The organism is Pseudomonas sp. MIL19, assembly GCF_028680365.1.
Lineage (GTDB): Bacteria > Pseudomonadota > Gammaproteobacteria > Pseudomonadales > Pseudomonadaceae > Aquipseudomonas > Aquipseudomonas spirodelae.
The window spans coordinates 1-111,869 of sequence record NZ_JAPPVG010000001.1 but is presented as its reverse complement, the minus strand read 5'-3'; the positions used below and the strand labels follow the sequence as shown (position 1 = coordinate 111,869).

Here is a 111,869-nt window from a genome sequence, read left to right as displayed (position 1 = left end):
GTAGTCGTCAGCACCAGCGTTCAGGCCTTGCAGGCGATCATCCAGGGCGTCGCGGGCCGTTAGCATCAGAATAGGCACCTCATTGTGGCCATCCTCACGCAGGCGCTTGCACACCTGATAGCCGTCAATGCCGGGCAGCATGATGTCCAGCACGATCAGGTCATAGTGGCCACTACTGGCCAGGTGCAAGCCGCTCAAGCCATCTTGCGCGCAATCAACGCTAAAGCCTTTGAGCTGCAGGTAGTCGAGTATGTTGGCCAGAATATCGCGGTTGTCTTCGATGACCAGAATACGCATGAGCGGGTGTTCCTTTCGCGTTGACGTTTTTTTCACATTGTTTTGACAAGCGCCTCACAGAGGCAATTGCACACTGCGGCACGTTCATCCAAGCAGGATCATACGATGCCTCAGCTCCACTTCGCGCAACTTCGTTACCTGTCGATCATCGTCGCGGCATGGTTGGTGGTGTTTTTTCTGACCCGCAGTGCCCTGCTGGCCACTCACCTGAGTGACGCCAATGTCAGTGTGATGCAGTTGTTCAGCCTGTATGGGGTTGGCGTGGTGTATGACCTGAGCTTCCTGCTCTACGCCAGCCTGCCGCTTGCCTTGTACCTGCTGCTATGTCCGCGCCGCCTGTGGCAGCAGCGCTGGCATAAACAGTTGCTGCTCGGTGTGGTCGGGGTCAGCCTGTTTGTCATGCTGTTTACCGCGGTGGCGGAGTGGCTGTTCTGGGATGAGTTCGGCGTGCGCTTCAACTTTATTGCCGTGGACTACTTGGTCTACTCCGAGGAGGTGATCAACAACATCCTTGAGTCCTACCCGATCTACCCACTTCTGGCGATGCTGGCGATCGTGGCTATTGCCACCACTGCGCTGTTGCGTAAGCCGGTGCTGGCGGCTCTAGATGCCCCGCGTCTAGGGACTTTGCCGGCCCTGTTTAGCGTGGTGGGCATACTGCTATCGGCCGCGTTGAGTAGCGCACTGATTGGTCAGGATGCCCCGCGTGGCACGGATGGCAACGCCTACCAGCGCGAGTTAGCGAGCAATGGTCCATTCCAGTTCTTTGCCGCGTTTCGTAATAACGAACTGGATTACCTGCAGTTCTACGCCACCCTGGCGGATGCTGACGTGGCCGGTCTGCTGCGCAATGAGGTGCGTGAGCCGAATGCGCGTTTTATTGGCAGTGACCCGCAAGACATCCGCCGGGTGATCGACAACCCGGGCAAGCCCGAGCGGCTGAACGTGGTGCTGGTGACCATCGAAAGCCTGAGTGCCAAGTACCTGGGCAGCTTCGGTGACAACCGTGGCTTGACCCCAAATCTGGATCAATTGCGCCAGCAGAGCCTGAGTTTCAGTAATTTCTACGCCACGGGTACGCGAACCGATCGTGGTTTGGAGGCCATTAGCCTGTCCATGCCGCCAACGCCGGGGCGCTCCATCGTCAAGCGTATCGGCCGTGAGTCTGGCTACGGCAGCCTCGGACAGCAGTTCAGCGCGCAGGGTTATGACAGCGTGTTCATCTACGGTGGGCGCGGCTATTTCGACAATATGAATGCCTTCTTCGGCGGCAATGGTTATCGCATCGTTGACCAGAGCAGCGTCGCCGAGGCGGATATGGTGTTTCAAAACGCCTGGGGCATGTCTGATGAGGACATCTACACGCAGACGCTGAAGGTGGCCGATGCAGATCATGCTGCCGGTAAACCCTTCTTTCTGCAGTTGATGACTACCTCTAATCACCGGCCGTATACCTACCCGGAAGGTCACATCGACATCCCGTCCGGCGATGGCCGCGAAGGGGCGGTGAAGTACACCGACTATGCCATCGGTCAATTCCTTGCCCAGGCGCGGGATAAGCCCTGGTTCAAGCAGACGGTGTTTATTTTTATCGCAGACCACACGGCGGGCAGTGCCGGCAAAGAAGACTTGCCCGTGGCCAATTACCACATCCCGTTGTTCATTTACGCCCCGGCGCATATCCAACCACGCGAATTCAATGACGTAGCCAGTCAGATTGACTTGGCGCCCACGCTGATGGGCTTGCTGAATATGGACTATGTCTCGACCTTCTTCGGCCGCAATGTGCTGCGCGATGACCGTGCGCCAGGGCGTGCGCTGTTGGGTAACTATCAGCACCTGGGGCTGTTCGACGGTTCCAGCCTGGCGATTCTGAGCCCGCGTAAAAACATGCGCCGCCATGATGATGCGCTCGGCCTGAGCCATGAGATTGCAGTGGATGCCACGGATGCGCTGCAGCGTCGCAACATCGCCTATTACCAAGGCGCTAGCCACGCCTTTAAAGAACACCTGATGGCCTGGCGGCCGACCCTGTTGCCTGGCGAGCGACTGAGTAAGCGTTAATCCTAAAACTTTCAGGCACTGCCGCGCATTGCCTTGGCTGAGGCACCGTTATGCGGGCCAATCGGTCTACTGAGTTCTCGCGTTATTTTGATTTCCGGCTGGGCCTGGGCATCCCTCTGCTGCTGATGGCGTTGCTGTTACTGCTTGACCCCAGCGGCCTGGATTTCGCCATCGAGCGCCTGTTCTACCAACCAGGCCAGGGCTTTATTGGTAAACACAGCTTTTGGTTGGAAGACATCCTGCACGACCGGGCCAAGCAGCTGGTTATCGTGTTTGGCGTGCTGGCCATTATTGGCTTTGTCATCAGCCTGTTACCCAGCCGTTTTAGGGTGTGGCGGCGCTCGTTGGGCTTTCTGGTCCTGGCGCTGGGGATCTCGACCAGTGTGGTTACGCCCTTGAAGGCGCTCACCGCTGTGCATTGCCCCTGGAGCTTGAGTGAGTTTGGCGGCACGGAGACCTTTACCCCGCTGCTGAGCGAGCGCGCAGCAACGGATAATCCAGGTCGTTGCTGGCCGGGTGGCCATGCCTCCTCGGGGTTCTCCTTGCTGGCGCTGTTTTTTCTCCTGCGTGACAAGCGCCCACGCAGTGCGCGTGTGGCGTTGGTATTCGCGTTGGGACTGGGGGCGGTGTTTTCGTTGGGAAGGATGATGCAGGGCGCGCACTTTATGTCGCACAACCTGTGGATCTTGCTCTTCGACTGGACGATTTGCCTGCTCTGTTACCGCTGGGTGCTCTATCGCGCGCCGCTGCCTCAGCACGCCGAACAACCTGTACTTAAACCGCTGGAGGGCTAGTCAATGGCACGCATTGGTTACCTGTGTCGTCTTGGTTTTGCCGCACTGCTCTTTACGCTCGCCTTAGTGGCACTGCCTTACAGCATGGCCTGGAGTGCAGAGGCTGTTTTGCCAAGCCCGCTATGCTCGCTTACCCAGGGTGCTTGAGGCGGCTGCGGATGATCTGCCTGCCTGCTTTGAGCCGCTTAAGAATGGCCGCGCTTGGCGTGGCTGCAGTGTTGCTGTGCGCTTGCCAAAATACCCGCGAGCAGATGCAGGCCGAAGGTTATCCGCCGGCCTTTATTGATGGTTTTGAAGCGGGTTGCAGCAGTGGCCGGCAAGCAGCAGGCGCGCTTGATGCTTTTCGTAAGGATGTGCCGCGTTACCTGGCAGCGCCGCTGTATGCCCAGGGCTGGGACGATGGTTTTCGCCAATGTCAGGCCACCCAGCAAAGCGCCTTTGAGCGTGAATGGCATGACGACGACTGGCGTGACCGCGAGTGGCGCACGCACGTTGATCAGTCCATGGCGCAGGCATTGCGGCGTCGCTAAAACAACAAACCCGGCACTTGGCCGGGTTTGTGTTAACGCTGTAATGCTTACTTGATCTCGACCGCCAGGCTGTCGTGGATCTTCTTGTTCCAAATCGCTGGACCGGTGATGTGCACCGACTCGCCCTTGGTGTCGACTGCCACGGTGACTGGCATGTCTTTCACGTCGAACTCGTAGATGGCTTCCATGCCCAGTTCGGCGAAGGCCACCACGCGCGACTTCTTGATCGCCTGGGCGACCAGATAAGCGGCGCCGCCAACAGCCATCAGGTACACGGCCTTGTTGTCCTTGATCGCTTCGATGGCAATCGGGCCGCGCTCGGATTTACCGATCATGCCGAGCAAACCAGTGCTTTCGAGGATCTGCCGGGTGAACTTGTCCATCCGCGTGGCGGTGGTCGGGCCAGCTGGGCCGACCACTTCTTCACGTACCGGATCGACCGGGCCGACGTAATAGATGAAGCGGCCTTTCAGGTCGACCGGCAGCTCTTCACCCTTGTTCAGCATATCGACCATGCGCTTGTGCGCGGCGTCGCGGCCGGTGAGCATCTTGCCGTTGAGCAGCACGGTTTCACCCGGCTTCCAGCTCTGCACGTCTTCTGGGGTCAGGGTGTCGAGGTCAACGCGGCGCGCGCTCGGGCCGGCTTCCCAGACAATTTCCGGGTAGGCGGACAGGTCCGGCGCTTCCAGCTCGGCTGGGCCGGTGCCGTCGAGCACGAAGTGGGCGTGACGGGTGGCCGCGCAGTTGGGGATCATGCACACCGGCAAGCTGGCGGCGTGGGTCGGGTAATCCATGATCTTCACGTCGAGCACGGTGGTCAGGCCGCCCAGGCCCTGGGCGCCGATGCCCAGCTGGTTCACTTTCTCGAACAGTTCGAGGCGCATTTCCTCGATCTTGTTCTGTGGGCCGCGGGCTTTCAGCTCATGGATGTCGATGGACTCCATCAGCACTTCCTTGGCCATTACCGCGGCTTTTTCGGCGGTGCCGCCGATGCCAATGCCGAGCATGCCTGGTGGGCACCAGCCGGCGCCCATTTCCGGGACGGTCTTGAGTACCCAGTCGACGATCGAGTCGGACGGGTTGAGCATGGCCATCTTCGACTTGTTCTCGGAGCCACCACCTTTGGCAGCAACGTCCACTTCCACTTTGTCGCCAGGGACGATGGAGAAGTGGATGACTGCTGGGGTGTTGTCCTTGGTGTTCTTCCGTGCACCGGCTGGGTCGGCCAGGATCGAGGCGCGCAGGACGTTTTCCGGCAGGTTGTAAGCGCGGCGCACGCCTTCGTTGATCATGTCGTCAACGCCCATGGTCGCGCCATCCCAGCGCACATCCATGCCCACGCGGATAAATACGGTGACGATGCCAGTGTCCTGGCAGATCGGCCGGTGGCCGGTGGCGCACATGCGCGAGTTGATCAGGATCTGTGCCATGGAGTCGCGCGCGGCGGGCGATTCTTCGCGCAGGTAGGCCTCATGCATGGCCTGGATAAAGTCTACGGGGTGGTAGTAGGAAATAAACTGCAGGGCGTCGGCGACGCTCTGAATCAGGTCGTCTTGCTTGATCACGGTCATGCTATGCGCTCCCTTTATATGGGTAGGAGTAGGGCAGGAACTTCGAAGCGCGCAGGGGCATACCCGGCGCAGGCTTATCAGGGCCAGAGGACAAGATAAAAAGGCGCGAAAGTATACCGTGCACGTGGCCTGGCGGACACCTCGGCAGGCTTAGATCATGGGCGCTGATCGGTTACTGACGTCGATTAATTGACTAGGCATGCTGCAATCACGGGGGTAGAGTAGCGGCTAGATGCCAGTATGGGATGGAGCCCATAATTCCTATGACCCCAAGCAGCCAAGCAGGTACCCGACGCAGCTTGCAAAGCCTACTGCTAAAGCGTTTCGGCATGGCCGTAGGCACTTACGTGTTGACCGGGCTGTTGTGCGGCGTTGGCGTGTTTGCCGGGTTGTTTAATGCGCCGCCGTTAGCCGTACTGGGTATCGGCGCCTTGGCGACGTTCAGCCAATTAGTTTTTCTCGGGCTGTTTCTGTCGCGCCTCAATCTACGCCTTGCCGATCCTAGTTTGACTGAGCCTCAGGTGCTGGTGGCATTGCTCTGGCTCACAGCGCTGCTATCGCAGTTCAGCGAGGGGCGCGGCAGCCTGTTGGTGATGTACATGCTGATTTTGCTGTTCGGCGTGTTTCAGCTGCCGCCCAAGGTCTTTGCCCGTTGCGCATTGGTTGCCTTTTTGGGCTTTGCCGGGTTGAACCTGTATGAGGCCTATACCCTGCAGTTGCGTGCGCCGCGTATGGCGCTGATGCAAGCCTGTGTATTGACTGTGGTGCTGGTGTGGCTTTGTCTGTTTGCCAGTTATGCTCAGGCCATGCGCCAACGAATGCGTCAGCGCCGTTTCGCCCTGCAAGCCCATCAGGACACACTACGCGGGATGATGCGCCAGCTGGAAGACCTGGCTGCGACTGACGAGTTAACCGGGTTGTGCAACCGTCGGCACTTTTTGCGCTTAGCCAGTTGCGAGCTGGAAAATCTGCGCGGTGGTCGTCAGCATGGCCTGGCGTTGCTGGATCTCGACCATTTCAAGCGCATCAATGATATTCACGGTCACGCGGCGGGTGATCGTGTCCTGCAGACGTTTGCCGCTGTCGCCCGCGCCTGCCTGCGCGATGGCGATGTGGTGGCACGTTATGGCGGTGAGGAATTTGTCTTGCTGTTACCCAATACCGAAGCCGATCAGTTCACGGCCTGCTGCGAACGCTTGCGCGAGGCCTTTAGTCGCGCCGAGCCGCTGGGCGTGCCGGTGGCCAATCTGAGTGTATCCATTGGTATGACCTTGCTGAGCGCTGACGATGACCTTGATGAGGCCCTGCAGCGTGCCGATCAGGCGCTGTACCAGGCCAAACGTGATGGCCGTAACCGTTGCGCGGCGACCTGGGAGGATGTGGATGCCTGAGTTACGGGCCGCTGAACGCCGCCTTGAAGTCGCCCCAGCCAGTAACCTGTTGGATAACTTGTTGGCTGCTGGTATCGCTGTGCCCTATAGCTGCCGCGCCGGCAGCTGCCATGCCTGCCTGGTGCGTTGTGTGCGTGGCGAGTTGCTTGATGCCAAGCCTGAGGCCCTGGACGAAACGCGGCGTGAGCAGGGCTGGCGGCTGGCGTGCCAGTGCCGGGTAGTGGATGACGTGCAGATTGAGGTATTCGATCCGTTGCGTGATGCGGTTCCGGCGGTCATTCACAGCTGCGATTGGCTAAGCCGCGATGTCCTGCGTCTGCGCCTGATCTCTCCGCAGCCAGTGCGTTACAGCGCCGGCCAGCACCTGCAGCTCTGGACCTCTAGCGGGATTGCCCGGCCTTACTCATTGGCCAGCGTGCCGGGGGAGGATGCCTGGCTGGAGTTTCATATCGATTGCCGTCAGGGTGGCGCATTTGCCTCAGCAGCGCGGGCTTTTCAGCCGGGCGACAACCTCCGTTTGGGTGAGTTGCGCGGTGCAGCGTTGCACTATGATCCCGATTGGCAAGCCAGGCCGCTCTGGCTGTTGGCCGCAGGTACGGGCTTGGCACCGTTGTATGGCGTGCTGCGCGAGGCGCTGCGTCAGCAGCATCAGGGGGCTATTCGGGTTATTCACGTTGCCCATGATGCTTCCGCGCATTATTTGGCCGAACCCTTGCGAGCATTGGCGGCCAGCCATTCGCAGGTGCAAGTCGAGCTTGTTGTGGCGGCCGAGTTGCCGGCTGCTTTGGCCGAACTGCGCCTTGTTTCAAGGCAAACCATCGCCTTACTCTGCGGCCACCCTGACAGTGTCGAAACCTTTGCGCGCCGTCTGTATCTGGCCGGTTTGCCGCGTAGTCAGGTTTTCGCTGACGTATTTTTGCCTCACGCGCGCTAACCGTTCCGGTGATCCGCTCGCGGGTGGCCTACCGTGAGGATTAGTGATGAGCGAGCATCTGCTGGTTGAGCGTGAACAAGGGGTGCTAACCCTGCGCATGCACCGCCCCGACAAGAAAAATGCCCTAACCCGCGCCATGTACAGCGGCATGGCCGAAGTATTGGCGCAGGCTGATCAGGATAAAAGCGTGCGTGCCGTGCTGATCACTGGCGGCGAGAGCTGCTTTACCAGCGGCAATGATGTCGCCGACTTTATTCAGGCACCACCGACTGGACTCAACAGCGAAGTGTTCCAGTTTATGCAGGCGCTGTTCGAGTTCAGCAAGCCGGTGGTGGCCGCGGTCAACGGCCCTGCGGTGGGCATTGGTACGACCATGTTGCTGCATTGCGATCTGGTCTATGTCAGCCGCGAGGCCACGCTGAAGATGCCTTTCGTCAATCTGGGCCTGTGCCCTGAATACGGTTCCAGCCTTATCCTGCCGCGCCTGCTCGGCCACGCCCGCGCTGCCGAATTGCTGCTGCTTGGGCAGAGCTTTACCGGTGAGCAGGCCGCAGCCTGGGGTGTCGCCAATCAGGCGCTGGACGGCGGTGAGGCAACCCTGGCCAAGGCCCGCGAAATGGCCCTGCGCTTTCAGCAACTGGCACCGGCAGCCGTGGCGGACAGCAAACGCCTGATGCGCGCGCCGGACCGTGAGCAACTGCGCAGGGTAATCGAGGAGGAGGGCGCGCTGTTCGGTCAACGCCTGCGCTCGCCGGAAGCCATCGAGGCGCTGACAGCCTTTATGCAGCGCCGCACGCCGAATTTCAGCAAATACGCCTGATGCCCTGAGGCAAATAAAAAGGCCGCTCGATTGAGCGGCCTTTTGCACTGCGCTGGGTAGCCTAGAGCCTTTTTACGATCTCGCGAGCTAGAGACCTGCAAGGCAAAAACAGGCGAGGAAGCGGAGTGTACTGTTGTACATGAGCATTCCGAGCCTGTTTTTAACGCAGCAGGGCCGACGCGCAGCAGATCATAAACAGGCTCTTACACCAGTGCTTCACCTACATGCAGCAGCTTCATGGTATTGGTGCCACCGATGGTGTGGTAGCTGTCGCCCTTGGTCAGGATCACCCAGTCGCCGGCTTGCACCACGCCGCGCTTGAGCAACTCGTCCACCGCCGCCTGGCTGACTTCGGCCGGTTGCAGGGCGGCTGGGTCGAACGGCACGGTGTAGACGCCACGGAACATGGCCGCACGGGCTTGGGTTTCGCGGTGCGGGGAGAACGCGAAGATCGGCACCGAGGAGCGGATACGCGACATGATCAGCGGCGTGTAGCCACTTTCGGTGAGGGCGATGATCGCTTTCACACCGGGGAAGTGATTGGCCGTGTACATGGCTGCCAGGGCGATGCTTTCGTCGCACCGCTCGAACTCGGTGCCCATGCGGTGGCTGGATTTCTTGCTGGTTGGGTGTTTTTCCGCACCCAGGCAGATGCGCGCCATGGCTTGCACGGCTTCCAGCGGGTAGGCGCCGGCAGCACTTTCCGCCGAGAGCATCACTGCATCGGTGTAGTCGAGCACGGCGTTGGCCACGTCGGAGACTTCCGCGCGGGTCGGCATCGGGTTCTGGATCATCGACTCCATCATCTGCGTCGCCGTGATCACCGCCTTGTTGTGGCGGCGCGCGTGCAGGATGATTTTCTTCTGGATGCCGCACAGTTCGGCGTCGCCGATTTCCACACCCAGGTCACCACGGGCCACCATCACCGCATCACTGGCGCGGATCAGGCCGTCGAGGGTTTCGTCGTCGGCTACCGCTTCGGCGCGTTCGATCTTGGCCACCAGCCAGGCAGTGCCGCCAGCTTCGTCGCGCAGTTTGCGCGCGTAATGCATGTCGTCGGCATCGCGCGGGAAGGACACGGCCAGGTAATCCAGCTCCATCTCGGCGGCGAGTTTGATGTCGGCTTTGTCTTTCTCGGTCAGGGCCGGCGCAGTCAGGCCGCCGCCGCGACGGTTGATGCCTTTATGGTCGGACAGCGGGCCACCGATGATCACTTCGCAGTGCAGGGCATCGCTGGTGGCGCTTTCAACGCGCATGACCACACGGCCATCGTCGAGCAGCAGCTCGTCGCCGACGCCGCAATCCTTGACCAAGTCCGGGTAGTCGATGCCGACGATGTCTTGCGTGCCGGCAGTCAGCGGGTGGCTGGTGGAGAAGGTAAAGCGATCGCCAAATTTGAGCTCGATGCGCTTGTTGGCGAATTTGGCGATGCGGATTTTCGGGCCTTGCAAGTCACCCAGCAGGGCGACGTGGCGACCGTGCTTGGCGGCCAGTTCGCGCACCAGCTTGGCGCGGGCCTTGTGCTCATCAGGTGAGCCGTGGGAGAAGTTCAGGCGGGCAACATCTAGCCCTGCGATGATCAGTTGTTCAAGAACCTCGGGGCTGTTGCTCGATGGGCCGAGGGTGGCGACGATTTTGGTGCGGCGAACGGTCATGCACAGACTCCTGAATGGCAACTGCAGACGAGGCTACTATGCCGCAACCCTGTAGTCATTGTTCCACTGCACTACCTCTGGCGGCCACATGATGCAGCATGAGTTATTGCGCGATACGCTGCTGCAGAATTCCCCAGGGCAGTCGATACACTGCACATCGGAGGAGAGGCTTATGCGCATACTGTTGATTGTTTTGTTGCTAGTGGGGTTGGTCGGCTGCAACCGCTATTCGTTCGATCGCGATCTCAATAGTGCTTACGAGGCCTATGATCGCGGTGAGTGCGAAGCAGCCATTTTGTCGCTGTCAAAGGCTGAGCGTAACAGCCGTTCGCGACGTTATATGCAGCCCGAAATCTCTCTGCTGCGGGGCCAGTGCTTGGAGCGTCAGGCGCTGTTTGTCGATGCCATGCAGACTTATCAGTTCATCATCAACCAATACCCGGCCAGCGAATATGCCTACCGTGCCCGTGCACGCATAAACACCCTGCGCCAGCTTGGGCATGAGGGTGTTGATGTGGCGGTTAAGGTCAGCCCGGCAAAGCCTTGACCACTGGTCGTCATCGCTGACAGAACGCTTATCGCGGCAGTAAGCTGAGGCTTTCGGGAGGGAATCCATGCGCGTTTTGTTGTGCTTATTGTTGTTGCCGGGGCTGGCCGCTGCGGAAATCTATCGTTGGACGGATGCCAATGGCCAGGTGCACTTCGGCCAGCGCCCTGCAGTCGCGGGGGCGGAAAAGGTGGAAGTGAAACCGCAGGTGGTTGAGCGTGACCAACTGACCCGTGAGCGGCAAGAGCGTACCAGTCGGTTTTACGATGCTCGCCGTGCAGAGCAGGTGCAGGCCTCCGCAGTTGCAGCCGAGCAGCAGACCAAGCGTGCCCAAGAGTGTCGCGAGCTGCGTAAGCGCCTGGCCTCTATTCCTGAGGGGCGTAGCTACTACCGGGATGAGGCCGACGGCCAGCGCAGTTATTACAGTGACAAGCAAATGGATACCGCCCGTCAGCAACTGCAAGGCCGCGTATCCGAACGCTGTTCCTGAAACTGGTTTAAGCGCAGTAGTGGGGCCATACTTAATGGCCGTTTATAGCGATTTGCCACTATGCCAACGCATGTTCAGCGCCGCATCGAACGTCATCAGCTGCCGTACTACCTGAAGGTGTTCAATCGCATCACCGACAAGCCCATGGGCTATATCGGTAACGTCTCTTTGGACGGTCTACTGCTGATCAGCCAGCTTCCACTGCTGGTGGGCGCGCGTTTTGATATGTGTTTGAAAATCCCAGGGCATGATGCGCCGCACCATATTGATTTCTCGGCCACCTGCCAATGGTCCCGTGAGGATGTCACACCCGGCTACTATGATTCGGGGTTTGCGCTGGTGGCGCCGCCCGCTGATTATGTTGAGATGGTTGATGCGCTGCGCCATTACTTCAGTTTCAGGCAGATGACCACTTCCGTCTGAATGCTTGTTGCGCTGACTGAACGCGCAATAAAAAACCGCCCCGAAAGGCGGTTTTTTATTGCCTAAGCGGTTTAGGCGTTAACGCTTTGTTCCAGTTGCAGCAAGGCATCGGAGCGCGACTGCACTTCTCGATAGCGCTCAGCATCGCTGGCCAAAACGTCAGCCATGGCCGGGAAGATTTCGTTCAGCTTGGTGCGCCATTGCTCAGACTTCACCTGCTCGCCGAAGCAGCGCTGGATCAGGTCAAGCATGATCGAGACGGTTACCGAAGCGCCTGGCGATGCGCCCAGCAGGGCGGCCAGAGAACCATCCTGTGCGGCCACCAGTTCGGTGCCGAACTGCAGGATGCCACCGTTTTTCGCATGCTTCTTGATGATCTGCACGCGTTGGCCAGCGATCTCGATGCGCCAGTCTTCGGCTTTGGCTTCTGGGTAGAAGCCGCGCAGAGTTTCCAGGCGCTTCTCTTCGGACTGCAGCACTTCCTTGATCAGGTAGCGGGTCAGGTCGAAGTTGTCGCGCGCCACGGCCAGCATGGGGCCGATGTTGTTGAAGCGGATCGACAGCGGCAGGTCAAGGAACGAACCACGTTTGAGGAACTTGGTGGTGAAACCGGCGTAAGGGCCGAACAGCAGCGAGGTCTTGCCTTCGACTACGCGGGTATCCAGGTGCGGGACCGACATCGGTGGCGAGCCAACGGCTGCCTGGCTGTAGACCTTGGCCTGGTGCTGTTTGACGATTTCCGGGTTGTCGCAGCGCAGCCACTGGCCGCTGACCGGGAAGCCGCCAAAGCCTTTACCTTCAGGAATACCAGACATCTGCAGCAGCGGCAGTGCCGCGCCGCCGGCGCCGAGGAAGACGAACTTGGCTTGGATTTCCCGCGTGCTGCCGTTTTGCAGATTCTTGACGCTGACGCGCCAGCCTTGACCGCTGCGCTTGAGGCCAACAACCTTTTGGCTGCAGGTGACCTTGGCTGCGTTCTGCTGACGGAGGTGGTCGAGCAGGTGCAGGGTCAATGCGCCAAAGTTAACGTCGGTGCCAGCCATTACGCGGGTGGCGGCGATGGGCTCGTTCGGGTCGCGGCCCGGCATCATCAGCGGCATCCATTCGGCCATGGTGGCGCGGTCTTCGCTGTATTCCATTTCGCTGAAGGCGTGGTGAGCGGTCAGCGCGGTAAAGCGCTTCTTCAGGAAGTCGATGCCTTTTTGGCCACGTACGAAGCTTAAGTGTGGAACCGGGCTGATAAAGGATTTGGGCGAGCCAAAGCGACCTTTCTCGACCAGGTAAGCCCAGAACTGCTTGGACTCCTCGAACTGAGCATTGATGGACACCGATTTTTTGATGTCGATCGAGCCATCAGCCGCTTCTGGCGTGTAGTTCAGCTCGCACAGGGCCGCATGGCCAGTGCCCGCGTTGTTCCACGGGTAAGAGCTTTCACTCGATGCGGTGCTCATCATGTCGAGCACTTCCAGCTTGATGGCTGGGTCGAGCTCTTTCAGCAGTACGGCCAGGGTCGCACTCATGATGCCGGCACCAACCAGCACCACATCCATTGTTTCGTATTCGTTTTGCGCCATTACCACTTCTCCGCAAACCAGCACTCAATAGACGTTAATCAGCCAGGATAAACAGGCAATCAGCAGTCGGTGAGACGTTCAGGGTTGAAGGAAGCAGGCTTCTGGGAGCAGATGCCAACCGCGAGATCGTTCATTTTCGCCACACTCTTGTGAAGTTTTCCAAACCGTTTTTTCCACGCTCTTTTGGAGTCGTGAACCTCAAAACACGTCTGCTTTAGCCAGCTTTTCACCGACGTGAAACGACCTTTGCAGAAGCTGCATGGCATTTCACAGTTGGGAAAAGCGCTAGCTAGGAGGCAGCGTGAAGTGGGCGACTCTCTGGGGCGCGGCCGATGAGTGGTGCATCAGCGTGACGGCAGGGCCCGAACAGGAGGCGTCCTTATATTCGGGGCGCGATTATAAGGGCAAAGCAGGAAAATTGATCGCCTGGTGTGACTTTTCTTCTGTTGTCTGTCAAGCCGCCAGCGTTTGTCGGGCGTGCAGGCATGGCGTTATCTGTATGGTTCGGGCGCTGGCTGGCAGCGGCCGATTAAGCCAACTGGAGCAACTTTGTTGCACCTCAACCCAGCCAGGGCCTTGCGGGGCTTGGGCTGACTGGCGCAGTGCAGTGCAAATGCCCTGCGCGTCGAGTAGGGCGAATGAGCGCATCGGACGCTTGGGGGCGAGCAGGCTACGCAGGGTAAACATGGCGATCTCTCACGGGCAGGGAAGACTAAAGTCTTATGCCCGATGCGCATGACAAAGGCATTACGGGAACCTGTTACTCCCCAGTGCGTCAGATCAGTAGCTGGTGCTGTGCTGGATTAGCACTACACACAGAGCTAACTGATCCCAACCAGCGCTGTCAGGCACATATCGCGCTGGTTATACTGCGCGCCACATCTGCCCCTATCTATGGAGAGTTGAGCATGCTGCATCGTCTGCTGTTTGGTCTGGTGGCTGTTGCCAGCCTTACTCTGGTGGGTTGTGCCCACAGCCCGCAACAACTCAGCCCACAACCCAAACTCAATAGCCCGATCACGGCCGTTGGCCAGGGCCAGCCTGTGGTCGTGCGGGTGGCTGATGGGCGTCCTTCGCCGGTGTTAGGCACCCGCGGTGGCCTCTACCCGGAAACCAGCGCAATCAGTGTGACTGGTCAGGACATCCTGCCCAAGCTGCAGGCCCAGGCTGAAGCGGCCGTGCGTTTGCTCGGGTTTACCCCAAGCGCCAATGCCTACAACGCCCCTCAGTTGACCTTGACCCTGGCCGAGCTGAAGTACCAGTCGCCGAAAGAAGGCCTGTACGTGACTGAGGCTGACATGACCGCGACCTTCCGTGTTGATGTGCAGAACTCTAGCCGTCGCTACAGCGGCCGTTACGGTGCGTCGTTAAATCAGCGTTTCGGCATGGCACCTAATCAGGCCACCAACACCAAGCTGGTGAGCGATGTGTTGAGTGATGCCCTGACCCGCGCCTTCAAGGACCCGACCATCGGTCAGGTGCTCGCGCAGTAAGCGGTGTTGGCGTAATAAAAAGCCCGGATTATTCCGGGCTTTTTTCTATTTGCGATTTCTTGCCTGCAGCGAACGGCCGCGCCTTAGGCGGCTTCGCTGTAAAGCGCGGGCAGGCTGATGCCCGTGCGCGTGTCGATATCAGGCAGGGCGTAATGTTCATGGCCGCCGAGGGCGCAGTACACCAGCCAGTGCTCGTCTTGCACGTTGAATGACAGCCCGTCGATGACGGCTTCAACGTCGTCCAGCGAGTCGATCAGGTAGTCGCGGTCTTGGGGTTTGGCATGCAGCATGGGGCAATTCTCCATGGCGAGTAAGGGGCTGTGTTTTGCGCGCGAAGCCTTTTGGGTGGGGTGTTGCGGCGCGCGTTAAACCCTAAATCAAGCATGTGACAGTACGCTCACAGTCACTGCGATTCGTCGGAATCGAGCCGCGAGAGCGGCATCCTTCGGTAGACTCCGCGCCCGTAATTGGACTACCCGTTGCTGTATTGGGTGTGCTGATGGTCAGGCGCGACACTGCTCGCATGCCATTAAGAAGTTGAGGTCGAACATGTCGTTGCAAACGCTCTGGTGGCTGATCGAAGGGCAGCCCGGGCAGTGGTTGAATGGATTGGCGCTGTTTTTTGCCCTGGCCGGCGCCTGGTTGCTGTTGGCTACCCGCCTGCGTGAGCAGCTTGCGCAGGCGCGGCTGTTGGCCGGTAATGCGCTAAACGCGCTGGCGCAGCAGGCTGATGCTTGTGATGAGCCGACCCGGCGGCTCAACCGCTTCTTCTATCGCTTTGGTTATACCTGCCTGGCCTTGGCGCTGCTGCTGTCCTGGCTCAGTACCCAGCTGTAGGGTCGATTTAGACAAAAACGGCAGCCAATGGCTGCCGTTTTTTATTGCGGGTAAGGGCGCTAAAGGGGTAGCCCGGCCTTGATTCGGTACTGGTTACGCACCGGGTTGGCGTATTGCAGGATCAGGTAGGGTTGCTGCTCGCTCGGGCAGTTGGCCAAGCGGCGCTGCCACTCGCTTTTTGCCGCACTGAGTTCTGCGGCAGGGAACAGTTCGGCAGCGTCGGGCACAGCCAGTGCAGGGTCGCGATCCGCCCACATGGCATACGCCAGGTAATGCACGGGGAACAGTCGGTAGCCGCTAAGAATCTGCCGGTCCATCTCCGCCGCCAGGACCTTGCTGTCCTCCAGGCATTGCTTCACAGGCGCGCCGAAATGTACATGTACGCGGCCTTTGTAACCGGTGATGCCGAGCGCGATGCTTTGGTCATCCTCGCCGGCGGCCTTGGTATAACTGCCACTGCTGGCGCGGGTTGACAGTTCGCGGGCCTTGGCCTGATCGCAAGGGTCGTATTCATAGCTGATCGATACCGGCGTCAGGCGCAGGTTGTTGATCAGCTCGGCAAACGGCTCGGTTTTCCGGCTCATATGAAACATCTTGAGGATCGCCGAGTCGGTGCGGTCATCACCGTCCTTGGCGCGCCCCTCAGCCTGGGCGATCCAGATCGACTCGCCATCAACCCGAATCGAGTGATTGATATAGGCCGAGAGCAACTGGTAAGCCGCCAGCTTCTCGCGCCGGCCGCTGAGCGAGCGGTGCACGATAAAGCTCTTGTTCAGGCGCATCAGGTCGCTGACAAACGGCTTTTGCAGCAGGTTGTCGCCAATCGCGATGCGTGGCGTTGGCAGCCCCGCGTGGTACACAGCATAGTTGACGAACGCCGGGTCCATCACGATATCGCGGTGGTTGGCGAGGAATAGATAGGCTTGGCCGGCTTGCAGATGCTCGATGCCGGAATAGCTCACGCCATCGGTCGCCTGCTCAATGGTGTGGTCGACATAACTGGCGATACGCGATTGCAATTGCGCCACCGAACTCACGTCACGGAACTCAAGACGCAGGCGATAGGCTATAAGTGGTTTAAGCAGCCAGCCCAAAGGCCCAGCCAGGCGCGGGAAGCGGAACTGAGTGAGGATGCCGAGAAACGCATCGTCGGCCAGCAGGCGCGCAAGTACGGCAGGGACTTCTGCGTCAGCGTAAGGTCGGATGGTATCGAATTCGCCCATCATGTTCTCTTGTCGTGGTTGGCTGTGGAGATGCTCACCGCTCTGGTCGTCGCGCTCAGCATGGGCTGTTGCGCGACTGCAGGGCCAGCTATAGACCGGCGATTATACGCCCAAGTCACAAGGAGACCGCGATGCTGGAAACTCAGGACTACCAGTGCCCTTATTGTGGCGAGCAGGTCGAGGCCTTACTCGACTTGTCTGCTGGCGATCAGCAATACATCGAAGACTGTCCGGTGTGCTGCCGGCCGATCGTGTTTTCGCTGCAGACCGATGGTGAGGACTGGTGCCTCGACGTGCGCGGGGAGAATGACTGATGCAACGCATTTATGAGCCGCAAGATCTGATGGAAGCTGAATTGCTGCTCGGCATGCTGGCCAGTGAGGGCATCGACGCCTACCTCACCGGGCAGCACCTGGCTGGGGCGGTGGGTGAGTTACCTGCCTGCGGCTTGCTCGGGGTGATGGTCGAGGATGCGCAAGCGCACCGCGCACAACAGCTGATCGCCGCGTACAATGCCGCGCAGCCGCTGCCTGGTGATGAGCCGGATAACTTCCAAGGTACGTTGCTCTGCTGATTGCCTGGTTATGGTCTGCTGCGCGTCGGCCCTGCGGCGTTAAAAACAGGCTCAGAATGCTCATGTACAAAAGTACACTCGTGTGTGAGTCCAGTCCGCTTCCTCGCCGTTTTGACCAGCCGAAGGCTGTTACTAACGTAGTGTCTTGCAGGACTCTAGCTCGCGAGACCATAAAGCAAGTTTTCAAACGCCGCTGTGCAGCTCCTGTCTCTACTTAAACGCTATCGAGTTCCCCATGTGTGGACGTTATGCCCTGTTCCGTTGGACGCCTGCATTTGCGGCGATTCCCGGCTTCCCTGCTGACCAGTTACCGCACTGGAGTATCTCGCCGCACAGCCAGGTCTTGCTGCTGCGTAATGTCGACGGCGAGCGCCAGCTGGCACGCGCGCGCTGGGGGCTGACGCCGCCCTGGTTGACGGATCTCACCAAGACCCCGGCCCAGGCGCGTGCGGAAACCCTGGCCGAGCAGCCGATGTTTCGTGAGGCGTTTCGTCTGCGCCGTGGTCTGTTGCCGGCTAATGGCTTTTACGAATGGCGAGGCACGGCGCGCAAACGCCCGTACTGGCTGACAGGTGAGGGCACGCCGCTGTACTTTGCGGCCTTGTGGGAGGCTTATCCGGTTGAGGGTTTCGTCTACCTCAGTGCTGCGGTCGTCACCCAGGCGGCTGCCAGTCAGCGTCGGCCGTTGATTCTCGACGAGGCTGGGCAAGCGGCCTGGTTGTCAGCCGAGACCACGCCAGCTGAGCTACAGGCGCTACTGGCAAGGCCACAACCCGCACTGCGCGAGCGGGTGCTGGCCAATCTGATCAATGATCCCAAGCTGGATGCACCTGAGTGCCTGACGCCTGCCTAGCTGGCGGGCGCTCCTTATAAAGTTTTAACCATAAAAAAGGGCGAACTGCGCGGCAGTCCGCCCTTTTTTGCCTGCCCAGTTAGACCTTGAATTGGTTGATCAGGCGACGCTGCTGTTCGGCCAGTTTGGTCAGCTCTGCGCTGGCCTGGCTGGCCTCGTCGGCGCCACCTGCAACTTCGTTGGCCACCTGGCCGATATTGGTGACGTTACGGTTGATGTCTTCGGCAACTGCGCTTTGCTCCTCAGCCGCGCTGGCGATCTGCGTGTTCATGTCGTTGATCACCGAAACCGCCTGAGTGATGGACTCCAGCGCTGCGGCTGCCTGACTGGCCTGCTTCACGCTGATCTCGGTTTTGCTCTGGCTGTCTTCCATCACACTAACAACGTCGCGGGTGCCTTGTTGCAGCTGCTGGATCATGGTCTGAATTTCTTCGGTGGCCTGCTGGGTTTTTTGCGCCAGGTTGCGCACCTCGTCGGCCACTACGGCAAAACCTCTGCCCTGTTCGCCGGCGCGTGCGGCCTCGATGGCCGCGTTGAGCGCGAGCAGGTTGGTCTGCTCGGCAATGCCGCGAATCGCTACCAAGATGGCGTTAATGTTCTCGCTGTCCTTGGCCAGCGTTTGTACCACTGTCACCGCGCGCCCGATTTCCTGGGCCAGTGCAGCAATCGAGTCCGCGGTGTTCTGCACCGTTTGCTTGCCTTGATTGGCGGCGCGGTCTGCATGGTTCGCAGCTTCAGCGGCATGGGTGGCGTTGCGTGCCACATCCTGAGCGGTAGCGGTCATCTCATGCACGGCAGTGGCAACCAGTTCGATTTCCGCCATTTGTTTCTGCACGCCCTGGTTGGTGCGGATGGCAATGTCGGCAGTGTGCTCGGATGAGTCGCTGACTTTCTGTACCGAACTCACCACTTGGCTGATCATGGCCTGCAGTTTGCTCAGGAAGGTGTTGAAACCGAGCGCGATCATGCCCAGCTCGTCCGCTCGGTCAGTTGTCAGGCGACGGGTTAGGTCGCCTTCACCCTTGGCGATGTCATCAAGCATTGCCACCATTTGTTTTAGTGGGCGGGCAATGCCGTAGCCAACAAACCACACCACCAATAAGCCAATAGCCGCAATTAATAAGCCGACCAGCGCCATGCCCAGGGTGTCGGCCTCGCCTTGTGCGTGGAGGTCGGCCTGCATGCTTTGTAGATCAGCCATGACGGTATTGACCGGAAGTACCAGCATGAGCACCCAGCGAGTATCGCTATCGCCAATGTTGAAGCTGAGAAACAGCTCGATGTGGTTCTTAGACGGATCTTCTTGCTCGTCAATGTCATAGATGACTTGGCCGGCAGTCATGCTTTGCAAGTTGGCTACTTCGTTAGCGTCGAGCAGCTCAGTTGCCGGGCTACCCAGCTTGTCCGGTGCTTTTGTTGACGCGACCAGGCGGCCATTGCTTGCGATAAGCGCCATTTCCCCCGCGCCGTCATAGAGTTTGCTGTCTGCTTTGAGCAACAACTCCTGAATGAAGTTAACGGCCAGGTCTGCCCCGGCAATGCCCCGAAACTGGCCATTGACGAGAATCGGAGAGGTAAAGGAGGCGAGCATGATCATCTTGCCGCCGACGTCGTAGGGGGCAGGGTCAATCACGCAGGTTTTTTTGCTCTCTTTGGGGCACAGGTAGTACTCGCCAGCGCGAACCCCAGTGGGGAGCAGCGTTTCGGTCTCCATATCGCCAAGGGCATCAATACCTAAGCTGCCATCGGCATTGCGGAACCACCATGGGTTGAAGCGCCCCGAGCCATCGTAGCCGTTGTCTTTTATGCCGGCGTAGACGTCATCATTGGCGTCGAAGGCATTTGGCTCCCAGCCGATATAACTGCCCAGCAGTTTAGGATTTTGTGCAGTGGTTTCGTGTACTAGGTTTGCCAGCTCTTCCCGGCTAATGGACAACAGCGGGCTGCCAGTGCTGTCCTGCATGCCGAGTAGCGCGTTAGTTCGTGCCAGGTCGGCAGTGATCTGCAGGGGTATGTCCAACTCACGCTGAATCTGTAGGACCTGGGCTTGCGCCAGAGCCGTCAAACGTTGCTGGATGACCTGTTCGAGTAGGTCGCGGGTACGCTCCTGCACCAAAGCCTGGCTTCTGTTGCTGGCAAAAACTGCGTACATCACCAGTGCAGCGACTACGGCTAGGACGCTCGCGCCAGCCATCGCGGCAACTGAAAACTGAATGGATTTAAGCTTCATGGATGCTCCGGCGAGAGTAGGGGGCTATCCATAGCTATCGGCAGGCGGGGATGGAATCCGTAGTGCCTGTATGCAGATAAAAGATGGCTAAGGCTGATTGTGCAAGTTCAGCTGTTGCTCGGTTGGAGGGGGCGGCCTAGCATACGAACCTTGTTCATCGGGAGATTCAGCATGAAACACTTGTTGCCATTATCTGCACTGGCTGCGGCCTTGCTGCTGGCAGGATGCCAGGCCGTCAATACCACCAGTGGCGGCGCAGTGGGTGTAGAGCGCAAGCAGTACATGTTCAGCGCGCTCTCGACTCAGGAAGTTAATCAGATGTATGCGCAGTCCTATCAGCAGACCCTGGGCGAGGCTTCCAGTAAGGGTGTGCTGGATAAAACCAGCAATAACGCCAAGCGTCTGCGTACGATTGCTGATCGCCTGATCAAACAGGCGCCGCTGTTTCGCCCGGATTCGGCGCAGTGGCAGTGGGAAGTCAACCTGATCAAAAGCCCCGAACTTAACGCCAACTGCGGCCCGGGCGGCAAGATTATTTTCTACAGCGGCATCATCGATAAGCTGGACCTGACTGATGACGAGATCGCCGCGATCATGGGCCACGAAATGGCTCACGCGCTGCGCGAACACAGCCGTGAGGCAATGTCCAAGGCTTACGGCATCGAGATGGCCAAACAAGGCGCCGGCGCTTTGCTCGGGCTGGGCTCAGACACCCTGGCGCTGGCCGACGCAGCGGTGGAATACGGCATGACCTTGCCCAATAGCCGTGGCAATGAGAACGAGGCCGATCTGATTGGTTTGGAGTTGGCGGCCCGCGCGGGCTACAACCCTAACGCCGCGGTTAGCCTGTGGCAGAAGATGGCTGCCGCCAGTGAAGGCGCGCCGCCTGAATTTATGAGCACTCACCCGTCGTCGAATAGTCGTATCGCATCCTTGCAAGCGGCGATTCCTAAAGTAATGCCGCTGTACGAGCGGGCGCGTTAAGTCGCGATCAAGACAAAAAAGCCCCGCTCGCATGCGGGGCTTTATTTGTTTGAGCAGATTTTTCGCGGTTAAGGCAGGGCCTTGGCGGCAAAGGATTGCGTGGGCATGCCCAGCTGTGAGCGGAAGCTTTCCATGTCGAACATGGTGCAGATTTCCTGGATTTCATGGCTTGGGGTGAGCGTCCAGAAGGCCATGGCCGAGATGCTCAGCACTTTGTCGCTGGGTTGATAGCCGAGGGCAGGTCGCTGGATGGTGCCGATCAGGGTGCTCCAGGTCACCACTTTGTAACCTTCGGCAATGCATTCCTCAACCACCACCTGCAAATCCGGCATGGCGTGACGGATGTCCTTCACCATCTGTGAAAACGCCGGGCTGTTGAGTGGTCTACCCATGAACGAACTCTTATAGAGAAAGTCCTTGCTGTGCAGTTGCTCTGCCAGCATCGAGCGACCTTTGTTCCACGACAACTCTATATGCTGGCGTACCAGCTTTTTCCGATCATCCAGCGGCATGCATGTCTCCGTGACGGCCTGTAGGCAGGTTTTTTCCCACTGTAGCAGTCGTCTACGGGCCGAGGTAGTGGATTGACGCCAGTGCCCTGGCGTCGTTGCTGGTTAAATCAGCCCGCTGAATTTCATAGCCTGGTACCCGGCATAGATGGCCAGGGCTGCAAAGGCGCAGGCGGCCACGCGGCGAATCAGGGTCAAGGGCAGGCGCTCGGCGGCAAAATTACCGGCCAGTACCACCGGCACGTTAGCCAGCAACATGCCCAGGGTCGTACCGATGATCACCAAGATGAAGTGTGGGTATTGTGCCGCGAGCATCACTGTTGCCACTTGGGTCTTGTCGCCCATTTCGGCGATGAAGAAGGCGATCAGCGTTGTGAGGAAGGGTCCGTATTTTTTCAGGCCGGATTCTTCGTCCTCGTCGAGCTTGTCTGGTACCAGTGTCCAGAGCGCAACAGCGACAAAGCTGGCGGCGAGCACCCAGCTAAGGGTGGCTGGGGAGAAGAAGCTGGCTACCCAGTTGCCGACAGCACCCGCCGCGAAATGGTTGGCCAGTGTGGCGACCACGATGCCCCAGATGATCGGCCAGGGTTTGCGAAAGCGTGCGGCCAGGAGCAAGGCAAGCAATTGCGTCTTGTCACCGATTTCGGCCAAGGCAACGATGAAGGTTGGAACAAACAGGGATTCGAGCATCAGGCTTTCCTAAAGGGGCGGGTCGACATGGCTATGACACGTACAGCCTTCCCGCCCCGGGTAAGGTGTGCGTGTCATAGGTCTTGTCAAACCGCAGGCCCCGCTGAGTGGGCCTGGGGTCGCACGCGCCATGCTCTGTTGAGCAAGTATGTTGACACGTGCCGGGCGAGCTGGCGCTCGCGGGAGACTACTCCCCTAGGACGCGCGCATTCTGCCCGTGCACCCGCAAGAGGGCAAGCGTGTTTTAGTTTTTGCGGGCGCGGTAGATGCGAAAGCCCTTGGCATCGGCCAGGGTCTGACAGGTGCCGAGGTGCTGCTCAATCAGCGGCGGGTACTTGAGGAAGCTGTTGGCGACCAGGCGCAGCTCGCCTTGGCTGGCCAGGTGTCGGGCTGCCTGGCGCAGTAAATGTTCGGTAGCTTGGTAGTGGGTGTGTACGCCCTGGTGGAAGGGCGGGTTGCTGAGGATTGCGCTGAGGCCAGTGGGGGCGGCATCAATGCCATCACCACTGATGACCTCGGCCTGCAGGCCATTGGCGGCGAGCGTCAGGCGGCTGCTTGCGACGGCAAAGGCGTCGACATCCAGCATCGTCACCTGGCTATCTGGGTAACGGCGTTTTAGCGCCGCGCCGAGAACCCCGGCGCCACAGCCGAAATCCAGTATGTGCACGCTCGGCAGGTTATCCAGATGCTCCAGCAGCAGTGCACTGCCTACATCTAGACGACCATGGCTGAATACGCCGGGCAGGCTGAGGACTTTCAGGGGGCCGTCACTCAGGGGTAATTCATAGTGCTGCGCCAGGCTGTGCAGATCCGGCGTGGCCGGTGTGTGCTCAACCCTGACTTGCCAGAGTTGGCAGTGCCGTGCGCTGTCGAGTTTGCGCGTTTGGCCAAACGCTGCCAATTGTTTGGCCGCACGCTCGACACCCGCGCGCTTTTCTCCCACGAGGAACAACTCGCGGCCACCCAGGCGCGCGGCCAAGGTGTTGAGCAGGTATTCGGTCAGTTCGCGGGATTTCGGCAGAAACAACACCGCCGCCTGGAAGTCGCGTTCGTCAGGCTGGGTGGCAAACTGGCAGCGGTTGCTGAAGCGCGCATCCAGCAGGGCATGCTCACCGGCGTGCCAGCTCCAGCCATGGGCCTCTGGGAAATGACCGAGCAGATCATCCGCCGGCAAGCCAGCCAGCAGTAGCCGACCGGTGAATAGATTGGCCTGACGCAGCAGTACTTCACTTCGCGGGTCCATGGACGCTCCTGGAAAAAAGTTGCGTAGCTTAGCCGACTACGCGCACCGGTGCGCCGTTGAAAAATGCCTGAGCGTTTTCTGCCAGCTGGCCGACGATGCGTTGCCGTGCCTCGCGGCTGCCCCAGGCGCTGTGCGGCGTGATGATCAGTCGAGGAATGTCGGCGGCGAGCAGCACGTTGCCATCCTTGGGCGGCTCCTGGGTCAGTACGTCGGTGGCTGCGCCGCCGAGGTGACCCGCGCGCAGCGCATCAGCTAGGGCCTGTTCGTTGACCAAACCGCCACGCGCTGTGTTGATCAGCAGGGCGCCAGGCTTCATCAGGCTGAGCTCGCGGGCATCGATAAGGTTCAGGGTGTCGCTGTTCAACGGGCAGTGCAGGGTGAGTGCGTCGACCTGGGGCAGCAGTTCGTCCAGCGGCAGGCGGTCTGCTCGGGCTGGGCGGCCGGGTAGCTGGCCGAGGAGTACGCGCATGCCAAAGGCTTCGGCCAGTCGTGCTACGGCGCTGCCCAGCTCACCATGGCCAAGCATGCCGAGAGTTTTGCCGTGTAGTTCGATAATCGGGTGGTCTAACAGGCAAAATTGCTGCGCCTGTTGCCAGCGACCGGCTCGAATATCCTGCTGATAGTCCGGCAGGCGCGTGGCCAGCGCGAGCAGCAGCATCAGGGTGTGCTGCGCCACCGAGGGTGTGCCGTAGCCCTGGCAGTTGCTCACACTGATGCCGTGGGCACGGGCGGCGGCCAGGTCAATCGAGTTGATGCCGGTGGCCGCCACCAAAATGAGTTTCAGCTCAGGGCAGGCGGCGAATACCTCGGCAGTCAGCGGTACTTTGTTGCTGATCGCAACCTGTACACCTTGCAGGCGTTCGATGGTCTGCGCCGGCGTGCTGTGCGGATACAGTTGCAGGTCGGCAAAGCAGGCGCTCAGGCTGGATAAATCAAGGTCGCCCAAGTCGAGTGAGCTGTGGTCGAGAAAGACGGCGCGGTGACTGTTACTCATCAGCTGTATCTATCCTGCGAGTTTGGGAGGGGAGTAAGGTTGCGAGCCTAACAGAATCATTTCGTCGTCGCGGAGTCGCCCATGTATTGGACTGAGTTTTTAGCTGTGGCCCTGATCCACTTTCTGGCAGTGGCCAGCCCTGGGCCGGATTTTGCGATTGTGGTGCGCGAAAGTGTTGGTCATGGGCGACGTGCGGGCATGTTCAGTGCGCTAGGCGTGGGCTGCGGTATTTTTATCCACGTAGCCTATTCGCTGTTGGGCATTGGTTTAATCGTGTCGCAATCACTGGTGCTGTTCAATGCGTTGAAGTGGCTGGCGGCTGCTTACCTGCTTTACATCGGCATCAAGGCGTTGCGTGCCAAGCCGGCCGGTGCGAACAGTGCAGAGTTGCGTGTGCAGGAGGGTGAGCGCTCACCCCGTGCAGCCTTTATGGCGGGCTTTGTGACCAATGGCCTGAACCCTAAGGCCACGCTGTTTTTCCTGTCGTTGTTTACCGTGGTGATCAATCCGCATACGCCGTTGCTGGTGCAGGCGGGGTATGGGGTGTACCTGGCGGTTGCGACTGCGCTGTGGTTCTGCATGGTTGCCCAGCTGTTCAGTCACCAGCGGGTACGCGCTGGTTTCGCGCGAATGGGGCACTGGTTTGATCGGTTGATGGGCACGGTATTGATTGGTTTGGGCGTTAAGCTGGCGTTTACCGAGCTGCGCTAAGCGAATTGCTGTAACAAAAACGCCCCGCATCAGCGGGGCGTTTTGATTTGGTTCGGCGCGTTTAGTCGTCTTTGCCTTTGCTGCGCATGGCGCGCTGGACTTCACGGTTAGCGTCGCGCTCTTTCTCGGTGTGACGCTTGTCGAAGTCTTTTTTACCCTTGGCCAGGGCAATTTCGCACTTGATCAGGTGCGCCTTCCAGTAGATCGACAGCGCTACGCAGGCATAGCCTTTCTGCTGCACGGCACTGAACAACTTGTCCAGCTCGCGCTTGTTCAGCAGCAACTTGCGGGTGCGGATGGGGTCGGCAATCACGTGGGTGCTGGCCGTGGTCAATGGGGTGATGTGGCAGCCCATCAGCCAGGCTTCGTCGTTTTTCAGCAGCACATAGCTGTCGACCAACTGAGCCTTACCAGCGCGCAGACTTTTCACTTCCCAGCCGGCCAGGACCAAGCCCGCCTCGAATCTGGATTCGACGAAGTAGTCATGCATCGCCTTCTTGTTTTGCGCGATGGTGCCTTGTGGGTGTTTCTTTTGTTTAGCCATAGGGCGCGCATTATAGGGAGTCCCAGGCGCGGAAGCTATGTGTGCGATCAGGCAAAAGCATTCACGGGCTATCCAGTGTCGGCTGCGCTTGAGCCGCCTTGGCGAATCCCCGACAATGCGCGATCTTTTTTAAATAGAGCAGGCTAGCCGAGCATGGCGAACGATAAGGTTTCGATACACGGTGCCTGGGCCAGCCGTTGGGTGTTTATTCTGGCGGCGACCGGGTCGGCTGTAGGCCTGGGTAATATCTGGAAGTTCCCCTACATGACTGGCATGTACGGTGGCGGGGCTTTTGTGATGATGTACCTGGTGTGCATCTTTATGGTGGGTCTACCGATCATGCTCGCGGAGACGCTGATCGGTCGACGCGGCCGGCAAAGTCCGGTCAATACCCTCAAAACCTTGGCCATTGAATCGGGTGCTTCGCCGAAATGGTCTTGGGCGGCGCTGGTCGGGATGATTGCCGCGCTGTTGATCCTGTCGTTTTACAGCGTAGTGGCCGGCTGGTCGCTGGATTACATCCTCAGCATGGGCAGCGGGCAGTTTGCCGGTGTCAGTGCGCAAGGAGCCGGTGCGGCGTTTGGTGCGCTGACCGCCGATCCGTGGCGGCTGACCCTGTGGCACACGCTGTTTATGTTGCTGACCGGTTTTGTGATTGCCCGAGGCGTGGTGGCGGGGCTGGAGCGTAGTTTGCGCATCATGATGCCGCTGCTGTTTGTGCTGCTGTTGGTGTTGCTGGGGTACAGCATGACCACCGGGCATTTCATGCAAGGCTTCCATTTTTTGTTTAATTTCCAGCCTGAGCGGGTTCTTGATGGTGTGCTGGCCGCCATGGGGCATGCCTTCTTTACCTTGAGCGTCGGCGTAGGCGCGATCATGGTCTACGGCTCCTATATGCCGAAGCAGGCTTCGATTGGCAGTACCATCCTCACCGTGGGCATCCTCGATACCCTGGTGGCGCTTACTGCGGGGTTGGCGCTATTTCCAATTGTCTTCGCCGGTGGTTTGGAGCCGAGTGCGGGACCGGGTCTGATGTTTGTCACCCTGCCTGTGGCATTCGGCAATATCGCTTTCGGTCAGGTAATGGGCACGCTGTTCTTTGTGTTGGTGCTGATTGCCGCGTGGACTTCGTCAATCTCCATGCTGGAGCCCGCAGTGGCTTATCTGGTTGAACGCAGTAAACGCAGCCGGGTGTTGGTGACCAGTGTGTTGGCATTTGTGTGCTGGGTGATTGGTATGGGCACTGTGCTGTCCTTCAATCTGGCCGCTGAGGCGAAGTTCTTTGTATTTGCCGAAGACGGCTTTCATCTATTCCAGTGGGGTGCCGAGGGTGGTCGGAACTTCTTCGACAGCATCGATTACCTGACCAGCCGTATCATGCTGCCGCTCGGTGGTTTGACGTTTGCCCTCTTTGCCGGTTGGGTGCTCAAGCGTGAAGCCGTGCGTGAAGAGCTGGCGATGAAGAGCCCGTTGCTGTTTAACGTGGTGTATTGGTTTATTCGCGTGGTCGCGCCGATTGGTGTGCTGATCGTGTTTGTGGCCGAGCTGAATAAATGATCACCTGTGTCCCGTTTAACCCAGTGGTTGGATTATGAGTACGCATATTCAGCGTTCGGCGTTGTTGCCGTATCCGGCGCGAGCGCTGTATGACCTGGTCAATGATGTGGCCAGTTACCCGCAATTTTTGCCCTGGTGCTCGGCCAGTGAGGTACTTGAAGTCAGTGATACGCACATGCGCGCCTGTCTTTCTGTGGCCAAGGGCGGCTTAAGCCAGCGGTTTGTTACCGCCAATGTGCTGGTGCCAGGCGAGCGAATTAACTTGAACCTGGTTGAAGGGCCGTTCACCCAGTTGTTCGGGCATTGGGAGTTCAAAGCGTTGGGCGACAAAGCCTGCAAAATCAGTCTGGACCTGACATTCGACTACGCTGGGCCGTTGGTGCGCGCAACGCTCGGGCCATTGTTCAATCAGGCGGCCAACACCCTGGTTGATGCGTTTTGCCAAAGGGCCAAGCAACTTTATGGATAAGCCAAATATTGTGGTCGAGGTGGTGTACGCTCTGGCTGACAAGCATAAACTGCTGCGTCTGAGCGTGCCCTATGGCACCACGGTGCGTCAGGCGGCGTTGCAGTCTGGTATGCAGGCGCACTTCCCAGCTCTGGATCTACACAACAGCCCGCTGGGTATTTTCGGCAAGGCGGTAAGCAAGCCCGATGAGCGTGTGCTGGAAGAGGGTGAACGGGTGGAGATCTATCGTCCGCTGATTGCTGACCCCAAAGAGGTGCGTAAGCAGCGTGCGGCCAAGGCTGCGCAAGCCAAGGCGGACAGTAGCGGGGAGTAGTGATAAAGGCGTGTCGTCAGAGATGGCGAGGCACAAAAAAGCCCGGACATGTCCGGGCTTTTTATTAGCGCACTATTACTGCGGCGTGCTTTCCAGGGGCTCTGGTGTAGGCACTGGGACGACTTTTACATCGTCTACTTCACGCTGAATCTGCTCGAGCAGGGAGCCGGGGGCAGGCTTATCTTCTGTTTGAGTCGGCTGCGCCGCCTGCGGCGTGGTAACACCACTGCTTTCGCCGAGGATTGCCTGGTCGCGGCTCACGCCTGGCATAAAGTCGCCCGACAAGCCGACTAGTTGGTCGTCAGCACTGAAGTTCACACTCACGCGCTCTTGCAAGCGCTGACCACCACCTGGCTGGATGCTGTACAGGTAATCCCAGCGGTTGGCGTGGAAGGTGTCGGTGAGCAAGGGGTTGCCCATGATAAACCGCACTTGCTTGCGGGTCATTCCCGGACGCAACTGGTCTATCATGTCCTGCGTGACGACATTGCCCTGTTGGATGTCGATTTTGTAAACCCCGGGGAATGAACAACCGGCGAGTGCGAGTAGCCCCGTAAGGGAGAGGCTGGTCAGCAGGAGTTTGGTCTTTTGCATCGGTGGGCGACTTCCACTATCTTGGCTGGGCAATATAACCCCGGATCATACCCGCAATAAAGGAAGCTGCGAAGCCGCTTCCGTGAGAAAGCAGACCATGGTTGAAAATAGCGAACTACGCAAGGCTGGCCTGAAAGTGACCCTGCCACGGGTCAAGATACTACAAATGCTCGACTCTGCCGGCCAGCGTCACATGAGTGCCGAAGACGTATATAAGGCTTTAATGGAGGCTGGTGACGACGTAGGTTTGGCGACTGTCTACCGCGTACTGACCCAGTTTGAAGCCGCAGGCCTGGTGGTTCGCCATAATTTTGATGGCGGTCATGCGGTCTTCGAGTTGGCGGACAGCGGCCATCACGACCATATGGTCTGTGTTGATTCTGGCGAAGTGATTGAGTTCTTCGATGCGGAGATCGAAAAACGCCAGAAAGAAATCGTCAAAGAGCACGGTTTTGAGCTGGTTGATCATAATCTTGTGTTGTACGTGCGCAAGAAAAGCTGATCAGCCTGTTTGAATGACAAAGGCGACCCTCGGGTCGCCTTTGTGCTTTCTAGCGTTCTAGGGCGATTGAATCAGGCTTGGGCGCTGCTGACCATTTGCCGTGCGTGGGCCAGGGATTCTTCGGTTAGGTCTACGCCGCCGAGCATGCGGGCGATTTCCTCTACGCGCTGCGCTGAGCTGAGCTTGCTCACCGCGGTGCGTGTGGCATCGCTTTCGCGGACCTTATGTACAAACAGATGCTGATGCCCTTGTGCTGCAACTTGCGGCAGGTGAGTCACGGTGAGCACCTGGCCGCGTTCGCCGAGCTTGCGCAGCAGCTGTCCGACCACTTCTGCGGTGGGGCCGCCGATGCCGACGTCGACTTCATCGAATACCAGGGTTGGTACCCGTGAGGTTTGAGCGGTGATCACCTGGATCGCCAGGCTGATGCGCGACAGTTCGCCGCCCGAGGCCACTTTGGCCAGGGCTTTGAGCGGTTGGCCGGGGTTAGCGCTGACCAGAAACTCCAATTGCTCCAAGCCATTGGGGTGCGGCTCGCTGTTGCTGTTGGCGCTCAGCTTGATGGTAAAGCGTCCGCCGGGCATGCCGAGGGTTTGCATCTCCACTTCTACCGCGTTGGCCAGTTGGTCGGCGGCGTTATTGCGCAGCGTACTGAGTTCCGTGGCTTTTTCCTGGTAATGCCGTTCGAAGGCTGTCAGCTCCTCGCTGAGGCGCTCGGCCGCCTGGTCGTCAGCGTTGAGGCTTTCCAGTTCTTCGAATAACTGTTGCTGCATCGCCCCTAGTTCGGTTGGCTGGATACGGTGCTTGCGTGCCAGGGTGTAGATCGCGTCCAGGCGCTCTTCCATCTGTTGCAGGCGCTCAGGGTCAGCATCGAAGTGGTCGAGAAAGCGGTTCAGCTCGCCGACGGCTTCTTCAACTTGGATCTGTGCACTGGCCAGTAGGTTGGTCGCTTCGCTCAGCGCGCCTGGCTGGCCCTGGAAGTTGCCAAGGCGGTTGAGGCTGTTGGTAAGGGCGGACAGCACGTTGCCGGCATCATTCTCGCTGCATTGTTCAATCACCAGGCGACAGGCGCTGAGTAGGCTTTCGGCATTGGTCAGGTTTTTGTGTTCCTGCTCCAGTTGCTCAAGTTCATCTTCGCCGAGGGCTAGATTATCCAGCTCTTCCAGTTGGTAGCTGAGCAGTTGGTGGCGAGCGCGCTGCTCGTCACCGAGGCTGGAAATCCGTTGCAGTTCATTCTTGGTTTGTTTCCAGCGCTGCGCGGCGAGTTGCACCTGGCGCGCCAGCTCCTGGCTGCCGGCGTATTCATCAAGCAGGCGGCGGTGGGTCTCGGGTTTGAGCAGTGACTGGTGTTCATGTTGGCTGTGGATGTCGATCAGCAGCTCGCCGAGCGCCTTAAGGTCGCCTTGTGGGCTGGGCGCGCCATTGATGTAACCGCGCGAACGGCCTTCGGCAGTAATCACGCGACGGAGGATGCACGGCCCGTCGTTGTCCAGGTCGCGTTCGGCCAGCCAGGTGCGGGCTTCTGGGATGTCGCGCAGGTCGAAGCTGGCGAGGATGTCGGCCTTGTCCGCGCCAGGGCGCACCACACCGCTGTCGGCGCGATCACCTAAGGTCAGGCCGAGAGCGTCGAGCATGATCGACTTGCCAGCGCCGGTTTCGCCGCTGATTACGCTCATGCCGGCATCCAGTTCTAGATCAAGGTGTTCGACAATGGCGTAGTTGTGTACGGACAGGTGCACCAGCATGGCGAGGGCCTCCCAAGTTCATGTCTGGTTATTTATACAGTGTTTTTTTATGGGCTGACAATCCGTCTTTCATCCTTGAAACGATAATTTTTGACCCCATATAACCGCCAGGTACGTGAGTTAAGGCTCGCGACAGAATTCAAAAGGAGAGACGCATGGCTGACGAACAGACCCTGGATACGCAGAACCCTGATCCACATACAGCTGCCGAGGCTGCTGCGGGTGATGATCTGGTTGCTCGCGTGCATGCGCTGGAAGAGCAGCTGGCTGCTGCGCAGGATCAGTCGCTGCGCATGGCCGCCGATCTGCAGAACGTGCGCCGTCGCGCGGAGCAAGATGTAGAGAAAGCGCACAAGTTTGCGCTGGAAAAATTCGCCAACGACTTGTTGCCGGTGGTGGATAGCCTGGAGCGCGGCCTTGAGCTGTCGAATCCAGATGATGAAGCGATCAAGGCGGTGCGTGAGGGCATGGAGCTGACGCTCAAGTTGTTCCTCGACACCCTCAAGCGCTTCCAGTTGGAAGTCATTGATCCTCATGGTGCGCCGTTTAACCCTGAGCACCATCAGGCGATGGCGATGCAGGAAAGCACCAATGTTGAGCCCAATAGCGTGCTCAAGGTGTTCCAGAAGGGCTTCATGCTCAATGGCCGTTTGCTGCGCCCCGCCATGGTGGTGGTCAGCAAGGCGCCGGCAGAAGCGCCGCCATCGATTGATGAGCAGGCTTGAAATTCATCGAGCTGCCCCCATTTAACAGTCAAGCGTTTTAGTTCTACCGCCGCTGGCAATTAACCAGCGGCGGAAATATCAAAATTTCGGGAGAATGAATATGGGCAAAATTATCGGTATTGACCTGGGAACAACCAACTCCTGCGTCTCTGTTCTGGAAAACGGCAAAGCCAAAGTTATTGAAAACGCCGAAGGCACCCGCACTACGCCATCGATTATCGCCTATGCCAACGATGGCGAAATCCTCGTGGGTCAGTCGGCTAAGCGTCAGGCTGTGACCAATCCGCATAACACGCTGTACGCGGTTAAGCGTCTGATCGGTCGTCGCTTCGACGAAGAAGTTGTGCAGAAAGACATCCAGATGGTCCCTTACAAGATCGTCAAGGCGGACAACAATGACGCCTGGGTTGAAGTGAACGGCCAGAAAATGGCGCCGCCACAGATCTCGGCTGAAATTCTGAAGAAAATGAAGAAGACCGCCGAAGACTACCTCGGCGAGCCAGTGACCGAGGCGGTGATCACCGTGCCGGCTTACTTCAACGACAGCCAGCGTCAGGCCACCAAAGACGCCGGCCGTATTGCTGGTCTGGACGTAAAACGCATCATCAACGAACCGACCGCTGCTGCTCTGGCTTACGGTATGGACAAGGCTAAAGGCGATCACACCGTGATCGTTTATGACCTGGGTGGCGGTACCTTCGACGTTTCCGTGATCGAAATCGCGGAAGTTGATGGCGAGCACCAGTTTGAAGTGTTGGCGACCAACGGTGACACCTTCCTGGGTGGTGAAGACTTTGATATTCGTCTGATCGATTACCTGGTTGACGAGTTCAAGAAAGAAACCGGCATGAACCTTAAGGGTGATCCGCTGGCGATGCAGCGCCTGAAAGAAGCTGCCGAGAAAGCCAAGATCGAACTGTCTTCGAGCCAGTCGACCGACGTCAATCTGCCGTACATCACTGCAGACGCCACTGGTCCTAAGCACTTGAACGTGAAGATCTCGCGCGCCAAGTTGGAAGCGCTGGTTGAAGACCTGGTGCAGCGCACCATCGAGCCTTGCCGCATTGCGTTGAAAGATGCCGGTATTGATGTGGGTGCGATCAACGACGTGATTCTGGTCGGTGGTCAGACCCGTATGCCGTTGGTGCAGAAGCTGGTAACCGAATTCTTCGGCAAAGAAGCACGTAAGGACGTTAACCCGGACGAAGCCGTTGCCATGGGTGCTGCTATCCAAGGTGCCGTATTGGCCGGTGACGTGAAAGACGTGTTGCTGCTCGACGTATCGCCGCTGACCCTGGGTATCGAAACCATGGGTGGCGTGATGACCGCGCTGATCGAGAAGAACACCACCATCCCGACTAAGAAGTCGCAGGTGTTCTCGACGGCTGACGACAACCAGAGCGCGGTGACTATTCACGTGCTGCAGGGTGAGCGTAAGCAGGCCAGCGGTAACAAGTCGCTGGGTAAATTTGACTTGGCCGAGATTCCGCCAGCGCCACGTGGCGTGCCGCAGATCGAAGTGACCTTCGATATCGACGCCAACGGCATTCTGCATGTCGGCGCTAAAGACAAGGCCACTGGCAAGACTCAGTCCATCGTGATCAAGGCCAACTCCGGTCTGTCCGAGGAAGAAATCGAGCAGATGGTGCGTGACGCTGAAGCTAACGCTGAAGAAGACCGCAAGTTCGAAGAGCTGGCCAGTGCCCGCAATCAAGGTGATCAGCTGGTGCACGCCACCCGTAAGATGATTACCGAGGCTGGCGATAAGGCGACTGCCGACGAGAAGACTGCAATTGAAGCGGCGCTGAGCGCGCTGGAAGTGGCGGTTAAGGGCGACGACAAAGCTGAAATCGAAGCCAAGATGACCGCGCTGTCCGAAGTGACCGCTCCGTTGGCGCAGAAGATGTACGCTGAGCAACCGCAGCCAGGTGCTGCTGAGCAAGGTGGCGAAAAAGCCAAAGACGCCGGTGACGACGTGGTTGATGCTGAGTTCGAAGAAGTCAAAGACAACAAGTAAGCGCAAGCTTATGCCGCTTTGGCCGGGTGTGACGCGAGTTGCGCCCGGCATGATTCGCCGCGCGGGAGCTTGCTCCCGCGTTGGCGTGTCTGGAGTAGACGATTTTAAGGTGTTGAAGACTTATGGCTAAACGTGACTTTTACGAGGTGCTCGGTGTTGAGCGCGGTGCCAGCGAGGCGGAGCTGAAAAAAGCTTATCGTCGCCTGGCCATGAAGCATCACCCGGATCGCAATCCTGACGACAAGGCCTCGGAAGAGAAGTTTAAGGAAGCCAACGAGGCTTACGAAGTGCTCTCCGATGCCGCTAAACGCTCGGCGTACGATCAATACGGCCATGCCGGCGTTGATCCGCAGATGGGTGGCGGTGGCGGTCCAGGTGGTGCGAACTTCTCCGATATTTTCGGTGATGTGTTCAGTGACTTCTTCGGTGGCGGCGGTGGTCGTGGTGGCGGTCGCGGTGGCGCCCAGCGCGGCAGTGATCTGCGTTACACCCTGGAGCTGGACTTGGAAGAGGCGGTGCGTGGCACCACAGTAACCATTCGTGTGCCGACTCTGGTCAATTGCAAACCATGCGATGGCTCTGGGGCTAAGAAGGGCACTACGCCTGTGACCTGTACCACCTGTGGCGGTATTGGTCAGGTGCGCATGCAACAAGGCTTCTTCTCGGTGCAGCAGACCTGCCCGCGTTGCCACGGCCAGGGCAAGATGATCACCGATCCGTGCGGTTCATGCCACGGTCAGGGTCGAGTCGAAGAGCACAAGACGCTGTCGGTGAAGGTGCCGGCTGGTGTTGATACGGGCGACCGTATCCGTCTTACGGGTGAAGGTGAGGCGGGCGCCATGGGTGGCCCGGCGGGTGATCTGTACGTGGTGGTGAACGTGCGCGAGCACGCGATCTTCCAGCGTGACGGCAAGCACCTGTACTGCGAAGTGCCCATCAGCTTTGCGGATGCCGCCTTGGGTGGCGAGCTTGAAGTGCCAACCCTGGATGGTCGGGTCAAGCTGAAGATTCCGGAAGGCACGCAAACCGGCAAGATGTTCCGTCTGCGCGGTAAAGGTGTGGCGCCGGTGCGTGGCGGTGGTGCGGGAGACTTGATGTGCAAGGTGGCGGTCGAAACGCCAGTCAAGCTCGACAAGCGTCAGCGTGAGTTGCTTGATGAGTTCCGCAAAACCCTGGAAGGCGACAGTTCACATTCGCCCAAGGCCAATGGCTGGTTTGAAGGCGTGAAGCGCTTCTTCGGCGACCTGTAAAACACCCGTGGCAGGCGGCGGTCGTTAGTGATCGCCGTCTGTCGCGCGGCTAGGAGCAGATGGTTATGCAACGAATTGCTGTGATGGGCGCCGCTGGGCGCATGGGCAAAACCCTGATCGAGGCTGTGCAGCTGGCGGATGGCGCAAGCCTGAGTGCGGCAATTGATCGTGCCGACAGCAGCCTGGTTGGCGTGGATGTTGGTGAGTTAGTCGCGCAAGGCAAGATGGGTGTCAATCTCTCCGGTGATTTGCATGCGGTACTGGATCAGTTTGATGTGTTGATTGATTTCACCCACCCCTCGGTCACCCTGAAGAACCTGGAAGTCTGCCGTCAGGCTGGCAAGGCCATGATCATTGGCACCACCGGCTTTTCGCCGGAGGAAAAGCAATTGTTAGCGGATGCCGGCAAGCAGATCCCAATCGTGTTTGCCGCCAACTTCAGTGTCGGCGTCAACCTGTGCTTGAAGCTGCTGGATACCGCAGCGCGGGTGCTGGGCGATGATGTGGATATCGAGATCATCGAAGCCCATCACCGCCACAAGGTCGATGCGCCGTCTGGCACCGCCTTGCGTATGGGTGAGGTAGTGGCCAATGCCCTGGGACGTGATCTGCAGAAAGTCGCTGTCTATGGCCGTGAAGGTCAGACTGGTGCGCGTGAGCGCGAAACCATCGGTTTTGCCACGGTGCGTGCGGGCGATGTGGTCGGCGATCACACCGTGCTGTTTGCGGCAGAGGGTGAGCGCGTAGAGATTACCCACAAGGCATCGAGTCGCATGACGTTTGCCAAAGGGGCGGTGCGTGCGGCGCTGTGGCTGCAAAATCGTCAGCCTGGGTTATACGACATGCAGGACGTGTTGGGCCTTAACTGAGACTGTTTGTCACAGGAATGGCTTTTGCCTGGGTATTACTCGCATCTGGCAGTGGACCCAAAAGGCGCATTCCTGTAAGCTTTCTGCTTTAGTGTGTCCACTAAAGTTGCGCAGAATGAATAAGATAAAAAAGCGGGGTGACGGTTCATACGTCATCCCGCTTTTTTACAATCTGCGTTTGCTTCACGATTTGATCTCTGGAGGTTTTCTTGAGTAAGCCAGCCCTTAAACCTGCCATTTTGGCTCTAGCTGATGGCAGTATTTTTCGCGGCGAGGCCATCGGTGCCGATGGCCAAACTATTGGAGAGGTGGTTTTTAACACCGCCATGACCGGCTATCAGGAAATCCTTACCGATCCTTCCTATGCCCAGCAGATTGTTACCCTGACCTATCCGCATATCGGCAACACCGGCACCACGCCGGAAGATGCCGAGTCCAATCGCGTATGGGCCGCCGGCCTGATTATTCGTGACCTGCCGCTGACCTCCAGCAACTGGCGTAACAAGCAGCCACTGGATGAGTACCTCAAGGAAAACGGCACCGTTGCCATCGCGGGTATTGATACCCGTCGCCTGACGCGCATTCTGCGTGAGAAGGGTTCGCAGAACGGCTGCATTCTGGCTGGCGATGACGCCACTGAAGAAAAAGCACTGGAGCTGGCGCGCAGCTTTCCGGGGCTCAAGGGCATGGACCTGGCCAAAGTTGTCAGCTGCACTGAGCGCTACGAGTGGTGCTCCAACGTGTGGAACCTGCAAAGCGACAGCCACCCAGAAGTGCCGGCCAGTGAGCTCAAGTATCACGTGGTGGCCTATGACTACGGCGTTAAGTGGAACATCCTGCGCATGCTGGTCGAGCGTGGTTGCCGCGTGACCGTAGTACCGGCGCAGACCCCTGCTGCTGAAGTACTGGCTTTGAATCCCGACGGCGTGTTCCTGTCCAACGGTCCTGGCGATCCTGAGCCTTGCGATTACGCCATTGCTGCGATCAAGCAGGTGCTGGAAACCGATATTCCGGTATTCGGTATCTGCCTCGGCCACCAATTGCTGGCCCTGGCCTCCGGTGCCAAGACCCTGAAAATGGGCCACGGTCACCACGGTGCCAACCACCCCGTGCAAGACCTCGACACCGGCGTGGTGATGATCACCAGCCAGAACCACGGTTTTGCTGTGGATGAAGACAGCTTGCCGAGCAATCTGCGCGCGATTCACAAATCGTTGTTCGACGGCTCCCTGCAAGGCATTGAGCGGACCGACAAGCAGGCGTTCAGCTTCCAGGGTCACCCAGAGGCCAGCCCTGGCCCGGCTGACGTTGCACCGTTATTTGATCGTTTTATCGAAACCATGGCCAAGCGCCGTTAAACCCGCCGACTGACCCCAGGATTCGAGAGAAAGAACATGCCAAAACGTACAGACATAAAAAGCATCCTGATCCTCGGCGCTGGCCCGATTGTTATCGGCCAGGCCTGCGAGTTCGATTACTCCGGTGCCCAGGCGTGTAAAGCGCTGAAAGAAGAGGGCTATCGCGTCATTCTGGTGAACTCGAACCCAGCCACCATCATGACCGACCCGGCCATGGCTGATGCCACCTACATCGAGCCGATCAAATGGTCCACCGTGGCCAAGATCATCGAGAAGGAGCGTCCGGACGCCCTGTTGCCAACCATGGGTGGCCAGACTGCGCTGAACTGCGCGCTGGACCTGGAAAAGCACGGTGTTCTGGAGAGGTTCGGCGTCGAGATGATCGGTGCCAACGCCGACACCATCGATAAGGCCGAAGACCGTTCGCGCTTTGACAAGGCGATGAAAGACATCGGCTTGGCCTGCCCGGTTTCCGGCATTGCGCACAACATGGAAGAGGCCTATGCGGTCCTTGAGAAGGTCGGCTTTCCGTGCATCATCCGTCCGTCCTTCACCATGGGCGGCACCGGTGGTGGCATCGCTTACAACCGTGAAGAGTTCGAAGAAATCTGCGCCCGCGGTATCGATCTGTCGCCGACCAGTGAGTTGCTGATCGACGAGTCGCTGATCGGCTGGAAGGAATACGAGATGGAGGTAGTCCGCGACAAGAAGGACAACTGCATCATCGTCTGCGCGATTGAAAACTTCGACCCGATGGGTGTGCACACTGGTGACTCGATCACTGTTGCTCCGGCGCAGACGCTGACCGACAAGGAATACCAGATTCTGCGTAACGCCTCGCTGGCGGTCCTGCGTGAGATCGGCGTAGAAACCGGTGGCTCCAACGTGCAGTTCGGCATCTGCCCGAACACTGGCCGTATGGTCGTCATCGAGATGAACCCGCGCGTGTCGCGTTCTTCGGCGCTGGCTTCCAAGGCCACCGGCTTCCCAATCGCCAAGATCGCCGCCAAGCTGGCTGTGGGTTACACCCTCGACGAGCTGAGCAACGACATCACCGGCGGTCGCACCCCGGCTTCGTTTGAGCCGGCCATCGACTATGTCGTGACCAAGATTCCACGTTTTGCCTTCGAGAAGTTCCCGAAAGCGGATGCCCGCCTGACTACTCAGATGAAGTCCGTCGGCGAAGTCATGGCGATTGGCCGCACCTTCCAGGAATCCCTGCAGAAAGCCTTGCGCGGCCTGGAAGTGGGCGTGGCCGGCTTTGATGAGAAGCTCGATCTGGCTGATCCGGAAGCCGAAAGCACCTTGCGCCGTGAGCTGACCGTGCCAAGTGCTGATCGTATTTGGTACATCGGCGACGCTTTCCGTGCGGGTAAAACCGTTGCAGAAGTCTTCGAACTGACCAATATCGATGAATGGTTCCTGGTGCAGATCGAAGACCTGATCAAGGACGAAGAGCGTATCAAGACCTTGGCGCTGTCCAGCATCGACCGTGATGCCATGTACAAGCTCAAGCGCAAAGGCTTCTCCGATATTCGCTTGGCCAAGTTGTTGGGTGTGACTGAGAAAACTCTGCGCAGTCAGCGTCAAAAACTCAAGGTGCTGCCGGTCTACAAGCGCGTCGACACCTGCGCCGCCGAGTTCGCCACCGACACCGCCTACATGTACTCGACCTATGAGGAAGAGTGCGAAGCGAATCCGTCGGGCCGTGACAAGATCATGATCCTCGGTGGCGGGCCGAACCGTATCGGCCAGGGCATCGAATTTGACTACTGCTGTGTGCATGCGGCGCTGGCGCTGCGTGAAGATGGTTATGAAACCATCATGGTCAACTGCAACCCTGAAACCGTATCGACCGACTACGACATCTCTGATCGTCTGTATTTCGAGCCGGTAACTCTGGAAGACGTGCTGGAAATCGTCCGTGTCGAGCAGCCGAAAGGTGTGATCGTGCAGTACGGTGGTCAGACTCCGCTGAAGATCTGCCGTGCCCTGCAAGAAGCCGGTGTGCCGATCATTGGTACTTCGCCTGATGCCATCGACCGCGCCGAAGACCGCGAGCGCTTCCAGCAGATGGTTCAGCGCCTTGGTCTGCGTCAGCCGGCCAACGCCACCGCACGCAGCGAAGATGAAGCGCTGGCAGCCTCGAAGGTTATCGGTTATCCGCTGGTGGTGCGTCCGTCCTATGTATTGGGCGGTCGTGCGATGGAGATCGTCTACCAGGAAGATGAGCTCAAGCGTTACATGCGCGAAGCGGTGAAGGTTTCCAACGACAGCCCGGTTCTGCTCGATCACTTCCTCAACTGCGCCATTGAAGTGGACGTGGATGCAGTATGCGACGGCGAAACTGTGGTGATTGGCGCGATCATGCAGCATATCGAGCAGGCGGGTGTGCACTCCGGCGACTCGGCGTGCTCGCTGCCGCCTTACTCGCTGCCGATGCATATCCAGGATGAGATCCGCGACCAGGTCAAGAAAATGGCCTTGGAGCTGGGTGTGGTGGGTTTGATGAACGTGCAGATGGCTGTGCAGGGCGAGGACATCTTCGTGATCGAAGTGAACCCGCGCGCCTCGCGTACCGTGCCGTTTGTCTCCAAGTGCGTCGGTGTTTCCCTGGCCAAGGTGGCTGCCCGTGTGATGGCGGGTAAGTCGCTGGCTGAAGCCGGTTACGCCAAGGAAATCATCCCGCCATACTTCAGCGTTAAAGAAGCGGTGTTCCCGTTCGCCAAGTTCCCGGGTGTTGACCCGATCCTCGGCCCGGAAATGAAGTCCACCGGTGAAGTTATGGGTGTCGGTGACACCTTCGGTGAGGCCTTCGCTAAGGCTCAGTTGGGCGCCAGTGAAATACTGCCAAACACCGGCTGTGCGTTTATCAGCGTGCGTGAAGACGATAAGCCGGAAGCTGTGCAGGTTGCGCGCGATCTGGTCGCGTTAGGCTTCGAAGTAGTGGCCACGGCCGGTACCGCCAAAGTGATCGAGGCCGCTGGTTTGCCAGTGCGTCGCGTCAACAAGGTGACCGAGGGCCGTCCACACGTGGTTGATATGATCAAGAATGACGAGGTCACCCTGATCATCAACACCACTGAGGGGCGTCAGTCCATCGCTGACTCCTACTCCATTCGTCGTAACGCTCTGCAGCATAAGATCTACTGCACCACCACTATTGCGGCGGGGCAGGCGATCTGTGAAGCGCTGAAGTTTGGTCCAGAAAAGACCGTGCGTCGGCTGCAGGAACTGCATGCAGGAATCAAGGCATGACTAAATACCCCATGACCGTCCAGGGCGCTCGCGCCCTGGAAGAAGAGCACGCGCACCTGACTAAGGTGCTGCGCCCCAAGCTGAGCCAGGAAATTGGTACGGCGCGTGAGCTGGGCGATCTTAAGGAAAACGCCGAATACCACGCTGCTCGTGAGCAGCAGGGTATGGTCGAGGCGCGTATCCGTGATATCGAAGGGCGCATGCAAAATGCGGTGATCATTGATGTCACCACGATCGAGCACACCGGCAAGGTGATTTTCGGTACAACGGTTGAGATCGCTAACTGCGAAACCGATGAAGCCGTGGTTTACCAGATCGTCGGTGAGGATGAAGCCGATATTAAGAAGCGCAAGATATCCGTTGGCTCACCTATCGCGCGCGCCTTGATCGGCAAGAGCGAAGGGGATGTGGTTGTGGTGCAAACACCGGGCGGCGCGATTGAGTATGAGATCGTCGAGGTTCGCCATCTCTAAGTCGGACTCGCGTGATGCGGGCTCGATCAGCTGGCTGCTGGCCCAGACGCTTTGGGTTGGCGGCCTCTGGCTGCTGCACTTTTTATTGCTGCCTGCGATTGCCAAGATTGGTCTAGCGTCATTGCTGGTCGAGGAGATCAGTGATGCGCTGCGGCCACTGCTGGTCGGTTTGGCGGCTGTCTGCGCCGGGTTACAGGTGGTGGTGTTGGTTCGCGCAGAGTCGCTGACAAGCCTGTGGCGCGATACGCGCGGGCAGTTGTTGTTAGTGGTTGTGGTGATGGCGGGAAGTTATTTCGCGGTGCCTAGGCTGCTGGCGGGAACTGAGCTGTGGTTGATGTTCAGCTACTTGGTTATGGCCTTTTGTGGCCTGCTGCTGGTGTTGCAGCCGCTACCGCAGCGGTATGTGCGCAAGCCTTAAGTCTTGGCTTTGCTTGTGATGGGTGATTGCAAAGGCGCTAAGCGCGCCTTGCAGTCACTGATCAATCAGCCGTGATGGCGATGAACGTTAGACAGGTTTTTGTTCACTTTCGGGTTTTTACGGTAAATCAGCGCCATTTTGCCAATCACCTGAACCAAGTCGGCTTTGCCGGCCTTGCACAGCTCGTTAATGGCTGCCAGGCGGCTTTCGCGCTCAGTGATGCGCAGTTGTACTTTAATAAGCTCATGGTCGCTCAGCGCGCGCTCCAGTTCAGCCTGTACACCTTCGGTCAAACCATTGTCAGCCACAATCAATACAGGCTTTAAATGGTGGCCGATAGTTTTGAATTGTTTCTTCTGCTCTTGAGTGAGCGGCATAATCTAATTCCTGCATTTAATCTGGTAAAAACGGTAACTAGTTTACCCGAGCGCCTTCGAGGCCGCCCAGATATTCATGCGTTACACATCCGAGGTATTGCGTGGCCCGTACCAAGAGCAGTCAAGGTTGGCTGAGAGAACATTTCAACGACCCTTACGTCAAAATGGCACAGAAGGATGGCTATCGTTCGCGCGCCAGCTACAAATTGCTGGAGATCCAAGAGAAGGATCGCATCCTTCGACCTGGTATCACTGTCGTCGATCTGGGTTCGGCGCCCGGTGGCTGGTCACAAGTCACCAGTCGGGTGATCGGCGACAAAGGCACGCTGATCGCCTCCGATATTCTTGAGATGGACAGTATCCCGGATGTCACTTTCATTCAGGGTGACTTTACTGAGGATGCAGTGTTCGATCAGCTTCTTGAGGCGATTGGAGGGCGTCCGGTAGACCTTGTGATTTCCGATATGGCCCCCAATATGAGTGGGGTGAAAGAGTCAGATCAGCCGCGCGCGATGTACCTGTGCGAGCTGGCGTTGGATTTGTCCACTCGCGTGCTGCGCCCGGGCGGTGATTTTTTAATCAAGATATTCCAAGGCGAAGGCTTTGCGGAGTACCACAAGCAAGTACGCCAGTTGTTCGACAAGGTGCAGATGCGCAAGCCTTCTTCCTCGCGGGATCGCTCCCGTGAGCAGTACCTGCTGGCGCGTGGATATCGCGGTATCAAAACGCTGAGCGCTGATTGAACGGTTGCGTGGTTGTCGCAGTCTGATTAGTAAATAAAGGGTTACAGACGGCGTCTGCCAGGGGTGGGCGTTGTGTAGTAAGTTAGATCGGTACATAACTGGTCGTCATGCGAAGTGCGCTTCGACACGGGGCCTGCTTCAGAGGGTAGCTAATTGAACGACATGGCAAAGAATCTGGTCCTGTGGCTGATCATCGCCGCCGTCTTGGTGACGGTGATGAACAATTTTTCCAGCCCGACTGAGTCGAACAAACTCAACTATTCGCAGTTTATCCAGCAGGTTCAGGATGGCGGCGTTAAGCGAGTGACGGTCGATGGCTTCATCATCAGCGGTACCCGTACCGATGGTTCTTCGTTTGAGACCGTGCGTCCGGCGATTCAGGATAACGGCCTGATCAAGGACCTGATGGACAACAACGTTGAGATCGTTGGTAAGCAGCCTGAGCAGCAGAGCATCTGGACTCAGTTGCTGGTCGCCAGCTTCCCAATTCTGGTGATCATTGCGGTGTTCATGTTCTTCATGCGCCAGATGCAGGGTGGTGCTGGCGGCAAAGGTGGGCCGATGAGCTTCGGCAAAAGCAAGGCGCGTCTGCTCACCGAAGATCAGGTTAAAACCACCTTTGCTGACGTCGCTGGCTGCGATGAAGCGAAAGAAGAAGTCAGCGAGCTGGTCGAATTTCTACGCGATCCGGGCAAGTTCCAGCGCCTTGGTGGGCGTATCCCGCGTGGTGTGTTGATGGTTGGTTCGCCGGGTACCGGCAAAACCTTGCTGGCTAAGGCGGTTGCCGGTGAAGCCAAGGTGCCGTTCTTCACTATCTCGGGTTCGGACTTCGTGGAAATGTTCGTCGGTGTCGGTGCATCCCGTGTGCGCGATATGTTTGAGCAAGCCAAGAAGCATGCGCCCTGCATTATCTTTATCGACGAGATTGACGCCGTTGGTCGCCATCGTGGCGCCGGCATGGGTGGTGGTCACGATGAGCGTGAGCAAACGCTTAACCAGCTGCTGGTAGAGATGGACGGTTTTGAAGCGAACGACGGCATCATCGTGATCGCAGCGACTAACCGTCCTGACGTGCTTGACCCTGCTCTGCTGCGTCCGGGTCGTTTCGACCGTCAGGTTGTGGTTGGTTTGCCGGATATTCGTGGTCGCGAGCAGATTCTTAAAGTGCACATGCGCAAAGTACCGATGGGTGAAGACGTTGCGCCTGCGGTGATTGCGCGGGGTACGCCGGGTTTCTCCGGTGCCGACCTGGCTAACCTGGTCAACGAAGCATCGTTGTTTGCGGCGCGTTCCGGTAAGCGTGTCGTCGAGATGAAAGAGTTCGAGCTGGCTAAAGACAAGATCATGATGGGCGCCGAGCGCAAAACCATGGTCATGTCCGACAAGGAAAAGCTCAATACAGCCTTCCACGAAGCCGGTCACGCGATTGTTGGGCGCCTGGTGCCTGAGCATGACCCGGTTTACAAGGTTTCGATTATTCCGCGCGGTCGCGCCCTGGGTGTGACCATGTTCCTGCCTGAGGAAGATCGCTACAGCCTGAGCAAGCGTGCGCTGATCAGCCAGATTTGCTCGTTGTTTGGTGGTCGTATCGCCGAGGAAATGACCCTGGGCTTTGATGGTGTGACCACCGGGGCATCCAACGACATCATGCGTGCCACCCAATTGGCCAAGAATATGGTCACCAAGTGGGGGTTGTCGGAAAAGCTTGGCCCGCTGATGTATGCGGAAGAAGAGGGTGAGGTTTTCCTTGGGCGCAGCATGGGCAGCAACCAGAGCAACGTTTCTGCTGATACTGCTAAGCTGATTGATCAAGAAGTGCGTAGCATCATTGATGAGTGCTATGGCATTGCCAAGCGCCTGCTGGAAGAGAATCGCGACAAGCTGGATGCGATGGCTGAAGCGCTGATGAAGTACGAAACCATCGACGCCGAGCAGATTGAAGACATCATGAATGGTCTTGCTCCGCGTGAGCCCAAAGGCTGGCAGGGCGGTGATGATAATAACGGCACGCCCACTGCGCCTGTTGAGGTCTCAAAGCCTGTGGGCAAGCCAATCGGTGGTCCTGCCGCAGAAATCTAAGGTTCTCCATGTCTGTTGTTTCAACCTTTAACCGGCTGCCCTGTGGCAGCCGGTTTCTTGATTTAAGCAGCCCGCAAGTGATGGGCATCCTAAATGTCACCCCTGACTCTTTCTCTGATGGCGGTCGCTTTGCTCAGTGTGATGCAGCCTTGCGTCACGCTGAAGCGATGTGGCGGGCTGGTGCAACCCTGATTGATGTTGGTGGTGAGTCGACGCGCCCGGGTGCTCGTGCGGTTTCTCCAGTCGAAGAGTTGGAGCGGGTTGCGCCTATTGTCGAGGCAATTGCTCGCGAGTTGGATGTGATCATCTCGGTGGATACTTCGACGCCTGCGGTCATTCGTGAGACGGCGCGGTTAGGTGCCGGCTTGATCAATGACGTGCGTTCATTGCAGTGCGATGGTGCTCTGGATGCGGCTGCTGATAGCGGTTTGCCGGTGTGCTTGATGCATATGCGCGGTGAGCCAACCACGATGCAGCACAACCCTCAGTACCCTGACGTGGTGGCTGAGGTCCGCGAATTCCTGCTTGAGCGACTGGCGGCCTGTGCGGCGGTGGGAATTACTGCTGAGCGCATCGTTCTTGATCCAGGCTTTGGTTTTGCAAAAAGCCTTGAGCACAATCTTTCATTATTCAAGCATCTGCAGGTGTTGCATGAGTTGGGTCGGCCCTTGTTGGTTGGCGTGTCGCGCAAGAGCATGATTGGCAAGGTTTTAGGGTATGAGGTCGGTGAGCGCTTATATGGCAGCCTGGCCTTGGCTGCGCTTGCGCTGAGCAAGGGTGCACACATCCTGCGGGTACATGATGTAGCTGAAACAGTTGATGTGGTGCGGATGATCGCCGCGGTTCAAGCTGCAGAATAAGTTAAAAGGAATGCTGGTATGGGCAGAAAATATTTTGGTACTGACGGTATTCGTGGGCGTGTTGGCGATTTTCCAATTACCCCGGAATTCATGCTCAAGCTCGGTTGGGCGGCTGGGATGGCGTTTCGTAAGCACGGCAAGTGCCGCATCCTGATCGGTAAGGACACGCGCATTTCTGGGTATATGTTTGAGTCTGCATTGGAAGCGGGTCTTTCCGCTGCAGGGGCGGATGTGATGTTGTTGGGGCCGATGCCGACGCCAGCAATCGCGTATTTGACGCGTACCTTTCAAGCTGAGGCAGGCATTGTGATCAGTGCTTCGCATAATCCGCATTACGACAATGGCATCAAATTCTTTTCCGGGCAGGGCACCAAGCTGCCGGATGAGATTGAGCTGATGATCGAAGAGTTGCTCGATGCACCGATGACGGTGGTGGAGTCCGAGCAGTTGGGTAAGGTGTCGCGAATCAATGATGCGGCCGGGCGCTATATCGAATTTTGTAAGAGCAGTGTGCCTACCAGTACAAGCTTTGCCGGTCTGAAGATAGTCGTCGACTGTGCTCATGGGGCTGCCTATAAAGTGGCGCCCAGCGTATTTCGCGAGCTAGGTGCGCAGGTGACGGTGTTGTCGGCGCAGCCCAATGGTTTAAATATCAACGATGCGTGCGGCTCCACGCATATCGAGGCGTTACAAGCAGAAGTGCAGGCGCAGCATGCTGATCTGGGTATCGCCTTTGATGGTGACGCTGATCGGGTGTTGATGGTCGATCATTCGGGTGCTGTGGTTGATGGTGATGAGTTGTTGTTTATCATCGCTCGCGACCTACAGGAGCGCGGCAAGCTTCAGGGCGGCGTAGTTGGTACGCTGATGAGTAACCTGGGGCTGGAACTCGGTTTGGCTGACCAGGGCATTCCTTTTGTGCGGGCCAAGGTGGGTGACCGTTATGTGATTGCCGAGTTGCTGTCGCGTAACTGGCAATTGGGTGGCGAGAATTCGGGGCATCTGGTGTGTTTCCAGCACACCACTACAGGTGACGCGATTATTGCAGCCCTGCAGGTGCTTATGGCGCTGAAGCGTCGTGGGCAAACGCTGGGTGAGGCCCGGTTGGGTATGCGCAAGTGTCCTCAGGTGCTGGTGAATGTGCGCTTTGCCGGTGGTGTAGATCCGCTGGAGCACCCGGCAGTGCAGGAGGCGAGCGCGCAGGTCACCGAGAAAATGGCCGGCCGTGGCCGGGTGCTGTTGCGCAAATCGGGCACCGAACCTTTGGTGCGTGTGATGGTTGAAGGTGATGACGAAACCATGGTGCGCAGCTATGCCAATGAATTAGCTAAAGTTGTTGCGGATGTATGTGCTTGATTCGGCTTGCCAGCGGGGTGGCTGTTGGGTAACATCTGCGCCCTCTTTGACCGACGAGGTAAAGCATGCGTCGCCCAATGGTTGCTGGTAACTGGAAAATGCACGGTACCCGCGCCAGCGTTGCAGAGCTGATAAACGGTCTTACTGAGCAGGATTTGCCTGCTGGCGTAGATGTCGCGGTGTTTCCATCGTGTTTACATCTCACTCAGGTAGTTGATGGTCTCGCTGGAACGGCTGTAGCGGTTGGTGCGCAAGATTGCGCCGGCGAAGCCCTGCAGGGTGCTTTAACTGGTGAAGTGGCCGCAACTCAGTTGAGTGATGCGAGTTGCTCGCTGGTGTTGGTTGGTCACTCCGAGCGCAGGTTGTTGCTGGGTGAGTTGGATGAGCTTGTGACGCGCAAGTTTGCTGCGGCGCAGTCTTGTGGTCTTGTTCCGGTGTTGTGTGTCGGGGAGACGCTTGCGCAGCGCGAGGCTGGTCAGACACTTGATGTGGTGGTTGCGCAGTTGTCTGCGGTAACTGATGCGTTGGGTGTTGAGGTGTTTGCGAATGCGGTCATTGCCTATGAGCCTGTTTGGGCGATTGGTACTGGCTTAACCGCTTCGCCGGAGCAGGCTCAGCAGGTGCATGCGGCCATTCGTGCGCAGTTGGCGTCGAAAAGCCCTGGGTTGGCTGGCAAGGTAAGAATTCTTTATGGGGGCAGTGTTAAGGCCGCCAGTGCAGCCGAGTTATTCGGTATGCCGGATATCGATGGAGGGCTTGTGGGTGGAGCCTCTCTGAATGCGGATGAGTTCGGTGCGATTTGTCGCGCCGCAGGAAGCTGAGAAAATGCTGGAAACAGTTATCGTTGTTCTTCATCTGCTGGGTGCCATCGGTGTTGTTGTGCTGGTTTTGCTGCAGCAGGGTAAGGGTGCAGACGCGGGCGCCTCTTTTGGCGCGGGTGCTTCTTCTACTGTATTCGGCAGTCAAGGAAGTACTACCTTTCTGAGTCGAGTTACTGCTATACTTGCCACCGCTTTTTTCATGACTAGCTTGGGTTTAGCGTTCTTTGCTAAAGACAAAGCTGATGGCATGGCTCAGGTTGGTTTGCCTGATCCAGCAGTCTTGGAAGTACAGCAGGCTACTCCAGCTGCTGAAGATGTACCTGTTCTAGATGCAACTAAGCCGGCTACTAATGCGGCGGACGTACCTCAGGCTCCAGAGCAGCAGTAACACGTAAAAAGTTGTACGCAGTAAGTGATTTTGCCGAGGTGGTGGAATTGGTAGACACGCTACCTTGAGGTGGTAGTGGCCATAGGCTGTAGGGGTTCGAGTCCCCTTCTCGGTACCAATTTTCAAAAGGGCCCGCATGATGCGGGCCTTTTTGTTGCTGGAGTGTCGATTGACCCTGCTTGGGGTTAAGTCGTATAATCCGGCCCCAGCTTTGATGTGGGATTGAGCAGTAAGGTCTCTCCTCGGGTGTTGAATCCGATGATGGCTGGGTTAAACCAGCCCCCGCATTGAGTTGCAGAGGAGCCCCTTTAAAGGGGCTTTTTGCTAGCTGGGCGACAGCTTTGCCGGCCTTTAGAGGGCGGTTTGATGATGGGCGATTCGCCCATTTTTTATTTTTACAGCATGCGCGAGGGGTTCAGGTGTCGAGCAAGCTAGAACAGTTGCAAGCCTTGGTGGCCCCGGTAGTCGAGGCTCTAGGCTATCAATGTTGGGGTGTCGAGTTCCTGTCACAGGGGCGGCATTCTCTGCTGCGAATTTATATTGATAAGCAGCCTGACGGCGTACTGATCGAGGACTGTGAAATTGTCAGTCGGCAGATCAGCGGTGTGCTCGATGTCGAGGACCCGATCAGCGCCGAGTACACCCTTGAGGTGTCCTCGCCGGGCATGGATCGTCCGCTGTTCACTCTTGAACAGTTTGCCACTCATGCCGGCGAGCAAGTGAAGATCAAGCTGCGATCGCCTTTTGAAGGGCGACGCAACTTTCAGGGCCTTCTACGCGGTGTGGAAGAGCAGGACGTGGTAGTGCAGGTGGATGACCATGAATTCCTGTTGCCGATCGACATGATCGACAAGGCCAACATTATCCCCAGGTTTGACTGAGACGCGGATCCCGCGAGAGCTGCGCGGATTGCGCAGGATCCAATGGATTGCGAAAGGCGAGGCGTACGATGAGCAAAGAAGTACTGCTGGTTGTTGAGTCGGTTTCCAACGAAAAGGGCGTGCCGGCTAGCGTAATTTTTGAAGCGCTGGAGTTGGCTTTGGCCACGGCTACCAAGAAGCGTTTTGAAGATGAAGTCGAGTTGCGTGTGGCGATCAATCGTCAGACGGGCAACTACGAAACATTCCGCTGCTGGACGGTAGTGGAAGAAAGTGACTTTGATGATCCTGCACACCAGGTCACCACTGATATGCCGCGTGCTGTTGAAGCCAACGCTAAAGTGGGTGATGTGCTGGAAGAGAAGATCGAGTCCATCGAATTCGGTCGTATTGCCGCGCAAACCGCCAAGCAGGTGATTGTGCAGAAAGTCCGCGAAGCTGAGCGTGCTCAGGTGGTTGAGGCTTATCGCGAGCGTCTGGGAGAAATCATCTCCGGCACCGTGAAGAAAGTGACCCGTGACAGCGTGATCGTTGATCTGGGTAACAACGCAGAAGCCATGCTGGCGCGTGAAGACATTATTTCGCGCGAAACTTTCCGTGTCGGCGTGCGCCTGCGTGCGCTGCTCAAGGAAATTCGCACCGAGAACCGCGGCCCACAGCTGATTCTGTCGCGTACTGCGCCGGAAATGCTGATTGAGCTGTTCCGCATTGAAGTGCCGGAAATTGCCGAAGAGCTGATCGAAGTCATGGGTGCGTCCCGTGACCCGGGTTCGCGCGCTAAACTGGCCGTGCGTTCCAAAGATAAGCGTATCGACCCGCAGGGTGCATGTATCGGCATGCGTGGTTCGCGCGTACAAGCGGTCTCCGGTGAGTTGGCGGGTGAACGTGTGGATATCGTGCTGTGGGATGACAATCCTGCACAGTTCGTGATCAACGCCATGTCGCCGGCTGAAGTGGCCGCCATTATCGTTGACGAAGATGCCCATGCCATGGACATCGCCGTTGGCGCAGACAACCTTGCTCAGGCCATTGGTCGTGGCGGTCAGAACGTGCGGTTGGCCAGTCAGTTGACTGGCTGGACCTTGAACGTGATGACCGAGGCGGACATCCAAGCCAAGCAGCAAGCGGAAACAGGCGACATCCTGCAGCGCTTTATCGATGAGTTGGAAGTCGACGAAGAGCTGGCCCAGGTGTTGGTCGAAGAGGGCTTCACCAGCCTTGAAGAAATTGCCTACGTACCGATGGAAGAAATGCTCAGCATTGATGGCTTTGACGAGGATATCGTCAGCGAGCTCCGCGCCCGTGCCAAAGATCGCTTGCTGACTAAAGCCATCGCCAACGAGGAAAAGCTGGCAGATGCCCACCCAGCCGAAGACTTGCTCTCGCTAGAGGGGATGGATAAGGCGCTTGCGCATGAACTGGCAGTGCGCGGCGTTATTAACCGCGAAGACCTGGCCGAGCAGTCTATTGATGACCTGCTCGACATCGACGGTATCGACGCTGAGCGAGCCGGCAAGTTGATCATGGCCGCCCGAGCCCATTGGTTCGAGTAAGCAGTTGCGGCCTGAGGAGAGAAATGCATGACGCAAGTCACGGTTAAAGAACTGGCCCAAGTGGTCAATACGCCGGTTGAACGCCTGCTGCAGCAAATGCGCGAGGCTGGTTTGCCGCACATGAGCGCTGAGCAAGCGGTCACTGATAGTGAGAAGCAGGCCCTGTTGGCCCACCTCAAAAGCAGTCACGGCGACAGCAAAACAGAAGAGCCGCGCAAGATTACCTTGCAGCGCAAAACCACCAGCACCCTGCGTGCTGGCGGTAGCAAGACCATTAGCGTTGAAGTGCGCAAGAAGAAGACCTTCGTCAAGCGCAGCGCTGAAGAAATTGAAGCTGAAAAGCAGCGTGAGCTGGCTGAACAGCGTGCGGTAGCTGAAGCCGCCAAGGCCAAAGCTGACGAAGAAGCCAAGCGTCGCGCCGCAGAAGAAGCGTCGCGTGCTGCCCCTGCTGGCGGTGCTGCCGCGACTGAGGCCGCTCCGGCTGTCGCCGTTGAGCGTCCTGCTGTGGCTGCTCCTGCAGCAGACGAGCGCAAGAAAGACGAACCACGCCGTCCAGACAAGCCGCGTAATGATGATGCAGACCGTCGCGGTGGTGATCGTAAGACCACCCAGCATCGTCCGACCGTTAAGGAAAAGGCTCCTGCGCCACGTGTTGCTCCGCGCTCCATCGACGAGGAAAGCGACAGCTTCCGTCGTGGTGGTCGTGGCAAGGGCAAGCTGAAGAAGCGTAATGCTCATGGCTTCCAGAGCCCAACCGGCCCAGTGGTACGTGACGTGGCAATCGGCGAAACCATCACTGTTGGCGATCTCGCCAATCAGATGTCGGTCAAGGCTGCTGAAGTTATCAAGTTCATGTTCAAGATGGGCACCCCGGTGACCATCAACCAGGTTCTGGATCAGGAAACTGCCCAGTTGATCGCCGAAGAGCTGGGCCACAAGGTCAAGCTGGTCAGCGACAATGCCCTGGAAGAGCAATTGGCTGAGTCGTTGAAGTTCGAAGGTGAAGCGATTTCGCGTGCGCCGGTCGTGACCGTCATGGGTCACGTTGACCACGGTAAGACCTCGCTGCTCGACTACATTCGTCGTGCCAAGGTTGCTGCTGGCGAAGCCGGTGGCATTACCCAGCATATCGGTGCTTACCACGTTGAAACTGATCGTGGCATGGTCACCTTCCTTGACACCCCGGGTCACGCCGCGTTTACCGCAATGCGTGCCCGTGGTGCCAAAGCGACCGACATCGTGATTCTGGTGGTTGCCGCCGATGACGGCGTGATGCCGCAGACCATTGAGGCCGTTCAGCACGCTAAGGCTGCTGGTGTACCTCTGGTGGTTGCAGTGAACAAGATTGACAAGCCGGGCGCCGATCTTGATCGCATCCGTAGCGAGTTGTCGGTTCACGGCGTGACCTCGGAAGAGTGGGGTGGTGATACACCGTTCGTCTCCGTCTCGGCTAAAGCCGGTACCGGCGTCGATGACCTGCTCGAAGCCGTACTGCTGCAAGCTGAAGTGCTTGAGCTGAAAGCCACACCGTCGGCTCCAGGCCGTGGTGTTGTGGTTGAATCGCGTCTCGACAAGGGCCGTGGCCCTGTTGCGACCGTACTGGTTCAGGACGGCACGCTGCGCCAAGGCGATATGGTGCTGATCGGTTCCAACTACGGCCGTATCCGCGCCATGCTCGATGAAAACGGTAAGGCGATTAAAGAAGCCGGCCCGTCGATCCCTGTCGAGATCCTCGGCCTGGACGGTACGCCGGAAGCTGGCGACGACATGAGCGTGCTGGCTGATGAGAAGAAAGCCCGTGAAGTTGCTTTGTTCCGTCAAGGCAAGTTCCGCGAAGTGAAACTGGCTCGTGCTCACGCTGGCAAGCTGGAAAACATCTTCGAGAACATGGGTCAGGAAGAGAAGAAGACGCTCAATATCGTCCTCAAGTCTGACGTCCGTGGTTCGCTGGAGGCGCTGCAAGGCTCGCTCAGCGGTCTGGGTAACGATGAAGTGCAAGTGCGTGTGGTCGGTGGCGGCGTCGGTGGTATCACCGAATCCGATGCCAACCTGGCGCTGGCCTCCAATGCTGTACTGTTCGGCTTCAACGTGCGTGCCGATGCTGGCGCGCGCAAGATCGTCGAGCAGGAAGGTCTGGATATGCGTTATTACAACGTCATCTACGACATCATCGAAGACGTTAAGAAGGCCCTTACAGGCATGCTCGGCAGCGATGTTCGCGAGAACATTCTGGGCGTGGCGGAAGTGCGTGACGTGTTCCGCTCGCCGAAATTCGGTGCGATTGCCGGTTGTATGGTGATCGAGGGGACTGTTTACCGTAACCGTCCGATCCGCGTACTGCGCGATGACGTGGTGATCTTCGAGGGCGAGCTGGAATCCCTGCGTCGCTTTAAAGACGATGCCTCCGAAGTGCGTAACGGCATGGAGTGCGGTATCGGCGTGAAGAGCTACAACGACGTTAAGGTCGGCGACAAGATCGAAGTGTTCGAGAAAGTCCAAGTGGCTCGTAGCTTGTAAGCACGAGTCGCAACATGCAGCGCCCGGCCCCGCTTTTGCGCGGCCGGGCGTTTGCCGCTTTTAGGTCCACTGCTTTTTCGGGCAGTGCGGCGAGTGAAGGTAGTAAAAATGGCCAAAGAATTTAGCCGGGCCCAGCGCATCGGCGACCAGATACAGCGCGAGTTGGCGCAGTTGATCCGCCTGGAAGTCAAAGACCCGCGTCTTGGCGGCCTGGTGACCATCACCGCGGTGGAAGTCAGCCGTGACTCCAGTCACGCCAAGGTGTTCGTCACCGTTATGGGTGGCGAGCCGGAAGAAGGTGTCGATACCGTGGCGCAGAGCATCAAGGTGCTCAACGATGCCAGTGGCTTCCTGCGCATGCAGTTGGGCCGTGCGATGAAGCTGCGCAGCGTGCCGAACCTGCGCTTCCATTACGATGAAAGCGTGATTCGCGGTGCGCAGCTGTCTGCACTGATCGAGCGTGCGGTCAGCGAAGACCGCCAGCACGATGACGAATCGACTGAGGCCAAGGAGTAAGCGCGTGGCCCAGGTGAAACGTATTCGTCGTGCCGTCGATGGCATCATCCTTCTGGATAAGCCTAAAGGCTTTAGCTCCAACGCGGCCCTGCAAAAGGTCCGTTGGTTGCTGAATGCTGAGAAGGCTGGGCACACCGGCAGTCTCGATCCTTTGGCCACTGGCGTATTGCCGTTGTGCTTTGGCGAGGCGACCAAGTTTTCCCAGTACCTACTGGATGCCGACAAAGGCTACGAAACCTTGATGCAGCTGGGGGTGACCACCACCACCGCAGATGCCGAAGGTGACGTGCTGGAGCGTCGTCCAGTGACCGTTGGTCGCGCCGATATCGAAGCGGTATTGCCGCAGTTTCGTGGCGAAATCAGCCAGATACCGCCGATGTACTCAGCGCTCAAGCGTGACGGCCAGCCGCTTTACAAGCTGGCCCGTGCCGGTGAAGTAGTGGAGCGCGAGCCGCGTTCTGTTACTATTGAGCGCCTGGAATTACTGGGCTGTGAGGCGGAGCAGGCGCGTCTGGCGGTCGATTGCAGCAAAGGCACCTATATCCGCACGCTGGTCGAGGACATTGGCCATTTGCTGGGTTGCGGTGCACATGTTGCAGAGCTGCGCAGAACCAAAGCCGGGCCGTTCGACTTGAGCCGTACCGTCACGCTCGAAGAGCTTGAGCGCGTGCATGCTGAAGGCGGTAACGAAGCGGTTGATCAGTTCTTGCTGCCGGCTGACAGCGGTTTGCAGCATTGGCCGCTGTTGCAGTTCTCCGAGCACAGTTCGTTCTACTGGCTGCAAGGGCAGCCGGTACGCGCCCCGGAAGCGCCGAAGTTCGGCATGGTGCGGGTGCAAGATCACAATGGTCGCTTTATCGGTATCGGTGAAGTGAGCGAAGACGGGCGTATTGCGCCGCGTCGATTGATTGCAAACAAGGCCTAGCCTTGGTTGCAGGCCCGGGCCTCAGGCCTGTGGCGTAGGATTCGGTCAGCATGGCCGTAGCGCAAGCAAGGGTTTCGGCTCGGGTCTGCGTGCTTTGAGGGTGGCTGTTAATAGGCGCGGTCATACCTCACTTTAAAACACAGGAAGTAATTCCTGGCCTATTGCGACTGTTTCGGCAGTTGCCTAACTGAGAGGATTGCCCACATGGCACTCAGCGTTGAAGAAAAAGCTCAAATCGTTGCCGACTACAAGCAAGCTGAAGGCGATACTGGTAGCCCAGAAGTGCAAGTTGCACTGCTGACCGCCAACATCAACAAGCTGCAGGGTCACTTCAAAGCCAACGGTAAAGACCACCACTCGCGTCGTGGCCTGATCCGCATGGTAAACCAGCGTCGTAAGCTGCTGGATTACCTCAAAGGTAAGGAAGTTTCTCGTTACACCGCTTTGATCGGTCGCCTGGGTCTGCGTCGCTAAGCAATGCTTATGCGTAGCTGACTGCCGAAGCTGGAAGTGGGGTTTACCCCTGCTTCCAGCTTTTGCGTTTGTGCATTAGTTGTTTTTGGACGCCAACGGGTCCGATTCCCGTCACCGCCCACTCATTCTGCAATACCCGTGTGTGCTTCATTAAGACGCACACTCGGTGGCAAGAACCGCTTTCCCCAAGGGCAATAAAGAGAAGGAAAACACCGTGAACCCGGTAATCAAGAAATTCCAGTTCGGTCAATCGACCGTTACCCTCGAGACTGGTCGTATCGCCCGTCAAGCCTCCGGCGCTGTGCTGGTCACCGTTGACGACGACGTTGCCGTACTGGTTGCCGTAACTGGCGCCAAGACCGCTGACCCGAGCAAAGGCTTTTTCCCGCTGTCCGTGCACTACCAGGAAAAAACCTACGCAGCCGGCAAAATTCCAGGCGGTTTCTTCAAGCGTGAAGCCCGTCCTTCCGAGAAAGAGACCCTGACCTCGCGTCTGATCGACCGTCCGATCCGTCCGCTGTTCCCAGAAGGTTTCCAGAATGAAGTGCAGGTTATCTGCACCGTGATCTCCACCAGCAAAAAGACCGATCCGGACATCGCTGCGATGATCGGTACTTCGGCTGCGTTGGCCATCTCCGGCATCCCGTTCAACGGCCCAATCGGTGCTGCGCGCGTAGCTTTCCACCCGGAAACCGGCTACCTGCTTAACCCGAACTACGAGCAGCTTAAGGCCTCGAGCTTGGACATGGTCGTAGCCGGTACCAAAGACGCCGTACTGATGGTTGAATCGGAAGCTAAAGAGCTGACCGAAGACCAGATGCTGGGCGCTGTACTGTTCGCCCACGACGAATTCCAGGTCGTCATCGACGCCGTTGCCGAGCTGGCCGCCGAAGCCGCCAAGCCGACTTGGGACTGGCAGCCAAAGGCTGAGAATACCGCACTGCTCAACGCGATTCGCGGCGAGTTTGGCGAGGCGATCTCCCAGGCTTACACCATCACCGTCAAGCACGAGCGTTATGCCCGTCTGGGTGAACTGCGCAATGAAATCGTTGCCAAGTTCGCAGGTGTTGAAGGTCAGCCGACTGCCGGTGAAGTTAAAGAAATCTTTGGCGAAATCGAATACCGCACCGTGCGCGAGAACATCGTTAACGGTAAGCCGCGTATCGACGGTCGTGACACCCGCACTGTGCGTGGTCTGAACATCGAAGTGGGTGTTCTGGACAAAACCCACGGTTCGGCACTGTTCACCCGTGGCGAAACCCAGGCTCTGGTGGTTGCCACCCTCGGTACCGCTCGTGACGCACAGCTGCTCGATACCCTCGAAGGCGAGCGTAAAGACCCCTTCATGCTGCACTACAACTTCCCGCCGTACTCGGTCGGTGAGTGTGGTCGCATGGGCGCCACTGGCCGCCGCGAAATCGGTCACGGTCGTCTGGCTCGTCGCTCTATCGCGGCTATGCTGCCGGCTGCTGACGTATTCCCGTACACCATTCGCGTGGTCTCGGAAATCACCGAGTCGAACGGTTCTTCCTCGATGGCTTCCGTCTGCGGCGCTTCCCTGGCCCTGATGGACGCTGGTGTACCGATGAAAGCGCCGGTTGCTGGTATCGCCATGGGTCTGGTTAAGGAAGGCGAGAAGTTCGCCGTTCTGACCGACATCCTCGGTGACGAAGATCACCTGGGCGACATGGACTTCAAGGTTGCCGGTACCGCCAATGGCGTTACTGCACTGCAGATGGACATCAAGATCCAGGGCATCACCGAAGAAATCATGGAAATCGCTCTGGGCCAAGCCCTGGAAGCGCGCCTGAATATCCTCGGCCAGATGAACCAGGTCATTGCCCAGTCGCGTACTGAGCTGTCGGCTAATGCACCGACCATGATCGCGATGAAGATTGACCAAGACAAGATTCGCGACGTGATCGGCAAAGGTGGCGCGACCATCCGTGCCATCTGCGAAGAGACCAAGGCCTCGATCGATATCGAAGACGACGGCTCGATCAAAATCTTCGGCGAAACCAAGGAAGCTGCAGAAGCTGCACGTCAGCGCGTTCTGGGTATCACCGCTGAGGCTGAAATCGGCAAGATCTACATCGGTAAGGTTGAGCGCATCGTCGACTTCGGTGCCTTTGTTAACATCCTGCCGGGTAAAGACGGTCTGGTGCATATCTCCATGCTCAGCGATGCGCGTGTAGAGAAAGTGACCGACATTCTTAAAGAAGGTCAGGAAGTCGAAGTGCTGGTACTGGACGTCGACAACCGCGGCCGCATCAAGCTGTCCATCAAGGACGTTGCTGCTGCCAAGGTGTCGGAGGCTTAATCGCTCCCGCGCTGTTTAAAAAGGACCCTTCGGGGTCCTTTTTTTCGCCTATGAAAAACTTCAGGGCAGGTCATGCACAGTGCATGGGGTCATACGCCTGGGCATGCAAAATGCACGACAAGGGATGGCTTTAACTATATCTAAGCTATTGATATATATAGTTAAAATAATATTTTAAAAGCTGGCATGCCGCCTGCAACAGTACTTATGTAACCGCAACCAATGAAGGTTGCAGGTCTTTTTACTTATGCAGGAGCACTATCCATGAAGCAGCCAATCAAGCACGTCGCCAGCGCCACTATGACCGCCACTGCCCTGAGCCTGTTATTGGCCGGGCCGGTTCTTGCTGACACCCGCACGGCGGTGCAGCCGACCATGCTGGCCGCGAGCGAGGCCATGAACGCCACTGAAGATGCCGTTACCGATACCTGGATCACCAGCAAAGTGAAGTCGACCTTTCTGGCGGACAATGAGCTGAGTGGCATCGATATCAGCGTTGAAACCAACAAAGGTGTGGTCACCCTGTCGGGTGTTGTTGCCAGTGATGCTGAGCGCGACCTTGCCGTGGCCAAGGCTAAAGAAATCAAGGGTGTAACCGCTGTGGCAGCCGAAGCCTTAAAAACGGCCGATTAAACCCCAAGCTTCGCGTGGGCTGGTGCAATAACCCCGTTAAAACCATCGAGGATTGAGCAATGAATTCTGACGTGATTAAAGGTAAGTGGAAGCAACTCAATGGCCGCATGAAGGAGCGTTGGGGCAACCTGACCGATGATGATCTGGATGTAGCCGAAGGTCATAGCGAGTACCTGGCCGGCAAGCTGCAAGAGCGCTACGGCTGGAGCAAGGAAAAGGCTCAGGATGAGCTGCGCGACTTCAGCAGTAAGCTGTAATAAGGCGTAAAAAAGCCCCGCTGGCGCAACCAGCGGGGCTTTTTAGTGGCTGCGTGGCAGGGCTTAGCTGCCGCGTTTGCTCTCCACGCTCTTCAGTCGTCCGCCTTCGAATCGCAGGTAGTAGTTCATGCCGTTACGTGGGCCATAGACCCACTCCTCGACGAGAAACTCGTTATTGCCGTGGGCATCCAGGGTGTAACCCAGCATGTCGCGGGCAATCGGCTCGCCACATTTGCTAGCGACCTCTGTGGTGCGGTCGCCGGTACTGGCGATGCCCTTCTCACAGCGCAGGGTGCTGGCCTGGGCGCCGGTTGCTAGAGCGAGCAGGGTGAGGCTGAGTGCTATCCGTTGCATGGCGCAATGTCCTTATCGTGGGTGTGGGAGGGTAGGGTGTTGCTAGTTACGGCGTTTGCTGTCGATCTTGATCAATCGATTCCCTTGAAAACGCAGAAATTGGTACATGCCGTTGCGTGGCCCGTATGACCACTCTTCGACCGCGACTTCATTGTAGAAACCGTATTCATCCAGCACTTCACGGTAGCCGAGAAAGTCACGGCTCAGTGGTTCGCCGCATTTACTGCTGACTTCGCTGGTGGTGTCATCGAGGCTGACCAGCCCGTTATCGCAACGCAGGGTCGATGAGGCCTGTGCACAGATGGACACAAGTAATAGCAGGGCGCTGATCAGGGGTTTCATCTATTAGCGGCTTCGACGGCGTTCGATGGCGCGCAGGCGCGTGCCCTCGAAAGTAAGAATGCTAAGCATGCCGTTACTCGGGCCGTAGACCCATTCCTCGATCGGGTACTCGCGGCGCTCGTTTGGGCCGAGGGAATAGCCCACTAGGTCACGGAACGCCGGCTCGCCGCATTTCTGCAGCACTTCAAAGCGGCGATCACCCAGGCTCACCAACTGGCTACCGCAGCGCAGGGTTTCGGCCTGGGCCATAAACGCAGCGCCCAGCAGGGCAAGTAACAGCGTTGACGTCAGTGTGCGCATAGACAACAGGCCTATTCGCTGCCGAGGTGCAGAGCGCTGGCCACACTGCCATCGGCATTGGCCTGGGTAATACTGACATCCAGCAGGTAAATGCGTTCAGCGCTCAGGCCGCCACGCTCAACCAGATAGTTTTTTATTTCTGCCGCGCGGGCTTGGGCCAACTGGCGCAGTAGCAGCGAGCTCTGTGCCCAAGATTGCAGTACGCCGGCGCGCATCTGCGCGGTGCGTTCTTCGTCACTCAGCTTGGCCCATTCTGCCGGTGGCTGCTGCTTGAGGCGCGCACGGTAGATGCCTTCGAGCAGCACCGCCTTGTCGTCTTCATCGACTACCAGCTCGCTGGCATCGGCGGGTACATTATCGCCACGGCGCTGCAGTATCTTGTACCAAGTGCTCTGGTATTCGCGCTCCAGGCGTGCAACCGCAAGCGGTGGGCCATCGCTGCTCTGGGCGCTCATGCCTTCGACCTCCAGGCGCAGGGTGGGGCGCTCTTTCAGGGCGCTGGCCAGGGTGTCTAGTGCGTTCTGTGCCGTGCTGTCGAGTTGGCTTTCCCCTGCATTGAAGCGCACGGTGCTGAGGTCGACCTCGCTGCCGCCGCTGACCAGCCCGCCAATAAACTTGAACGGAGCCTGCGCTGCACGCAGCACCAGATTACGCAGTGTTTGCCAGACGATTGGCATCACGCTGAATTCGGGACTGTTGAGGTTGCCTTGAACGGGCAGCTGGATCTCGATATTGCCCTGGGTGTCCTTGAGCAGAGCCACAGCCAGGCGAATCGGTAGGTCCGTGGCGTCCTTGCTGTCGACTTTCTCGCCCAGTTGCAGGTCTTCCAGCAGCAGCTTGTTCTCGGCGTTGAGCTGACCCTTTTCGATCTGGTAGTGCAGGTCAAGGTTAAGACGGCCCTTGCGGATGCGGTAGCCGGCGAATTTACCGGAGTAGGGCGTCAAGGTAGTGAGCTCGACGTTTTTGAAGCTGGTGGCAATATCCAGGCTGTTCAGCGGGTCGAACGGGGTCAGCTTGCCTTTGATGCTGACAGGGGCGTACTTATCGACCTTGCCCTTGATGTCGACGCTGGCGGATTTCGCGCTTTGGTTATCCAGCGTGCCGATCTGGCCGTTAAGTTGGCCAATCGCCGTGGCGAAGTTCGGGCGCAGGCTAAAGTCGGCAAAGTTGGCCGAACCCTCCTTGATGCTGATGCCGCCAATGCGGATAGGCAGCGGCTTTTCCGTCGGGGCTTTGCGCGGTTCGGCGCTGGCGGGTTGGGGCACCATGAGGTCATTAATATTGGTGGTCAGGTCTTCGTTAATGATAAAGCGTACATAGGGCTGCTGCAGTTTGATCTGGCTGATCGCCAAACCTTGGCCATGCTGGTAATCGAGCCCTTCGACCTGTACCTGCTGCCATTTGAGGAAGTCGCGATTTTTCAGGGTGTCGAGGGTGTGCAGTTGTTTGATCTCGGCATGCCCAGTAATGCTGAAGGCCAGTGGCTCGACACTCTGCAGGTCAACGGCCAGTTCGCTGCCTAGTTTGCCGCTACGCAGCTCCAGGTGCACAAAAGGGCTCAGGTAGGTTTGCGCCAGGCGCAGATCAATGTCCTGGGTAAGCACGTTTAGATTGGCAGTGGTCGGGCTCAGTTGCACCTGACCGTTGGCCTTGATCAGCCCGGTTTTGTTCACCCCGGTGTCGAGCTTGAGAGTGAAGGGGGAAGTGCCCAGGTTGTCGAAGTCGTTCAGGTCGAGATTAAGCGGGGCGAGGTCGATTTTGACTTCAGCACCGCCGGCGCGGTCCGCCAGATGCACCTGATAGTCGCGCAATTGCACGTCACGCAGGATCACTTGCCAGGGTTTGCTGGGCTCTTCCGGTTGGCCTGCAGTGGCGGTTTCCAGGTCGGCGGATTGCTCTGCGGTGGTCGGTTCGGTTGGCTCTTTTAGCGGCTCGGCTACTGTTGCCGCAGAGCCGGCGCCACCTTTATTTGGAGCTGGAGCTGGAGCTGGAGCTGGAGCCTGTTTGGCGGGTTGGCTGGCCAGCAGCTTCTGCCAGTCGAGTTGGCCATCGGCCTCGCGTGCGGCCCAGGTTTCCAGCTGTTGGCTACGAATCTTGCCGACGATGACCTGTTGCTTGGCCAGGTCTACGCTGGTTTCGCTGATATCCAGGCTTTGCAGGCGCAGCAACGCTTTGTCTGCCGGGCTTTTGATAGCAAAGCTGTTGACGCTGAGCTGGGTGTTGCTCAACAGCAGTTCGGTGCCTTCAGCCAGGTTCAGGCTGTAGTCGCTGCTCAGGTTGACGGTGCCGTCCTCTAAGACCAGTGGCACCGCATCGCGCACGTAGGGCCAGATGGCTTTCAGCTTGCCGTCAGTCACTTTAAGGCTGCCGCTGGAGCTGATCGGTACCAGGCTGATACGCCCGGTCCAGTCGATCCGTCCGCCGGTAGGGCCCGTGGCGACCAGGCTCATGTCGGCATTGTCGTCAGGCAGGGTACTGAGGTTGTGCAATTCGAAATTGAGATCGTCGTAAATAAACTCGATCTGCTCGCTGGGGCGCAGGTCCTGAAAATGTACGTTGCCGCCGCTCAGCTTGATCCGCGAAATGCGCAGCGGAAACGGCTCGCCAGCGGGCTCCTCGACCGCTGGCTCGGTGCTAGGCGGGACGTTAAACAGTTGCGTCAGGTTAAGCCTGCCATCCTTGCCGAACAGCACTTCACTGTGCGGTTTGTCCAACTCGATGTCGGCCAGGTGCAACACACCGCCCCATAGGCTGTCGAGTTGCAGGTTGGCATACAGGCGTTCGAAGGCGATCTGCTGCTGTTCAGCTTCACCAATTTGCAGCCCCCAGAGGCTGAGCTCCAGGCTGAAGGGGTTGAGCTGCAGACGTTGCAAGGAGGCGGGCACGGTGGCGTATTGGGCCAGTTGTTGATTGGCGATGCGCAGGCCGATGCCGGGCAGAATCAAAAAGCCCAGCAGGCTGTAGAGGGCAACAGCGATAGCAATGGCGCTGGCGGCGCGCTTTATTCCTTTAAGCATAAAAACGTCATCTATCCCGACGAAGAAGTGCCTTGGAGTATGGCACGCGTACACAGTTCCGCAGAGCCGCTGCGGGTGATTCTCTGAACGCTTGGGGGTAAATCAGAACTGCAAGATCAGGGTTTTCAGTGGTGGCTGGCCATCCAGTGAGGGGAAGTCACTCGCTGGAGGCAATACCTGCCACTCACGTACCGGGCGGCCGAGTTTTTCCGCACAGCGCAGTACCTGCTCGCGCCAGTCCGCCAGGCTGACTTTTGCTAGGTTATTGCAGCAGATCAGTACGCCATCATCAGCCGTGGCGAGAATTGCCGGTTTGAGCAGGCTTTGGTAGTCACGCAGCAAGTCGACGGTACCGAAGGCGCTCTTGGCCCATGCTGGCGGGTCGAGCAGCACTAGGTCGAACTGGCGTTGCGCTAAACGCGGATAGTCCGGCAGTTTGTGGCCACGGCGCGCGCTAATCGGCAGGCCCGCCAGTTGGCGAATCGCCGGGAAGTAATCCGACTGCATAAACTGCATGGGCGCCAGCACTGGGTTGAGCGCGCCATTCTCGCGGCCAACTGCCAGGTTGCCTTCGGCAAAGTCGAGGTTGAGCACTTCGCGTGCGCCGCCTGCCGCAGCGCTCAAGCCAACCCCGCAGGTGTAGGCAAACAGATTGAGCACCGATTTGCCGGCGCTGTACTGTTTGACCCAGCCGCGGGCGTTGCGCAGGTCAAGAAATAGCAGCGGGTCTTGCCCGGCATGACGGCCGCGTACGCGGTAGTTGAGGCCCCACTCATGGCCGACCAAGTCTTCCAGTGCGGCGGGCTCGGCCTGGTAGACCGGGTCGCTGCGGTCGATGCGCGAATTGCCTTGGGAGCGGTCGTTGTACACCAGCAGCAGGTCTTCGCCGATTCTGCTCTGGCATTGCTCGGCCAGTTGCAGCAGTTCGTCGCGGCTAAGGCGCTGATGAAAGCTCTGTACCAGTAACTGTGGGCCGTAACGGTCGATGGTCAGACCGCCGGCGCCTTCCTGGCTGCCATGAAACAGGCGATAGCAGTCGGTGCCTTGCTGATGCAGCTCAGCCAGCAGGTCGTGGCGATTATTCAGGGCGGCGCGCAGCGCCTGATCGAGAGCGGGCATGCGCGGCGACTCTAAAAAAGGAGGGCGCGCAGTTTACCAAGAAAAACGCCGGCGCCCGCTAATCCGGGTGCCGGCGTTCAGTTGTGCGGTTGGCCGCGCTGTTATCAGGCGCGCTCAATCGCCAGCGCTACACCTTGACCGCCACCGATGCACAGGGTGGCCAGGCCTTTCTTGGCGTCACGTTTGATCATCTCGTGCAGCAAAGTGACGAGAATCCGGCAACCGGAGCCTCCAATTGGGTGGCCGAGGGCGATGGCGCCGCCGTTGACGTTGACCTTACTGGCGTCCCAGTCGAGTTCTTGACCGACCGCCAGCGCTTGCGCGGCAAAGGCTTCGTTGGCTTCGATCAGGTCCAGGTCCCCCAGCGTCCAGCCGGCTTTAGCCAAGCAGCGCTGGGTGGCGCTGACCGGGCCAATGCCCATGATCGCCGGGTCGACACCGGCATTGGCGTAGCTGGTGATCTTCGCCAGTACTGGCAGGCCCAGGGCTTTGGCTTTTTCAGCACTCATCAGTAGCACCGCCGCGGCGCCGTCGTTGAGGCTGGAGGCGTTGCCGGCGGTGACGCTGCCGTCTTTCTTGAACGCCGGCTTGAGTTTGCCCAGGGATTCGGCGGTGGTGCCGGCGCGCGGTTGTTCATCCGTGGCGAAGGCTACGGGCTCGCCTTTGCGCTGAGGAATCAGGATCGGGGTAATTTCGTCGACAAAACGACCGGCTTCGATGGCGGCCACGGCCTTCTGCTGCGAGGCCGCGGCGAAGGCATCCTGCGCTTCACGGCTGATGCCGTACTTGTCCACCAGGTTCTCGGCGGTGATGCCCATGTGATAGTCGTTGAAGGCGTCCCACAGGCCGTCGGTGATCATCGTGTCGACCAGTTTGGCGTGGCCCATGCGCAGGCCGGTGCGGGCGCCGGGCATGACGTAAGGAGACAGGCTCATGTTCTCCATGCCACCGGCAATCATTACTTCGGCATCGCCGCAGCGAATAGCCTGGGCAGCCAGGTGCAGGGCTTTCAGGCCCGAGCCGCAGACCTTGTTTAAGGTCATTGCCGGTACGGCGTGGGGCAGGCCCGTGAGAATCGCCGCCTGGCGGGCCGGGTTCTGCCCGCTGCCTGCCGTGAGTACCTGGCCGAGGATCACTTCGTCGACCTGCGCGCCGTCCAAACCGGTTTGCGCAAGCAACTGGCGGATCACGGCAGCGCCCAACTCGGGGGCCGGGATATTCGCCAGTGAACCCTGGAAGCTGCCGATGGCAGTGCGGGTGGCGGCAACGATGACGACATCTTGCATAACGCGATCCTCACAAGTGACAGGCGCGGCAGGCCGCGAAAGGTCGCTATGGTGGCACAGCGGCTTTGCTCGCGGCCAGCCTGCGAACTGACCAGTCAGCCGCGCGGCGGTAGCTGTAAGCGCTTGCGCGCGCAGTGAATGGCGCCGCCGCGCACCGCCCAGCGCAGTACCGGTGCCAGGCTGTGGACGCCGGTCTGGATCACGCGGCTGCGTGCTGGACTGATCTGCTGGCCAAGCATCTCTTGCGCCCAGGTGGGCAGTAGATCGATACCGGCCTGCATCAGCAGTTTGGCCGCCGGTGCGGCGAGGGCGCTGGGGGCGGGAGCGTCCAGCAGGATGCGCAGAATCTCCAGCGAGCGCGCATCGCAACACAGCTCGGGGCGAACGGCGGCCAAATAGGCCGCCACTTCGGCGCGCGAACACGGCACCTGGGTAGCGCCCAGGCGTTCGGCGATCAGGGCGATTTCCGCGTAGTAGCGGTCTTGATCGGCCTCACTCAGCTCTGGGTTGCGGTAGCGCAGGTGCGCCTGAAGGAAGCTGTGCACTTCGCCGACATGCACCCAGGTCAGCAGCGCGGGGTCACTGGCGGCGTAGGTGCGGCCATCCGGGGCGGTGCCCGTAACCTTGAGGTGAATGGTTTTGACCTTGTCGATCAGCCAGTCGGCGTCGGCGCGCGAACCGTAGGTGGTGCCGGAGATGAACTGCCCGGTGCGGCGCAGCCGACCAAGCAGGTCCTGACGAAAATTTGAGTGATCCCACACGCCGGCCAGCGCCAGTGGGTGCAAGGCCTGCAGAAGCAGGGCGCTGATGCCGCCGATCAACATGCTGGTGAAGTCGCCATGTACCTGCCAACTCACCGAGTCCGGGCCGAACAGGCCGGGGTCGCCCTTGGGGTTCTCGAAGTCGATCTGGCCGAGGGCGATACCGCTGAGGCTGAGGACTTGGCTTTCGATACGGCGGCGCAGGAATTCCATAGGGTCTCTACAAGACAGCCATGCCGAGGTGTGGCATGGCCGTCCTACATCGGGTTAGCGGTTTAGGCGTTGCTCGATCAGCCCGTCCACCACACTGGGGTCGGCTAGGGTAGAGGTGTCGCCCATGTTGTCCAGCTCGTTACAGGCGATCTTGCGCAGGATGCGCCGCATGATCTTGCCTGAGCGGGTCTTCGGCAGGCCCGGCGCCCACTGGATCAGTTCGGGTTTGGCGAAACCACCTATCTCTTTGCCGACCAGGGCCAGCAGTTCGGTCTTCAGTGCGTCGCTGAGGTCGATGCCGTTCATGGGCGTGACGAAGGCATAAATGCCCTGGCCCTTGAGGTCATGTGGGTAGCCGACCACGGCCGCTTCGGCGACGGCGTCGTGCAGCACCAGGGCGCTTTCCACCTCGGCGGTGCCGATGCGGTGGCCGGAGACGTTGATCACGTCATCCACCCGCCCGGTGATCCAGTAGTAGCCGTCTTCATCGCGGCGCGCGCCGTCACCGCTGAAGTAGTAACCGGGGTAGGGCTTCAGATAGGTGTCGATCATGCGCTGATGGTCGCCGTAAACGCTGCGGATCTGGCTCGGCCAGCTTTCTTTGATCGCCAGTACACCTGAACCCGGGCCGTCGATTTCCTTGCCCTGTTCATCCAGCAGCACCGGTTGTACGCCGAAGAAGGGGCGGGTGGCGGAGCCGGGTTTGAGGTCGGTGGCGCCAGGCAGCGGGGTGATCAAAATGGCGCCGGTTTCGGTCTGCCACCAGGTGTCGACGATCGGGCAGCGGCGTTCGCCGACCACGTTGTAATACCACTCCCAGGCTTCCGGGTTGATCGGTTCGCCGACCGAGCCGAGTAGGCGCAGGCTGGAACGGTCAGTTTTCCTTACCGGGCCTTCGCCTTCACGCATCAGTGCGCGCAGGGCGGTAGGCGCGGTGTAGAAGATGTTCACCTGATGTTTGTCGATAACTTGCCAAAAACGCGAGGCATCCGGGTAGTTCGGCACGCCTTCGAAGATCAGGCTGGTGGCGCCATTGGCCAGCGGCCCGTAAACGATATAGCTGTGCCCGGTGACCCAGCCAACGTCGGCGGTGCACCAGTAAACGTCACCTTCGTGGTAGTCGAATACGTACTTGTGGGTCATCGCGGCCATCAGCAGGTAGCCGCCGGTGCTGTGCAACACCCCCTTGGGCTTACCGGTGGAGCCGGAGGTGTAGAGGATAAACAGCGGGTCTTCGGCGTCCATCGGCTCGGGTGGGCAATCGCCGTCTGCTTCGCTCAGGGCCTTGTGGTACCAAATGTCGCGCCCTTCAACCCAGTCGATTTCACCTTGGGTACGTTCGACCACTACCACCGTGGAGACCGCCGGGCAGCTCTGCAGGGCTTTGTCGACGTTGGCCTTGAGCGCTACGTATTTGCCAGCGCGCACGCCTTCATCGGCCGTGATCACCGCGCGGCAATCGGAGTCAATAATGCGGTCACGCAGCGCATCCGGGGAGAAGCCGCCGAACACCACAGAATGCACCGCACCGATACGCGTGCAGGCGAGCATGGCGTAGGTCGCCTCGGGGATCATCGGCATGTAGATGCACACCCGGTCACCCTTCTTTACGCCACGGCTTTTCAGCACATTGGCCAGACGACTGACATTGTGGTGCAGTTTTTTGTAAGTGATATGTGCCGATTCGCTGGGGTTGTCACCTTCCCAGATCAGTGCGATTTGCTCGCCGCGTGTGGCCAGGTGGCGGTCGATGCAGTTGTAGCTGACGTTTAGCTGGCCGCCCTTGAACCACGAACCCTGGCCGCTGAGTAGGTCGCCCTGCTGCACGCTGTCCCAGGGTTTGGACCAGTCGAGAAACTGCTTGGCCTGCTCGGCCCAGAACGTATCAGGTTGCTCGACCGATTGTTGGTAGAGGCGCAGGTAGTCGTCGTTGTCGATGTGCGCGCGCTGGCGCACCGAGTCGGCAACCGGGTGACGGGTAATTTCGAACATGGCGGGTCCTTGTTGTTGTGTGTCCGCGATCACAACAAGGGTGCACCCAGTGAGGGCAGGGTTCAAGTGCTGGCCCGGTGCAGCTATGCCGGGCCCTGCGTGGTGGGCTGATCAGCCGCGATGGCGCTCGCGGAAATGCTGAATCAGGCCTTGGGTCGAGGCATCACTGGCTGGCGTATCGAGCTGACCGGTCAGGCGCTGATACACGCCCAGGCCGAGCTCTTTGCCCAGTTCAACGCCCCATTGGTCGAAGGCGTTGATGCCCCAGATCGCGCTTTGTACAAAGACTTTGTGCTCATACAACGCGACCAGCGCACCGAGGCCGAACGGGTCGATCCGGTTGAGCGCGAGAATATTGCTTGGGCGGTTACCAGGAACCATCTTGTGCGGCGCAAGGCGTTGCACGTCAGCTTCGTCGAGGCCTTTGCCGCGCAATTCGGCTTCGGCTTCGGCTTGGGTCTTACCGTGCATCAGCGCCTGGCTTTGCGACAGGCAGTTGGCAAACAGCCACTGGTGATGGTCGGCCAGTGGGCTGAAGCTGTTGACTGGCACAATAAAGTCCGCCGGGATCAGCTCAGTGCCCTGGTGCAGTAACTGGTGGTAGGCATGCTGGCCGTTGCAGCCGACACCGCCCCAAATCACTGGCCCGGTACTGAAGTCCACCGGGCTGCCGTCTTGGCGTACGGATTTGCCGTTGGACTCCATGTCCAGCTGCTGCAAGTGCTTGGTGAAGTTACGCAAGTAGTGGTCGTAGGGCAGGATCGCCTGGCTTTTCGCCCCCCAGAAGTTGCCATACCAGATGCCCAGCAAGGCCATCAGTACCGGCATGTTTTCCGCCAGCGGCGCCTGGGTGAAGTGCTGGTCCATGGCGTAAGCGCCGGCTAGCAGCTCCTTGAAGTTGGAGATGCCGATGGCCAAGGCGATGGGTAAGCCGATGGCCGACCAGAGTGAATAACGGCCACCGACCCAATCCCACATCGGAAAGATGTTTTCTGCCTTGATACCGAACTCAATCGCGGCCTTGGTGTTACTGGTGACCGCAATAAAGTGCTTGTGCAGTTCGGCTTCCGGGCCACCCAGGGCCAGGTACCAGTCGCGTGCCGCTAGGGCGTTTTTAAGGGTTTCCAGGGTGCTGAAGGATTTGGAAGAGACGATAAATAGGGTGGTTTCAGGGTTCAGGCGTGCTGTGAGTTCGCGGAACTCGCTGCCGTCGATATTCGCCAGGTAATGGCAGCGCACGCCGCGCTGGGTAAAGGGCCGCAGCGCCTCGGAAACCAGCTGCGGGCCGAGGAACGAACCGCCGATGCCGATATTGACGACCTCGGTGATCGGCTTGTCGCTGTAGCCGCGCCACAGGCCGCTGTGTACGCGGCTGACCAGTTCGGTCATTTGATGCAGTACGCGGTGCACCTGGGGGATCAGGTCGATGCCATCCAGCTTGACGCTGCGCCCAATCGGGCTGCGCAGGGCGGTGTGCAGGGCGGCGCGGCCTTCTGAGGCATTGACCTGATCACCGCAGAACAGTGCCTGGATGGATTCACCAAGCTGGCTTTGCTCGGCCAGTTGTACCAGCAGTGCTAGGGTTTTTTCGTCGATCAGGTTCTTCGAATAGTCCAGCATCAAGCCGCAACTGCTCAGGGAGAAACGCTTGAAGCGCTCCGGGTCACTGGCAAAGGCCTCGCGCATGCTGAAGTCATTCATCTGCTCGCGGTGCTCGCGCAGCGCCTGCCAGGCGGGCAGAGAGGTGACGTCATGCGGCTGTTGGAAATAGGCCATAGGTGCGTGTTCCTTGTGCTGGGTGCGACGAATTATGCAAAAAAGCCCGGAGTGATCCGGGCCTTGAGTGTAACTGGCAGGTACGCGAGCCGGTAACCGGCTAATCAAGCGGGCGCATCGAGGTCGAGCGCCAGGTTATCGATGAGTCGGGTGTTGCCAATGGAGGCGGCCAACAGAATTACCAACTGACGATCATCCTGTGATGCCGGGCGTAAGCTGCTGGATTCGCGCACTTCGAGGTAGTCCGGGCGGAAACCCGCGGCGCTGTGTTGTGCCTGCGCTGCGTTGATCAGCTTGGCGTAATCACGCTCGCCGGCCTTAATCGCCGCAGCCATTTCCTGCAGGCTGCGGTACAACACTGGCGCCACTTCGCGTTGCTCGGCATTCAGGTAACCGTTACGCGAAGACAGCGCCAGGCCATCTTCGGCGCGCACGGTGGGCTCGCCGATGATCTGGATCGGCATATTCAGGTCACGCACCAGGGTGCGGATTACCGCCAGTTGCTGGAAGTCCTTCTGGCCGAAAATGGCCAAGTCAGGCTGCACCATGTTGAACAGCTTGCTGACTACAGTCGCAACGCCGTCGAAGTGCCCCGGCCGGCTGGCGCCGCACAGGCCTTCGGAGACGCCCGTCACGCTGACGCGGGTCTGGCCGTCAGTCCCTTGCGGGTACATCTCGGTAACATCCGGGGCGAACAGCAGGTGGCAGCCGGCTGCGACCAGTTTTTCCTGATCGGCAAGCAGGGTCCGTGGGTAGCTCGCGAGGTCTTCGTTGGGGCCGAACTGCAACGGGTTGACGAAAATGCTGGCAACCACGAAGTCCGCCCGCTGCGCGGCTTTTTCCACCAGCGCGGCGTGGCCGGCATGCAAGTTGCCCATGGTCGGCACCAGGGCGATTTGTTTACCTTCGGAGCGGGCTTGGGCGACAGCGGCGCGTAACTCGCGCCCGCTCTTAACTGTGTTCATGCAGAAAATCCGTGCTCGGCTGCTGGGAAGCTTTGGTCTTTGACCGCTTTGACATAGGCGCTGATGGCATTCTGGATGCTGCTCTGGCCGGCCATAAAGTTCTTCACAAACTTTGGCACACGGCCGCTCAGGGACAGCCCAAGCATGTCGTGCATGACCAATACCTGGCCGTCAGTGGCCGAACCTGCACCGATACCAATCACCGGAATCTTCACCGCCTGGCTAATTTCCGCAGCCAGTCCGCTGGGCACGCACTCAAGCAGCAGCATCGCTGCACCGGCCTGTTCCAAGGCCATGGCGTCAGCGCGCATCTGCCGTGCAGAGGCCTCTTGGCGGCCTTGGACCTTGTAGCCACCGAGGATGTTCACCGCTTGTGGGGTCAACCCTAGGTGCGCGCACACCGGCACACCGCGCTCGGCCAGTTGGCGAATCGGCTCAGCCAGCCAGGCTGCACCTTCCAGCTTGACCATGTGCGCACCGGCTTGCATCAGTGCCGCGCTGTTGTTCAACGCCTGCTCCAGCGTGGCATAGGCCATAAACGGCAGGTCGGCGAGGATCAGCGCGCCCTGGTTGCCGCGTTTGACGCAGGCGGTGTGGTACGCCATATCGGCCACGGTGACGGGCAGTGTGCTGTCATGGCCTTGTAAGACCATGCCGAGGGAATCACCTACCAGCAGCACATCGACACCGGCCTGGCAGGCCGTTTGGGCGAACGTGGCGTCATAGCAGGTCAGCATGGCGATTTTCTCGCCGCTCTGCTTGAGGCTTTGCAGGGTAGTCAGGGTTACATCAGGCATGAAAACTGTCCTCGCTCAGGCGTTCAGTCAGCAGTTGTGCTGCTTCAAGTTGGCCTGCATTGGCCGCAAATTGCACCGGTGCGGGGCAACGGGACGCCTATAGTCCTGATGGGAAGACTCGAAGTCAATTGCAGGTGTTACCGGTTTGTTACTGGCGTTACCACCAATCTTCGTAGCTTTGCTCCGGGCATAGGCACGGGGGCTGCTGTCGCGGGATATCTGCTTCTTAGGTCGACGCGGCTTCGCCCAGTCGCTCCAGCCCTACAAAAGGGCAGGCATCGAGCAGTTCAGACAGTGCGCGACCATCTGGCAGATGCAGCGCTGGGGCGATCTCGGCCAGTGGGTAGAGGACAAACGCGCGGGCATGCATGTGGTAGTGCGGCACGGTTAGGCGGGGCTCATCCAGTTGGCGTTCGCCGAACAGCAGGATGTCCAGATCGAGGGTGCGCGGCCCCCAGCGCTCTGCCTTACGTGTGCGGCCCTGCTCCAGTTCGATGGTTTGCAGCGCATCGAGCAGCGCCAGTGGGCTGAGGTCGGTGTCCAGTGCAGCTACGGCATTGACGTAGCGCGGCTGGTCCGGCGGGCCTAGAGGGTCGCTGGCGTAGAGCGATGATTGTGCAGCTAGATGGGTCTGCGGCAGCGCGGCCAGGGCGGCCAGGGCGCTGCGTAATTGCGCGTGTGGGGTCGCCAGGTTGCTACCCAAGCCGATATACACGCGCTCCATCATTCACCCGCTGGGGCATTGCTGCTATCAGTTGCGGGGCCGCGCTTGCGCTTGTTGTTGCTGCGTTTGCGTTTGCGCGGTGCGCCGGCAGTGTCATCTTTGTTGCTGAGGTCGCGGATCATGTTGCGCCGCTCGCTATCGCTGACTTCCTGATAGCGCGTCCACCAGTCGCCAAGCCCGCCAGTTTCTTCGCCTGCGCTCTCGCGTAGCAGGAGGAAATCGTAACCGGCGCGGAAGCGTGGGTTTTCCAGCAACGTATCGGCGCGTTTGCCGCTGCGACGTGGCAGGCGTTCCTGCATGTCCCAGATTTCGCGGATCGGCATGGTGAAGCGCTTGGGCACAGCAATCCGCTGGCACTGCTCGCTGATCAGTTCATGGGCCGCTTCCTGCATCGCCGGAATCGGCGGCATGCCGCGATTCTGCAGCTTAATGACACGTGCCGGCAGAGCTGGCCAGAGCAGCGCCGCAAGGAGGAAGGCGGGGGTGACCGATTTGCCTTGTTGAATGCGCTGGTCAGTGCTGTCCAGTGCATTGCGGATCAGCTGGTCGGTGTAGTCCGGGTTGAGTTTCAGTGCTTCAGCACTGGCCGGGAACAGTTGGCCGAACAAGCCGTAATCGACCAGTAGCTCATAGGTGTAGACCGCATAACCGGCCAGAAACAGCTTGAGCACTTCATCGAACAGGCGCGCGGCGGGGATTCCACCAAGCAGTGGCGCCAGTTTGTAGATCGGTGCGGCGCTGTGCTTCTCGATGTCGAAATCCAGCTTGGCAGCGAAACGCACCGCACGCAGCATGCGTACCGGGTCTTCCTGGTAGCGCTGGGTCGGATCGCCGATCAGGCGGATCAGATGATTGCGGATGTCGTGCACGCCGTTGGCGTAATCGAGGATGCGCTCGGTGCTCGGGTCGTAATACAGCGCATTGATAGTGAAGTCGCGGCGCTGGGCATCGTCTTCCAGGCTGCCGTACACGTTATCACGCAGAATCCGGCCACTCTCATTGCGTGAAGACAGGTTGCTGTTCTCTTCCTCATCGCCTTCGGGGTGGTTGGCGCGGAAGGTCGCGACTTCGATGATTTCACGGCCGAAATGCACGTGAACCAACTTGAAGCGCCGACCGATTACCCGGGCATTACGGAATTCGGCTCGCACCTGCTCCGGGGTGGCGCTGGTGGCTACGTCGAAATCTTTGGGCTCGATGTCCAGCAACAGGTCGCGTACACAGCCACCGACCAGGTACGCCTGGTAGCCGGCTTGCTGCAGGCGCTCAACCACGCTGATGGCATAGCGGCTGATTTCGCCGCGCTCGATCGGGTGTTGGCTGCTGCCCAGCACTTCAGGCGTGCTGTGCGAATGGTTGCCACGGAGGGCGGGGGTGCGAAAGGACTTGAACAGCTTTTTCAGCATGGGAGGCACTGTTTGACGAAATGACTGGCCAGAGTATATGTCGGCCGCAGGAATGGCGCGGATTTTAGCATTGAGTTGGGGTTTGGTGCAGGAAACGAAGGGAGACTGCAGCAGGCGGGGAGTTTGAAGCTACTGGGGGAGCCGAAGCTCCCCCCCAAATTGGTGCGTGCTCTATTTTTATTATTATGGCGGGCTTGTTGTTTTTGTTTATTTACCCGTTCCATCCAGTCAGGGACTTTTGGAAAATTTCCCAAGTTGGGAATCAAGAGCAAACGTATTGCTTTGGATACTGACGCTGCCATGATCACACAGTGATCCAACCAGTTCAGGCACTGCCTTGGAGCAGTTTTATTGTTCTCGGCCTGGTTTTGGGGCGAACCCCAAAGGCAAATCCTTTCCAAAAGAATCAGTTAGCTGCGCCTCCGCGTCGTTATTTTTATTGTGCTGGAGTCGGTACGTCTTATTTTTATTAGGTTTGGAGCATGCTTGTTATTGTTCTTGTGCCAGTAATAAAGCAGGACCCGTGCCATCTTTTACAATCCCTTTATATTCAAGGCTTTGAGTGCTGTTGAGGGTGGCCGGATGGCATAAAAAAGCCGGGCCTTCGTTACCATAAGACCCGGCCTTTGTTACTAAGTGTTGAATGGGTAACAGATGGTGGAACCTCTGGCCCACGCATCTGTCACCGCGGGTGCCTTAGTCTGCGGTAGCACCCGATGATTTGCGGCGTGGGATGCCCAGACGCTGGCGGCGTTCCCACAGGCATTTGCGGCTGATGCCGAGTTTGCGTGCCAGTTCGGTCTCGGTCATGTGGTCTTGATGCTCTAAGACGAAGTGCTGGAAGTAGTCTTCCAGTGACAGATCTTCGGTTGGCTCGCTGGGTTCATGTCCCGGGCCGCCATTTTGGCTGGGCAGGGTGAAGTCGTCCTCAAGGTCATCCAGTTCGATATCAATACCCAGCAGCTCGGCGGAGATGCTGTTGCCCTCGCAGAGAATCACCGCACGCTCGATGGCGTTCTCCAGCTCGCGCACGTTACCCGGCCAGGGGTAATGACTGATGGCCTGTTCGGCGTCCGCCGCAAAACTCAGGTCTAGGCGACCCTGGCGAGTGCACTGACGTAACAGGAAGGCGCGGGCGATCTCGCTCACGTCAGCCCCGCGCTCGCGTAGCGGGGGAAGCTTGAGGGCGATTACGTGCAGGCGGTAATACAGGTCTTCGCGGAACTGGCCGATTTTCGACAGGGTTTTCAGGTCGCGGTGGGTCGCGGCGATCAAGCGCACGTCGACCTTCTGCGACTGCACCGAGCCCACTCGGCGGATTTCGCCTTCCTGCAGCACTCGCAGCAGGCGTGCCTGGGCCTCTAAAGGCAGCTCGCCAATTTCATCGAGAAACAGGGTGCCACCATCGGCGGCTTCGACCAGGCCGGCACGGCCAGCGCTGGCGCCGGTAAAGGCGCCTTTCTCGTGGCCGAACAGTTCGGACTCGATCAGTGATTCCGGGATGGCCGCGCAGTTGACTGAAATCAGCGGCGCTTTGGCACGGCGTGAAAGGTTGTGCAGGGCGCGAGCCACCAGTTCTTTACCGGTGCCTGATTCGCCCTGGATCAGCACATTGGAGTCGGTGGGCGCCACTTTGCGGATCTTGCTGTACATCTCCTGCATCGCGGCGCAGGAGCCAATGATGCCGATTTCGCCGTTGCTGTTATCCACCACCTTGTCGGTGCCGGCTTTTGCGTTGGCCGCAGCGGCTGCAGGCGCGCTTTTAGTCTGTTGGAAATCACGCAGGATGCGCGCTACCGCTTGGAGCATTTCGTCGTGGTCGAAGGGTTTGGCGATGTAGTCCACCGCCCCCATTTTCATCGAGTCGACGGCCGAGCGCAGGCTGGCGTAGCTGGTCATGATCAGCACCGGGGTGCCCTGGCCGAGCTTGATCATTTCGGTACCGGGTGCGCCCGGCAGGCGCAGGTCGCTGACGATCAGGTCGAAGCTGGGGATGCTGAAACGCTCTTGAGCTTCCTGTACCGAGCCGGCTTCGCTGACTTCATATTGGTTGCGCTCCAGCAGGCGGCGCAGGGCAGAGCGGATAATGGTTTCGTCTTCGACGATCAAAATATGAGGCATTAATTTGGTCTCTCGACGGTCTCGGGGCATGCCGCGGGGCGAAAAGCCTTGCAGGCATGCTCTCAATTAGCTGGTTTGAGTCGCTAGGGACGTCGCCTCGACATGCCTCGGCAAGCTGACCCGAATGCGGGTGCCACGCTGCAGTTCTAGATCGGCCGGGCTGTCGATTGTTATTTGTCCATAATGCTCTTCCACGATCGAATAGACCAGAGCGAGGCCCAGTCCGGTGCCTTTGCCCACCTCCTTGGTGGTGAAAAAGGGCTCGAACAAACGGTCGATGATGGCCTTGGGAATACCTGTGCCTTCGTCTTCGACGATCAGGTCGATGGTGTGTTCGAAGGTTTCACTCTTGACCCGAATCGCGCTGCCTGGCGGTGAGGCGTCACGGGCGTTGGACAGCAGGTTGATCAGCACCTGGGCCAAACGCTGCGGGTCGCCCACCACCCGCTGGTCAGCTTCGCAGAGGTTGAAGAACTGCACGTCGACACTCTGTCGATTGAGCGCCAGCAGGGCAATTGCGTCTTGCGCGACCTGGGCCAGGCACACCGGCTCTTCACTGTTCTGGTGGCTGCCGGAATGGGCAAAGCTCATCAGCGATTGGACGATGCGCGACACGCGTTTGGTCTGCTCGATGATCTGCTCACTGATCTCAGTCAGCTCGCTATCACCTTCGCGCTCTTCACGCAGGTTCTGCGCCAGGCAAGCGATGCCGGTGATCGGGTTGCCGATTTCGTGGGCCACTCCGGCGGCCAGGCGGCCGATGCTGGCTAGGCGTTCGGAGTGCACCAGCTTGTCTTCGAGCATCTGGGTTTCGGTAAGGTCTTCAACCAGCAGCACCAGGCCGCTGTTACCGGGTGCCAGCGGTTCGTCGATGGCCGCTTTGTGCAGGTTGAGCCAGCGGGTCTGGCCGTCGAGGGCCAGGCTTTGTTTGTGCAGGTGTTCGTCGGGCAGCTCGATAAAGTTCTGCAGCAGGCTACGCCACGGCTCACCCAGGGTGCTCAGGCGCGAACCGACAACGCGCTGCGCCGGTATTTCAGTGAGTTCTTCCATGGCCTTGTTCCACATCAGGATTTCTTGATCCTTGGCCAGCGAGCAGACGCCCATGGGCAGTTCCTGCAGAGTCTGGCGGTGGTAGCGGCGCAGGGTGTCGAGTTCCGCCGCCAGCCCGGTGAGGCGTGAGTGGTAGTCCTCGAGGCGGTTCTCGATAAAGTGAATGTCTTCGCTGACGTAGGTTTCGCTGCCGGCTTTATACGGCAGGAACGTCTCGACGATATCCTGGGCCACGCTGGGGCCCATCAATCCGGAGAGGTTGGCCTCGATGCGATCACGCAGGCGGCGCAGGGCGTAGGGGCGGCCTTCATCGAACGGCAGATGGAGGTCGCGCAGCGCTTGTTCGACCTCGTGCTGAGCCGTTTTTGCGCCCAGGGGTTTGGCCAGTTGCGCGGCGAACTCCTGCGGTGAATTGGCCAGCAGCTCACGCCGTTGTGGGCGGCGGACGTTATCCACGGCGCAGGCTTCTGCGGCACTTTTCTCCTCCGCGCTGGCTTCGGTGAACAGCGACACCAGGGTGAACACCAGCACGTTAGCGGCCAGCGAAGCGATCGCCGCCATGTGCCAACTGCTGTCATCCAGCACATAGATGACGTTGAACCAGGGCAGGTATAAACCCTGCAGGTTGCCGAGCATTGGTAACAGCATGCTCACCACCCACACGCCGATACCTGCTAGCAGCCCAGCGATAAAACCTTTGCGGTTAGCCGCCGGCCAGTACAGCACCGAGAGTACGCCGGGGAGGAACTGCAGGGTGGCGACGAAGGCGACGATGCCGAGGTTGGCCAGGTCTTGCTCAGCCCCCAGTAATAGATAGAAGCCGTAGCCGGCCATGATCACCAGCAGGATCAGCGCGCGGCGTGTCCACTTCAGCCAACGGTAGATATTGCCTTCCGACGGTGGCTGGTACAGCGGCAGCACCACATGGTTAAGTACCATGCCCGACAGCGCCAGGGTGGTGACGATGATCAGCCCGCTGGAGGCCGACAGCCCGCCGACATAGGCAATCAATGCCAGGGTCTGGCTGTTGACCGCAATGCCGACGCCGAGGGTGAAGTATTCCGGGTTGGTAGTTGCGCCCAGTTTCAGCCCGGCCCAGAGAATCAGTGGTACGGCTAGGCTCATCAGCAGCAGGAACAGCGGCAGGCCCCAGCTGGCGCTGACCATAGCGCGCGGGTTGAGGTTCTCGGTAAAGGTCATGTGATACATGTGCGGCATGACGATGGCCGAGGCAAAGAACACCAGCAACAGCGTGCGCCAGGGGCCTTCTTGCAGAGGGGTGTGCAGGTTCGACAGCGACGCTTGATTCTGTACCAGCCAGGATTGCAGGTCCTGCGGGCCGTCGAACACGCCATACAAGGCATACAGGCCGATGATGCTGATCGCTACCAGCTTGACCACTGACTCAAAAGCGATGGCGAACACCAGGCCTTCATGTTTCTCGCGGGTGGCGATATGCCGTGCGCCGAACAGGATGGTGAACAGAATGATCAGCCCGCAATAGGCCAGGGCGACGCGCTCCTGCACCGGCTCGCGGGTGAGGATGCCGATGGAGTCCGCCACCGCCTGAATCTGCAGGGCCAGCAACGGCAGTACGCCGACCAGCATAAATACCGTGGTAAGGGCGCCGGCCCAGGTGCTGCGGAAACGGAAGGCGAAGAGGTCAGCCAGGGATGACAGTTGGTAGGTGCGGGTTATCTTCAGGATCGGGTAAAGCAGCACCGGTGCCAGTAGAAATGCCCCGGATACGCCGAGGTAACTGGCCAAAAAGCCATAACCGTATTGGTAGGCCAGGCCCACCGTGCCATAAAACGCCCAGGCGCTGGCATACACGCCAAGCGACAGGATGTAGGTCAGCGGGTGACGGATCACCCAGCGCGGAATCAGGCCGTGTTCACTGATCCAGGCCACGCCGAACAAAATAAGAAGGTAGGCCGCACTGATCAGGATCAGCTGGCTCAGGCTAAAGCTTGTCAGCATCAGGTTGGCTCGGCGAATAGAGGGAGGGCGGCGCGGCGTAGAGGGTCAGAGTTCATCGGCATCTTGCTGGCTCTGCAGAATAAAGGTCACCACGATCAGAATCAGCCACAGCAGGTAGGGGCGGTACCAGGCCCCGTTGGGGTCGATCCACCAGTCCATGATGGCGGGGGAAAACAGATAGATCCCCACTACCAGGATCAGCACCAGTCGATAGATATACATGCTGCATCTCTTCACTTAATTGCTGGCGATGGTAACGGATGCGTGGCGCTCTGCGTAGGCTGGCTATTGGGTGGGGGGAGGCTGTCGCCGCTAAAGCCCTGCCGCCGGCATTCAGCGCCGTACATCCGCAGCACGGCCTCTGTTGTTGGCTAGCGTTGTGCTTAAGCCTGAACAGCGGTTGCGGTTTATGCCGAGGGTTTAGCCGGTTTCAGCTTGTGCCACAGGCGCGTTGCCAGGCTTACCAGCAGCAGCGCGACGGCCCCGGCAATGACCCCTATCCCAGCATTCAGCAGGGTGGGCAGCAGCGCTGCCAGTAGGCCGCTGCTAGCGGCCACGCTCTGCGCCAACTGCTCGATCCACACCTGCGCGGCATGTACGCCGTGGGTAAGGATGCCGCCGCCGACCATAAACATTGCCGCTGTACCCACGACTGACAGCCCTTTCATCAAGTACGGCGCTGTCAGTAGCAGGCCTCTGCCCAGGCTGCGTTGCAGGCGCGCGCCCAAGCCTTCGCCGCTGCGCTGGCTGAGAAACAGCCCGGCATCATCGAGTTTGACGATGCCTGCCACCAGGCCATACACCCCAGCCGTCATCAAAATGGCGATACCGGACAGCACCACAACTTGCTTGCCGAAGCTGGCCATGGCCACGGTGCCAAGGGTGATGGCGATAATTTCCGCCGAGAGAATAAAATCGGTGCGGATTGCACCTTTGATCTTGTCTTGCTCGAACGCCACCAAATCCACTGCTGGGTCAGCCACGGCCGTGCGCCGTTCGTCATGCTTGCTCTGGCTCTCAGCCTGGCTGTGCAGAACCTTGTGCGCGAGCTTCTCAAAGCCCTCGTAGCAGAGGAATGCGCCACCGAGCATCAACAGCGGTGTGACCGCCCACGGTGCAAAGGCGCTGATCAATAAGGCGGCCGGTACCAGGATCAGTTTGTTGCGAAAGGAGCCTTTGGCCACTGCCCACACCACCGGCAGTTCACGCTCGGCGCGCACGCCGGTGACTTGTTGGGCATTTAGTGCCAAATCGTCACCCAGTACGCCTGCGGTTTTCTTCGCCGCGACTTTGGTCATCAGGGCGACGTCGTCGAGCACGCTGGCGATGTCATCGAGCAGGGTTAACAGGCTGGCGCCGGCCATAGGGCGGATTCCTTTCTACGGTTTCTGAGAGGCCAATCGCCTGACAGCGCGGTCGACGACAATCCGCAGATTTATACGTGAGTCAGCCCGCATCAGCCAGCGCTGGCCAGCCGAGGTTTGCCGCTGCGCAGTGAGATGGCTGAGTGGTTTACTCGCCGCTGCTGCCACTGGCCCCGCTGGCGTAGGTGGCGAGCAGGCTGCGTAACAGGTCATTAAATCGCATGGGAAAGCTCCTTGATGGGGAGCATTTACCTTACGCCTGAGCCCCGGCGTGGGGCTGTTGATTGTCTCGATAAGGTCCATAGGTAAAAGCCGATGCGCTTTTATACACAGCACTGCTGCCACGTGCGGGTAGTTGTGCACAAAGACTGTGGGTCGAGTTGTGGATAAGGTGGGCGTATACGCGTGAAGGCTTAGTGGTGTGGCTGTTAGCGGCTTCTGTGTGTTTTTTGATCAATCGATAATTTGCTGCATAAACAACAGCTTGGCTGGGTTGTACAGGCGAATTTCAGGGCGCGGCGCTAAAGTTGTCCACGACTACTGTGGGTAGAGTTGTTTATAACTCTGGTATGCCTGCTTGTAAGCCTTGTTGTGCGTGGCTTTGCGCGAGTTGTATGTTTTTTGATCAGCGTGCGGATTATCGTCTAAAGCACAAATTAGTCTGGTTATTCAGGTTGTGATGGGGTAGCGCTGAAGTTGTCCACGGCTACTGTGGGTAGAGCTGTTGATAACTCTGGTATGTCTGTCTGTAGGCCATGTAAGGCGAGGCTTTACGAAGGTTGTTTGTTTTTTGATCAGTCTGTTGTGGTGTTGAAAAGCGTCATTTTAAGCCTGCTGCGTCAAGCAATAATCGCGTTATTTGCAGGCTTTTCCACACGCTTAAGGGGTGCGGTGGATAACTTATCCCAAGTTACTGTGGAGCGATCTGTGGATAAGCTGCGCACGCTTGCGTCCAGGCCACAGCGGGCGGGCGCTGGACGCTGTAGGTTGTTTTTTGTACAGCTTGGGTGTGGTGGTATTAGCCGCGCAGGGCTGATGCGTCGCCGCTTATCAGGCGGCGCTTAGTTTTCCAGGGCGCTGATCCGGGTCGAGCGCCCCAGTACCTGCAGGGCGCGGTCCGGGTAATCAGTGATTAGGGCGCGTGCGCCTTGGTCGAGCAGGCGGCGCATATCCGGCTGTTCGTTGATGGTCCACAGCTGCACGTTCAGCCCGCGCTGTGCGGCGGTCCGTAACAGGCTGGTGCTGGCCACAACAAGGTCGCCATGGGCCTCAGGAATTTGCAGTGCCTGGTAGGAGGGTGACAGCAAGCGGCCCAGGCCCAGCCAGTTGAGCGCCACCAGTAAGCGCACTGAACCAGGGCCGGCGGAGGTGGCAACGCCGGGGCAGTGTTCGCGGAACAACTGCAGGCTGCGGTCATAAAAACTGCCGACGATGACCTGATCACGTTGCTTGTGCGCCTCAAGGGCCTCACACAGCTGCGCTTCCATACCGACGTCCGGCACCTTGATCTCAATCACTTTGGGCGTACCCGGAAGGCTGTCGAGCACTTCGGTAAAGCTTGGGATGCGGATGCCTTGGCCGCGATAGGGGTAGCTCTGGCCACCATCGGCGCTCCAGTTGTAGCCAGCGTCCAGCGCTTGTAACTGCTCCAGGCTGAGCGCGGCAACCGGGCCTTCGCCGTCGGTGGTGCGCTCTAGGGTGTGGTCATGAATCACCACCAGCTCGCCGTCACTGGACAGGTGCAGGTCCATCTCCAGCATGTCCACGCCCAGGGCGCTGGCACGCTGGAAGGCAAACAGGCTGTTCTCCGGCCACAGACCTTTGCCGCCACGGTGAGCGATGACCAGCGGTTGCTCGGCAAAGCGACTGAGTACTGCCATCGATTGGGCCGGCTTGCTGGTCAGGGCCAGTACACCGAGGGCGACGGCCAGCAGCAGGAGCGGGGCAACTAGAAAGCGAGCGACGCGCAGCATGAGGAGAGTCCGTAGCAATCGAATAAGGGATTGTGGATACGCCTCGACTATGACAAAGACACGGCGCCTGAGCGAGAGGCGAAATACGCCAGCCTAGCGACCTTTGCGGTCAGGGCCGGCTGGCGAGGAGTGGGTGGGCGCCAGCAGCACCCACCCAGTCAATCTGATTAGCCGGCCAACAACCATGCGCCGGTCAGTGCCGATGCCGCGCCAAGCACTCGCACTATAGGCGCAGCCGCGTGTGGTAACAGGCGCACCAGGGCGTAGCCGCTGGCATGCAGGGCAGCGGTGGCGACGACAAAACCTGCGGCATAGCCCCATGGGCTGGCCAGTGCGGGCAGCTCAAGGCCGTGGGCGACACCGTGGGTCAGGGCAAATACGGCGGTCAGGGCGACGGCAATCAGCATCGGTAGGCGGATGGCCACGGCCACCAGCAGGCCGAAAGCCAATACGGAGGCAGCGATACCGGTTTCCATCAGCGGAATCTGCAGGCCGTTAAAACCGAGCAGACCGCCGATCAGCATGCTGCCAACAAAAGTCAGCGGTAACGCCCAGCGCGCCGCGCCGGATTGCTGCGCGGCCCACAGGCCTACGGCGAGCATCGCCAGCAGGTGGTCGAGGCCGAATACCGGGTGGGCTAGACCGGCCGTGAGCCCTGAGTGGTCGTGGCCGGCATGGGCGAACGCCACTGCTGGGCTGAGAAACAGGGCAATGGCGAACATGGTTTTGCGCAGGTTCATGGGGTGTCTCCTTGACTGAGTGTTGGGCGTAATCAGGCTGCGGTGAGCATGCCGTGTCGTTCTATAAAGGCGATGATCTGATCGAGTCCCTGGCCGATTTTCTGGTTGCTGAACACAAACGGCTTGTCGCCGCGCATCTTCAGGGTGTCGCGCTCCATCACTTCAAGCGAGGCGCCGACCAGCGGGGCCAGGTCGACCTTGTTGATCACCAGCAGGTCGGACTTGCAGATGCCCGGGCCGCCCTTGCGCGGCAGCTTGTCGCCGGCAGATACGTCGATCACATAGATGGTCAGGTCCGACAGTTCCGGGCTGAAGGTGGCCGAGAGGTTGTCACCGCCGGATTCGACGATGATCAGGTCAAGGCCTGGGAAACGCCGATTGAGTTGATCGACCGCTTCCAGGTTGATCGAGGCGTCCTCGCGAATCGCCGTATGCGGGCAGCCGCCGGTTTCCACGCCGATAATCCGTTCTGGGGCCAGGGCCTCGTTGCGCACTAGAAACTGCGCGTCCTCCTGTGTGTAGATGTCATTGGTCACCACCGCCAGGTTGTAACGCTCGCGCAGGGCCAGGCACAGGGCCAGGGTCAGGGCCGTCTTGCCGGAACCGACCGGGCCACCGATGCCGATACGCAGGGGTTGGCTGTTCATCTTTAAGGCTTCCTTATCATCAAGAACGGAATAAACGGCTGTACTGGCGCTCGTGCGCCATGCTCGCCAGGGCCAGGCCGAAGGCGGCGCTGCCCCAGTGTTGCGGTTGCAGCTCACTGGCTTGGCGCTGCGCCTGATCGAGCAGCGGCAGCAGTTGCGAGGTCAGACGCTGGGCGGCTTGCTGGCCCAGCGGCAGGGTTTTCATCAGCACCGCCAGCTGGTTTTCCAGCCAGCCCCACAGCCAGGCGGCGAGGGCATCCTCAGGACTGATCTGCCAGGCGCGGGCGGCCAGGGCCCAGCCCACGGCCAGGCCCGGTTCGTCCAAATCACTGAATAGCTGCTGCGCCGGCTCGTCGAGTTCCGGCAGGCCGCTCAGCAGTTGTTGTAGGGAGTAACCCATCTGCCGGCTTTCCAGGCGCAGTTCGCGGGTTTCGCGGCTGGCGCGTTGTTGTTCGGCCAGGTTGCGCAGTTGCGCCCAGTCTTCGCTGGCGGCGGCTTGGCAATGGGCGAGCAGCAAGGGCGCCTCAAAGCGCGCGAGATTCAGTAGCAGTTGATCGGCAATCCAGCGCTGGGCGCTTTCCGAGTCGCTGACCAAGCCTTGTTCGACCGCCATTTCCAGGCCTTGGGAATAGCTGTACCCGCCAATCGGCAACTGCGGGCTGGCGAGCCGGAGCAGCTGCCAGGCTTTATTCACTTGCGCGCACCGAACTGATGCAAGCGCGGTGCGTAGCTGAATTCGGCATCGCCGGCATGCGAGTGGTGGTGACCGCCGCCATAGGCACCTTGTTCGGGTTGGTAGGGCGCCTCGACGTTTTCCACTGTGGCGCCAAGCTGTTCGAGCATGGCCTTGAGCACGTAGTCATCCGGCAGGCGCAGCCAGCCATCACCGAGTTGCAGGGCGACGTGGCGGTTGCCCAGGTGATAGGCGGCGCGCATCAGTTCGAAAGGGTTGGCGCAGGTCACGTGCAGCAACGGCTCGGCCCGGGCAATGACGCGCACGATGCGGCCATCTTCGGCCTGTAGGCATTCGCCGTCATGCAGGGCGGGTTGGCCGCGTTCGAGGAACAGACCGACGTCTTCACCGGTGCGGCTGAAGCAGCGCAGGCGGCTTTTGCTGCGGGCCTCGAAGCTCAGTTCGAGTTCGGCGTCCCAGCGCGGCTGGGCGGCAATACGGCGGTGGATCACCAACATGGGGCAGCTTCCGGCAGGTCAATGCCGGTTACAGAGCAAGGGGCTTGCCAATCCGTGTTGAGCCCAGGCGCAACGAGGCTTTGCGGGCACTGCGTGCCAGTTTACCGTGCACTGCTTGGGGCTGCTTTGGTGCGCTGCGGGTGCGGGTGAGTCGTTTTGGTGCGTGTTAGCGGGTCGACTGGCCCAGCCCTTGCCAGTGTTTGGCGCCGATAAAGATAAAGCGCAGCTGCTCGATCATCTTGACCTCGGGCGAGGCGTGCGTCGGCAGGGGCGCTGCGGGTGGGTCGATCAGCTCGGGCAGGGTGGCGAACACGGTTTTCACCACCAGGTCGGCGATTACATTCTGCGCGGGGGCATCGAAGTGCTGCAGTTTCGGCATGGCGGCTAGATCTGCCACCAAGTCGGCTGTAATGCGTTCGCGCAGTGCGCCAACGGCCTGGCGGACTAGTAGCGAGCCACCGTACTGCTCGCGGGCGAGAAACAGGAACTGCGAACGGTTGGCCGCCACCGCGTCGAGGAAGATGCGCACCGAGGCGTCGATCACGCCGCCCACTTCAAATTCGTGGTGGCGAACCTGGCGGATGGTTTCGCGAAAGGTTTCGCCCACTTCGGCCACGAGCGCCAAGCCCAGAGCGTCCATGTCCTCGAAGTGCCGGTAGAAGCCGGTCGGCACGATGCCGGCGCAGCGCGCCACCTCGCGCAGGCTCAGGCTGCCAAAGCCGCGGCCGCTGTCCATCAGGCTCCGCGCTGCGTCCATCAGGGCGTGGCGGGTTTGCAGTTTTTGTTCGGCGCGCGGTTGGAGTGGTTTCAAGCTGCCTGGCTCTGCATGGCGAAATCAGCGCAGCACTCTAGGGGCTGTTGCCGTTTCAGTGCAAGCCGTGTTGCTGCACAAAATGGGGGCAGGCGGGGTGTAGCTGCGATCAAACGCTAACCGGTGCTGATGAATAGTCATTGGTTGCGTCGAGTCGGCGTTGGGTTCTGTGTGTTGAGTGCACAAGTGTTGACTGAATAAAGTGGCTCTGCCAGCCTAGTGCACAATTGTTCACTGGAGTATTGGCATGGCCCTTTTTCCTTTTGCCTGGGTGCGTGGGCTCGCCAGCCTGTTGTATCCGCTGCGCTTGTTGGTTGCCCGTGGCTGGTTACGTGAGAGCGATGTTGACGCTGGGCTGGCGCTGCTGCACCCGGCGCTGCGTCTGAATCGCGTATTTGCACGCGTTACGCAACGCCAATGGGTGGCCGACGACATGCTCGAACTGACCCTGCGCGCCAATGGCAACTGGCGCGGCGCGCAGCCGGGGCAGCATTTGCAGCTTTATCTTGAACGTGACGGTGTACGCCTGAGCCGCAGTTACAGCCTGACGGCAGTGCAAGCGGACTGCAGCGTGCAGGTCGCCATCAAGCATCAGGCCGGTGGTCGGGTATCGCCCTTTCTACTTGAGCGTTTGGCGGTGGGCGATGTGCTGGAGCTGGGGCAGGCTTATGGCGAACTGAGCTGGCCCGCTGCGCAACAAGGTGTGTTGCTGCTGGCCGCCGGCAGTGGCATCACGCCGCTGCTGGGTCTGTTGCGCACCGCTCTGGCGCAAGGCTTCAGTGCGCCAATCACCTTGCTGCATTACGTGCGTGAGCAGGGTCAGCGCGGTTTTGTTGCCGAGTTGCAGGCCTTGCAGGCGCAACACAGCAATCTGCAGGTGCGCTGGTCGCTAACGGCTGCCAGAGCTGAAGCGGGCGACTTGGCAGGACGATTCACCTCAGCGCATCTGGCCGCCGTAACGGAGCTGGAGCAACGCCGTGTACTGGCCTGTGGCCCGGCGGGGTTTGTTGCCCAGGTGCAGCAGTGGTGGCAGGCCGCCGGGTTACCCGGTGCGCTGCAGGTCGAAGCCTTCACGCCGCCCGCGCTTAGCCGCGACATCAGTGAGCGCCAGGTGCGCCTGGGTTTTGCCCGCAGCCACCAGCAGGCGCTTGCCAATAACCAGCGCAGTTTGCTGGAACACGCGGAGGCGCAGGGGTTGAAGCCGGCGTATGGCTGTCGTCAGGGCATCTGCGCCAGCTGCACCTGCACCTTGGTCAGTGGCACGGTGCGCGATTTGCGCAGTGACGCGTTATTCAGTGAGCCGGGACAACCCATTCGCCTGTGTGTCAGCGCAGCGCATAGCGATGTTGAAATTGATCTTTAAAGGAGAGGCCCATGCGTGGTGATCGCGAGCTTTCTGTGGATGAAATGAATGCGTTCGGCCAGGAGCTGGACGCCTTGCGTCAACGCACCCTGGCTGATCTGGGCGAGGTGGATGCGCGTTATATCCGGCGGATTCGTGCTGCGGTGCGCTTCTGTTGCTGGAGTGGGCGCGGCCTGCTGATGCTGGGCTGGTTTCCGCCAACCTGGCTGCTGGGTACGGCCTTGCTGGGACTGGGCAAGATTCTGGAGAACATGGAACTGGGCCATAACGTCATGCACGGTCAGTACGACTGGATGAATGACCCCGATCTCTCAGGGCGCAGCTATGAGTGGGATATCGCCGGGCCCAGTGATTTCTGGCGGCACACCCACAACCATGTGCACCACACCTGGACCAATGTGTTGGGCATGGATGATGACGTGGGCTATGGCGTGGTGCGGCTGTTTCCCGAGCAACGCTGGAAGCCGTTCTACCGCTGGCAGCCGCTGTGGGTGACGATTCAGGCCGTGCTGTTTCAGTACTCGGTGGCGATCCAGCATTTGCGCTTGGACAAGGTCTATAAAGGCAAGATGAGCAAGGAGGAGGTGCGCCCGCTGATCAAGCAATTCAACGCCAAGGTATTGCGGCAGTGGGGCAAGGATTACCTGTTCTTCCCGCTGCTGGCGCTGCTGCTCGGGGCCAATGCCCTGGCGGTATTGGCCGGTAACGTTGTGGCCAACCTGATTCGTAATTTGTGGACCTTTACGGTGATCTTCTGCGGTCACTTTACCGAGCAGGCGGCGGTATTCAGCAAGGAGTCGGTAGTCGGCGAGAGCCGTGGCCACTGGTACCTGCGCCAATTACGCGGCTCCAGCAACCTCAACGGCGGGCCGCTGTTTCATATCCTCACCGGCAATCTCAGCCACCAGATCGAGCACCACCTATTCCCCGACTTGCCGGCGCGGCGCTATGCGGCGTTGGCCGTGGAGGTCCGCGAGATTGCCGAGCGTTATGGCCAGGTCTACAACAACGGCAGCTTGTGGCGGCAGTTCGCCACGGTGCTCAAGCGGATCTGGGTGTACCGCTGTCCGCCAGCTAAGGCCCTGTCTGCACAGGTTTAAACCGTGACCACAGTGCTGTGAAATTGAGCGGTTGTTACCGCTCAATTTCCATGCGCTGGCTATTTGTAGCCTGGTTAGTGGATGCTCAAGGCTTCAATTACCAGGAAGGTTAGCCATGACGTCATCATCCGCTCCCCGTTACCCGCTGGTGTTGGTGCCCGGCTTGCTTGGTTTTGTCAGCCTGCTCGGCTACCCCTACTGGTACGGCATCGTCTCGGCGTTGCGCCGGCTTGGCGCGCAGGTGTTCCCGGTGCTGGTGTCTTCGGTGCATTCCACCGAGGTGCGCGGTGAGCAATTGCTGCTGCGCATTGCCGATGTCTTGCAGCAGACCGGCGCCGAAAAGGTCCATCTGATCGGCCACAGCCAGGGCGCGCTGACGGCGCGTTATGCCGCCGCGGTGAAGCCTGAGTGGGTGGCTTCTGTCACATCGGTAGCTGGCCCCAACCATGGCTCGGAACTGGCGGATTTTCTTACGCGCAAAGCGCCACATGGCAGCCTGCGTGAGCGTGTGTTGAGTGCCGTGTTACGTGGCGTAGCGCGTTGCATGGCCTGGCTGGAACGCGGCTATAAGGGCGAGCCGCTGCCGATGGATGTCAGCGCGGCGCAGCAGTCGTTAACTCAGGAAGGTGTGGCCGCTTTCAACGTGCAGTACCCGCAAGGCCTGCCTGACACCTGGGGCGGTGAGGGCGCAGCCGAGGTCAATGGCGTGCGCTACTACTCCTGGTCCGGTACGTTGCAGCCAGGCATCACCAATAAAGCGGGCAACCGCTTCGATGGGCCGAACATTGTCTGCCGGCTTTTTGCGCGCACCTTTAAGCGTGAGGTGGGGCAGTGTGATGGCATGGTCGGGCGCTACAGCTCGCACCTGGGCACGGTGATCGGTGATCAGTACCCGCTGGATCACTTCGACATTATCAATCAAACCTTCGGCCTGGTCGGCAAAGGTGCCGAGCCGGTCAAACTGTTTGTCGAGCATGCACAGCGTTTGCACGCTGCCGGGCTCTAGCTTATCTGCACACCAGTAGGGTGAAACGACCACTCGTAGGATGGGTTGAGCTTGCGATACCCATGCAGCCGGTCTGCTGCAGCGGCTGGTTGATGGGCAGCGCTGCGCTCAACCTGCGCGGCCTTCCGCTCCCAACAACTGCTTATGCAGGCAGATCGACCCAGATGCCCTGATCATCCTCGCGGATGGCCAGTGCTTTCAGTGCTTGCCCGGCGCAGGGGCCAGCGACGCATTCGCCGGATTCGATCAGAAATAGCGCGCCATGGGTGGCGCACTGAATCAGGCTGGCGCTGGCGTCGAGAAACTGGTCGGGCAGCCATTCCAGGGAGATGCCACGGTGCGGGCAGCGATTGCGATAGGCATACAACTGACCGTCCTTGCGCACGGCAAGCAGCTTCTCTTCAGCTAACTCGAAGCCCCGGCTCTGGCCTTCGGCCAACTCATCCGGTGCACATAAACGCAACATAGGAACCTCCCCGACAGGCCGGCATTATGCCGCCCTGGCGCGGAAGTGAAAGAGCAGGGCGCATCCATGCGCCAAATGGAACGCTTTATCGCGGCGGGTTAATCGCGCACTAGAGGTGTTGCGGCTCAGATTTCCCAGACCAGATTGACCGCGGCGTGGCGGCCCGGCTGGGTGTAGCGGCCCAGGCTGGCGCTGTTTTCGGTGAGGCTGCGGACATCGCCCCACTGCCAGTATTGCTTGTCGCCCAGGTTGTATAGGCCGGCGTTGACTGAGAACTGCTCAGTCGCCTGCCAATAACCTGTCAGGTCGAGCAGGCCGTAACCCGATGGCTCGTACTGATTGGCGATCTGGGTTTCGTCGACACGCTCCTTGGCGGCCACCAGGGTCCAGGCCAACTCGCCGCCGAACTTGCGGCTGGGGGCGTCATAGCCGAGACCGAATACCGCTTTCAAAGGGTCGATGCTGTTGAGCGGCTGGCCGCTGGCTTCGTCCTTGCCGCGCGCGTACGCAATTGAGCCGCGCAGACGGCTGCCGTCTGGCAGGCCAACGCTGTTAAGGAACAACTCGCCCTTGGCTTCAGCGCCGCGGATGGTGACGCGATCCAGGTTCTGGTACTGGAAGGTCATGCGGCCGTTGCCGGTCGGGTCATTGGCCAGGGTGACCTGTTCAATAAAGTCGTCGTAGCGGTTGTAGAACAGCGCCAGGCCAAAGCTGCCGGCGTTGTATTTACCGCGCAGGCCGAGCTCGTAGCTGTCACTGGTTTCGGCTTTGAGGTCGGGGTTGGCGATGGTCTGGTAGCCGCGGGCAAAGTTGATGAACTCACCGAAGATATCCACCGCATTGGGTGCGCGGAAGCCAGCGGCGTACTGGCCGTAAACGCTGTGGGCGTCATCGAGCTGGTAGGTCACGCCAAACTTGGGCGAGAGGGCGTCGTCTTTGTAATCAGCGGGATTGCTGTTGACTGGCTTGCTGTTGAGGTATTCCTGAGTCACGTCCGGCTTCATTTCGTAATGGTCGTAGCGCAAGCCCGGCAACAGGGTCCAGCGACCAATCTCGATATTGTCCTGGGCAAACAGCGCGTACTCGGTGGACGTCGGGTCGGGGAAGTCGCTCAGTGGAAAGGTTTCATCGCCTGGGATGGCAGGCACCGGCAAACCATTGCTGGCGAAGACTTCGCGGCCGCGACGCAGGTCGCTGCTGTCCAGGCGTTTGACGTCGAAGCCGTAGATCAGCTGGTGCTTGGCGATGCCGGTTTCGAACAACTTGTCGAACTTGGCATTGAATGCCCACAGCTTCTCCTCATAAGTGGAATCGCGGCTACGTTCACGCAGGGTACCGCCGCTGAAACGGGTTTGCTCGGTACGCTGGCGAATCTGGCTGTCCTGATAACTCAGCTGCCATTCGGCGCGATCGGCGATCACGCTGCCCATCTCGAACTGGTGTTGCAGGCTGACGCGCTGGCGGTCGGTGTCATCCGTGGCGTCGGAGGTACGCACGGTAGCGGTCGTGCTGTACTCGTTGAGCACGTTGGTGTTGGCGCTGTCTTCTAACGTCTCATAGGTCAGCTGCAGACGGTCGCTGTCGTTGTAGCTCCAACCGAGCTTGGCCAGCAGGTTGTCCGCACGGTAGTCCTGCGGGTTGGCTTGCTCACGCGTCGCGCCGATGCCGCCACGCCCACCAAAGGTCTCTTGAGTCTGGCCGTCGCGACGGCCGAGGTGCAGCAGGCCATCGAACTGACCTTTGCGGGCCGCTAGGGTTGTGCTGCGCATCCAGCTGTCATCAGCGCCGTTGTAGCCGGTCTTGAGGCGCGCGTAGACGTCGTCCCCTTCCTCCAGGTAGTCGCCGGCATCCTTGGTCAGGAAACTCACGGCACCGCCAATCGCGTCGCTGCCATACAGCGAACTTGCCGGGCCGCGGATGATTTCCACCTGCTTCACGGTGTCCGGGTCGACGTAATTGCGCCGCGCATCGAGGAAGGGACCGAAGGTGAAGGCATCCGGGGTTGGTACGCCGTCCACTTGGGTCAGCACGCGGTTACCGCCAATACCACGGATGGTGAAGCCCGCCAGGCCGAAGCGGCTGCCAGCACCGCTCACGGACACGCCAGGCTCATAGCGCACCAGGTCCTGGATGTTCTTCACGTTCTGCTGGTCGATATCGCGTTCGGTCTGTACCGATACGGTGCTCGGCACTTGGTCGAGGGTCTGTTCGGTGCGGGTGGCTGTGACGGTCACCGTATCGAACTGGTTCGGCGCTTTCTCGGCGCCAAGGGCCAGCGATGGGCTGAGTAACAGCAGAGCAAGCCAGGGGCGGCGGGCGAATGGAGGACTTCTGTGCATGGGGGCTCCAGGATCGTACGGGTGGCTTCTCTGACCACCGGGTTGGCATCGGCGGCAAACCTAAACGACATTGACATGCTAATGCAAATAATTATCAAATAGATTTGATTCGAGCTAACCGAGTGTCCGCATGCTGCGTTTGTCGTTGTTTTTGTTGCTGTCATTGGCGCTGCATAGCGCCGGTTGGCTGCTGCATGGCGATATGCAGCAGCCAGCCTTGAGTGCGGCGCAATCCCTTGATGCGCCTGAGGTGTTACGCCTGGCAGCCGTGTTGCAACAGGCCACGCCGGCAGCGACCAAACCGCCGCAACCGCAACCGCAACCGCAACCGCAACCGCAACCGCAACGCCAGGCGGTCGTGCCTAGAAAGGCGCCGCCGCCTAAGCCTGTAGTGCCGGCGCCAGCAGCCAAGCCAAAGGCAGCTCTAGTGGCACAGCCAACTCAAAACCAGCCCGTGCAGGCGCAGCCAACCGAGGCAACCAGTCAGTCGGCTGCGGTGGTTGCAGCGGCTCAAACTGCGCCCGCCAAGTCAGTTGCTGCGCAAGCGACCGCTGAAGTGCTCAGCACTAAACCGAGTTTCCGCGAGCCGCCCCGCCAGCCGAGTTATCCGTCCCAGGCGCGGCGGCGTAACCAGCAGGGGGTGGTGCTGGTCGAGGTGTGTCTGGATGAGCGCGGCCAGCAACGCAGCCTGAATGTACTGCGCTCTTCGGGCGTAGACAGCCTTGATCGCGCCGCCCTGGAGGCTGTCGCCAAGTGGCGCTTTCGCCCTGAAACCAGCAACGGCCAGGCCGTGCCTAGCCGCGTACAGATCCCTATCCAGTTCGCTTTGACGGCGAGCCGTTGATAAATCAGTGAGGAGTTTTCCATGAGTACACACGTCCAGCCTGTCGCGCCCACCAATGATCTGTATCTAGCCTGGCAGGTGCTGCGCAGCGAGCAGCCACGCCTGCGTGCCCGCGATGCCGCCGAACGTCTGGCCGTCAGCGAGGCCGAACTGGTGGCCAGTCGTCTCGATGTCGATGCGGTGCGTCTGCAGCCGGATTGGGCGCAGTTGCTGCCGGCACTGGGCGAGCTGGGTTATGTGATGGCGCTGACCCGTAACGAGCATTGCGTGCATGAGCGCAAAGGTTATTACCGTGAAGTAACGGTTACCGCTAATGGCCAGATGGGCCTGGTGGTGTCGGCCGATATCGACCTGCGCCTGTTCCTCGGTGGCTGGGCCAGTGTGTTTGCCATCGAGGAGCAAACCGGCAAAGGCACCCAGCGCAGCATTCAGGTGTTCGACCGTCAGGGCACTGCGGTGCATAAGGTCTTTCTCACCGAGGACAGTCAGCTAAGTGCCTGGGGGCCGCTGCTGGAGCGTTTGCGTATGGCTGAGCAGAGCGCCGAACTGGAGCTGATGCCTTTGCCCCAGGCGCAGCCGGCGCAAGCCGATGCCCAGGTGGATGTGAATGCATTGCGCGTGGGCTGGTCGACCCTCAAAGACACTCACCACTTCTTTGCCCTGCTGAAAAAACACGGCACCACACGCACCCAGGCCCTGCGCCTGGCGGGGCGCGAATGGGCCGAGCCAGTGGATGTGCGCGAGCTGCCGAAACTGCTGGAGCAGGCTGGTGCGCGTGAAGTGCCGATTATGGTGTTTGTCGGCAATCGCCACTGCATCCAGATTCACTCCGGCCCGGTGCGCAACCTGCGTTGGATGGATACCTGGTTCAACGTGCTCGACCCCGAGTTCAATCTGCACCTGCAAACCACTGGCGTGACCGAGCTATGGCGGGTGCGTAAGCCGAGCAGCGATGGCGTGATCACCAGCTGGGAAGCCTTCGATGCCCATGGCGAGCTGGTGGTGCAGCTGTTTGGCGCGCGCAAACCGGGCATCCCTGAGCGCGAAGACTGGCGCGCCCTGGCCGAAAGCGCGCCAGCGCTGGAGTGCTGAGATGAGCCAGTGGTGGAGTGCGATGGGGCCGCTGGGCTGGCCGCTGGCGCTGTGTTCGCTGCTGGCGCTGGCACTGATTCTGGAGCGCCTTAGCGTGTTTCTGCGTTTACAGCCGCTGAGCACTGCCGCCGGGCGTGCAGCAGTCAGCGCCTGTCGCACCTGTGAGCGCGAGCACTGCAAAGGCCGTGCGCGCGGTTGGCGCTATGGCCTGGCGTTGCTGCTCAAACACAGCGCTCTGCCGGCCGTGCAGCGTGAAGAGCTATTAGGCTGCTGGCTGCTGGAGGAGCGTCAGCGCCTCAATCGCCAGCTGCGCTTGCTGCAGCTGATCGGCATGCTGGCGCCGATGCTGGGTTTGCTCGGCACGGTGCTGGGCATGCTGGAGATGTTTGCCAACATCGCCGGGCAGAACAGCCCGGTCACCCCGGCGTTGCTCGCTGATGGTTTGTGGCAGGCGCTGTACACCACGGTCTGGGGTTTGCTGATCGCAATCCCCGCGCTGGCGGCGGGGCAGGGCTTTGCCTTGTGGGCCGAGCGCTACCTGGAAGGCGTGCAGGCGCTGCTTAATCGCTGCCAACTGGCGTTAGACGGACTGGAGCTGGAACTGACCGGTAGCCCACTGGCTAACCAGTGGGTGTTGCCGTGATTCGTCTGCCCGCCGCCAGCAGCTCCCAGAGCAATCTGCTGCCCGATCTGACGCCGCTGCTCGATGTGATTTTTATCGTGCTGGTGTTCTTTCTGCTGACTTCGCAAACGCCACTGCTGGAGCTGCCCTTGCAGTTGCCGCAGAGCCGCGAAGCACTGCCGGCGGCGAGCGGCGGCAGTGGCGAACGCATGCAAATACAGCTCTCAGCCGAAGGTACTTGGCGCTTTAACGGCGCGCAGCAGGCGGATTTCAGCGCACTGCGCACTGAACTGACCGCCGCCTTTACCGCCGACAACGCAGCAGGACTGGACCTAGCGCTGGATCGTCAGGCGCCGTTGTCTGCATTTCTCGACCTGATGGCGCTGCTGCAACAGCAGGGCATTCAGGACAGTCGCATTCTGCTAGAGGCCAACCATGAAACGCCTTAATACTCTGCTCGCCCTTTGCGCGGGCCTGTTGTCCTGTGCCTCGCTGATGGCCGCCGAGCCGTTGCCGCAACGCTGGATCAGTTCCGGCGGCTCGCTCAGTGAGTGGGTGGTGGCGCTGGGCGGTGAAAACCGGCTGGTGGGAGTGGACAGCACCAGTCAGCACCCGCAGTCGCTGCGCGCCTTGCCGAGCATCGGTTATCAGCGCCAGCTGGCCGCCGAGGGCATGTTGACGCTGCGCCCGGATATGTTGATCGGCAGTGAGGAGATGGGCCCGCCGCCGGTGCTGGCGCAATTGCGCGGCGCCGGTGTGCGGGTGGAAATGCTTTCGTCCAAGGCGGATCTGAGCAGTTTACAAAGTAGCTTGCAGCGCATAGGCACCCTGTTGGGTGAGCCGCAACGCGCCGATCAGGCTTTTGCGGTCTATCAGCAGCGCTTGCAACAGCAGGCTGACTGGTTGGTGACTGCGCAGCGTCAGCAGGCGCCGCCGGGGGTGTTGCTGTTGCTCGGTCATGCTGGCGCAAGCCCGATGGCGGGCGGCAAGGACACCTCGGCCGACTGGCTGATCGAGCGTGCCGGCGGGCGCAATCTGGCCAGCCATAGCGGCTTCAAGGCGCTGTCTACCGAAGCCTTGCTGGCGCTTGATCCCGAGGTGGTGATCATTGCCGATCGCAGCCTGTCCGGTGCTGCCGCGCGTGAGGCGCTGCTGCAGCAGAACCCGGCGCTGGCGGCGACCCGGGCGGCGCGTAATCAACGTTTGTTGATGCTCGACCCGACGCTACTGGTCGGCGGTCTCGGCCCGCGTTTGCCGGATGGGCTGGCGGCCTTGTCCGCAGCCTTTTATCCTGCCAGCCAACCTCTGATCGCCGAAGCTAAGCCCACGCCATGAATCCTGTTATTCGACCGCGCTCACTGTTTATCGCACTGAGCCTACTGTTGGCGCTCGCGCTCTGGTTATCGCTGGCGTTGGGGGCGGTCAGTCTGCCGCTGCTGGACACCCTCAAGGCGGCGCTGGGTCTGCTCGGTCTAGCGCAACCGGGTGATGATTTGGCCCAGGCCGAGCTGATCCTCGGGCAGATCCGCCTGCCGCGCACGCTGCTGGGGTTGTTGGTCGGCGCGGTGCTGGCGCTGTGCGGGGTAGCAATGCAGGGGCTGTTTCGCAACCCGCTGGCTGACCCCGGCTTGATCGGCGTATCCAGCGGCGCAGCCCTGGGTGCGGCGATTGCTATTGTTGGCGGTGCTGCGCTCGGTGGTTTGCCGGACGCCTTTGCACCTTATCTATTGTCGTTGTTCGCCTTTATCGGTGGGTTGGGCGTGACGGCGCTGGTCTATCGTCTGGGCCGGCGTGATGGCGAAACCAATGTGGCGACCATGCTCCTGGCCGGTATTGCGCTGACGGCACTGGCTGGCGCGGCCATCGGCCTGTTTACCTACCTGGCCGATGACGCCACCTTGCGTACCCTGACGTTCTGGAACCTGGGCAGTCTCAATGGCGCCAGTTACGCGCGCTTGTGGCCGTTGCTGCTGGTCACGGCCGCGGTGGCGCTATGGTTGCCACGCCGGGCCAAGGCACTGAATGCCTTGCTGCTGGGCGAGTCCGAGGCGCGTCACCTGGGTTTTGCCGTCGAGCGGGTCAAGGCCGAGCTGGTGTTTTGCACCGCCCTTGGCGTTGGCGCAGCAGTGGCGGCGGCGGGAATGATCGGCTTTATCGGCTTGGTGGTGCCGCATCTGGTGCGTCTGCTGGTGGGGCCGGATCATCGTGTGCTGTTGCCGGCCTCCGCTCTGGCGGGTGCCAGTTTGTTGCTGCTGGCGGACCTGGCGGCGCGGCTGGTGCTTGCACCTGCCGAATTGCCGATCGGTATTGTCACGGCGCTGATTGGCGCGCCGTTCTTCCTCTATCTGTTATTGCGAGGGCGTACCTGATGCTGCGCGCGGAAAATCTGGCGGTACAGCGCGGCCCGTGCACGGTGTTGGCGGATATCAACCTGGAGTTGCGTCCGGGCGAAGTGCTCGGCGTGCTGGGCCCCAATGGCGCCGGCAAGAGCACCTTGCTCGGTGCTTTGTGTGGTGAACTGCAACCGAGCCACGGCGATGTCTGGCTGGATCAGCGACGCTTGCAGGACTGGCCGGGTAGCGAGCGTGCGCAGCGCCTGGCAGTGTTACCGCAAACCTCGACGTTGAACTTTGCCTTTCGTGTGGAGGAAGTGGTGGCCATGGGCCGTTTGCCCCATGCCAGCGGCCAGCTAAAAGATGCGCAGATCATCAACCAGGCGCTGGAGGCGGCCGATGCGTTGCACCTGGCCGGGCGCAGTTACCTGGCGTTATCTGGCGGCGAGCGTCAGCGCGTACACCTGGCGCGGGTGCTGGCGCAGCTCTGGCCGGGCGGTGAGGGGCAAGTGCTGCTGCTCGATGAGCCGACCTCAATGCTCGATCCGCTGCATCAGCACACCACGCTGCAGGCCACGCGCGCCTTTGTTGAACAAGGGGCGGCAGTGCTGGTAATCCTGCATGATCTGAATCTAGCTGCGCGGTATTGCGACCGTCTGTTGCTGCTGGAGCGCGGCCGCCCTCATGCGCTGGGCAGCCCCGAGCAGGTGCTGCGCACTGAACCGCTGCAGGCCGTGTTCGGGCTGGAGGTGCTGGTGCAGCAGCATCCAGAGCGCGGTCATCCATTAATCATTGCCCGCTAAGGTCATCGTTATGCGCATTGTTTTATTGCTGGTTGCCGCGCTGTTGAGTGCTTGTCAGGCTTCGTTACCTGCGTTACCCGCCTGGCAAAGCCCGGAAGGTTTGCAGCATGCTGAGCTGGGGCGGATTGTCGAGTTGCGTACTGGCGCGCAGCTGACACCGGCGCAGTTGCTGGAGCGCCTGGCCGCTGCGCCCAAGGTGTTGGTGGGCGAACGGCATGACAATCCCGATCACCACGCGCTGCAACTCTGGCTGTTGCGGGCGCTGGCAGCGCAGCGGCCGCAGGGTAGCCTACTGTTGGAAATGCTGACGCCGGATCAGCAGATCAAGGTCGATCAGGCGCGCGCTGCCATCGCTGCCGGGCAGGCGCCGCAGGACATGCTCGATGCTCTGGCCTGGCAGCCGGGCTGGCCCTGGTCGTTGTACGGGCCGCTGGTGCAGCATGCGCTGCGTCAGCCTTATCCGCTGCTGGCGGCCAACCTCGAACGGCGCGAGATCATGCAGATTTATACCCAGGTGCCGCAGCTGCAAGGCCAGGCTTCCACCGCTCAACCGGTGCGCGAGGCGTTGCTCAAGCAGATTCGCCAGTCGCACTGCAACCTGCTGCCGGAAAGCCAGCTACCTGCCATGCTCGCCGTGCAGCAGCAACGTGACCGACGCATGGCCGAAGCGCTGATCGCTGCACCTGCGCCGAGCCTGCTGTTTGCCGGCGCATTCCATGCACGTCGCGACCTTGGCGTGCCACTGCATCTGCAGGATTTAGGCGCTGGCAAGGGTGTGCAGGTGTTGATTCTGGCGGAAGTCGGTAGCCAGCTTAGCGCTGAATCGGCTGATTTCGTCTGGTACACCCCGGCGCAACTTGAGCAGGACCACTGTGCCCAACTGCGTCGTTAGCCCGGTGTGTTAATAGCAGGCGTGGTGCGACGCCTGCGTCCCCTCGACCTGATACTTCTGCGTGACTGGCCTAGAGCGAGGTTCTAGGTCGTCACGTGTTGCGTGCTACTTTTCTGTCGGCAAAAAAAGACCCGGCAAGAGCCGGGTCAATAACCGTGATTAGCCTGATGAGGAGATAATCTGAAGAGGCCGACTGAAGGTCTCTTAAGCTTATCGGCTGATCTCGCGACCAGTTGTGATAATAATAACAATTCTCATTTTCAAGTCAACACCTTCACGCCAACTTTCTTTTCGGCTTCGGCATGCGTGCTCGCCCCATAACAAACAACCCGACACGAGGTCGGGTTGTTTGTTATGGGGGCAAGTATTAAGGCGTATCGGCCGGTAAGCGCAGCTGGGTGACTTCCTTGTTGAGCAGGTCGATACGCTTGGCCATGCTCTCGATCAGGCTGTGGGCAATCCTCGGGTTGCTCTGCATGAGGCTGAGGAACTGCTCCTTGGGAATCACCATGACCGTGCAGGGCTCGCTGGCCAAGACGGTGGCGCTGCGCCTTTCGCGGGTGAACACCGCCATGGCGCCGAAGATTTCATCTTTCTGCACATCACCGACCCTATGCCCGTCGACATAGGCTTCGGCATGGCCCTCGATAATGATAAATACGTTATCCGCGATATCGCCCTGATGGATCAGCTCTTCCCCGGCGGCAAAGTGCTGGAAGCCAGTGGAGGGGCGGATTTCAGGTTGCTTCAGGCGCGCCAACGCATCAGACAGCAATGCGGTATGGCCGATCAGGTACTGAAGAAACAGTTCCTGGCGTTGTTCGTCGGCATAAATGTGTTTGAACACCTCACTGCGCGAGTAAGGAATCAGGCTCAGTTGTTCTTCGCTGCTGTAACGGCAGCTTGGCATATCCAGCCCCTGGCGCAGACCAACCAAGTCACCTTCTTGCAGGTAAAACAATGGGCGTTCATCGACGACCGCATGTAACAGGCCATTTTCGATGATAAAAAGTTGATTGCCAGGCAGGGCCTTGGCGAGGTCTTCCGCTTGTTCCAGTCGCAAAGGCGGCCCAGCAGGTGCAAGCCCATCGAGCAATTGAGTGGGGATGCTTTGTAGTCGGTTGATCAGCTGATCGGCGTAGGCCGGTTGCTCCCCGAGTAAGTACATGAGCGAATTTCCTTGAACTGGCTGGGCATACTAAACCGCACGAACGTCCCTAAAACAATAGTGCCCAGCGCGCCTCAGGTAAATCAAAAGCCTGAGAGGTTGTGAGCTAGCTCTTGTTGTTATGTGCAGTTTTATCGAGCTGGTCATTTAGTTCGGCCTTGTGGCCAGGCGGCAGCTCGTTCCAGTGTACATCCAACAGTGCGCCTTCAATTGCGTAGAGCAGCACTTTGGAGGCCCTGAACCCCCGTGCACGTACGGCTCGATAGGCGCTGACTGCGCCCAGCCGGCGCAGGTCGTTGGCGTTGTGAATGCCAACTGCGTGTAGCCACTGGGCAGACGTTTTGCCTAGATTTTTCAAATGTTGCAGTTCATCGTTCATCAAGCCTCCTTGCGCTGCTAGGCAGTTGTGCGGATGGCGTCAGAGTGGAATGCCTGCCAGAAAGTGTAGCGGTCAGCCGGTAAAGTGTGGCCGTTTGGCATTAGCTGAGGCTATTCCGGATTGCCCGCGCGACTCAGCGGGTGTTGTAGCGCAGGCGAGTGCCAAAATTGACCGACATAAGAATCTCGTCAGCCGTCAGTGTGGCGGGGAAGTAAGCGCCGGAGATCTGCGCATGAGCCAGGCTGGCCCCCTCAAGTTGCGCCTCACGCAAGTCTAGGCCGCGTAAGTCGGTGCCGCGGAAGTAGGCATTGGTAAAGTTGATACCGTGTGCATCCAGCGCACGTAGGTCGAGCCCGCGAAAATCACCGTCGCTCAGATCAACGACCGTGTCTTTGGGCTTCTGAGCATTAAAGGCAGAGATATTTTCATTGTGGATCAGGGCATACAGCGGGTTGTCCAATTGCCTGGGCTGACTCATGGGGCGTCTCCATGTCGGGTATCCCCAGTATAGAAGCCACGGCGCGCTCTGCTCGCGCCGCAACTAAATCGCCCCGGCAGATCTTTACAGGTTTGGCAGGCGCTGGCGGATACGCGCAATCAGGGTGTCCAAACTGGCGCTTTGGTGGGTGTCGACACGCTTGCTCTGTAGTAGCTCTTCTGCGCTGAGTGGTTCGCGACTGGCTTGCTGGGCCCGTACGACCTCCATGCTGGCATCGGACGGGTCAGTGCCCGCAGCCTTGCGTTGCACCAGCCAGCTGGCGATTGTTTCGTCGGGTGCACAGCATTCCAGAATCACGAAAGGCGCACCGCACGCTTCGGCAACCTGGCTGGCAGCCTCACGTTGAGCTTGTTTGAGGTAGGTGGCGTCAATCACAACGGGGAAGCCAGCATGCAGCGCCGCTTCGGCCAGTTGGTGCAGGCGTTGATAGGTGGCGGCACTGGCGTCCTGGGTGTAGATGCCGGCACTGAGCTTGCCGAGGTCGGCATCCTGTTGTTCGCCGAACAGGCGTTTACGTTCCACATCCGAGCGCAGGCGAATAGCCCCGAGCGCTTCGACCAGGCGCATGGCCACATGGCTTTTGCCAACCGCTGAAACCCCGTGGGTGATGGCCAGGAAGCTGGACGGGATGGCGCTGTAGCTTTCCGCCAGGTTGGCATAGTTGCGGTATTGGCGCAGGGTGACGGCCCTTTGTACGGCGTCGGTCTGGTGGGCCAGGCTGAACAGTGCAACCTTGGCGCGCACCAGCGCACGGTAAGCTTTGTAGAAATTCAGCAGTTCCAGCGCTTGGTAGTCACCGGTGTGCTCCAGCCAGGCATTGATAAAGCGCCAGGCATGGGCCTTGAGGCCGCGGTCTTCAAGGTCCATCGCCAGGAAGGCGGCGTCCAGGGCGATATCAATCAGGCGGAACGGCTCATTGAATTCGATGCAGTCGAACAGCACCACCTGATCATCCAGCAGGGTGGCGTTGCCCAGGTGGATATCGCCATGGCATTCGCGGATCGAACCGTTTGCCGCACGTGTGGCCAGCAGCGGCTCAAGGCGCGCGTAATTAGCTTCGGTCCAGGCCTCCAAGGCTTCGAGTTGCTGCAGGTCGGCTGCATCCTTGAGCATGGGGCGGATTTGTTCAAAGTTCTGCCGCATCGGCGCGACAATCGCCTCAGGCGCACACAGCGCATGATCGGCTGCTACCGCAGGCGTTGCCGCATGGAACTCGGCAATCTGTTTGGCCAGCGCGTCGATATGTGCTTCGCTCAGTTCGCCACGCGCCTGAACATCGCTGAGCAACTGGCTTTGCGGGAATTGACGCATTTTCAGGGCGTACTCGATGGCCGGGCCGCTGCCGCCGAGTTGCGGTGCTTCGGCGCTGCCGCTGATCGGCAGCACCTCCAGATAAAGGCCTTGGGTCAGGCGTTGGTTGAGGCGCAGCTCTTCCTTGCAGAAATGCTCACGGGAGCTGAGGTCGGTGAAGTCGAGAAAGCCGAAATTCATCGGTTTTTTGATTTTGTAGGCAAAGGGGCCGGTAAGCACCACCCAGGAAATATGGGTTTCGATGACCTGGAACTGCTCTACAGGGTGAGGGTAGAGGGCCGGGTTCTGCAGTGCGGCGATCAGAGCTTGGCTCACGGGCGATCCTTGGCGTTGTACTGAATAAGAGGCGGCCATTATGGACGCTCAACGTCCGTCTGCAAACCGCTGCGCTGGCCTGCTGGCAAGTGGGCAAAGTGCGTATAATGCCGCGCCATGACTCGTACCCGATCTTCCCGTCCCCGTTCTAAACGCCGTTCTAGCGGTATGCGCCCTTGGTTGGGCTGGGCTATCAAGCTCAGTCTGGTTGGCCTGGTGGTGCTCGCCGTGTTTGCGGTTTATCTCGATGCTGTGGTGCAGGAGAAATTCTCCGGCAAGCGCTGGACTGTGCCCGCCAAAGTCTATGCCAGGCCCCTGGAGTTGTTCGTTGGGCAGAAGTTGGCCAAGACTGACTTTCTCAAAGAGCTGGATGCCTTGGGGTATCGCCGTGAAGGCGCGGTAAGTGGCCCTGGTGGCGTTTCTGTGGCGGGCAACAACATTGAGCTGTTTTCGCGTGGCTTCCAGTTTTATGAAAGCAATGAACCCTCGCAGCGTGTCCGGGTGCGTTTTTCGGGTGACTACGTCGCCGGCTTGACTCAAGCAGGCGGCGGTAACCTGGCGGTGGCGCGTCTCGAACCACTGTTAATTGGTGGTCTTTATCCCGCGCACCAGGAAGACCGTGTGCTGATCAAGATCGATCAGGTGCCGCCTTATCTAGTTGAAACCCTGGTGGCGATTGAAGACCGTGAGTTCTTCAACCACTTTGGCGTGTCGCCCAAGGGCATTGCGCGCGCCGTGTGGATCAACGCGACCGCCGGGCAACTGCGTCAGGGCGGCAGTACCCTGACCCAGCAGTTGGTGAAAAACTTCTACCTGACCAACGAACGCAGCCTGTCGCGCAAGGCGACTGAAGCCATGATGGCGGTGTTGCTGGAGCTGCATTACGACAAGAAGGACATTCTCGAGGCCTACCTTAATGAGGTGTTCTTGGGGCAAGACGGCCAGCGTGCCGTGCACGGCTTTGGCCTGGCCAGCCAGTACTTCTTCAGTCAGCCGCTTTCTGAGTTGAAGCTTGATCAGGTGGCGCTGCTGGTGGGTATGGTCAAAGGGCCGACGTATTACAACCCGCGGCGCAACCCTGAGCGCGCATTGGAGCGGCGTAATCTGGTGCTCGATGTGCTGGCCGAGCAGGGCGTAGCGAGCGCGGCCGAGGTGGCTGCGGCGAAGCAGAAGCCATTGGGTATAACCCAGCGCGGCACTCTGGCGGACAGTTCGTTCCCGGCCTTCCTTGATCTGGTCAAGCGCCAGCTGCGTGAGGATTATCAGGAGCAGGATCTGACCGAAGAGGGTCTGCGTATCTTCACCAGTTTCGACCCGATCATGCAGCTCAAGGCCGAAAGCGCCTTGGCCGACACCTTAAAGCGCCTGTCCGGGCGTAAGGGTGTGGACCAGGTCGAGGCCGGAATGGTGGTGACCAGCCCGGAAAGTGGTGAGGTGCAGGCCATTATTGGCAGTCGTCAGCCGCGCTTTGCCGGGTTCAACCGGGCGCTGGATGCGGTGCGGCCGATTGGTTCGTTGATCAAACCGGCGATTTACCTGACGGCATTGGAGCGGCCCAGCCAGTACACCTTGACCAGCCTGATCGAAGATCAGCCGTTCTCTATCAAGGGGCAGGATGGTCAGGTCTGGAAACCGCAGAACTACGACCGTAAGGCCCATGGCACGATTTACCTGTATCAGGGATTGGTTAACTCTTACAACCTATCGACCGCCAAACTTGGCCTGGAACTCGGTGTGCCGGAGGTCTTGAAGACGCTGGACCGTTTGGGCGTTGAACAGAAGTGGCCCGCCTATCCGTCGATGCTGCTGGGGGCGGGTGGCCTGAGCCCGTTGAGCGTGGCGAACATGTACCAGACGTTGGCCAATGGTGGCTTCAATACGCCATTGCGCGGTATTCGTAACGTATTAACGGCCGAGGGTGAGCCGCTCAAGCGTTACCCGTTTCAGATACAGCAACGTTTTGACAGCGGCGCGATTTATCTGCTGCAGAACGCCATGCAGCGCACGATGTCTGAGGGTACAGGGCGCTCGGTGTATAACCAGCTGCCGCGCTCTCTGGCATTGGCAGGCAAGACCGGGACCAGTAACGACTCGCGTGATAGCTGGTTTGCCGGATTCAGTCAGGATGTCTTGGCTGTAGTCTGGTTGGGGCGTGATGACAATGGCCCGACTCCGCTGACCGGTGCTACGGGTGCGCTGCAGGTGTGGGCAGACTTTATGCGCAAGGCTGACCCGCTACCGCTGGACATGCCAGTACCGGATAACGTGGTGCTCGCTTGGGTCGATGCCAGTAGCGGGCAGGGCACTGATCCGAGTTGCCCGAATGCAGTACAGATGCCGTATATTCGCGGCAGCCAGCCCGTCGCGGGTCCGGCCTGCGGTATTCAGGCCCCGGTCAACGAAGTGATGGATTGGGTGCGCGGCTGGTTGGATTAAGTGAGAGGGTTTGACGTGAATAAGTGGTTGATTCCAGCTGTAACGGCTTCGCTGATGCTGGCAGGTTGCAGCACTGTGCCACGCGGCTCGATTCCAGTTGTCGATGGCGGTTCGTCGATCGGTAGTGCGCAGTCAGGCACGCCCGGTGGTTATGGCAATCAGAACGCTCAGCCACAGGCGCTGCCTGAAGATTCCGGTGTGGTGGTGATGGTGCCGGGCGGTGGTGGCAGCTCTATGCCGATTCAGTCGTTCCCTGCCGGCAACGCTCCGTTGGAGACGACTATTAGCACCCAGCCATGGAGTGCCACCCCACCTGCGGCCCCGCAAAGCGGCTATGTGGAACCGACACCGAGTGGTATTCCAAGCGGTGGGTTGGCAATGGATGAGCAGCTGGATGGACCGGTACTGGCCTTGTTGACGACAGCTCAGCAGCAACAGGGGGGGGGGGATCTGAATGGCGCCGCTTCTAGCCTGGAGCGTGCTCAGCGGATTGCGCCGCGTGAGCCTCAGGTGCTCTATCGCCTGGCGGAAGTGCGGCTGGCTCAGGGGGATGCGTCACAGGCCGAGCAGTTCGCCCGGCGTGGTTTGAGTTACGCCAGTGGCCGTCCTGCACTGCAGGCCAGTCTATGGAACCTCATCGCCCAGGCCCGTGAGCGTCAAGGTGATGCAGCGGGTGCCGCGCAGGCCCGTGAGCAGGCGCGAGTGAGCCTCTGATGGATGCGCGTACGCCTGTGGTGGCGGAACAGTTACTGCTGATTGAGCGTGAGTTGCGACTGCAGGGCTGGTGGGATGCGCAAGCGCCTGATGCGCAGGCGTTGTCCAGCCAGCTGCCGTTCAGTGTCGATACGCTGGCGTTCGAACAGTGGCTGCAATGGATGTTTTTACCGCGGATGAAGCAGCTGCTGGAGGCTGGAGCGCAGTTGCCCAGTGTTTCTGGTATTCAGTCGATGGCGGAGCAGGTTTACGACGGGCAGCCTGATAAGGCCAGAGGGTTGATCAAACTATTGGGTGAGTTTGATCAACTGATCGTTGGCGCGACCTAAGTCGCGCCACTTTGCTTACTTGCAGTTATCCGTAATCGATTTTTGCGTTTCGCTGATGCGTGCCTGGCGTTCTTCTTCGTTTAGGCGCCGCAACTCGCCGTCGACTTCCACGCGAACACGCGGATTGTTTTGCAGCTGAGCCAAATTAGTACGCATATCTGTGCAGTACTTCTTTCGCTCGGCTTCTTTGGCGGCTATTTCCTGTTTGACCTTCTTGTCAATCGCGGCTTGCTCAGGGTCGGCGATGCTCTCGAAGGTCGGCGCGGCCTTTTTCTCTTCGCTTACCACCGGCTTTGGCTGGGGTGTCGCGGTGTTGATGCTGGTGGCTTCTTGGCCTTGCGGCGGCTGTGCACCGAAATGCGTCACGCCTTGGGCGTCGACCCACTTATAAACCTGGCTGGCCATGGCGGTAGCGCTCATGGCGAGCAGCAAGCTGCTGGTGATAATCATGCGGCGCATGCGGTTTCCTTATGTTGAGCTGCGGTGCCTGCTGAGTACTATAACCAAAATGATCGCGTCTTCATCCTGCGTTGCGTCACAGCAGAAGATTGCAGATTGAATAACTGATTGCTTGACTTGGCTGCGCCGAATCCCAACAATTCCACGCTCGCTGTAGTGGAGTTTGCCGCAAGCAGGCTTTAGCTTAGTAGACATGAGGCGCACACCCGCGCCGACCTGTTACACCCGCAACGCGTTACCTCGCGCTGGGTGGGAGGACCCCGCAACACCTTGGGGCTTTCCCAATGCTTGCTCAGTAGTAGCTGACGTAGTCGGCGACCACCGTCGCTCATGCTCTGCTGGCAGTAAACCTATCTTAGGCCGTCCTCCTTGTTGGGCGGTTTTCTGGCGTTTTAGAGGTGAACAACGTGGAGCTTTTATCCGGCGCTGAAATGGTCGTCCGCTTTTTGCGTGACGAAGGCGTTAAGAACATTTATGGGTACCCCGGCGGTGCTCTTCTGCATATCTACGATGCCTTGTTCAAAGAGCCGGAAGTGAATCACATCCTGGTTCGTCACGAGCAAGCTGCAACCCATATGGCTGACGGTTATGCCCGTGCCACCGGTAAAGCCGGTGTAGTGCTGGTAACCTCTGGTCCTGGCGCAACCAATGCTATTACCGGTATTGCGACGGCCTACATGGACTCCATTCCGATGGTGGTGTTGTCTGGCCAGGTGCCTAGCAACATGGTCGGCACTGATGCGTTCCAAGAAACCGATATGATCGGTATCTCCCGGCCGATCGTGAAGCACAGCTTTATGATCAAGCACGCCTCGGAAATCCCGGAAGTTATGAAGAAAGCCTTCTATCTGGCGGAGTCCGGTCGTCCTGGTCCAGTGGTTGTGGATATCCCGAAGGATATGACCAACCCGGCTGAGAAGTTCGAGTACGTCTATCCGAAGAAGGTCAAGCTGCGCTCCTACAGCCCCGCATTGCGTGGCCACTCTGGGCAGATTCGCAAGGCAGCTGAATTGCTGCTGACGGCCAAGCGTCCGATCATCTATTCCGGTGGTGGCGTGATCATGGGTGGTGCTGCAGCGCCGCTGACTGAGCTCGCGCAAATGCTCAATCTGCCTGTTACCAACACCCTGATGGGCTTGGGCGGCTATCCAGGAACCGATCGCCAGTTCCTTGGCATGCTCGGTATGCACGGTAGCTACACCGCCAACCTGGCCATGCACCACGCTGATGTTATTGTCGCTGTGGGCGCGCGCTTCGATGACCGCGTGATTAATGGCGCGAGCAAATTCTGCCCGCATGCCAAGATCATTCACGTCGATATCGATCCGGCCTCAATCTCCAAAACCATCAAGGCCGATATCCCAATTGTGGGGCCGGTTGATAGCGTGATGACCGAAATGGTCGCCATCCTCAAAGAGATCGGCGAGCAGCTGAACAAAGATGCGTTGTCGAGCTGGTGGAAGCAGATTGAAGAGTGGCGCTGCGGCCGCATCATGTTCCCTTACGACAAGGGTGACGGCAGCATCATTAAGCCGCAAACCGTGATCGAAACCCTGTCCGAAGTTACCGGTGGCGACGCGTTTGTCACCTCCGACGTGGGTCAGCACCAAATGTTTGCGGCGCAGTACTACCGCTTCAACAAGCCGAACCGTTGGATCAACTCGGGCGGCCTGGGCACCATGGGCTTTGGTTTCCCTGCAGCCATGGGTGTGAAGCTGAGCTTTCCGGATGATGACGTTGCCTGTGTCACGGGCGAGGGCAGCATCCAGATGAATATCCAAGAGCTCTCGACCTGCCTGCAGTACGGTTTGCCGGTGAAAATCGTCAACCTGAACAACGGCGCGCTGGGAATGGTGCGTCAATGGCAGGACATGAACTACAACAGCCGTCACTCGCATTCCTATATGGAGTCGTTGCCGGACTTCGTCAAACTGGCTGAGGCCTATGGCCATGTCGGTATGCGTATCACTGATCTGAAAGATCTTAAGCCGATGATGGAAGAGGCCTTCGCGATGAAAGATCGCCTGGTGTTCCTCGATATTCAGGTTGATACCAGTGAGCACGTCTACCCGATGCAAATCAAAGACGGTGCAATGCGCGACATGTGGCTGAGCAAGACGGAGCGGACCTAATCATGCGACACATTATTTCTCTGCTGCTGGAAAACGAGCCCGGCGCACTGTCACGTGTTGTGGGTCTCTTCTCGCAGCGCAACTACAACATCGAAAGTCTGACTGTGGCGCCGACTGAAGACCCGACCCTGTCGCGTCTGACGTTGACCACTGTGGGGCACGATGAAGTCATTGAGCAGATCACCAAGAACCTCAACAAGCTGGTTGAAGTGGTCAAGCTGGTCGACTTGTCGGAGAGCGCTCACGTTGAGCGCGAGCTGATGTTGGTTAAGGTTAAGGCCACTGGCGCTCAGCGTGCCGAGGTCAAGCGCACCACCGATATCTTCCGCGGACAGATCGTTGATGTAACCAGTAGCGTGTACACCATTCAGTTGGCTGGCACGAGTGACAAGCTGGACAGCTTTATTCAGGCCGTCGGTACCGCGTCGATCCTGGAAACCGTTCGCAGTGGTGTAACGGGCATTGCGCGTGGCGATAAAGTGCTGAGCATCTGATCCTTGTTGTACGAAAAAGCCCTGCATATGCAGGGCTTTTTCGTTTCTGATTGCTAAGTCTGTCTGTTCCAGAAGGCGTTGATAAGTGGTTCTTTGAGGCGCTTCTCCAGCGCAAACAGGCCAATGTCGTAGGCAGTCAGCGGTGGCTGAATGTCATAAGTGCGGATGCGAGCGGTCAATGGGCTATTGTCGAGCACGATTTGCGGAACCACGCCAATGCCAAAGCCCAGGCTGACCATGCTGACAATGGCTTCGTTACCGCTGACCTGTGCATAAATTCGCGGTTTGATGCGGTGGTTTTTCAGCCAGCGGTCTGTGCGTGTTCGGGCCAGGCCTTCCTCTGAAAGAATCATCGGCACTTCCCGCCAGTTTGCGGCGTTAGGGTTTTTCAGTTGCTCATCAGTTAATAGCTGGGGTGACAGTGGGCCGATAAAGCACAGCGCTGAGCGTGCAATTGGCTGGAACTCAATACCGGCCGGCAGGCTGTCGGGGCGAGCGCCGATGGCGAGGTCTTCAAGGCCTTCTTGTACGCGTTGCACCGCTTTGGCGGCGTCGCCTGTGTGCAGCTTCATCTCAATGCGTGGGTAGTCCTGGCGAAAGCTACTCAGGATGTCGTACAGAAAGCTGTAGCTGGCCGTTACCGAGCAATACAGCGAGAGCTCTCCATGCAAGATCAGTTGATCCTGTTTGAAGGTCTGGCGCATGGCCTGTAAACCGCTTATGACCTCTTTGGCGTATTCACGAAATTGGTTGCCCTCGCGAGTCAGGCTGACTGAGCGGTTGTCTCTCAGAAACAGCGGCGCACCAAGTTCATCCTCAAGCTGCTTGATGCTGCGGCTGAGGGCGGAAGGGCTGACATGCTGTTCGCGGCTCGTTTTGCCGAAATGCAGGTTGTCGGCCAGGGAGAGGAACAGTCTTAGGGCGTGGCTATCCATGGTCGTTTCAATTTTCGGTATGTTGTATTGCGAATATATCATTTTACGCAATGGGGCTGATCACTTAAGGTGGCTCTGTCGCGGTGCTTGCACCCATCCCTTTCGATTAGAAGAGCTAAGAACATGAAAGTTTATTACGACAAAGACTGTGACCTTTCGATCATCCAGGGCAAGAAAGTTGCCATCATCGGTTACGGTTCCCAGGGCCATGCTCAAGCGTGCAACCTGAAAGATTCCGGCGTTGACGTGACTGTTGGTCTGCGTAAAGGCTCGGCCACTGTTGCCAAGGCTGAGGCCCACGGCCTGAAAGTGACCGACGTAGCCAGCGCTGTTGCTGCAGCTGACCTAGTCATGATCCTGACCCCTGACGAGTTTCAGTCGCAGCTGTACAAGAACGAAGTTGAGCCGAACATCAAGAAAGGCGCTACCTTGGCCTTCTCCCACGGTTTTGCGATCCACTACAACCAGGTTGTGCCACGTGCAGACCTCGACGTAATCATGATCGCGCCGAAAGCACCAGGTCACACTGTGCGTACCGAGTTTGTCAAAGGCGGCGGTATCCCTGACCTGATCGCTGTTTACCAGGATGCTTCCGGCAACGCTAAAAACGTTGCGCTGTCCTACGCCTCGGGTGTTGGCGGTGGTCGTACCGGTATCATCGAAACCACTTTCAAAGACGAGACTGAAACCGACCTGTTCGGTGAGCAAGCCGTACTGTGTGGCGGTACCGTTGAGCTGGTTAAAGCTGGTTTCGAAACCTTGGTTGAAGCCGGCTATGCACCTGAGATGGCTTACTTCGAGTGCTTGCATGAACTGAAGCTGATCGTGGATCTCATGTACGAAGGCGGTATCGCCAACATGAACTACTCAATCTCCAACAACGCTGAGTACGGTGAGTACGTAACTGGTCCTGAGGTTATCAACGCCGAATCTCGCCAGGCTATGCGCAACGCGCTGAAGCGTATTCAGGACGGCGAATACGCGAAGATGTTCATCAGTGAAGGTGCGACTAACTATCCTTCGATGACTGCCAAGCGTCGTAACAACGCTGCCCACGGTATCGAGATCATCGGTGAGCAACTGCGCTCCATGATGCCGTGGATCGGTGCCAACAAAATCGTCGACAAAGCTAAGAACTAAGCACTGTTGATGTGAGAAAAAACGCGGCCAAGGCCGCGTTTTTTCATTGTGCGGCAAGGCTTCTGGTATAAAGCCTGGGTGTTGATGGGCGCTGCGATGAATTCTTAACGGTAGTGCTTGTCGAAATTCTCCAAATACGTTGCAAGGTGTTGTTCATGAATGAGCGTCCAGATGAGCCCCAATCTTCCGGCGATGCAGAAAGTCTGCTGCCAATCGATGAGCATATAGAGGAGGGGCATGACGCTGAGGGGCGTAAGGTCCGTCACCGCGGCATTTATCTACTGCCTAACCTTTTTACCACGGCTAATTTGTTTGCCGGCTTCTACGCCATCATCAATGCCATGAACGGTAACTTTTATGTTGCGGCCGCTGCAGTGTTTGTCGCCATGGTGCTCGACGGGCTTGATGGGCGAGTGGCGCGCCTGACCAATACTCAGAGTGCTTTTGGTGCTGAGTATGATTCACTGTCCGACATGGTTGCCTTCGGTGTTGCTCCGGCGTTACTCGCGTTTGAATGGGCGCTGGGGAGTATGGGTAAGGTTGGCTGGATGGTCGCCTTCATTTATGTGGCCGGCGCCGCCTTGCGTCTAGCGCGTTTCAATACGCAGATTGGTAGTACCGATAAGCGTTACTTTATTGGCTTGGCCAGCCCGGCTGCTGCGGGTGTTGTGGCAGGGACCGTGTGGGCGTTCAGTGATTTCGGCATTAAAGGCTCGAATATGGCCTTTGCTGTTGCGATTCTAGTGGCTGCTGCAGGCATGCTGATGGTCAGCAATATCAAGTACAACAGCTTTAAAGATCTCGATCTGAAAGGTCGCGTGCCTTTTGTGGCTATCTTGGCTGTAGTGTTGCTGTTTGCCGTTGTGTTCAGTGATCCGCCGCGAATTCTGCTGATCATCTTCCTGGCTTACGCGGCTTCTGGGCCTATCCAGTACCTGCTTCGCTTGCGTCGCGTTAAAAGCGCTTAGCAACTGCTGGGTAAGTTCGACAAGGCCGTTGAAGCGTCAGCTTCAACGGCTTTGTCGTTTCTGCGGGCGGCGCACATTGGTCGTTGGGTCGGGAGCTTGTGGCGGGTGTTGAGGCAAAGGCTTAGCAATCGCCTCGCCTTTATCGTGCTCTCCTTACTATGCAGCGCTGCTCCTTGGGTATATGCGGTTCCTTAAACTTCTTATAAAACAATAGGTTGGTTTATAAGAAGGGGTTGCAAAGCGGCGAAAGCTGCGTAGAATGCGCCGTGCTGGCAGGGTGGTGGTTTGATTCTGTTGGTGGTTCGGTCGAGGTGATCGAAAGCGGTAAAAGAGGCGGTTGACAGTGGTTTGAAACGCTGTAGAATTCGCCTCCCGCTGACGAGAAGCTAGATGTTGATCGAAGGCGCAAGTGGTTGAGATTGAAAAGAAATTTTCGAAATCGCTTGACGGAGAATGAGGCTGCTGTAGAATGCGCGCCTCGGTTGAGACGAAAGACTTAACCACCCGCTCTTTAACAACTGAATCAAGCAATTCGTGTGGGTGCTTGTGAGGTAAGACTGCTAGTCGCAAGATTATCAGCA

Annotated in this window: 107 protein-coding genes, 1 tRNA gene and 1 pseudogene (1 of these 109 running past the window's edge); 62 read left to right on the top strand and 47 right to left on the bottom strand. The window is 59.1% G+C overall.

The genetic code is table 11. From position 1 onward, the window contains the following. A protein-coding gene (locus N1078_RS00545; protein ID WP_274086255.1) for a response regulator transcription factor crosses the window boundary here: on the bottom strand, positions 1 to 297 show its 5' end (the start). Its footprint begins 387 nt before the window's first position; only the first 297 of its 684 coding nucleotides appear in the window; it begins with the start codon at positions 295 to 297; its stop codon lies off the left edge, out of view. Positions 298 to 402: 105 nt separating this feature from the next. Between N1078_RS00545 and N1078_RS00540 the strand changes: the two genes are divergently transcribed. The 3 genes from N1078_RS00540 (at position 403) to N1078_RS00530 (ending at position 3,685) form a co-directional block, all read left to right on the top strand. Further along, entirely contained in the window at positions 403 to 2,361 is a 1,959-nt protein-coding gene (locus N1078_RS00540) for an LTA synthase family protein (RefSeq protein ID WP_274086254.1), read from the top strand. A 50-nt stretch (positions 2,362 to 2,411) separates the two neighbouring features. Beyond that, positions 2,412 to 3,155: a phosphatase PAP2 family protein gene (locus N1078_RS00535; RefSeq protein WP_274086253.1), complete on the top strand. Its 744-nt coding sequence runs from the start codon at positions 2,412 to 2,414 to the stop codon at positions 3,153 to 3,155. Between the two features lie 191 nt (positions 3,156 to 3,346). Then, a complete protein-coding gene (locus N1078_RS00530; RefSeq protein WP_274086252.1) occupies positions 3,347 to 3,685 on the top strand; it encodes a hypothetical protein in 339 nt (112 codons plus the stop codon). A gap of 47 nt (positions 3,686 to 3,732) precedes the next feature. Here N1078_RS00530 and N1078_RS00525 read toward each other — a convergent pair whose 3' ends face one another. Further along, positions 3,733 to 5,256, bottom strand: a complete 1,524-nt coding sequence (locus tag N1078_RS00525) for a fumarate hydratase (protein ID WP_274086251.1) — start codon at positions 5,254 to 5,256, stop codon at positions 3,733 to 3,735. 263 nt (positions 5,257 to 5,519) lie between these two features. On the opposite strand from N1078_RS00525, the gene N1078_RS00520 reads away from it, so the two are divergent. From N1078_RS00520 to N1078_RS00510, 3 genes are read left to right on the top strand one after another with little or no spacing between them, the layout of a single operon-like run. Beyond that, on the top strand, positions 5,520 to 6,647 hold the full coding sequence (locus N1078_RS00520) for a GGDEF domain-containing protein (RefSeq protein WP_274086250.1): 1,128 nt from the start codon (positions 5,520 to 5,522) through the stop codon (positions 6,645 to 6,647). Beyond that, on the top strand, positions 6,640 to 7,581 hold the full coding sequence (locus N1078_RS00515; protein WP_274086249.1) for an iron-sulfur-binding ferredoxin reductase: 942 nt from the start codon (positions 6,640 to 6,642) through the stop codon (positions 7,579 to 7,581). The genes N1078_RS00520 and N1078_RS00515 overlap by 8 nt, the downstream gene beginning before the upstream one ends. Positions 7,582 to 7,627: 46 nt before the next feature. Then, on the top strand, positions 7,628 to 8,401 hold the full coding sequence (locus tag N1078_RS00510; RefSeq protein WP_274086248.1) for an enoyl-CoA hydratase: 774 nt from the start codon (positions 7,628 to 7,630) through the stop codon (positions 8,399 to 8,401). A 203-nt stretch (positions 8,402 to 8,604) separates the two neighbouring features. Here N1078_RS00510 and pyk read toward each other — a convergent pair whose 3' ends face one another. Further along, entirely contained in the window at positions 8,605 to 10,056 is a 1,452-nt protein-coding gene (gene pyk, locus N1078_RS00505; protein WP_274086247.1) for a pyruvate kinase, read from the bottom strand. A gap of 172 nt (positions 10,057 to 10,228) precedes the next feature. Between pyk and N1078_RS00500 the strand changes: the two genes are divergently transcribed. From N1078_RS00500 to N1078_RS00490, 3 genes are all read left to right on the top strand, one after another. Next, positions 10,229 to 10,603 (top strand): tetratricopeptide repeat protein, encoded by a 375-nt coding sequence (locus tag N1078_RS00500; RefSeq protein WP_274086246.1) that lies wholly within the window; start codon positions 10,229 to 10,231, stop codon positions 10,601 to 10,603. Between the two features lie 67 nt (positions 10,604 to 10,670). Further along, positions 10,671 to 11,093: a DUF4124 domain-containing protein gene (locus tag N1078_RS00495; RefSeq protein WP_274086245.1), complete on the top strand. Its 423-nt coding sequence runs from the start codon at positions 10,671 to 10,673 to the stop codon at positions 11,091 to 11,093. Positions 11,094 to 11,153: 60 nt separating this feature from the next. Then, the gene (locus tag N1078_RS00490) at positions 11,154 to 11,516 is read left to right on the top strand and encodes a PilZ domain-containing protein (RefSeq protein WP_274086244.1); all 363 of its coding nucleotides are present in this window, start codon (positions 11,154 to 11,156) and stop codon (positions 11,514 to 11,516) included. Positions 11,517 to 11,587: 71 nt separating this feature from the next. Here the strand turns inward: N1078_RS00490 and mqo are convergent, their stop codons facing one another. Then, on the bottom strand, positions 11,588 to 13,090 hold the full coding sequence (gene mqo, locus N1078_RS00485) for a malate dehydrogenase (quinone) (RefSeq protein WP_274086243.1): 1,503 nt from the start codon (positions 13,088 to 13,090) through the stop codon (positions 11,588 to 11,590). Positions 13,091 to 13,998: 908 nt separating this feature from the next. Here mqo and N1078_RS00475 point away from each other — a divergent pair. Beyond that, the gene (locus tag N1078_RS00475) at positions 13,999 to 14,583 is read left to right on the top strand and encodes a YajG family lipoprotein (RefSeq protein ID WP_274086241.1); all 585 of its coding nucleotides are present in this window, start codon (positions 13,999 to 14,001) and stop codon (positions 14,581 to 14,583) included. An 83-nt stretch (positions 14,584 to 14,666) separates the two neighbouring features. Here the strand turns inward: N1078_RS00475 and N1078_RS00470 are convergent, their stop codons facing one another. Beyond that, positions 14,667 to 14,873 (bottom strand): hypothetical protein, encoded by a 207-nt coding sequence (locus N1078_RS00470; RefSeq protein WP_274086240.1) that lies wholly within the window; start codon positions 14,871 to 14,873, stop codon positions 14,667 to 14,669. A 259-nt stretch (positions 14,874 to 15,132) separates the two neighbouring features. On the opposite strand from N1078_RS00470, the gene N1078_RS00465 reads away from it, so the two are divergent. Then, positions 15,133 to 15,420 carry a hypothetical protein gene (locus tag N1078_RS00465; RefSeq protein WP_274086239.1) on the top strand — a complete coding sequence of 96 codons (288 nt, stop codon included), beginning with the start codon at positions 15,133 to 15,135 and terminating at the stop codon, positions 15,418 to 15,420. Between the two features lie 59 nt (positions 15,421 to 15,479). On the opposite strand, the gene N1078_RS00460 is transcribed toward N1078_RS00465, so the two are convergent. Then, positions 15,480 to 16,646 (bottom strand): 1-acyl-sn-glycerol-3-phosphate acyltransferase, encoded by a 1,167-nt coding sequence (locus tag N1078_RS00460; protein WP_274086238.1) that lies wholly within the window; start codon positions 16,644 to 16,646, stop codon positions 15,480 to 15,482. Between the two features lie 128 nt (positions 16,647 to 16,774). Between N1078_RS00460 and N1078_RS00455 the strand changes: the two genes are divergently transcribed. From N1078_RS00455 to N1078_RS00445, 3 genes are all read left to right on the top strand, one after another. Continuing rightward, entirely contained in the window at positions 16,775 to 16,957 is a 183-nt protein-coding gene (locus tag N1078_RS00455) for a CPXCG motif-containing cysteine-rich protein (RefSeq protein ID WP_274086237.1), read from the top strand. After that, on the top strand, positions 16,957 to 17,217 hold the full coding sequence (locus N1078_RS00450) for a putative signal transducing protein (RefSeq protein WP_274086236.1): 261 nt from the start codon (positions 16,957 to 16,959) through the stop codon (positions 17,215 to 17,217). The genes N1078_RS00455 and N1078_RS00450 overlap by 1 nt, the downstream gene beginning before the upstream one ends. A 235-nt stretch (positions 17,218 to 17,452) precedes the next feature. Continuing rightward, positions 17,453 to 18,070: an SOS response-associated peptidase gene (locus N1078_RS00445; RefSeq protein WP_274086235.1), complete on the top strand. Its 618-nt coding sequence runs from the start codon at positions 17,453 to 17,455 to the stop codon at positions 18,068 to 18,070. A 79-nt stretch (positions 18,071 to 18,149) separates the two neighbouring features. Here the strand turns inward: N1078_RS00445 and N1078_RS19555 are convergent, their stop codons facing one another. After that, positions 18,150 to 18,893 carry a methyl-accepting chemotaxis protein gene (locus tag N1078_RS19555; protein WP_443218077.1) on the bottom strand — a complete coding sequence of 248 codons (744 nt, stop codon included), beginning with the start codon at positions 18,891 to 18,893 and terminating at the stop codon, positions 18,150 to 18,152. Between the two features lie 111 nt (positions 18,894 to 19,004). Further along, positions 19,005 to 19,208, bottom strand: a pseudogene (locus N1078_RS19550) (HAMP domain-containing protein); the annotation flags it as partial. 1,263 nt (positions 19,209 to 20,471) lie between these two features. Here N1078_RS19550 and N1078_RS00435 point away from each other — a divergent pair. Next, on the top strand, positions 20,472 to 21,284 hold the full coding sequence (locus N1078_RS00435) for a M48 family metallopeptidase (RefSeq protein WP_274086233.1): 813 nt from the start codon (positions 20,472 to 20,474) through the stop codon (positions 21,282 to 21,284). A 68-nt stretch (positions 21,285 to 21,352) separates the two neighbouring features. Here the strand turns inward: N1078_RS00435 and N1078_RS00430 are convergent, their stop codons facing one another. From N1078_RS00430 to N1078_RS00415, 4 genes are all read right to left on the bottom strand, one after another. Beyond that, on the bottom strand, positions 21,353 to 21,796 hold the full coding sequence (locus N1078_RS00430; RefSeq protein WP_274086232.1) for a ketosteroid isomerase-related protein: 444 nt from the start codon (positions 21,794 to 21,796) through the stop codon (positions 21,353 to 21,355). A gap of 102 nt (positions 21,797 to 21,898) precedes the next feature. Continuing rightward, positions 21,899 to 22,483, bottom strand: a complete 585-nt coding sequence (locus tag N1078_RS00425; protein WP_274086231.1) for a TMEM165/GDT1 family protein — start codon at positions 22,481 to 22,483, stop codon at positions 21,899 to 21,901. A gap of 244 nt (positions 22,484 to 22,727) precedes the next feature. After that, a complete protein-coding gene (locus N1078_RS00420; protein ID WP_274086230.1) occupies positions 22,728 to 23,726 on the bottom strand; it encodes a class I SAM-dependent methyltransferase in 999 nt (332 codons plus the stop codon). A 28-nt stretch (positions 23,727 to 23,754) separates the two neighbouring features. After that, positions 23,755 to 24,720, bottom strand: coding sequence for a 2-hydroxyacid dehydrogenase (locus N1078_RS00415; protein ID WP_274086229.1), 966 nt, complete (start codon positions 24,718 to 24,720; stop codon positions 23,755 to 23,757). 81 nt (positions 24,721 to 24,801) lie between these two features. Between N1078_RS00415 and N1078_RS00410 the strand changes: the two genes are divergently transcribed. After that, entirely contained in the window at positions 24,802 to 25,431 is a 630-nt protein-coding gene (locus tag N1078_RS00410; RefSeq protein ID WP_274086228.1) for a LysE family transporter, read from the top strand. A 61-nt stretch (positions 25,432 to 25,492) separates the two neighbouring features. On the opposite strand, the gene smpB is transcribed toward N1078_RS00410, so the two are convergent. Further along, positions 25,493 to 25,975 (bottom strand): SsrA-binding protein SmpB, encoded by a 483-nt coding sequence (gene smpB, locus N1078_RS00405; protein ID WP_274086227.1) that lies wholly within the window; start codon positions 25,973 to 25,975, stop codon positions 25,493 to 25,495. A 153-nt stretch (positions 25,976 to 26,128) separates the two neighbouring features. On the opposite strand from smpB, the gene N1078_RS00400 reads away from it, so the two are divergent. From N1078_RS00400 to N1078_RS00390, 3 genes are read left to right on the top strand one after another with little or no spacing between them, the layout of a single operon-like run. Next, complete coding sequence (locus N1078_RS00400) at positions 26,129 to 27,532, top strand: sodium-dependent transporter (RefSeq protein ID WP_274086226.1); 1,404 nt, start codon at positions 26,129 to 26,131, stop codon at positions 27,530 to 27,532. Positions 27,533 to 27,566: 34 nt separating this feature from the next. After that, complete coding sequence (locus tag N1078_RS00395) at positions 27,567 to 28,001, top strand: type II toxin-antitoxin system RatA family toxin (protein ID WP_274086225.1); 435 nt, start codon at positions 27,567 to 27,569, stop codon at positions 27,999 to 28,001. Beyond that, positions 27,994 to 28,314 carry an RnfH family protein gene (locus N1078_RS00390; protein ID WP_274086224.1) on the top strand — a complete coding sequence of 107 codons (321 nt, stop codon included), beginning with the start codon at positions 27,994 to 27,996 and terminating at the stop codon, positions 28,312 to 28,314. Before N1078_RS00395 ends, N1078_RS00390 begins: the two co-directional genes overlap by 8 nt. 75 nt (positions 28,315 to 28,389) lie before the next feature. Here N1078_RS00390 and N1078_RS00385 read toward each other — a convergent pair whose 3' ends face one another. Continuing rightward, positions 28,390 to 28,908, bottom strand: a complete 519-nt coding sequence (locus tag N1078_RS00385) for an outer membrane protein assembly factor BamE (protein WP_274086223.1) — start codon at positions 28,906 to 28,908, stop codon at positions 28,390 to 28,392. A 97-nt stretch (positions 28,909 to 29,005) separates the two neighbouring features. Between N1078_RS00385 and fur the strand changes: the two genes are divergently transcribed. Next, positions 29,006 to 29,410 (top strand): ferric iron uptake transcriptional regulator, encoded by a 405-nt coding sequence (gene fur / locus N1078_RS00380; RefSeq protein ID WP_090255961.1) that lies wholly within the window; start codon positions 29,006 to 29,008, stop codon positions 29,408 to 29,410. Positions 29,411 to 29,481: 71 nt separating this feature from the next. Here the strand turns inward: fur and recN are convergent, their stop codons facing one another. Next, positions 29,482 to 31,155 (bottom strand): DNA repair protein RecN, encoded by a 1,674-nt coding sequence (recN, locus tag N1078_RS00375; RefSeq protein WP_274086222.1) that lies wholly within the window; start codon positions 31,153 to 31,155, stop codon positions 29,482 to 29,484. 155 nt (positions 31,156 to 31,310) lie between these two features. Between recN and grpE the strand changes: the two genes are divergently transcribed. The 8 genes from grpE to N1078_RS00335 all read left to right on the top strand — a co-directional run bounded on the left by grpE (position 31,311) and on the right by N1078_RS00335 (position 41,523). Beyond that, positions 31,311 to 31,880, top strand: a complete 570-nt coding sequence (gene grpE, locus N1078_RS00370; protein WP_274086221.1) for a nucleotide exchange factor GrpE — start codon at positions 31,311 to 31,313, stop codon at positions 31,878 to 31,880. 100 nt (positions 31,881 to 31,980) lie between these two features. Further along, a complete protein-coding gene (gene dnaK / locus N1078_RS00365) occupies positions 31,981 to 33,897 on the top strand; it encodes a molecular chaperone DnaK (RefSeq protein ID WP_274086220.1) in 1,917 nt (638 codons plus the stop codon). 122 nt (positions 33,898 to 34,019) lie between these two features. Then, positions 34,020 to 35,147, top strand: a complete 1,128-nt coding sequence (gene dnaJ, locus N1078_RS00360) for a molecular chaperone DnaJ (RefSeq protein WP_274086219.1) — start codon at positions 34,020 to 34,022, stop codon at positions 35,145 to 35,147. 65 nt (positions 35,148 to 35,212) lie between these two features. Next, positions 35,213 to 36,016 (top strand): 4-hydroxy-tetrahydrodipicolinate reductase, encoded by an 804-nt coding sequence (dapB, locus tag N1078_RS00355; protein ID WP_274086218.1) that lies wholly within the window; start codon positions 35,213 to 35,215, stop codon positions 36,014 to 36,016. A gap of 209 nt (positions 36,017 to 36,225) precedes the next feature. Then, complete coding sequence (carA, locus tag N1078_RS00350) at positions 36,226 to 37,374, top strand: glutamine-hydrolyzing carbamoyl-phosphate synthase small subunit (protein WP_274086217.1); 1,149 nt, start codon at positions 36,226 to 36,228, stop codon at positions 37,372 to 37,374. A gap of 36 nt (positions 37,375 to 37,410) precedes the next feature. Further along, positions 37,411 to 40,632 (top strand): carbamoyl-phosphate synthase large subunit, encoded by a 3,222-nt coding sequence (gene carB / locus N1078_RS00345; protein WP_274086216.1) that lies wholly within the window; start codon positions 37,411 to 37,413, stop codon positions 40,630 to 40,632. Then, positions 40,629 to 41,105 (top strand): transcription elongation factor GreA, encoded by a 477-nt coding sequence (gene greA / locus N1078_RS00340; protein WP_274086215.1) that lies wholly within the window; start codon positions 40,629 to 40,631, stop codon positions 41,103 to 41,105. The genes carB and greA overlap by 4 nt, the downstream gene beginning before the upstream one ends. Next, positions 41,077 to 41,523, top strand: a complete 447-nt coding sequence (locus tag N1078_RS00335) for a DUF4149 domain-containing protein (RefSeq protein WP_274086214.1) — start codon at positions 41,077 to 41,079, stop codon at positions 41,521 to 41,523. The genes greA and N1078_RS00335 overlap by 29 nt, the downstream gene beginning before the upstream one ends. A 65-nt stretch (positions 41,524 to 41,588) precedes the next feature. Here the strand turns inward: N1078_RS00335 and N1078_RS00330 are convergent, their stop codons facing one another. Beyond that, a complete protein-coding gene (locus N1078_RS00330; protein ID WP_274086213.1) occupies positions 41,589 to 41,900 on the bottom strand; it encodes a YhbY family RNA-binding protein in 312 nt (103 codons plus the stop codon). 101 nt (positions 41,901 to 42,001) lie between these two features. Here N1078_RS00330 and rlmE point away from each other — a divergent pair, with 101 nt between their 5' ends. The 16 genes from rlmE (at position 42,002) to N1078_RS00250 (ending at position 58,220) form a co-directional block, all read left to right on the top strand. Then, a complete protein-coding gene (gene rlmE / locus N1078_RS00325) occupies positions 42,002 to 42,643 on the top strand; it encodes a 23S rRNA (uridine(2552)-2'-O)-methyltransferase RlmE (RefSeq protein WP_274086212.1) in 642 nt (213 codons plus the stop codon). A 162-nt stretch (positions 42,644 to 42,805) separates the two neighbouring features. Next, the gene (gene ftsH, locus N1078_RS00320) at positions 42,806 to 44,722 is read left to right on the top strand and encodes an ATP-dependent zinc metalloprotease FtsH (RefSeq protein WP_274086211.1); all 1,917 of its coding nucleotides are present in this window, start codon (positions 42,806 to 42,808) and stop codon (positions 44,720 to 44,722) included. Positions 44,723 to 44,730: 8 nt separating this feature from the next. Next, positions 44,731 to 45,582, top strand: a complete 852-nt coding sequence (folP, locus tag N1078_RS00315; RefSeq protein WP_274086210.1) for a dihydropteroate synthase — start codon at positions 44,731 to 44,733, stop codon at positions 45,580 to 45,582. A gap of 18 nt (positions 45,583 to 45,600) precedes the next feature. After that, positions 45,601 to 46,938, top strand: a complete 1,338-nt coding sequence (glmM, locus tag N1078_RS00310) for a phosphoglucosamine mutase (protein ID WP_274086209.1) — start codon at positions 45,601 to 45,603, stop codon at positions 46,936 to 46,938. Between the two features lie 65 nt (positions 46,939 to 47,003). Continuing rightward, positions 47,004 to 47,759: a triose-phosphate isomerase gene (gene tpiA, locus N1078_RS00305; protein WP_274086208.1), complete on the top strand. Its 756-nt coding sequence runs from the start codon at positions 47,004 to 47,006 to the stop codon at positions 47,757 to 47,759. Positions 47,760 to 47,763: 4 nt separating this feature from the next. Then, the gene (gene secG, locus N1078_RS00300) at positions 47,764 to 48,147 is read left to right on the top strand and encodes a preprotein translocase subunit SecG (protein WP_274086207.1); all 384 of its coding nucleotides are present in this window, start codon (positions 47,764 to 47,766) and stop codon (positions 48,145 to 48,147) included. A gap of 32 nt (positions 48,148 to 48,179) precedes the next feature. After that, positions 48,180 to 48,265, top strand: a tRNA-Leu gene (locus tag N1078_RS00295). A 301-nt stretch (positions 48,266 to 48,566) separates the two neighbouring features. Further along, entirely contained in the window at positions 48,567 to 49,028 is a 462-nt protein-coding gene (rimP, locus tag N1078_RS00290) for a ribosome maturation factor RimP (protein WP_274086206.1), read from the top strand. Positions 49,029 to 49,096: 68 nt separating this feature from the next. After that, a complete protein-coding gene (gene nusA / locus N1078_RS00285; RefSeq protein WP_274086205.1) occupies positions 49,097 to 50,578 on the top strand; it encodes a transcription termination factor NusA in 1,482 nt (493 codons plus the stop codon). Positions 50,579 to 50,605: 27 nt separating this feature from the next. Then, entirely contained in the window at positions 50,606 to 53,095 is a 2,490-nt protein-coding gene (gene infB / locus N1078_RS00280; protein WP_274086204.1) for a translation initiation factor IF-2, read from the top strand. Between the two features lie 108 nt (positions 53,096 to 53,203). Further along, positions 53,204 to 53,611, top strand: coding sequence for a 30S ribosome-binding factor RbfA (gene rbfA / locus N1078_RS00275; protein ID WP_274086203.1), 408 nt, complete (start codon positions 53,204 to 53,206; stop codon positions 53,609 to 53,611). 4 nt (positions 53,612 to 53,615) lie between these two features. Next, positions 53,616 to 54,536, top strand: coding sequence for a tRNA pseudouridine(55) synthase TruB (gene truB, locus N1078_RS00270; protein ID WP_274086202.1), 921 nt, complete (start codon positions 53,616 to 53,618; stop codon positions 54,534 to 54,536). Between the two features lie 204 nt (positions 54,537 to 54,740). Beyond that, positions 54,741 to 55,010: a 30S ribosomal protein S15 gene (rpsO, locus tag N1078_RS00265; protein ID WP_090243769.1), complete on the top strand. Its 270-nt coding sequence runs from the start codon at positions 54,741 to 54,743 to the stop codon at positions 55,008 to 55,010. A gap of 214 nt (positions 55,011 to 55,224) precedes the next feature. Then, a complete protein-coding gene (gene pnp / locus N1078_RS00260; RefSeq protein WP_274086201.1) occupies positions 55,225 to 57,330 on the top strand; it encodes a polyribonucleotide nucleotidyltransferase in 2,106 nt (701 codons plus the stop codon). A 264-nt stretch (positions 57,331 to 57,594) separates the two neighbouring features. Next, on the top strand, positions 57,595 to 57,963 hold the full coding sequence (locus N1078_RS00255; protein WP_274086200.1) for a BON domain-containing protein: 369 nt from the start codon (positions 57,595 to 57,597) through the stop codon (positions 57,961 to 57,963). A 59-nt stretch (positions 57,964 to 58,022) separates the two neighbouring features. Then, positions 58,023 to 58,220 carry a CsbD family protein gene (locus N1078_RS00250; protein WP_274086199.1) on the top strand — a complete coding sequence of 66 codons (198 nt, stop codon included), beginning with the start codon at positions 58,023 to 58,025 and terminating at the stop codon, positions 58,218 to 58,220. Between the two features lie 63 nt (positions 58,221 to 58,283). Here the strand turns inward: N1078_RS00250 and N1078_RS00245 are convergent, their stop codons facing one another. The 23 genes from N1078_RS00245 to N1078_RS00135 form a co-directional block, all read right to left on the bottom strand. Next, positions 58,284 to 58,574 carry a DUF2845 domain-containing protein gene (locus N1078_RS00245; RefSeq protein ID WP_274086198.1) on the bottom strand — a complete coding sequence of 97 codons (291 nt, stop codon included), beginning with the start codon at positions 58,572 to 58,574 and terminating at the stop codon, positions 58,284 to 58,286. Positions 58,575 to 58,616: 42 nt separating this feature from the next. Next, complete coding sequence (locus tag N1078_RS00240; protein ID WP_274086197.1) at positions 58,617 to 58,916, bottom strand: DUF2845 domain-containing protein; 300 nt, start codon at positions 58,914 to 58,916, stop codon at positions 58,617 to 58,619. A 3-nt stretch (positions 58,917 to 58,919) separates the two neighbouring features. Continuing rightward, the gene (locus N1078_RS00235; RefSeq protein WP_274086196.1) at positions 58,920 to 59,216 is read right to left on the bottom strand and encodes a DUF2845 domain-containing protein; all 297 of its coding nucleotides are present in this window, start codon (positions 59,214 to 59,216) and stop codon (positions 58,920 to 58,922) included. A gap of 11 nt (positions 59,217 to 59,227) precedes the next feature. Beyond that, positions 59,228 to 62,233, bottom strand: coding sequence for a DUF748 domain-containing protein (locus N1078_RS00230; protein WP_274086195.1), 3,006 nt, complete (start codon positions 62,231 to 62,233; stop codon positions 59,228 to 59,230). Between the two features lie 102 nt (positions 62,234 to 62,335). Beyond that, complete coding sequence (locus N1078_RS00225; RefSeq protein WP_274086194.1) at positions 62,336 to 63,352, bottom strand: class I SAM-dependent rRNA methyltransferase; 1,017 nt, start codon at positions 63,350 to 63,352, stop codon at positions 62,336 to 62,338. A 104-nt stretch (positions 63,353 to 63,456) separates the two neighbouring features. Then, positions 63,457 to 64,638 (bottom strand): acetyl-CoA C-acetyltransferase, encoded by a 1,182-nt coding sequence (locus tag N1078_RS00220; protein WP_274086193.1) that lies wholly within the window; start codon positions 64,636 to 64,638, stop codon positions 63,457 to 63,459. 95 nt (positions 64,639 to 64,733) lie between these two features. Beyond that, on the bottom strand, positions 64,734 to 65,612 hold the full coding sequence (locus N1078_RS00215; RefSeq protein WP_274086192.1) for an oxygenase MpaB family protein: 879 nt from the start codon (positions 65,610 to 65,612) through the stop codon (positions 64,734 to 64,736). Positions 65,613 to 65,666: 54 nt separating this feature from the next. Further along, positions 65,667 to 67,604: an acetate--CoA ligase gene (gene acs, locus N1078_RS00210; protein ID WP_274086191.1), complete on the bottom strand. Its 1,938-nt coding sequence runs from the start codon at positions 67,602 to 67,604 to the stop codon at positions 65,667 to 65,669. Positions 67,605 to 67,715: 111 nt separating this feature from the next. Next, positions 67,716 to 69,380, bottom strand: a complete 1,665-nt coding sequence (gene pgi, locus N1078_RS00205) for a glucose-6-phosphate isomerase (RefSeq protein ID WP_274086190.1) — start codon at positions 69,378 to 69,380, stop codon at positions 67,716 to 67,718. Between the two features lie 104 nt (positions 69,381 to 69,484). Then, on the bottom strand, positions 69,485 to 70,345 hold the full coding sequence (panC, locus tag N1078_RS00200) for a pantoate--beta-alanine ligase (RefSeq protein ID WP_274086189.1): 861 nt from the start codon (positions 70,343 to 70,345) through the stop codon (positions 69,485 to 69,487). Next, a complete protein-coding gene (gene panB, locus N1078_RS00195) occupies positions 70,342 to 71,142 on the bottom strand; it encodes a 3-methyl-2-oxobutanoate hydroxymethyltransferase (protein WP_274086188.1) in 801 nt (266 codons plus the stop codon). The genes panC and panB overlap by 4 nt, the downstream gene beginning before the upstream one ends. A gap of 226 nt (positions 71,143 to 71,368) precedes the next feature. Continuing rightward, the gene (gene folK, locus N1078_RS00190; RefSeq protein ID WP_274086187.1) at positions 71,369 to 71,869 is read right to left on the bottom strand and encodes a 2-amino-4-hydroxy-6-hydroxymethyldihydropteridine diphosphokinase; all 501 of its coding nucleotides are present in this window, start codon (positions 71,867 to 71,869) and stop codon (positions 71,369 to 71,371) included. Continuing rightward, positions 71,866 to 73,272 carry a polynucleotide adenylyltransferase PcnB gene (locus N1078_RS00185; RefSeq protein WP_274086186.1) on the bottom strand — a complete coding sequence of 469 codons (1,407 nt, stop codon included), beginning with the start codon at positions 73,270 to 73,272 and terminating at the stop codon, positions 71,866 to 71,868. Before N1078_RS00185 ends, folK begins: the two co-directional genes overlap by 4 nt. Before the next feature lie 696 nt (positions 73,273 to 73,968). Next, the gene (locus tag N1078_RS00180) at positions 73,969 to 75,393 is read right to left on the bottom strand and encodes a sigma-54-dependent transcriptional regulator (RefSeq protein ID WP_274086185.1); all 1,425 of its coding nucleotides are present in this window, start codon (positions 75,391 to 75,393) and stop codon (positions 73,969 to 73,971) included. A 66-nt stretch (positions 75,394 to 75,459) separates the two neighbouring features. Then, positions 75,460 to 78,423: a sensor histidine kinase gene (locus N1078_RS00175; protein ID WP_274086184.1), complete on the bottom strand. Its 2,964-nt coding sequence runs from the start codon at positions 78,421 to 78,423 to the stop codon at positions 75,460 to 75,462. A 45-nt stretch (positions 78,424 to 78,468) separates the two neighbouring features. Further along, positions 78,469 to 78,645: a hypothetical protein gene (locus tag N1078_RS00170; protein WP_090243806.1), complete on the bottom strand. Its 177-nt coding sequence runs from the start codon at positions 78,643 to 78,645 to the stop codon at positions 78,469 to 78,471. Between the two features lie 185 nt (positions 78,646 to 78,830). Continuing rightward, the gene (locus N1078_RS00165) at positions 78,831 to 79,787 is read right to left on the bottom strand and encodes a DUF808 domain-containing protein (RefSeq protein WP_274086183.1); all 957 of its coding nucleotides are present in this window, start codon (positions 79,785 to 79,787) and stop codon (positions 78,831 to 78,833) included. Between the two features lie 1,061 nt (positions 79,788 to 80,848). Further along, positions 80,849 to 81,760, bottom strand: coding sequence for a glycerophosphodiester phosphodiesterase (locus tag N1078_RS00160; protein WP_274086182.1), 912 nt, complete (start codon positions 81,758 to 81,760; stop codon positions 80,849 to 80,851). Between the two features lie 167 nt (positions 81,761 to 81,927). Beyond that, on the bottom strand, positions 81,928 to 82,500 hold the full coding sequence (locus N1078_RS00155; RefSeq protein ID WP_274086181.1) for a HupE/UreJ family protein: 573 nt from the start codon (positions 82,498 to 82,500) through the stop codon (positions 81,928 to 81,930). A gap of 32 nt (positions 82,501 to 82,532) precedes the next feature. Further along, positions 82,533 to 83,147, bottom strand: coding sequence for an urease accessory protein UreG (ureG, locus tag N1078_RS00150; RefSeq protein ID WP_274086180.1), 615 nt, complete (start codon positions 83,145 to 83,147; stop codon positions 82,533 to 82,535). A 19-nt stretch (positions 83,148 to 83,166) separates the two neighbouring features. Then, a complete protein-coding gene (locus N1078_RS00145; protein ID WP_274086179.1) occupies positions 83,167 to 83,841 on the bottom strand; it encodes an urease accessory protein UreF in 675 nt (224 codons plus the stop codon). Further along, positions 83,838 to 84,338 carry an urease accessory protein UreE gene (gene ureE, locus N1078_RS00140; protein ID WP_274086178.1) on the bottom strand — a complete coding sequence of 167 codons (501 nt, stop codon included), beginning with the start codon at positions 84,336 to 84,338 and terminating at the stop codon, positions 83,838 to 83,840. The genes N1078_RS00145 and ureE overlap by 4 nt, the downstream gene beginning before the upstream one ends. A gap of 166 nt (positions 84,339 to 84,504) precedes the next feature. Then, entirely contained in the window at positions 84,505 to 85,095 is a 591-nt protein-coding gene (locus N1078_RS00135; protein ID WP_274086503.1) for a TetR family transcriptional regulator, read from the bottom strand. 301 nt (positions 85,096 to 85,396) lie between these two features. Between N1078_RS00135 and N1078_RS00130 the strand changes: the two genes are divergently transcribed. The 3 genes from N1078_RS00130 to N1078_RS00120 all read left to right on the top strand — a co-directional run bounded on the left by N1078_RS00130 (position 85,397) and on the right by N1078_RS00120 (position 88,618). Next, the gene (locus N1078_RS00130; protein ID WP_274086177.1) at positions 85,397 to 86,512 is read left to right on the top strand and encodes a ferredoxin reductase; all 1,116 of its coding nucleotides are present in this window, start codon (positions 85,397 to 85,399) and stop codon (positions 86,510 to 86,512) included. 11 nt (positions 86,513 to 86,523) lie between these two features. Further along, positions 86,524 to 87,612 carry a fatty acid desaturase family protein gene (locus tag N1078_RS00125; RefSeq protein ID WP_274086176.1) on the top strand — a complete coding sequence of 363 codons (1,089 nt, stop codon included), beginning with the start codon at positions 86,524 to 86,526 and terminating at the stop codon, positions 87,610 to 87,612. 115 nt (positions 87,613 to 87,727) lie between these two features. Further along, the gene (locus N1078_RS00120) at positions 87,728 to 88,618 is read left to right on the top strand and encodes an esterase/lipase family protein (protein ID WP_274086175.1); all 891 of its coding nucleotides are present in this window, start codon (positions 87,728 to 87,730) and stop codon (positions 88,616 to 88,618) included. A 142-nt stretch (positions 88,619 to 88,760) separates the two neighbouring features. Here the strand turns inward: N1078_RS00120 and N1078_RS00115 are convergent, their stop codons facing one another. Both N1078_RS00115 and N1078_RS00110 read right to left on the bottom strand, forming a co-directional pair. Then, positions 88,761 to 89,084, bottom strand: a complete 324-nt coding sequence (locus N1078_RS00115) for a Rieske (2Fe-2S) protein (protein ID WP_274086174.1) — start codon at positions 89,082 to 89,084, stop codon at positions 88,761 to 88,763. 125 nt (positions 89,085 to 89,209) lie between these two features. Further along, entirely contained in the window at positions 89,210 to 91,423 is a 2,214-nt protein-coding gene (locus N1078_RS00110; protein ID WP_274086173.1) for a TonB-dependent hemoglobin/transferrin/lactoferrin family receptor, read from the bottom strand. A 130-nt stretch (positions 91,424 to 91,553) separates the two neighbouring features. On the opposite strand from N1078_RS00110, the gene N1078_RS00105 reads away from it, so the two are divergent. Genes N1078_RS00105 through N1078_RS00070 form a run of 8 tightly spaced genes read left to right on the top strand, consistent with a single transcriptional unit; the run spans position 91,554 to position 98,009 of the window. Continuing rightward, on the top strand, positions 91,554 to 92,267 hold the full coding sequence (locus N1078_RS00105; RefSeq protein ID WP_274086172.1) for an energy transducer TonB: 714 nt from the start codon (positions 91,554 to 91,556) through the stop codon (positions 92,265 to 92,267). A gap of 21 nt (positions 92,268 to 92,288) precedes the next feature. Then, positions 92,289 to 93,359 carry a hemin-degrading factor gene (locus tag N1078_RS00100; RefSeq protein ID WP_274086171.1) on the top strand — a complete coding sequence of 357 codons (1,071 nt, stop codon included), beginning with the start codon at positions 92,289 to 92,291 and terminating at the stop codon, positions 93,357 to 93,359. 1 nt (position 93,360) lies between these two features. Beyond that, positions 93,361 to 94,002 carry a MotA/TolQ/ExbB proton channel family protein gene (locus N1078_RS00095; RefSeq protein WP_274086170.1) on the top strand — a complete coding sequence of 214 codons (642 nt, stop codon included), beginning with the start codon at positions 93,361 to 93,363 and terminating at the stop codon, positions 94,000 to 94,002. Beyond that, a complete protein-coding gene (locus tag N1078_RS00090; RefSeq protein ID WP_274086169.1) occupies positions 93,999 to 94,430 on the top strand; it encodes an ExbD/TolR family protein in 432 nt (143 codons plus the stop codon). The genes N1078_RS00095 and N1078_RS00090 overlap by 4 nt, the downstream gene beginning before the upstream one ends. After that, complete coding sequence (locus N1078_RS00085; RefSeq protein WP_443218075.1) at positions 94,417 to 95,316, top strand: heme/hemin ABC transporter substrate-binding protein; 900 nt, start codon at positions 94,417 to 94,419, stop codon at positions 95,314 to 95,316. Before N1078_RS00090 ends, N1078_RS00085 begins: the two co-directional genes overlap by 14 nt. Next, on the top strand, positions 95,313 to 96,350 hold the full coding sequence (locus N1078_RS00080) for a FecCD family ABC transporter permease (protein WP_274086168.1): 1,038 nt from the start codon (positions 95,313 to 95,315) through the stop codon (positions 96,348 to 96,350). The genes N1078_RS00085 and N1078_RS00080 overlap by 4 nt, the downstream gene beginning before the upstream one ends. Beyond that, entirely contained in the window at positions 96,350 to 97,117 is a 768-nt protein-coding gene (locus N1078_RS00075) for a heme ABC transporter ATP-binding protein (RefSeq protein WP_274086167.1), read from the top strand. The genes N1078_RS00080 and N1078_RS00075 overlap by 1 nt, the downstream gene beginning before the upstream one ends. Positions 97,118 to 97,127: 10 nt before the next feature. Continuing rightward, positions 97,128 to 98,009 (top strand): ChaN family lipoprotein, encoded by an 882-nt coding sequence (locus tag N1078_RS00070; RefSeq protein WP_274086166.1) that lies wholly within the window; start codon positions 97,128 to 97,130, stop codon positions 98,007 to 98,009. Between the two features lie 367 nt (positions 98,010 to 98,376). Here the strand turns inward: N1078_RS00070 and N1078_RS00065 are convergent, their stop codons facing one another. From N1078_RS00065 to N1078_RS00050, 4 genes are all read right to left on the bottom strand, one after another. Next, positions 98,377 to 99,177 carry a Crp/Fnr family transcriptional regulator gene (locus N1078_RS00065; RefSeq protein WP_274086165.1) on the bottom strand — a complete coding sequence of 267 codons (801 nt, stop codon included), beginning with the start codon at positions 99,175 to 99,177 and terminating at the stop codon, positions 98,377 to 98,379. Between the two features lie 106 nt (positions 99,178 to 99,283). Further along, positions 99,284 to 99,556, bottom strand: a complete 273-nt coding sequence (locus tag N1078_RS00060) for a TfoX/Sxy family protein (RefSeq protein ID WP_274086164.1) — start codon at positions 99,554 to 99,556, stop codon at positions 99,284 to 99,286. A gap of 133 nt (positions 99,557 to 99,689) precedes the next feature. After that, positions 99,690 to 100,034: a pentapeptide repeat-containing protein gene (locus tag N1078_RS00055; RefSeq protein WP_274086163.1), complete on the bottom strand. Its 345-nt coding sequence runs from the start codon at positions 100,032 to 100,034 to the stop codon at positions 99,690 to 99,692. Positions 100,035 to 100,118: 84 nt separating this feature from the next. Further along, entirely contained in the window at positions 100,119 to 101,681 is a 1,563-nt protein-coding gene (locus N1078_RS00050; protein WP_274086162.1) for a bifunctional aminoglycoside phosphotransferase/ATP-binding protein, read from the bottom strand. 117 nt (positions 101,682 to 101,798) lie between these two features. On the opposite strand from N1078_RS00050, the gene mrcB reads away from it, so the two are divergent. Genes mrcB through N1078_RS00035 form a run of 3 tightly spaced genes read left to right on the top strand, consistent with a single transcriptional unit; the run spans position 101,799 to position 105,160 of the window. Further along, positions 101,799 to 104,117 carry a penicillin-binding protein 1B gene (mrcB, locus tag N1078_RS00045; protein WP_274086161.1) on the top strand — a complete coding sequence of 773 codons (2,319 nt, stop codon included), beginning with the start codon at positions 101,799 to 101,801 and terminating at the stop codon, positions 104,115 to 104,117. 15 nt (positions 104,118 to 104,132) lie between these two features. Then, positions 104,133 to 104,831 carry a tetratricopeptide repeat protein gene (locus N1078_RS00040; protein WP_274086160.1) on the top strand — a complete coding sequence of 233 codons (699 nt, stop codon included), beginning with the start codon at positions 104,133 to 104,135 and terminating at the stop codon, positions 104,829 to 104,831. Beyond that, entirely contained in the window at positions 104,831 to 105,160 is a 330-nt protein-coding gene (locus N1078_RS00035; protein WP_274086159.1) for a YqcC family protein, read from the top strand. Before N1078_RS00040 ends, N1078_RS00035 begins: the two co-directional genes overlap by 1 nt. Positions 105,161 to 105,175: 15 nt before the next feature. On the opposite strand, the gene N1078_RS00030 is transcribed toward N1078_RS00035, so the two are convergent. Then, positions 105,176 to 105,619 carry a DUF4124 domain-containing protein gene (locus N1078_RS00030; RefSeq protein WP_274086158.1) on the bottom strand — a complete coding sequence of 148 codons (444 nt, stop codon included), beginning with the start codon at positions 105,617 to 105,619 and terminating at the stop codon, positions 105,176 to 105,178. A 407-nt stretch (positions 105,620 to 106,026) separates the two neighbouring features. Here N1078_RS00030 and N1078_RS00025 point away from each other — a divergent pair, with 407 nt between their 5' ends. Continuing rightward, on the top strand, positions 106,027 to 107,751 hold the full coding sequence (locus tag N1078_RS00025; protein WP_274086157.1) for an acetolactate synthase 3 large subunit: 1,725 nt from the start codon (positions 106,027 to 106,029) through the stop codon (positions 107,749 to 107,751). A gap of 2 nt (positions 107,752 to 107,753) precedes the next feature. Beyond that, a complete protein-coding gene (gene ilvN, locus N1078_RS00020; RefSeq protein ID WP_274086156.1) occupies positions 107,754 to 108,245 on the top strand; it encodes an acetolactate synthase small subunit in 492 nt (163 codons plus the stop codon). A 53-nt stretch (positions 108,246 to 108,298) separates the two neighbouring features. Here ilvN and ilvY read toward each other — a convergent pair whose 3' ends face one another. Then, a complete protein-coding gene (gene ilvY, locus N1078_RS00015) occupies positions 108,299 to 109,180 on the bottom strand; it encodes an HTH-type transcriptional activator IlvY (protein ID WP_274086155.1) in 882 nt (293 codons plus the stop codon). A gap of 105 nt (positions 109,181 to 109,285) precedes the next feature. On the opposite strand from ilvY, the gene ilvC reads away from it, so the two are divergent. Further along, entirely contained in the window at positions 109,286 to 110,320 is a 1,035-nt protein-coding gene (gene ilvC / locus N1078_RS00010) for a ketol-acid reductoisomerase (RefSeq protein WP_322949205.1), read from the top strand. 155 nt (positions 110,321 to 110,475) lie between these two features. After that, entirely contained in the window at positions 110,476 to 111,288 is an 813-nt protein-coding gene (gene pssA / locus N1078_RS00005) for a CDP-diacylglycerol--serine O-phosphatidyltransferase (protein ID WP_274086153.1), read from the top strand. Positions 111,289 to 111,869 lie beyond the last annotated feature (581 nt).

Bases quoted from the DNA above. Each gene is read 5' to 3' on its own strand.
- N1078_RS00540 (WP_274086254.1), top strand. From the start codon at position 403: ATGCCTCAGCTCCACTTCGCGCAACTTCGTTACCTGTCGATCATCGTC.
- ureG (WP_274086180.1), bottom strand. From the start codon at position 83,147: ATGAACAGCCAACCCCTGCGTATCGGCATCGGTGGCCCGGTCGGTTCC.
- N1078_RS00100 (WP_274086171.1), top strand. From the start codon at position 92,289: ATGAGTACACACGTCCAGCCTGTCGCGCCCACCAATGATCTGTATCTA.
- N1078_RS00490 (WP_274086244.1), top strand. From the start codon at position 11,154: ATGCCAACGCATGTTCAGCGCCGCATCGAACGTCATCAGCTGCCGTAC.
- N1078_RS00410 (WP_274086228.1), top strand. From the start codon at position 24,802: ATGTATTGGACTGAGTTTTTAGCTGTGGCCCTGATCCACTTTCTGGCA.
- N1078_RS00330 (WP_274086213.1), bottom strand. From the start codon at position 41,900: ATGCCGCTCACTCAAGAGCAGAAGAAACAATTCAAAACTATCGGCCAC.
- N1078_RS00400 (WP_274086226.1), top strand. From the start codon at position 26,129: ATGGCGAACGATAAGGTTTCGATACACGGTGCCTGGGCCAGCCGTTGG.
- N1078_RS00240 (WP_274086197.1), bottom strand. From the start codon at position 58,916: ATGAAACCCCTGATCAGCGCCCTGCTATTACTTGTGTCCATCTGTGCA.
- N1078_RS00525 (WP_274086251.1), bottom strand. From the start codon at position 5,256: ATGACCGTGATCAAGCAAGACGACCTGATTCAGAGCGTCGCCGACGCC.
- N1078_RS00160 (WP_274086182.1), bottom strand. From the start codon at position 81,760: ATGCTGCGCGTCGCTCGCTTTCTAGTTGCCCCGCTCCTGCTGCTGGCC.
- N1078_RS00075 (WP_274086167.1), top strand. From the start codon at position 96,350: ATGCTGCGCGCGGAAAATCTGGCGGTACAGCGCGGCCCGTGCACGGTG.
- N1078_RS00445 (WP_274086235.1), top strand. From the start codon at position 17,453: ATGTGTGGACGTTATGCCCTGTTCCGTTGGACGCCTGCATTTGCGGCG.
- recN (WP_274086222.1), bottom strand. From the start codon at position 31,155: ATGCTGGTGCACCTGTCCGTACACAACTACGCCATTGTCGAACACCTT.
- N1078_RS00130 (WP_274086177.1), top strand. From the start codon at position 85,397: ATGGCCCTTTTTCCTTTTGCCTGGGTGCGTGGGCTCGCCAGCCTGTTG.
- N1078_RS00335 (WP_274086214.1), top strand. From the start codon at position 41,077: ATGAGATCGTCGAGGTTCGCCATCTCTAAGTCGGACTCGCGTGATGCG.
- N1078_RS00055 (WP_274086163.1), bottom strand. From the start codon at position 100,034: ATGAGTCAGCCCAGGCAATTGGACAACCCGCTGTATGCCCTGATCCAC.
- N1078_RS00170 (WP_090243806.1), bottom strand. From the start codon at position 78,645: ATGTATATCTATCGACTGGTGCTGATCCTGGTAGTGGGGATCTATCTG.
- N1078_RS00450 (WP_274086236.1), top strand. From the start codon at position 16,957: ATGCAACGCATTTATGAGCCGCAAGATCTGATGGAAGCTGAATTGCTG.
- N1078_RS00155 (WP_274086181.1), bottom strand. From the start codon at position 82,500: ATGAACCTGCGCAAAACCATGTTCGCCATTGCCCTGTTTCTCAGCCCA.
- infB (WP_274086204.1), top strand. From the start codon at position 50,606: ATGACGCAAGTCACGGTTAAAGAACTGGCCCAAGTGGTCAATACGCCG.
- N1078_RS00230 (WP_274086195.1), bottom strand. From the start codon at position 62,233: ATGCTTAAAGGAATAAAGCGCGCCGCCAGCGCCATTGCTATCGCTGTT.
- rpsO (WP_090243769.1), top strand. From the start codon at position 54,741: ATGGCACTCAGCGTTGAAGAAAAAGCTCAAATCGTTGCCGACTACAAG.
- N1078_RS00425 (WP_274086231.1), bottom strand. From the start codon at position 22,483: ATGCTCGAATCCCTGTTTGTTCCAACCTTCATCGTTGCCTTGGCCGAA.
- rbfA (WP_274086203.1), top strand. From the start codon at position 53,204: ATGGCCAAAGAATTTAGCCGGGCCCAGCGCATCGGCGACCAGATACAG.
- grpE (WP_274086221.1), top strand. From the start codon at position 31,311: ATGGCTGACGAACAGACCCTGGATACGCAGAACCCTGATCCACATACA.
- N1078_RS00225 (WP_274086194.1), bottom strand. From the start codon at position 63,352: ATGCCCGCTCTCGATCAGGCGCTGCGCGCCGCCCTGAATAATCGCCAC.
- ilvN (WP_274086156.1), top strand. From the start codon at position 107,754: ATGCGACACATTATTTCTCTGCTGCTGGAAAACGAGCCCGGCGCACTG.
- pgi (WP_274086190.1), bottom strand. From the start codon at position 69,380: ATGGCCTATTTCCAACAGCCGCATGACGTCACCTCTCTGCCCGCCTGG.
- N1078_RS00495 (WP_274086245.1), top strand. From the start codon at position 10,671: ATGCGCGTTTTGTTGTGCTTATTGTTGTTGCCGGGGCTGGCCGCTGCG.
- glmM (WP_274086209.1), top strand. From the start codon at position 45,601: ATGGGCAGAAAATATTTTGGTACTGACGGTATTCGTGGGCGTGTTGGC.
- panB (WP_274086188.1), bottom strand. From the start codon at position 71,142: ATGCCTGATGTAACCCTGACTACCCTGCAAAGCCTCAAGCAGAGCGGC.
- carB (WP_274086216.1), top strand. From the start codon at position 37,411: ATGCCAAAACGTACAGACATAAAAAGCATCCTGATCCTCGGCGCTGGC.
- N1078_RS00460 (WP_274086238.1), bottom strand. From the start codon at position 16,646: ATGATGGGCGAATTCGATACCATCCGACCTTACGCTGACGCAGAAGTC.
- panC (WP_274086189.1), bottom strand. From the start codon at position 70,345: ATGAACACAGTTAAGAGCGGGCGCGAGTTACGCGCCGCTGTCGCCCAA.
- N1078_RS00390 (WP_274086224.1), top strand. From the start codon at position 27,994: ATGGATAAGCCAAATATTGTGGTCGAGGTGGTGTACGCTCTGGCTGAC.
- folK (WP_274086187.1), bottom strand. From the start codon at position 71,869: ATGATGGAGCGCGTGTATATCGGCTTGGGTAGCAACCTGGCGACCCCA.
- dnaK (WP_274086220.1), top strand. From the start codon at position 31,981: ATGGGCAAAATTATCGGTATTGACCTGGGAACAACCAACTCCTGCGTC.
- N1078_RS00095 (WP_274086170.1), top strand. From the start codon at position 93,361: ATGAGCCAGTGGTGGAGTGCGATGGGGCCGCTGGGCTGGCCGCTGGCG.
- N1078_RS00415 (WP_274086229.1), bottom strand. From the start codon at position 24,720: ATGAGTAACAGTCACCGCGCCGTCTTTCTCGACCACAGCTCACTCGAC.
- N1078_RS00385 (WP_274086223.1), bottom strand. From the start codon at position 28,908: ATGCAAAAGACCAAACTCCTGCTGACCAGCCTCTCCCTTACGGGGCTA.
- dapB (WP_274086218.1), top strand. From the start codon at position 35,213: ATGCAACGAATTGCTGTGATGGGCGCCGCTGGGCGCATGGGCAAAACC.
- fur (WP_090255961.1), top strand. From the start codon at position 29,006: ATGGTTGAAAATAGCGAACTACGCAAGGCTGGCCTGAAAGTGACCCTG.
- secG (WP_274086207.1), top strand. From the start codon at position 47,764: ATGCTGGAAACAGTTATCGTTGTTCTTCATCTGCTGGGTGCCATCGGT.
- N1078_RS00110 (WP_274086173.1), bottom strand. From the start codon at position 91,423: ATGCACAGAAGTCCTCCATTCGCCCGCCGCCCCTGGCTTGCTCTGCTG.
- nusA (WP_274086205.1), top strand. From the start codon at position 49,097: ATGAGCAAAGAAGTACTGCTGGTTGTTGAGTCGGTTTCCAACGAAAAG.
- N1078_RS00115 (WP_274086174.1), bottom strand. From the start codon at position 89,084: ATGTTGCGTTTATGTGCACCGGATGAGTTGGCCGAAGGCCAGAGCCGG.
- N1078_RS00510 (WP_274086248.1), top strand. From the start codon at position 7,628: ATGAGCGAGCATCTGCTGGTTGAGCGTGAACAAGGGGTGCTAACCCTG.
- ilvY (WP_274086155.1), bottom strand. From the start codon at position 109,180: ATGGATAGCCACGCCCTAAGACTGTTCCTCTCCCTGGCCGACAACCTG.
- N1078_RS00515 (WP_274086249.1), top strand. From the start codon at position 6,640: ATGCCTGAGTTACGGGCCGCTGAACGCCGCCTTGAAGTCGCCCCAGCC.
- N1078_RS00030 (WP_274086158.1), bottom strand. From the start codon at position 105,619: ATGCGCCGCATGATTATCACCAGCAGCTTGCTGCTCGCCATGAGCGCT.
- N1078_RS00455 (WP_274086237.1), top strand. From the start codon at position 16,775: ATGCTGGAAACTCAGGACTACCAGTGCCCTTATTGTGGCGAGCAGGTC.
- N1078_RS00125 (WP_274086176.1), top strand. From the start codon at position 86,524: ATGCGTGGTGATCGCGAGCTTTCTGTGGATGAAATGAATGCGTTCGGC.
- tpiA (WP_274086208.1), top strand. From the start codon at position 47,004: ATGCGTCGCCCAATGGTTGCTGGTAACTGGAAAATGCACGGTACCCGC.
- N1078_RS00435 (WP_274086233.1), top strand. From the start codon at position 20,472: ATGAAACACTTGTTGCCATTATCTGCACTGGCTGCGGCCTTGCTGCTG.
- N1078_RS00065 (WP_274086165.1), bottom strand. From the start codon at position 99,177: ATGTACTTACTCGGGGAGCAACCGGCCTACGCCGATCAGCTGATCAAC.
- N1078_RS00175 (WP_274086184.1), bottom strand. From the start codon at position 78,423: ATGCTGACAAGCTTTAGCCTGAGCCAGCTGATCCTGATCAGTGCGGCC.
- N1078_RS00185 (WP_274086186.1), bottom strand. From the start codon at position 73,272: ATGCTGAAAAAGCTGTTCAAGTCCTTTCGCACCCCCGCCCTCCGTGGC.
- ftsH (WP_274086211.1), top strand. From the start codon at position 42,806: ATGGCAAAGAATCTGGTCCTGTGGCTGATCATCGCCGCCGTCTTGGTG.
- N1078_RS19555 (WP_443218077.1), bottom strand. From the start codon at position 18,893: ATGGCGGAAATCGAACTGGTTGCCACTGCCGTGCATGAGATGACCGCT.
- N1078_RS00235 (WP_274086196.1), bottom strand. From the start codon at position 59,216: ATGCGCACACTGACGTCAACGCTGTTACTTGCCCTGCTGGGCGCTGCG.
- N1078_RS00500 (WP_274086246.1), top strand. From the start codon at position 10,229: ATGCGCATACTGTTGATTGTTTTGTTGCTAGTGGGGTTGGTCGGCTGC.
- mrcB (WP_274086161.1), top strand. From the start codon at position 101,799: ATGACTCGTACCCGATCTTCCCGTCCCCGTTCTAAACGCCGTTCTAGC.
- N1078_RS00430 (WP_274086232.1), bottom strand. From the start codon at position 21,796: ATGCCGCTGGATGATCGGAAAAAGCTGGTACGCCAGCATATAGAGTTG.
- smpB (WP_274086227.1), bottom strand. From the start codon at position 25,975: ATGGCTAAACAAAAGAAACACCCACAAGGCACCATCGCGCAAAACAAG.
- N1078_RS00535 (WP_274086253.1), top strand. From the start codon at position 2,412: ATGCGGGCCAATCGGTCTACTGAGTTCTCGCGTTATTTTGATTTCCGG.
- dnaJ (WP_274086219.1), top strand. From the start codon at position 34,020: ATGGCTAAACGTGACTTTTACGAGGTGCTCGGTGTTGAGCGCGGTGCC.
- N1078_RS00530 (WP_274086252.1), top strand. From the start codon at position 3,347: ATGGCCGCGCTTGGCGTGGCTGCAGTGTTGCTGTGCGCTTGCCAAAAT.
- N1078_RS00135 (WP_274086503.1), bottom strand. From the start codon at position 85,095: ATGGACGCAGCGCGGAGCCTGATGGACAGCGGCCGCGGCTTTGGCAGC.
- pssA (WP_274086153.1), top strand. From the start codon at position 110,476: ATGAATGAGCGTCCAGATGAGCCCCAATCTTCCGGCGATGCAGAAAGT.
- pyk (WP_274086247.1), bottom strand. From the start codon at position 10,056: ATGACCGTTCGCCGCACCAAAATCGTCGCCACCCTCGGCCCATCGAGC.
- N1078_RS00165 (WP_274086183.1), bottom strand. From the start codon at position 79,787: ATGGCCGGCGCCAGCCTGTTAACCCTGCTCGATGACATCGCCAGCGTG.
- N1078_RS00465 (WP_274086239.1), top strand. From the start codon at position 15,133: ATGTCGTTGCAAACGCTCTGGTGGCTGATCGAAGGGCAGCCCGGGCAG.
- N1078_RS00470 (WP_274086240.1), bottom strand. From the start codon at position 14,873: ATGCTGCATGCCAAACCCCAAGACCGCGACTACCTGATCGACTCGCTG.
- N1078_RS00080 (WP_274086168.1), top strand. From the start codon at position 95,313: ATGAATCCTGTTATTCGACCGCGCTCACTGTTTATCGCACTGAGCCTA.
- acs (WP_274086191.1), bottom strand. From the start codon at position 67,604: ATGTTCGAAATTACCCGTCACCCGGTTGCCGACTCGGTGCGCCAGCGC.
- N1078_RS00035 (WP_274086159.1), top strand. From the start codon at position 104,831: ATGGATGCGCGTACGCCTGTGGTGGCGGAACAGTTACTGCTGATTGAG.
- N1078_RS00215 (WP_274086192.1), bottom strand. From the start codon at position 65,612: ATGGAATTCCTGCGCCGCCGTATCGAAAGCCAAGTCCTCAGCCTCAGC.
- N1078_RS00395 (WP_274086225.1), top strand. From the start codon at position 27,567: ATGAGTACGCATATTCAGCGTTCGGCGTTGTTGCCGTATCCGGCGCGA.
- N1078_RS00255 (WP_274086200.1), top strand. From the start codon at position 57,595: ATGAAGCAGCCAATCAAGCACGTCGCCAGCGCCACTATGACCGCCACT.
- N1078_RS00220 (WP_274086193.1), bottom strand. From the start codon at position 64,638: ATGCAAGATGTCGTCATCGTTGCCGCCACCCGCACTGCCATCGGCAGC.
- N1078_RS00245 (WP_274086198.1), bottom strand. From the start codon at position 58,574: ATGCAACGGATAGCACTCAGCCTCACCCTGCTCGCTCTAGCAACCGGC.
- N1078_RS00070 (WP_274086166.1), top strand. From the start codon at position 97,128: ATGCGCATTGTTTTATTGCTGGTTGCCGCGCTGTTGAGTGCTTGTCAG.
- ureE (WP_274086178.1), bottom strand. From the start codon at position 84,338: ATGTTGGTGATCCACCGCCGTATTGCCGCCCAGCCGCGCTGGGACGCC.
- greA (WP_274086215.1), top strand. From the start codon at position 40,629: ATGACTAAATACCCCATGACCGTCCAGGGCGCTCGCGCCCTGGAAGAA.
- N1078_RS00475 (WP_274086241.1), top strand. From the start codon at position 13,999: ATGCTGCATCGTCTGCTGTTTGGTCTGGTGGCTGTTGCCAGCCTTACT.
- mqo (WP_274086243.1), bottom strand. From the start codon at position 13,090: ATGGCGCAAAACGAATACGAAACAATGGATGTGGTGCTGGTTGGTGCC.
- N1078_RS00520 (WP_274086250.1), top strand. From the start codon at position 5,520: ATGACCCCAAGCAGCCAAGCAGGTACCCGACGCAGCTTGCAAAGCCTA.
- N1078_RS00180 (WP_274086185.1), bottom strand. From the start codon at position 75,393: ATGCCTCATATTTTGATCGTCGAAGACGAAACCATTATCCGCTCTGCC.
- N1078_RS00120 (WP_274086175.1), top strand. From the start codon at position 87,728: ATGACGTCATCATCCGCTCCCCGTTACCCGCTGGTGTTGGTGCCCGGC.
- N1078_RS00060 (WP_274086164.1), bottom strand. From the start codon at position 99,556: ATGAACGATGAACTGCAACATTTGAAAAATCTAGGCAAAACGTCTGCC.
- folP (WP_274086210.1), top strand. From the start codon at position 44,731: ATGTCTGTTGTTTCAACCTTTAACCGGCTGCCCTGTGGCAGCCGGTTT.
- N1078_RS00420 (WP_274086230.1), bottom strand. From the start codon at position 23,726: ATGGACCCGCGAAGTGAAGTACTGCTGCGTCAGGCCAATCTATTCACC.
- N1078_RS00105 (WP_274086172.1), top strand. From the start codon at position 91,554: ATGCTGCGTTTGTCGTTGTTTTTGTTGCTGTCATTGGCGCTGCATAGC.
- N1078_RS00250 (WP_274086199.1), top strand. From the start codon at position 58,023: ATGAATTCTGACGTGATTAAAGGTAAGTGGAAGCAACTCAATGGCCGC.
- N1078_RS00085 (WP_443218075.1), top strand. From the start codon at position 94,417: ATGAAACGCCTTAATACTCTGCTCGCCCTTTGCGCGGGCCTGTTGTCC.